Origin of the sequence: Sphingomonas sp. BK069, assembly GCF_014193405.1 — a bacterium.
In the GTDB taxonomy this organism is placed as follows: Bacteria; Pseudomonadota; Alphaproteobacteria; order Sphingomonadales; family Sphingomonadaceae; genus Sphingomonas.
Window position 1 is genome coordinate 114,774 of record NZ_JACHZH010000003.1, and the last position, 111,405, is coordinate 226,178.

General features: G+C 71.3%; 105 protein-coding genes and 3 pseudogenes (2 of these 108 running past the window's edge). 44 read left to right on the forward strand and 64 right to left on the reverse strand.

The annotated features are described in order from the left end of the window. Both FHY02_RS11805 and FHY02_RS11810 read left to right on the forward strand, forming a co-directional pair. Positions 1-35: the final stretch of a head GIN domain-containing protein gene (locus tag FHY02_RS11805; protein WP_183922242.1), read on the forward strand. 736 nt of this gene lie to the left of the window's left edge; 35 of the gene's 771 nt are visible here — the last part of the coding sequence; its start codon lies off the left edge, out of view; its stop codon occupies positions 33-35. After that, entirely contained in the window at positions 23-697 is a 675-nt protein-coding gene (locus FHY02_RS11810) for a GIN domain-containing protein (protein WP_183922244.1), read from the forward strand. Before FHY02_RS11805 ends, FHY02_RS11810 begins: the two co-directional genes overlap by 13 nt. A 181-nt stretch (positions 698-878) precedes the next feature. Here the strand turns inward: FHY02_RS11810 and FHY02_RS11815 are convergent, their stop codons facing one another. Continuing rightward, positions 879-2,951, reverse strand: a complete 2,073-nt coding sequence (locus tag FHY02_RS11815) for a M13-type metalloendopeptidase (RefSeq protein ID WP_183922246.1) — start codon at positions 2,949-2,951, stop codon at positions 879-881. A 344-nt stretch (positions 2,952-3,295) separates the two neighbouring features. Between FHY02_RS11815 and FHY02_RS11820 the strand changes: the two genes are divergently transcribed. The 3 genes from FHY02_RS11820 to FHY02_RS11830 all read left to right on the forward strand — a co-directional run bounded on the left by FHY02_RS11820 (position 3,296) and on the right by FHY02_RS11830 (position 5,255). Further along, positions 3,296-4,318 carry a serine hydrolase gene (locus tag FHY02_RS11820; RefSeq protein ID WP_183922248.1) on the forward strand — a complete coding sequence of 341 codons (1,023 nt, stop codon included), beginning with the start codon at positions 3,296-3,298 and terminating at the stop codon, positions 4,316-4,318. 80 nt (positions 4,319-4,398) lie between these two features. Continuing rightward, positions 4,399-4,833 carry an NIPSNAP family protein gene (locus FHY02_RS11825; RefSeq protein WP_183922250.1) on the forward strand — a complete coding sequence of 145 codons (435 nt, stop codon included), beginning with the start codon at positions 4,399-4,401 and terminating at the stop codon, positions 4,831-4,833. 233 nt (positions 4,834-5,066) lie between these two features. Next, positions 5,067-5,255: a hypothetical protein gene (locus FHY02_RS11830; protein ID WP_183922252.1), complete on the forward strand. Its 189-nt coding sequence runs from the start codon at positions 5,067-5,069 to the stop codon at positions 5,253-5,255. Between the two features lie 22 nt (positions 5,256-5,277). Here FHY02_RS11830 and FHY02_RS11835 read toward each other — a convergent pair whose 3' ends face one another. Next, on the reverse strand, positions 5,278-7,209 hold the full coding sequence (locus FHY02_RS11835; RefSeq protein ID WP_183922254.1) for a CocE/NonD family hydrolase: 1,932 nt from the start codon (positions 7,207-7,209) through the stop codon (positions 5,278-5,280). Between the two features lie 105 nt (positions 7,210-7,314). Between FHY02_RS11835 and FHY02_RS11840 the strand changes: the two genes are divergently transcribed. From FHY02_RS11840 to FHY02_RS11850, 3 genes are read left to right on the forward strand one after another with little or no spacing between them, the layout of a single operon-like run. After that, positions 7,315-8,886, forward strand: coding sequence for a sensor histidine kinase (locus FHY02_RS11840; protein WP_183922264.1), 1,572 nt, complete (start codon positions 7,315-7,317; stop codon positions 8,884-8,886). Then, positions 8,883-9,257 (forward strand): response regulator, encoded by a 375-nt coding sequence (locus FHY02_RS11845; protein WP_221190127.1) that lies wholly within the window; start codon positions 8,883-8,885, stop codon positions 9,255-9,257. The genes FHY02_RS11840 and FHY02_RS11845 overlap by 4 nt, the downstream gene beginning before the upstream one ends. A gap of 19 nt (positions 9,258-9,276) precedes the next feature. Then, positions 9,277-10,392 (forward strand): lactonase family protein, encoded by a 1,116-nt coding sequence (locus FHY02_RS11850; protein WP_183922266.1) that lies wholly within the window; start codon positions 9,277-9,279, stop codon positions 10,390-10,392. A 221-nt stretch (positions 10,393-10,613) separates the two neighbouring features. Here FHY02_RS11850 and FHY02_RS11855 read toward each other — a convergent pair whose 3' ends face one another. Next, a complete protein-coding gene (locus tag FHY02_RS11855) occupies positions 10,614-11,210 on the reverse strand; it encodes a TlpA disulfide reductase family protein (protein ID WP_183922268.1) in 597 nt (198 codons plus the stop codon). A gap of 16 nt (positions 11,211-11,226) precedes the next feature. Here FHY02_RS11855 and argH point away from each other — a divergent pair, with 16 nt between their 5' ends. The 5 genes from argH (at position 11,227) to FHY02_RS11880 (ending at position 16,059) form a co-directional block, all read left to right on the forward strand. After that, a complete protein-coding gene (argH, locus tag FHY02_RS11860; RefSeq protein WP_183922932.1) occupies positions 11,227-12,606 on the forward strand; it encodes an argininosuccinate lyase in 1,380 nt (459 codons plus the stop codon). Further along, positions 12,603-12,848 carry a hypothetical protein gene (locus FHY02_RS11865; RefSeq protein ID WP_183922270.1) on the forward strand — a complete coding sequence of 82 codons (246 nt, stop codon included), beginning with the start codon at positions 12,603-12,605 and terminating at the stop codon, positions 12,846-12,848. The genes argH and FHY02_RS11865 overlap by 4 nt, the downstream gene beginning before the upstream one ends. Positions 12,849-13,059: 211 nt before the next feature. Continuing rightward, a complete protein-coding gene (gene lysA / locus FHY02_RS11870) occupies positions 13,060-14,316 on the forward strand; it encodes a diaminopimelate decarboxylase (protein WP_183922272.1) in 1,257 nt (418 codons plus the stop codon). A 34-nt stretch (positions 14,317-14,350) separates the two neighbouring features. Next, positions 14,351-15,109 (forward strand): bifunctional precorrin-2 dehydrogenase/sirohydrochlorin ferrochelatase, encoded by a 759-nt coding sequence (locus FHY02_RS11875; protein WP_183922934.1) that lies wholly within the window; start codon positions 14,351-14,353, stop codon positions 15,107-15,109. After that, complete coding sequence (locus tag FHY02_RS11880) at positions 15,106-16,059, forward strand: zinc transporter ZntB (RefSeq protein WP_183922274.1); 954 nt, start codon at positions 15,106-15,108, stop codon at positions 16,057-16,059. Before FHY02_RS11875 ends, FHY02_RS11880 begins: the two co-directional genes overlap by 4 nt. Positions 16,060-16,205: 146 nt before the next feature. Here the strand turns inward: FHY02_RS11880 and gloA are convergent, their stop codons facing one another. Further along, complete coding sequence (gene gloA / locus FHY02_RS11885) at positions 16,206-16,718, reverse strand: lactoylglutathione lyase (protein WP_183922276.1); 513 nt, start codon at positions 16,716-16,718, stop codon at positions 16,206-16,208. Between the two features lie 13 nt (positions 16,719-16,731). Next, positions 16,732-17,157, reverse strand: coding sequence for an organic hydroperoxide resistance protein (locus FHY02_RS11890; protein ID WP_183922278.1), 426 nt, complete (start codon positions 17,155-17,157; stop codon positions 16,732-16,734). 125 nt (positions 17,158-17,282) lie between these two features. On the opposite strand from FHY02_RS11890, the gene FHY02_RS11895 reads away from it, so the two are divergent. Further along, the gene (locus FHY02_RS11895) at positions 17,283-17,723 is read left to right on the forward strand and encodes a MarR family winged helix-turn-helix transcriptional regulator (protein WP_183922280.1); all 441 of its coding nucleotides are present in this window, start codon (positions 17,283-17,285) and stop codon (positions 17,721-17,723) included. On the opposite strand, the gene FHY02_RS11900 is transcribed toward FHY02_RS11895, so the two are convergent. From FHY02_RS11900 to FHY02_RS11925, 6 genes are all read right to left on the reverse strand, one after another. After that, entirely contained in the window at positions 17,720-18,151 is a 432-nt protein-coding gene (locus FHY02_RS11900; RefSeq protein ID WP_183922936.1) for a MerR family transcriptional regulator, read from the reverse strand. The two genes, FHY02_RS11895 and FHY02_RS11900, sit on opposite strands and share 4 nt — an antisense overlap. Positions 18,152-18,153: 2 nt before the next feature. Further along, complete coding sequence (locus tag FHY02_RS11905) at positions 18,154-18,501, reverse strand: integration host factor subunit alpha (protein WP_311721630.1); 348 nt, start codon at positions 18,499-18,501, stop codon at positions 18,154-18,156. A gap of 42 nt (positions 18,502-18,543) precedes the next feature. Beyond that, a complete protein-coding gene (locus tag FHY02_RS11910; RefSeq protein ID WP_183922284.1) occupies positions 18,544-19,524 on the reverse strand; it encodes a beta-ketoacyl-ACP synthase III in 981 nt (326 codons plus the stop codon). Further along, a complete protein-coding gene (gene plsX, locus FHY02_RS11915; RefSeq protein WP_183922286.1) occupies positions 19,521-20,555 on the reverse strand; it encodes a phosphate acyltransferase PlsX in 1,035 nt (344 codons plus the stop codon). The genes FHY02_RS11910 and plsX overlap by 4 nt, the downstream gene beginning before the upstream one ends. 43 nt (positions 20,556-20,598) lie before the next feature. Then, positions 20,599-20,778 carry a 50S ribosomal protein L32 gene (rpmF, locus tag FHY02_RS11920; RefSeq protein WP_028967316.1) on the reverse strand — a complete coding sequence of 60 codons (180 nt, stop codon included), beginning with the start codon at positions 20,776-20,778 and terminating at the stop codon, positions 20,599-20,601. 266 nt (positions 20,779-21,044) lie between these two features. Continuing rightward, entirely contained in the window at positions 21,045-21,704 is a 660-nt protein-coding gene (locus FHY02_RS11925; RefSeq protein ID WP_311721371.1) for an MBL fold metallo-hydrolase, read from the reverse strand. Between the two features lie 192 nt (positions 21,705-21,896). Here FHY02_RS11925 and pabB point away from each other — a divergent pair, with 192 nt between their 5' ends. The 4 genes from pabB (at position 21,897) to msrA (ending at position 25,987) form a co-directional block, all read left to right on the forward strand. Continuing rightward, the gene (pabB, locus tag FHY02_RS11930) at positions 21,897-23,642 is read left to right on the forward strand and encodes an aminodeoxychorismate synthase component I (protein ID WP_183922288.1); all 1,746 of its coding nucleotides are present in this window, start codon (positions 21,897-21,899) and stop codon (positions 23,640-23,642) included. A 49-nt stretch (positions 23,643-23,691) separates the two neighbouring features. Then, positions 23,692-24,891: a pyridoxal phosphate-dependent aminotransferase gene (locus FHY02_RS11935; RefSeq protein ID WP_183922290.1), complete on the forward strand. Its 1,200-nt coding sequence runs from the start codon at positions 23,692-23,694 to the stop codon at positions 24,889-24,891. A 205-nt stretch (positions 24,892-25,096) separates the two neighbouring features. Continuing rightward, positions 25,097-25,237: a hypothetical protein gene (locus tag FHY02_RS11940; RefSeq protein ID WP_183922292.1), complete on the forward strand. Its 141-nt coding sequence runs from the start codon at positions 25,097-25,099 to the stop codon at positions 25,235-25,237. 87 nt (positions 25,238-25,324) lie between these two features. Then, positions 25,325-25,987: a peptide-methionine (S)-S-oxide reductase MsrA gene (gene msrA, locus FHY02_RS11945; protein ID WP_183922294.1), complete on the forward strand. Its 663-nt coding sequence runs from the start codon at positions 25,325-25,327 to the stop codon at positions 25,985-25,987. A 7-nt stretch (positions 25,988-25,994) separates the two neighbouring features. Here msrA and ubiA read toward each other — a convergent pair whose 3' ends face one another. Continuing rightward, positions 25,995-26,900: a 4-hydroxybenzoate octaprenyltransferase gene (gene ubiA, locus FHY02_RS11950; protein WP_311731823.1), complete on the reverse strand. Its 906-nt coding sequence runs from the start codon at positions 26,898-26,900 to the stop codon at positions 25,995-25,997. Between the two features lie 123 nt (positions 26,901-27,023). On the opposite strand from ubiA, the gene FHY02_RS11955 reads away from it, so the two are divergent. The 5 genes from FHY02_RS11955 to FHY02_RS11975 all read left to right on the forward strand — a co-directional run bounded on the left by FHY02_RS11955 (position 27,024) and on the right by FHY02_RS11975 (position 31,806). Further along, the gene (locus FHY02_RS11955; protein ID WP_183922296.1) at positions 27,024-28,334 is read left to right on the forward strand and encodes a gluconate:H+ symporter; all 1,311 of its coding nucleotides are present in this window, start codon (positions 27,024-27,026) and stop codon (positions 28,332-28,334) included. Between the two features lie 146 nt (positions 28,335-28,480). Continuing rightward, positions 28,481-29,701 (forward strand): histidine-type phosphatase, encoded by a 1,221-nt coding sequence (locus FHY02_RS11960; RefSeq protein ID WP_183922298.1) that lies wholly within the window; start codon positions 28,481-28,483, stop codon positions 29,699-29,701. 41 nt (positions 29,702-29,742) lie between these two features. Beyond that, the gene (locus tag FHY02_RS11965) at positions 29,743-30,867 is read left to right on the forward strand and encodes an alpha/beta fold hydrolase (RefSeq protein ID WP_183922300.1); all 1,125 of its coding nucleotides are present in this window, start codon (positions 29,743-29,745) and stop codon (positions 30,865-30,867) included. A gap of 49 nt (positions 30,868-30,916) precedes the next feature. Beyond that, positions 30,917-31,567 (forward strand): peptidylprolyl isomerase, encoded by a 651-nt coding sequence (locus tag FHY02_RS11970; RefSeq protein ID WP_183922302.1) that lies wholly within the window; start codon positions 30,917-30,919, stop codon positions 31,565-31,567. A gap of 47 nt (positions 31,568-31,614) precedes the next feature. Continuing rightward, on the forward strand, positions 31,615-31,806 hold the full coding sequence (locus FHY02_RS11975; protein WP_183922304.1) for a hypothetical protein: 192 nt from the start codon (positions 31,615-31,617) through the stop codon (positions 31,804-31,806). A gap of 4 nt (positions 31,807-31,810) precedes the next feature. Here FHY02_RS11975 and FHY02_RS11980 read toward each other — a convergent pair whose 3' ends face one another. The 5 genes from FHY02_RS11980 to FHY02_RS12000 all read right to left on the reverse strand — a co-directional run bounded on the left by FHY02_RS11980 (position 31,811) and on the right by FHY02_RS12000 (position 34,850). Continuing rightward, positions 31,811-32,239 carry a thioesterase family protein gene (locus FHY02_RS11980; RefSeq protein ID WP_183922306.1) on the reverse strand — a complete coding sequence of 143 codons (429 nt, stop codon included), beginning with the start codon at positions 32,237-32,239 and terminating at the stop codon, positions 31,811-31,813. A 57-nt stretch (positions 32,240-32,296) separates the two neighbouring features. After that, complete coding sequence (locus FHY02_RS11985) at positions 32,297-32,956, reverse strand: TPM domain-containing protein (protein ID WP_183922308.1); 660 nt, start codon at positions 32,954-32,956, stop codon at positions 32,297-32,299. Next, positions 32,956-33,765 carry a YgcG family protein gene (locus tag FHY02_RS11990; protein ID WP_260158880.1) on the reverse strand — a complete coding sequence of 270 codons (810 nt, stop codon included), beginning with the start codon at positions 33,763-33,765 and terminating at the stop codon, positions 32,956-32,958. The genes FHY02_RS11985 and FHY02_RS11990 overlap by 1 nt, the downstream gene beginning before the upstream one ends. Before the next feature lie 9 nt (positions 33,766-33,774). Further along, on the reverse strand, positions 33,775-34,353 hold the full coding sequence (locus tag FHY02_RS11995) for a LemA family protein (RefSeq protein WP_183922309.1): 579 nt from the start codon (positions 34,351-34,353) through the stop codon (positions 33,775-33,777). A 95-nt stretch (positions 34,354-34,448) separates the two neighbouring features. Further along, positions 34,449-34,850, reverse strand: coding sequence for a helix-turn-helix domain-containing protein (locus tag FHY02_RS12000; protein WP_183922311.1), 402 nt, complete (start codon positions 34,848-34,850; stop codon positions 34,449-34,451). A gap of 90 nt (positions 34,851-34,940) precedes the next feature. Between FHY02_RS12000 and FHY02_RS12005 the strand changes: the two genes are divergently transcribed. Together FHY02_RS12005 and FHY02_RS12010 are read left to right on the forward strand one after the other, a co-directional pair. Then, the gene (locus tag FHY02_RS12005; protein ID WP_183922313.1) at positions 34,941-35,675 is read left to right on the forward strand and encodes an SDR family NAD(P)-dependent oxidoreductase; all 735 of its coding nucleotides are present in this window, start codon (positions 34,941-34,943) and stop codon (positions 35,673-35,675) included. A 54-nt stretch (positions 35,676-35,729) separates the two neighbouring features. Next, on the forward strand, positions 35,730-36,494 hold the full coding sequence (locus FHY02_RS12010) for a hypothetical protein (protein ID WP_183922315.1): 765 nt from the start codon (positions 35,730-35,732) through the stop codon (positions 36,492-36,494). Positions 36,495-36,500: 6 nt separating this feature from the next. Here the strand turns inward: FHY02_RS12010 and FHY02_RS12015 are convergent, their stop codons facing one another. The 6 genes from FHY02_RS12015 to FHY02_RS12040 form a co-directional block, all read right to left on the reverse strand. Continuing rightward, on the reverse strand, positions 36,501-37,838 hold the full coding sequence (locus tag FHY02_RS12015) for a transporter (RefSeq protein WP_183922318.1): 1,338 nt from the start codon (positions 37,836-37,838) through the stop codon (positions 36,501-36,503). Further along, entirely contained in the window at positions 37,838-38,518 is a 681-nt protein-coding gene (locus FHY02_RS12020) for a hypothetical protein (protein WP_183922320.1), read from the reverse strand. The genes FHY02_RS12015 and FHY02_RS12020 overlap by 1 nt, the downstream gene beginning before the upstream one ends. Beyond that, entirely contained in the window at positions 38,515-39,243 is a 729-nt protein-coding gene (locus FHY02_RS12025) for a C39 family peptidase (RefSeq protein ID WP_183922322.1), read from the reverse strand. The genes FHY02_RS12020 and FHY02_RS12025 overlap by 4 nt, the downstream gene beginning before the upstream one ends. Beyond that, positions 39,240-39,599 (reverse strand): hypothetical protein, encoded by a 360-nt coding sequence (locus FHY02_RS12030; RefSeq protein ID WP_183922324.1) that lies wholly within the window; start codon positions 39,597-39,599, stop codon positions 39,240-39,242. The genes FHY02_RS12025 and FHY02_RS12030 overlap by 4 nt, the downstream gene beginning before the upstream one ends. A gap of 66 nt (positions 39,600-39,665) precedes the next feature. Further along, positions 39,666-40,940: a hypothetical protein gene (locus FHY02_RS12035; RefSeq protein WP_183922326.1), complete on the reverse strand. Its 1,275-nt coding sequence runs from the start codon at positions 40,938-40,940 to the stop codon at positions 39,666-39,668. Between the two features lie 196 nt (positions 40,941-41,136). Beyond that, entirely contained in the window at positions 41,137-42,270 is a 1,134-nt protein-coding gene (locus FHY02_RS12040) for a hypothetical protein (RefSeq protein WP_183922328.1), read from the reverse strand. 376 nt (positions 42,271-42,646) lie between these two features. Between FHY02_RS12040 and FHY02_RS12045 the strand changes: the two genes are divergently transcribed. The 4 genes and pseudogenes from FHY02_RS12045 to FHY02_RS12055 all read left to right on the forward strand — a co-directional run bounded on the left by FHY02_RS12045 (position 42,647) and on the right by FHY02_RS12055 (position 44,847). After that, the gene (locus tag FHY02_RS12045) at positions 42,647-42,874 is read left to right on the forward strand and encodes a hypothetical protein (RefSeq protein ID WP_183922330.1); all 228 of its coding nucleotides are present in this window, start codon (positions 42,647-42,649) and stop codon (positions 42,872-42,874) included. Positions 42,875-42,933: 59 nt separating this feature from the next. Beyond that, positions 42,934-43,611, forward strand: a pseudogene (locus tag FHY02_RS23435) (MFS transporter); the annotation flags it as partial. Beyond that, on the forward strand, positions 43,606-44,112 hold the full coding sequence (locus FHY02_RS23440) for an MFS transporter (protein ID WP_409322525.1): 507 nt from the start codon (positions 43,606-43,608) through the stop codon (positions 44,110-44,112). The pseudogene FHY02_RS23435 and the gene FHY02_RS23440, both read left to right, overlap by 6 nt. An 81-nt stretch (positions 44,113-44,193) precedes the next feature. After that, on the forward strand, positions 44,194-44,847 hold the full coding sequence (locus tag FHY02_RS12055) for an NADPH-dependent F420 reductase (RefSeq protein ID WP_183922332.1): 654 nt from the start codon (positions 44,194-44,196) through the stop codon (positions 44,845-44,847). 7 nt (positions 44,848-44,854) lie between these two features. Here the strand turns inward: FHY02_RS12055 and FHY02_RS12060 are convergent, their stop codons facing one another. Then, positions 44,855-47,011 carry an AsmA family protein gene (locus FHY02_RS12060; protein ID WP_183922334.1) on the reverse strand — a complete coding sequence of 719 codons (2,157 nt, stop codon included), beginning with the start codon at positions 47,009-47,011 and terminating at the stop codon, positions 44,855-44,857. 195 nt (positions 47,012-47,206) lie between these two features. On the opposite strand from FHY02_RS12060, the gene rpmI reads away from it, so the two are divergent. The 6 genes from rpmI (at position 47,207) to FHY02_RS12090 (ending at position 52,860) form a co-directional block, all read left to right on the forward strand. Beyond that, on the forward strand, positions 47,207-47,410 hold the full coding sequence (gene rpmI, locus FHY02_RS12065; protein WP_058755056.1) for a 50S ribosomal protein L35: 204 nt from the start codon (positions 47,207-47,209) through the stop codon (positions 47,408-47,410). Between the two features lie 20 nt (positions 47,411-47,430). Then, positions 47,431-47,796 (forward strand): 50S ribosomal protein L20, encoded by a 366-nt coding sequence (gene rplT / locus FHY02_RS12070; protein ID WP_183922336.1) that lies wholly within the window; start codon positions 47,431-47,433, stop codon positions 47,794-47,796. A gap of 332 nt (positions 47,797-48,128) precedes the next feature. Further along, positions 48,129-48,470, forward strand: a complete 342-nt coding sequence (locus tag FHY02_RS12075; RefSeq protein ID WP_183922337.1) for a GIY-YIG nuclease family protein — start codon at positions 48,129-48,131, stop codon at positions 48,468-48,470. After that, on the forward strand, positions 48,467-49,576 hold the full coding sequence (pheS, locus tag FHY02_RS12080; RefSeq protein ID WP_183922339.1) for a phenylalanine--tRNA ligase subunit alpha: 1,110 nt from the start codon (positions 48,467-48,469) through the stop codon (positions 49,574-49,576). The genes FHY02_RS12075 and pheS overlap by 4 nt, the downstream gene beginning before the upstream one ends. Positions 49,577-49,601: 25 nt before the next feature. Next, positions 49,602-51,992: a phenylalanine--tRNA ligase subunit beta gene (gene pheT, locus FHY02_RS12085; RefSeq protein WP_183922341.1), complete on the forward strand. Its 2,391-nt coding sequence runs from the start codon at positions 49,602-49,604 to the stop codon at positions 51,990-51,992. Continuing rightward, entirely contained in the window at positions 51,985-52,860 is an 876-nt protein-coding gene (locus FHY02_RS12090; RefSeq protein WP_183922343.1) for an aldose 1-epimerase family protein, read from the forward strand. Before pheT ends, FHY02_RS12090 begins: the two co-directional genes overlap by 8 nt. Before the next feature lie 286 nt (positions 52,861-53,146). Here the strand turns inward: FHY02_RS12090 and rpoZ are convergent, their stop codons facing one another. Beyond that, positions 53,147-53,491 carry a DNA-directed RNA polymerase subunit omega gene (gene rpoZ, locus FHY02_RS12095; RefSeq protein WP_183922344.1) on the reverse strand — a complete coding sequence of 115 codons (345 nt, stop codon included), beginning with the start codon at positions 53,489-53,491 and terminating at the stop codon, positions 53,147-53,149. A 149-nt stretch (positions 53,492-53,640) separates the two neighbouring features. Here rpoZ and FHY02_RS12100 point away from each other — a divergent pair, with 149 nt between their 5' ends. Beyond that, on the forward strand, positions 53,641-54,813 hold the full coding sequence (locus FHY02_RS12100) for a phosphatidylserine/phosphatidylglycerophosphate/cardiolipin synthase family protein (protein ID WP_183922346.1): 1,173 nt from the start codon (positions 53,641-53,643) through the stop codon (positions 54,811-54,813). Position 54,814: 1 nt separating this feature from the next. Here FHY02_RS12100 and FHY02_RS12105 read toward each other — a convergent pair whose 3' ends face one another. The 12 genes from FHY02_RS12105 to FHY02_RS12160 all read right to left on the reverse strand — a co-directional run bounded on the left by FHY02_RS12105 (position 54,815) and on the right by FHY02_RS12160 (position 67,145). Next, positions 54,815-56,407, reverse strand: coding sequence for a methyl-accepting chemotaxis protein (locus tag FHY02_RS12105; RefSeq protein ID WP_221198613.1), 1,593 nt, complete (start codon positions 56,405-56,407; stop codon positions 54,815-54,817). Further along, positions 56,404-56,709, reverse strand: a complete 306-nt coding sequence (locus FHY02_RS12110) for a hypothetical protein (RefSeq protein WP_183922349.1) — start codon at positions 56,707-56,709, stop codon at positions 56,404-56,406. Before FHY02_RS12110 ends, FHY02_RS12105 begins: the two co-directional genes overlap by 4 nt. A gap of 126 nt (positions 56,710-56,835) precedes the next feature. Further along, positions 56,836-57,834, reverse strand: coding sequence for a 4-hydroxyproline epimerase (locus FHY02_RS12115; protein WP_183922351.1), 999 nt, complete (start codon positions 57,832-57,834; stop codon positions 56,836-56,838). Positions 57,835-57,847: 13 nt separating this feature from the next. Then, the gene (locus tag FHY02_RS12120) at positions 57,848-58,762 is read right to left on the reverse strand and encodes a dihydrodipicolinate synthase family protein (protein ID WP_183922353.1); all 915 of its coding nucleotides are present in this window, start codon (positions 58,760-58,762) and stop codon (positions 57,848-57,850) included. A 74-nt stretch (positions 58,763-58,836) separates the two neighbouring features. Next, a complete protein-coding gene (locus FHY02_RS12125; protein WP_311731824.1) occupies positions 58,837-60,603 on the reverse strand; it encodes a DUF885 family protein in 1,767 nt (588 codons plus the stop codon). Between the two features lie 287 nt (positions 60,604-60,890). Beyond that, positions 60,891-61,646: a gamma-glutamyl-gamma-aminobutyrate hydrolase family protein gene (locus FHY02_RS12130; protein WP_183922355.1), complete on the reverse strand. Its 756-nt coding sequence runs from the start codon at positions 61,644-61,646 to the stop codon at positions 60,891-60,893. Between the two features lie 2 nt (positions 61,647-61,648). Then, positions 61,649-62,605, reverse strand: coding sequence for a serine O-acetyltransferase EpsC (gene epsC / locus FHY02_RS12135; RefSeq protein ID WP_183922357.1), 957 nt, complete (start codon positions 62,603-62,605; stop codon positions 61,649-61,651). 107 nt (positions 62,606-62,712) lie between these two features. Continuing rightward, the gene (rpoN, locus tag FHY02_RS12140; RefSeq protein WP_183922359.1) at positions 62,713-64,194 is read right to left on the reverse strand and encodes an RNA polymerase factor sigma-54; all 1,482 of its coding nucleotides are present in this window, start codon (positions 64,192-64,194) and stop codon (positions 62,713-62,715) included. Between the two features lie 28 nt (positions 64,195-64,222). Further along, a complete protein-coding gene (gene lptB / locus FHY02_RS12145; protein ID WP_183922949.1) occupies positions 64,223-65,017 on the reverse strand; it encodes an LPS export ABC transporter ATP-binding protein in 795 nt (264 codons plus the stop codon). 321 nt (positions 65,018-65,338) lie between these two features. Next, entirely contained in the window at positions 65,339-65,887 is a 549-nt protein-coding gene (locus FHY02_RS12150) for an LptA/OstA family protein (protein ID WP_183922361.1), read from the reverse strand. Positions 65,888-65,899: 12 nt separating this feature from the next. Further along, a complete protein-coding gene (gene lptC, locus FHY02_RS12155; RefSeq protein WP_183922363.1) occupies positions 65,900-66,532 on the reverse strand; it encodes an LPS export ABC transporter periplasmic protein LptC in 633 nt (210 codons plus the stop codon). Continuing rightward, positions 66,525-67,145, reverse strand: a complete 621-nt coding sequence (locus FHY02_RS12160; protein ID WP_183922366.1) for a ribonuclease D — start codon at positions 67,143-67,145, stop codon at positions 66,525-66,527. The genes lptC and FHY02_RS12160 overlap by 8 nt, the downstream gene beginning before the upstream one ends. 265 nt (positions 67,146-67,410) lie before the next feature. On the opposite strand from FHY02_RS12160, the gene FHY02_RS23325 reads away from it, so the two are divergent. Then, the gene (locus tag FHY02_RS23325) at positions 67,411-68,232 is read left to right on the forward strand and encodes a cold-shock protein (protein ID WP_183922368.1); all 822 of its coding nucleotides are present in this window, start codon (positions 67,411-67,413) and stop codon (positions 68,230-68,232) included. Between the two features lie 141 nt (positions 68,233-68,373). Continuing rightward, entirely contained in the window at positions 68,374-69,201 is an 828-nt protein-coding gene (locus FHY02_RS12170; RefSeq protein WP_183922370.1) for an endonuclease/exonuclease/phosphatase family protein, read from the forward strand. Between the two features lie 156 nt (positions 69,202-69,357). On the opposite strand, the gene FHY02_RS12175 is transcribed toward FHY02_RS12170, so the two are convergent. The 5 genes and pseudogenes from FHY02_RS12175 to FHY02_RS12195 form a co-directional block, all read right to left on the reverse strand. Continuing rightward, positions 69,358-70,440 carry an arabinan endo-1,5-alpha-L-arabinosidase gene (locus FHY02_RS12175; protein ID WP_183922372.1) on the reverse strand — a complete coding sequence of 361 codons (1,083 nt, stop codon included), beginning with the start codon at positions 70,438-70,440 and terminating at the stop codon, positions 69,358-69,360. Between the two features lie 64 nt (positions 70,441-70,504). After that, the gene (locus tag FHY02_RS12180) at positions 70,505-73,411 is read right to left on the reverse strand and encodes a TonB-dependent receptor (RefSeq protein ID WP_183922374.1); all 2,907 of its coding nucleotides are present in this window, start codon (positions 73,409-73,411) and stop codon (positions 70,505-70,507) included. A 494-nt stretch (positions 73,412-73,905) separates the two neighbouring features. Next, positions 73,906-74,961: pseudogene (locus tag FHY02_RS12185) on the reverse strand (family 43 glycosylhydrolase); the annotation flags it as partial. Positions 74,962-74,972: 11 nt separating this feature from the next. Continuing rightward, the gene (locus FHY02_RS12190) at positions 74,973-76,535 is read right to left on the reverse strand and encodes an alpha-N-arabinofuranosidase (protein WP_183922378.1); all 1,563 of its coding nucleotides are present in this window, start codon (positions 76,533-76,535) and stop codon (positions 74,973-74,975) included. A 103-nt stretch (positions 76,536-76,638) separates the two neighbouring features. After that, on the reverse strand, positions 76,639-77,832 hold the full coding sequence (locus FHY02_RS12195) for a carbohydrate porin (RefSeq protein ID WP_183922381.1): 1,194 nt from the start codon (positions 77,830-77,832) through the stop codon (positions 76,639-76,641). A gap of 601 nt (positions 77,833-78,433) precedes the next feature. On the opposite strand from FHY02_RS12195, the gene FHY02_RS12200 reads away from it, so the two are divergent. The 3 genes from FHY02_RS12200 to FHY02_RS12210 are packed head-to-tail and all read left to right on the forward strand — an operon-like array spanning position 78,434 to position 80,387. Further along, entirely contained in the window at positions 78,434-79,048 is a 615-nt protein-coding gene (locus tag FHY02_RS12200) for an EF-hand domain-containing protein (protein ID WP_260172872.1), read from the forward strand. Beyond that, positions 79,045-80,193, forward strand: a complete 1,149-nt coding sequence (gene tgt, locus FHY02_RS12205; RefSeq protein WP_183922383.1) for a tRNA guanosine(34) transglycosylase Tgt — start codon at positions 79,045-79,047, stop codon at positions 80,191-80,193. Before FHY02_RS12200 ends, tgt begins: the two co-directional genes overlap by 4 nt. Further along, the gene (locus tag FHY02_RS12210; protein WP_183922385.1) at positions 80,190-80,387 is read left to right on the forward strand and encodes a hypothetical protein; all 198 of its coding nucleotides are present in this window, start codon (positions 80,190-80,192) and stop codon (positions 80,385-80,387) included. Before tgt ends, FHY02_RS12210 begins: the two co-directional genes overlap by 4 nt. Before the next feature lie 270 nt (positions 80,388-80,657). On the opposite strand, the gene FHY02_RS12215 is transcribed toward FHY02_RS12210, so the two are convergent. From FHY02_RS12215 to FHY02_RS12235, 5 genes are all read right to left on the reverse strand, one after another. After that, positions 80,658-81,377, reverse strand: coding sequence for a GDSL-type esterase/lipase family protein (locus tag FHY02_RS12215; RefSeq protein WP_311731825.1), 720 nt, complete (start codon positions 81,375-81,377; stop codon positions 80,658-80,660). After that, positions 81,374-82,903, reverse strand: a complete 1,530-nt coding sequence (locus tag FHY02_RS12220; RefSeq protein ID WP_183922387.1) for a carboxylesterase family protein — start codon at positions 82,901-82,903, stop codon at positions 81,374-81,376. The genes FHY02_RS12215 and FHY02_RS12220 overlap by 4 nt, the downstream gene beginning before the upstream one ends. Positions 82,904-83,106: 203 nt before the next feature. Beyond that, entirely contained in the window at positions 83,107-86,511 is a 3,405-nt protein-coding gene (locus FHY02_RS12225; protein ID WP_183922389.1) for a glycosyl hydrolase 2 galactose-binding domain-containing protein, read from the reverse strand. A gap of 46 nt (positions 86,512-86,557) precedes the next feature. Next, positions 86,558-88,066 carry a tryptophan halogenase family protein gene (locus tag FHY02_RS12230; protein WP_183922391.1) on the reverse strand — a complete coding sequence of 503 codons (1,509 nt, stop codon included), beginning with the start codon at positions 88,064-88,066 and terminating at the stop codon, positions 86,558-86,560. Positions 88,067-88,123: 57 nt separating this feature from the next. Beyond that, entirely contained in the window at positions 88,124-91,252 is a 3,129-nt protein-coding gene (locus FHY02_RS12235) for a TonB-dependent receptor (RefSeq protein WP_183922393.1), read from the reverse strand. A 376-nt stretch (positions 91,253-91,628) separates the two neighbouring features. Between FHY02_RS12235 and FHY02_RS12240 the strand changes: the two are divergent. The 3 genes and pseudogenes from FHY02_RS12240 to FHY02_RS12250 form a co-directional block, all read left to right on the forward strand. After that, a pseudogene (locus FHY02_RS12240) lies at positions 91,629-92,585 on the forward strand (methyl-accepting chemotaxis protein); the annotation flags it as partial. A gap of 48 nt (positions 92,586-92,633) precedes the next feature. Next, complete coding sequence (locus FHY02_RS12245; protein ID WP_183922397.1) at positions 92,634-93,512, forward strand: type 1 glutamine amidotransferase; 879 nt, start codon at positions 92,634-92,636, stop codon at positions 93,510-93,512. Between the two features lie 65 nt (positions 93,513-93,577). Next, positions 93,578-93,994, forward strand: a complete 417-nt coding sequence (locus FHY02_RS12250) for a cupin domain-containing protein (RefSeq protein WP_183922399.1) — start codon at positions 93,578-93,580, stop codon at positions 93,992-93,994. Positions 93,995-94,045: 51 nt separating this feature from the next. Here the strand turns inward: FHY02_RS12250 and FHY02_RS12255 are convergent, their stop codons facing one another. The 17 genes from FHY02_RS12255 to FHY02_RS12335 form a co-directional block, all read right to left on the reverse strand. Beyond that, complete coding sequence (locus FHY02_RS12255; RefSeq protein ID WP_260158878.1) at positions 94,046-94,288, reverse strand: glutaredoxin; 243 nt, start codon at positions 94,286-94,288, stop codon at positions 94,046-94,048. 68 nt (positions 94,289-94,356) lie between these two features. Then, positions 94,357-96,084, reverse strand: coding sequence for a hypothetical protein (locus FHY02_RS12260; protein WP_183922401.1), 1,728 nt, complete (start codon positions 96,082-96,084; stop codon positions 94,357-94,359). Between the two features lie 15 nt (positions 96,085-96,099). Next, positions 96,100-97,176, reverse strand: coding sequence for a chemotaxis response regulator protein-glutamate methylesterase (locus FHY02_RS12265; RefSeq protein ID WP_183922955.1), 1,077 nt, complete (start codon positions 97,174-97,176; stop codon positions 96,100-96,102). A gap of 5 nt (positions 97,177-97,181) precedes the next feature. Further along, on the reverse strand, positions 97,182-97,991 hold the full coding sequence (locus FHY02_RS12270) for a protein-glutamate O-methyltransferase CheR (protein ID WP_260172888.1): 810 nt from the start codon (positions 97,989-97,991) through the stop codon (positions 97,182-97,184). A 92-nt stretch (positions 97,992-98,083) separates the two neighbouring features. Continuing rightward, a complete protein-coding gene (locus FHY02_RS12275) occupies positions 98,084-99,769 on the reverse strand; it encodes a methyl-accepting chemotaxis protein (RefSeq protein ID WP_183922405.1) in 1,686 nt (561 codons plus the stop codon). Positions 99,770-99,860: 91 nt separating this feature from the next. Further along, a complete protein-coding gene (locus FHY02_RS12280) occupies positions 99,861-101,915 on the reverse strand; it encodes a methyl-accepting chemotaxis protein (RefSeq protein WP_183922407.1) in 2,055 nt (684 codons plus the stop codon). A 117-nt stretch (positions 101,916-102,032) separates the two neighbouring features. Then, positions 102,033-102,524: a chemotaxis protein CheW gene (locus tag FHY02_RS12285; RefSeq protein ID WP_183922409.1), complete on the reverse strand. Its 492-nt coding sequence runs from the start codon at positions 102,522-102,524 to the stop codon at positions 102,033-102,035. Then, positions 102,521-104,305 (reverse strand): methyl-accepting chemotaxis protein, encoded by a 1,785-nt coding sequence (locus FHY02_RS12290; RefSeq protein WP_183922411.1) that lies wholly within the window; start codon positions 104,303-104,305, stop codon positions 102,521-102,523. Before FHY02_RS12290 ends, FHY02_RS12285 begins: the two co-directional genes overlap by 4 nt. 100 nt (positions 104,306-104,405) lie before the next feature. Further along, entirely contained in the window at positions 104,406-104,936 is a 531-nt protein-coding gene (locus FHY02_RS12295; RefSeq protein WP_183922413.1) for a chemotaxis protein CheW, read from the reverse strand. Further along, complete coding sequence (locus FHY02_RS12300) at positions 104,933-106,921, reverse strand: chemotaxis protein CheA (RefSeq protein ID WP_183922415.1); 1,989 nt, start codon at positions 106,919-106,921, stop codon at positions 104,933-104,935. The genes FHY02_RS12295 and FHY02_RS12300 overlap by 4 nt, the downstream gene beginning before the upstream one ends. After that, positions 106,918-107,286, reverse strand: a complete 369-nt coding sequence (locus FHY02_RS12305; RefSeq protein WP_183922417.1) for a response regulator — start codon at positions 107,284-107,286, stop codon at positions 106,918-106,920. The genes FHY02_RS12300 and FHY02_RS12305 overlap by 4 nt, the downstream gene beginning before the upstream one ends. After that, positions 107,283-107,594: an STAS domain-containing protein gene (locus FHY02_RS12310; RefSeq protein ID WP_183922419.1), complete on the reverse strand. Its 312-nt coding sequence runs from the start codon at positions 107,592-107,594 to the stop codon at positions 107,283-107,285. Before FHY02_RS12310 ends, FHY02_RS12305 begins: the two co-directional genes overlap by 4 nt. Positions 107,595-108,007: 413 nt before the next feature. After that, positions 108,008-108,205, reverse strand: coding sequence for a Trm112 family protein (locus FHY02_RS12315; protein ID WP_183922421.1), 198 nt, complete (start codon positions 108,203-108,205; stop codon positions 108,008-108,010). Further along, positions 108,202-108,825 carry an LON peptidase substrate-binding domain-containing protein gene (locus FHY02_RS12320; protein ID WP_183922428.1) on the reverse strand — a complete coding sequence of 208 codons (624 nt, stop codon included), beginning with the start codon at positions 108,823-108,825 and terminating at the stop codon, positions 108,202-108,204. The genes FHY02_RS12315 and FHY02_RS12320 overlap by 4 nt, the downstream gene beginning before the upstream one ends. Continuing rightward, on the reverse strand, positions 108,822-109,718 hold the full coding sequence (locus FHY02_RS12325; RefSeq protein WP_183922957.1) for a tetratricopeptide repeat protein: 897 nt from the start codon (positions 109,716-109,718) through the stop codon (positions 108,822-108,824). The genes FHY02_RS12320 and FHY02_RS12325 overlap by 4 nt, the downstream gene beginning before the upstream one ends. 288 nt (positions 109,719-110,006) lie before the next feature. Further along, entirely contained in the window at positions 110,007-110,858 is an 852-nt protein-coding gene (locus FHY02_RS12330; RefSeq protein WP_183922430.1) for a TorF family putative porin, read from the reverse strand. 166 nt (positions 110,859-111,024) lie between these two features. After that, positions 111,025-111,405, reverse strand: the final stretch of a protein-coding gene (locus FHY02_RS12335) for a SulP family inorganic anion transporter (protein ID WP_183922432.1). Its footprint extends 1,173 nt past the window's final position; the window shows 381 of its 1,554 coding nt (coding positions 1,174-1,554); its start codon lies off the right edge, out of view — the gene reads right to left on this strand; the stop codon is at positions 111,025-111,027.

Below are 111,405 nucleotides of genomic sequence, written 5' to 3' on the forward strand. Positions count from 1 at the left end.
AGATGGGCTCGGGCAGCGTGCGGTGCGGCGGCTGATCCTCGTCGCGGCCTTGCTCGCTACCGCGCCGGCGAGCGCGGCGGAGCGGCGCTGGCCGGTCGCCACGGTCGAGCGGCTGCGGGTGGAGACCCCCGCGACGGTGCGGGTCGTTACCGAAGGACCGGGCGGAGCGGGCACGGGCGTCAGCGCGAGCGCGGCCGATCCAGCGGCCCTCGACGCGCTGAAGGTGGAGCCGAGCGGGGGCACGCTGGTGCTGCGCGGCGGGCCAGCGAGCGCGGACGCGGTGGTGACGGTGGTCGCGCCGCGGCTCGCCGGAGTCGCGGTCTACACGCCGGCGCGCGTTACGGTCGCGGCGATGCGCGGCGAGCGGGTCGGACTGTCGGCCGCGGCGGGCTCGATCGACGTGGCCGCGGTCGAGGCGGCAGCGCTCAGCGCGACGTTGGCGGGCGACGCGACGATCACGCTGGCGGGCCGAGCGCCCGACGCGACGCTGGTCGCCAATGGTACCGGCACGATCGACGCGCGCGCGCTGGCGACGCAGCGGCTGACGGTGCGCGGCGCGGGCGACTCGATCGTACGCGCCGCCGCGTCACAGGCGGCGACCGTGGTGGCCATCCAGAACGCGCAGATCAGTGTCGCCGGGCACCCGCGGTGCAACGTACGTGCCGTCGCGCCGGCGACGGTGGCGTGCGCGCGCTGAGGTGCTGCTGCTGAGTGAGGAGTCCCTCCTCCACCGTCATCACGGACTTGATCCGGGATCCATCCATCCGCGAGAGCAACGGCTGCGGCGCTCGCGGCACCATGGATCCCGGATCAAGTCCGGGATGACGGGAAGGGAGACACGGGCCTTCTGCCGACCCACGCCACGACGTGACGTCCCCTCACCAGATCCGCACGCGGTCCTTCGGCGCGACATATTGCTTCTGCGACGGGTCGATCTTCCACGCGGCATACCAGGCGTCGACGTTGCGCAGCGGGTTGACCGCGCGGATCTGCCCCGGCGAATGCGGGTCGCTGACCAGCTGCTGGCGCAGCGCCTCGTCGCGGAAGAGCGTCCGCCACACCTGCCCCCAGCCCAGAAAGAAGCGCTGGTCGCCGGTGAAGCCATCGATCACCGGCGCGCGCTTGCCGCCGAGCGAGGCGTGATAGGCGTCGAGCGAGATCAGCACGCCGCCGAGGTCGCCGATATTCTCACCCATCGAGGCGCGCCCGTTGATGTGGACGCCGGGCAGGCCGGGGAAGCTATAGGCCTCGTACTGCGCGCCGAGCCGCGCCGCCTGCGCCTCGAACTTGGTCGCGTCCTCGGCGGTCCACCAGTCGCGCAGCACGCCGCGGCCGTCCGACTTGCGGCCCTGGTCGTCGAAGCCGTGGCTGATCTCGTGGCCGATCACGCCGCCGATGCCGCCATAGTTGATCGCGTCGTCGGCCTGGGGGTCGAAGAAGGGCGGCTGGAGGATCGCCGCGGGGAAGACGATCTCGTTCTTCACCGAGCTGTAGTAGGCGTTGACCGTCTGCGGCGTCATGCCCCACTCGGCCTTGTCGACCGGGCGCGCGATGCGGGCGCGGTCATAGTCCCACTCGAAGCGGGTCGCGCGCTCGGCGTTGCCGACGAGGTCGCCCGCGCGCACTTCCAGCCCGGTATAGTCGCGCCACTTCGAGGGGTAGCCGACCTTGACGGTGAAGCCCTGGAGCTTGTCGAGCGCCTGAGTCTTCGTCGCGGGGCTCATCCACGCCAGGTTCTTGATCCGCCCGGCGAGCGCGACGCGCAGGTTGCCGACCAGTGTGTCCATCTTCGCCTTCGACTCGGGCGGGAAGTAGAGCGCGACATAGTCGCGGCCGATGCCCTCGCCGATGGCGTTCTCGGTGAAGCCCACTGCGCGCTTCCAGCGCTCGCGCTGCTGCGGCTGGCCGTTGAGGAACTTGGAGCGGAAGTCGAACTCGGCGTCGACGAAGCGGCGCGACAGCAGCGGCGCGACGTCGTCGGCGGTGCGGAACGCCGCCCAGGCCTTGAGCGTGGCGAGATCGGTCGCGGCGAACAGAGCGGCGATCTTGGGGAATGCGGTGTTCTGCGCGACGATCGCGCGGTCCGCCGCGGCTAGCCCGGCGGCCTGCCAGTAAGCGTCCCACGGAAAGCCCGGCGCCTGCGCCTTCAGCTCGGCGAGCGTCATCGGATTGTAGGTCTTGTCGCGGTCGCGGCTCTCGGCGCGGGTCCAGTGCGCCTGGGCGAGCTTGGTCTCCATGTCGACCACGCGCTCCGCCGCCGCGGCGGCGGCGGGCCAGTTCGCCATCGTCAGCATCTGCGCGACATATTGGCGGTAGCGCGCCACCTGCGGCGCGAACTTCGGGTCGAGGTACAGCTCGCGGTCGCCCAGGCCGAGCCCCGACTGGCGCAGGTAGAGCGCGTAGACCTCGGGCCGCTTGGCGTCGTCGCTCACCCCGGCGCTGACGAAGCTGGCGCCGAAGCCGCCGACCGAGCGCCCCATCAGCCGCGCGATATCGTCCTTGCTCGCCGCCGCCGCGATCGGGCGCAACCGCTCGGCTAGCGGCGCGGCGTCGGCGCGCTCGGCTGCGGCGGTGTCCATGAAGCCGGTGTAGAGCAGCGCCGCCTTGGCGCGGTCGGGATGCGCGGAGTCGCTCGCGCTATAGCCGGTGATCAGCGCGCGCAGCCGCTGCTCGGACAATTCGCGCAGCACCGCGAAGGCGCCGTAGGAGGAGCGGTCCGCCGGGATCTGCGTGCGCGCCACCCAGGCGCCGTTGACGAAGCGGAACCAGTCGTCGCCGGGGCGGACGCTGCGGTCCATGCCGGTGAGATCGAAACCCCAGCTGCCGTAGCGCGTCGCGCCCGAGTCGGGCGCCGCGGCGGCGGTGGGCGCGGGCTGCTGGTCGCGGCTCAGCGCGGGGGCGGCGAGGACGAGGCCGGCGGTCGCCGCCAGCAGCACGCTCTTCAGGGTCACGGGATCGTCTCCGGGCAGAATAGTAACTTTTGGTATGAGGAGGCGGTGGCACGTGCTGTCGGGGGAGGCAATAGGCCAGTGCTGCTGACGGGCTCGCATCGGCCGTGCTGGGCCGGCGAACGCTTCCCTTCTCGCGCGACGCGGTTAAGGCGGTGGCGCTCGGGCGACCGGAGTGCGTTGCCAGCACCGCTTCGTGCGCGGCGCTGGGTTCCTGCGTGCGCAGGAACACGGTCGGTTCACGGGTGCTCCTGCGCACGCAGGAGCCCAGGGCCGCTGGCGCTTCACGGGCGGCGTAGAACTCCGTGCGCCTGATAAATGGTCATGACAGTGAGATTGCCCGACCCATGTCCCCCCGCCGCCTGATCGCCCCGCTGCTCGCCGCGCTCGCGCTGGCCGCACCGGCCGCGCCCACCGCCGCGCGCGACCGCGGCGCGGTGCGCCCGCAGCCGCCCGCGCGGCTGCTCAACGCGGTGGAGGCGCTCGGCCAGCGCTTTCCCGGCGCGGTCGGCATCTCGGTGCGCGACGTCGACCGCGGCTGGACCGTCTCGTGGCAGGGCGGCGCGCGACGGCCGCAGCAGAGCGTGAGCAAATTGTGGGTCGCGCTCGCCACCTTCGACGCGATCGACCGCGGCGCGCTCAGCCTGCGCAGGACCGTGACGGTGCGCCGCGCCGACCTCACCTTGTTCCACCAGCCGATCCGCGCGCGCGTCGGCGCGGGCGGGCTGCGCCTCACGATCGCCGGCCTGCTCGACTGCGCGCTGACGCGCAGCGACAACACCTGCAACGACGTGCTGCTGCGCCAGGTCGGCGGCCCGGCCGCGGTACGGCGTACGCTGGCGCGCAAGGGGATCAGCGGCGTCACCTTCGGCCCCGGCGAGCGGCTGCTCCAGGCGCGCACCGCCGGGCTGACGTGGCGCGATTCGTGGGCGGGCGGCGACGGCTTCCTGCGCGCGCGCGCGAGGCTGAGCCTCGCGGCGCGGCGCCGCGCGCTCGACCGCTATGTCGCCAGCCCGCCCGACGGCGCCTCGGCCGACGGCGTCACGCTCGGGCTGGCGCGGCTCGCGCAGGGGCGGCTGCTGAGCCGGGCGTCGACCGCGCGGATGCTCGCGCTGATGCGCGCGAGCCGCACCGGCCCGCTGCGGCTGCGCTCGGGACTGGGGCGCGGCTGGACGCTCGCGCACAAGACCGGCACCGGGCAGGAGCTGGCGGGCACCGCGACGGGCACCAACGACGTCGGGCTGCTCACCGCGCCCGACGGGCATCGCTACGCGGTGGCGGTGCTGATCGCGCGGACGCACGCCCCGCTGCGCGCGCGGCTGCGACTGATGGGCGACGTCACGCGCGCGGTGGTGCGCGCGCACGGCTGAGCCGGCGGATTGATCCGAGTCACTGGCGTTGAGCCGAAATCCGGCGCAGCCTGCGACATCATCGTCCGGAGACCTGCCGCATGCGTCCTGCCCTGATCGCGCTCTCTCTCGCCCTGCTCGCGCCGCTGGCGCTGACCGCCGCCGCGCCCAAGGCGTCGCTCGACCCGCGCACCGCGCTCTACGAGCTGCGCACCTATTATCCCGCGCCCGGCAAACTGGCGGCGCTCAACACGCGCTTCCGTGAGCACACGCTCGGCATTTTCAAGCGCCACGGCATGACCAACGTGGCTTATTGGAACGAGCTGCCCAGCGCCGACTATCCCGAGGGGCGCGTCGTCTACGTGCTCGCCTATCCCGATCGTGCCGCGCGCGACGCCGACTGGAAGGCGTTCGGCGCCGACCCCGAGTGGCAGAAGGTCGCCGCGGCGAGCGAGGTCAACGGCAAGATCGTGACCAAGGTCGACAGCGTGTTCATGACGATGACCGATTATTCGCCGCCGCTGCGGCTGAAGTAGGATACTAATCCTCCCCGGCACGGGGAGGGGGACCGCCGGCCGCAGGCCGGTGGTGGAGGGGGATTTCCGCCGACGCTGCGCTTCGTGGAGAGCCCCCACCACCACTCGCCTTCGGCGAGCGGTCCCCCTCCCCGCCATGCGGGGAGGATTGACAACCAAGCCGCATCGTGAGCGTCACGGCACCGCAGCGCGCCTCGTTCGTTGTGCCCCCGCATCCAGCAGGAGACACACCCATGGCCGATACCGCCACCACGTCGAACAAGAAGACCGCACTCACCGACTCGCTCAAGACGCATTTCACCGGCGACGCGCCGCTGACCGAGAAGGCGCGCGGCTTCGCCAAGGAGCGGCCGTGGACCAGCGCGGCCTTCGTCGGCGTCGCCGCGCTCGCGGTGCTCAACACGCTGCGCGGCAGGGGCTGAACGCGCAAGGCGGCCGCGGCGCTCAGTTCGCCGCGGTCGCCGTGCCCGCGGGTGAGTCGGCCGCGACCGGCAGCCACACCGCGCTCGCCGCGTCCCCGCCCCAGCGCACCGTCTGCGTCGCCTTCACATAGTCGCGTGGGCGCGCGTCCATGATCGACGGGACCCAGCTCTGCGGGTTGCGATCGTAGAGCGGGAACAGCGACGACTGCACCTGCACCATGATGCGATGGCCCGGCAGGAAGACGTGGTCCACGTTGGGTAGCGACCAGTCGAATTTGTAGGTCTTGCCCGGCGTCAGCGCGGCGGGTGTGGCGAAGCCGTCCACGTAGCGGCCGCGGAAGATCTCGATGCCGAGCGCGAGCTGATAGCCCGCCATCGCCGGATCGGCGCTGTTCTCTTCCGGGTAGACGTCGATCAGCTTGACCACGAAGTCGCCGTCGCGCCCGGTCGTCGCGGCGCGGAGGTCGACCTTGGGCGCGCCCTTGATGTGGACCGGGCGGTCGAGCACCGCGCCGGTATAGCTCAGCACGTCGGGGCGGCCGTCGACGAAGCGCTGGTCATGGACCAGCCAGGTGCGCCACTCTTCGCCCTGCATGTGGATCGGCCGCGGCAGCATCGGCACCGGCTTGGCCGGGTCCGAGACATAGCTGTCGCTTCCGGCCGCGGGCTTCTGCCACGACAGCGACGCGCCGCCGGCGAGATACAGTGGCCTGTACTGGCCGGCGGGCCAGCGCGGCGACACCTCCCAGCGGTCCTCGCCGGTGGCGTAGGTGAGCACCGGCGGCGTGTCGCACGGCGCCGGCTCGGTCTTGAGGTGGCAGTCGAGAAACGGCTTCATCCAGCGCGTGCGGAACTGGTGGCCGGTGTCGCCCTCCCACTTCAGCGGGCCGAGCTCACGCGCCTCATAGTTGACCTGCGAGTGGCGCCACGGCCCGATCACCAGGCTGACGAGCCGGTTGTCGGGATCCTGCCCCTCCAGTGCCTGGTAGACCGCGGGGGCGCCGTAGCTGTCTTCCTGATCCCACTGACCGACGACGAGCATGGTCGGCACGGTCAGCTTGCGGGCGCCGAGCAGCTTGTCGACCGCCTGTCCCTGCCACCACGAATCATAGCTCGGGTGCTCAAGCACCTTGCGCACCACCGGCAGGTCGAGCAGCCCGTAATGGCGCGCGTAATCGCCCGCCGAGCCGGCGGCGAGATAGGCGGCATATTCGTCGCCGCCGCCCTTCGGCACCGCGCCGCCCCCGGTCTTGACCGTCTGCGACAGGTCATAGTCGAAGCCGAAGGTGCGGAAGGCGCCGTTGTGGAACCAGTCGTCGCCCATCCAGCCGTCGACCATCGGGCTCTGCGGCACCGCCGCCTTGAGCGCGGGGTGCGGATCGATCAGCGCCATCAGCGAGGTGAAGCCCAGGTACGACGAGCCGGTAATGCCGACCTTGCCGTTGCTCTCGCGCACGTTCTTCACCAGCCAGTCGATCGTGTCATAGGCGTCGGTGGCGTGATCGACGTTGGTGGGGTTGAGCGGCCCGCGCAGCGGGCGGTTCATCACGTAATCGCCCTCGGACTTCCCCAGCCCGCGGACGTCCTGGTAGACGCGGATGTAACCGTCGTCGACGAACTCGGCGTCGGCGACGGGCAAAATTTCCTCGATCCGCTGGCTGCGGTTGCGGCTGGTCGCCTTGTCGGCGTCATAGGGCGTGCGGCTGAGCAGGATCGGCGCGTCATGCGCGCCCTTGCGATAGACGATCACGGTGTACAGCCGCGTGCCGTCGCGCATCGGCACCATCTCGGTGCGGCGGACGTAATCGGCCTCGGGACGGACCCAGTCGTAGCCCGCGACCTGCTCGTTCGCCATCGTATCGGTGGGCGCGCGCTGCGCGCTCAGTGCCGCCGGCAGCGCGGCGGCGAGCAGGAACGGGGCGGCGCGGCGGGCGAGCGGGAGGCGGCGGGTCATGGCGCCTGAGGTGCCGGGACGCACGCGCGCGGTCAAGCGCGACGCGCTCCCCTTGGCAGCCCCGCGCGACCTGCTATTCGTCGCGAAGAGACAATAGGTTGCGGCATGCACGTCCCCGATCCTCCTGTGCCCGCCGTCACCGCGCTGGGTGACTATGACTGGGCATCGACCCCGCTCGGCGCACCCGAGGGCTGGAGCCCGGCGCTCCGCGCCGCGGTGGCCGAGTCGCTCGCCGGCCCCCCGCCGGGGCATCCCCCCGCTCCCAGCGCCGCCGCGGCGCTCGACGCGCTGTTCGACGCCGCGCCGCTCGGGCTCGGCATCTGGGACCGCGAGATGCGCTTCGTCCGCGTCAACGCCAGTCTCGCGCAGATGAACGGCCTGCCGCCCGAGGCGCATATCGGCTTTACCCCGCGCGAGCTGCTGCCCGACATCGCCGGGATCGATGCGCTGATGGAGCGCTGGCGCGCGATCATCGCCACGGGCGAGCCGTGGCTCGACGTCGAGGTCCACGGCGGCACCCCGGCCAATAGCGACAAGCAGCGCAGCTGGCGCGAGCATTTCTTCCCGATCCGCAGCGGCGACGAGGTCGTCGGCATCGGCGCGGTGGTGGAGGAGACGACCGAGCGCGACCGGGTCGAGGCCGCGCTGCGCGCGAGCGAGGCGCGCTTCCGCGAATTCGCCGAGGCCTCGTCCGACGTGCTGTGGCTGTTCGACATCGACAGCGCGCGCTTCGCCTATCTCAGCCCGGCGCTGCGCAAGCTGTACGGGGTCGGCGTGGCGAGCGGGCGCGGCGCACCGCTGAGCTTCGACTGGCAGACCGCGATCATCGCGGAAGATCGCGAGCTCGCCGCCACCACGCTGCGTCGCGTCCGCCAGGGCGAACGCGTCACGCACGATTTCCGCGCGCGCATCCCCGGCAGCGGCAAGGTGCGCTGGCTCAAGAACACCGCTTTCCCGCTGCGCGAGCCCGACGGCCGCGTCAGCCATATCGGCGGCATCGCGCAGGACGTCACCGAGGAGCGCGACACCGCGGCGCGGCTGCAGATGCTGATCGGCGAGCTGCAGCACCGCACGCGCAACCTGATGGGCGTGATCCAGGCAGTGGCGGAGAGCACGCTGGAGGCGAGCGCTGACCTCGCCGACTTCGAACGCGCCTTCTCGGCGCGGCTCGACGCGCTGTCACGCGTGCAGCAACTGCTGTCGCGGATCGAGGGGCTGGAACGGGTCGGCTTCGATCAGCTGCTGCGCAGCGAGCTCGCCGCCTTCGGTGCGCTACCGGACGAGGACGCACGCGTGTCGCTCGCCGGGCCGCGCGGCATCCCGCTGCGCTCGGGCGGGATCCAGACGCTCGCGCTGGCGCTGCACGAGCTGATCACCAACTCGCTCAAATATGGCGCGCTGAGCCAGCCCGGCGCGACGCTGTCGGTGCGCTGGGCGCTGCTGCCGGTCGCGGCGGGCGAGCGGCCGCGGCTCCGCTTCGACTGGGAGGAGCGCGGCGTCATCATGCCGGTGCGCGGCGACTCGCCCGAGCGCGTCGGCCAGGGGCGCGACCTGATCGAGCGCGCGGTACCCTATCAGCTCGAGGCGACGGTCGACTACGCCCTCACCGCCGACGGCGTGCGCTGCGCGATGGTGCTGCCGGTATCGCAGACGCTGGCGCGCGGCGCCGCGGCGTGACCGCGCTCGCCGGCCTGCGCGTGCTGGTGGTGGAGGACGAATATCTGCTCGCGCGCCAGCTGGAGCGCGCGCTCCAGCGCGACGGCGCCGAGGTGGTCGCGGTGGCGCCCTCGGTCGCGGCGGCCTTGGCGGCACTCGCTGCGGGCGCGCTGCCCGATGTCGCGGTGCTCGACCTCAATCTCGCCGGCGAAAAGGCCTATCCGGTCGCCGCCGCGCTGCGCGCCGCCGCGGTGCCCTTCGCCTTCGCCAGCGGCTATGACGCGGACGATCGCGACCCGGCCTTCGCCGACGCCCCCCACCTCAACAAGCCGCTGACGATGGCGACGCTGCGACGCTGCCTCGAGCGGCTGACGGGACGCGCGCCAGGATGAGCCGAGCCCGGAGACGATGATGATCGACGACCGACTGACGCGCCGCACCCTGCTCGGCGCCGCCACTTCAGCCGCGCTGCCCCGCGCCGCGCTGGCCGCCCCCGCCGCGACCCGCGCGCTCTACGCGGGGGGCTACAACAAGGAGGGCGGCGCGGGGCTGCTGCCGCTCGACTATGCCCCTGCCGCGGGCGCCTGGCGCGCGCACGCGGCGGTGGCCGCCGCCCCCGACGCCTCCTGGGGCGTGCGCCACCCGCGACTGGGGCTGCACTATCTGGTGCAGGAGGGCAGCGCCGGGAAGGTCGCGGTCCTCCGCCAGCGCGGGGGCGCGTGGCAGCGGCTCGCGCTGGTCGACTCGGGCGGCGCGGACCCGTGCCATCTCGCGCTGAGCGTCGACGGCGGCGCGCTGGCGGTGGCCAATTACAGCAGCGGCAGCGTCGCGCTGATCGCGCTCGACCCGCGCACGGGACTGCCGCGCGCGGCGGCGCAGGTAGTGGCGCATCGCGGGCGCGGGCCGGACGCAGAGCGCCAAGCCGCGCCGCACGCGCATTGGGTCGGCTTCAGCCCGGACCGGCAGTGGCTGTGGTCGGTCGATCTCGGCGCCGACACGATCTTCGCGCACCGGCTCGACGCCGCCGGCACGCGGCTGGGCGAGACCCGTCCCGCCTATCGCGCCGTTGCGGGCAGCGGCCCGCGCCACCTCGCCTTCCACCCGCGGCTGCCGCTCGCCTATCTCGTCGCCGAGCTCGACAATAGCGTGACGGTGCTGCGCCGCGGCGCCGACTCCCGCTTCACCGCGCTGGCGCGCCACTCGACGCTGCCGGCGGGCTTCGCGGGCAAGAGCCAGGCCGGCGCGATCGCGATCGACCCGCGCGGGCGCTGGCTCTACGCCTCCAACCGCGGCGCCGACAGCGTCGCGGTCTACGCCATCGCCGCGGACGGCGCGCTCACCCCGATCCAGCATATCGCGGGCGGCGGGCGCTGGCCGCGCCACCTGCGCGTGCTCGACTCACGCCTGCTCGTCGCCAATGAGCGCAGCGGCACGATCGACGGCTTCTCGGTAGGCCGTGACGGGCGGCTGGCACCCTTCGGCGCGGCGGCGCGCGCGCCCGGCGTTGCGTTCATCGGCGAGGTGTGAGGGGCCGACGTGGTCGGTGTGCCGCGTGATGCGGGGCTGACGCGCGAGGCACCTATCCTGCGACCTGGTTCGTCACGCCGTGCTCCATTCGGGAAACATCGTGCAGCGCATGCTGCGCGTCGTTTCCTCGCGGAAGCATGGATCCCGGGTCAAGCCCGGGATGACGGCAAAGCCTCAGGCGGGGTGAGGCGCTCTCCTCCCCAACGGGGCCGAACGCGTCCTCACCCCGCCTCGGCGAGCAGTCCCTTGGCCTGTGCCCCGGTCCAGTCGAGGTCGCCGGTCACGCGCCAGACCTCCTTGCCCGCGGCGTCGTAGAGGATCGTCGTCGGCAGGTTGGCGCCGTAGGCGGTGCTCAGCGCCAGCTTCTCGTCGAGGAACGGCTCCAGCCTGGTGAATCCGCGCGCCTTGAGGAAGTCCTTCGCCTTGGCGGGCTCCATGTCCTGGCTCACCGCGACGACGCGCACCTTGCCGGCGAGCGCCCCCGCCGCGGCGTCCAGCGTCGGCATTTCCTTGACGCAGGGCGCGCACCAGGTCGCCCACAGGTTCACCAGCAGCGGCTTGCCGCCGCCCAGCGCGGCCAGCGTCGTGGGCGCCCCCGCCAGCGTGGTGAAGCCGGCGTTCGGGGCGGCCTCGCCCTTGTGGCTGCGATCGACCTTGTCCGGCCGCGTCGCGCCGGTGGCGGGCACCTCGTCCGCGCTCGCGCCGGCGGTGGCGTTGCCCGCCGCCGCGGCTTGCCCGTCGCCCCCCGAGCCCTTATCGCACGCGCTGACCGCCAGCGCGGCGCCGAGGAGACAGACGATCGCGACACGCGAGACCATGAGCGGTTCCAACCAGATGTGGGGCGGGCGGTTCGCCGAGGGTCCGGCCGCCGTCATGCGCGAGATAAACGCCTCCATCCCCTTCGACAAGCGGATGTGGCGCCAGGACGTAGCGGGCAGCCGCGCGCATGCCGCGATGCTGGGCGCGCAGGGGATCGTCTCTGCCGAGGATGCCGTCGCGATCGACGCGGGGCTGGCGCAGGTGGCCGAGCGCTACGAGGCCGAGGGCGTGCCCGACGATCTCGCGATGGAGGACATCCATATGCTGAGCGAGGCGCGACTCGGCGAGGTGATCGGCGGCGCGGCGGGGCGGCTCCACACCGCGCGCAGCCGCAACGACCAGGTCGCGACCGACTTCCGCCTGTGGGTGCGCGACGCGACCGACCAGGTCGTCGCCGCGCTCGACCGGCTCGACGACGCGCTGCTCGCGCGGGCGGAGGACCATGCCGCCAGCGTGATGCCGGGCTTCACCCACCTCCAGTCGGCGCAGCCGGTGACGCTCGGCCACCACCTGATGGCCTATCACGAGATGGTGCGGCGCGACCGCTCGCGCTTCACCGACAATCGCGCGCGCGCCAACCTCTGCCCGCTCGGCGCCGCGGCGCTGGCGGGCACCGGATTCGCGATCGACCGCGACGCCACCGCGCGCGCGCTCGGCTTCGACGCCCCGACGCGCAACAGCCTCGACTCGGTCAGCGACCGCGACTTCGCGCTCGATTACCTGATGGCGGCGAGCCAGTGCGCGCTCCATCTGTCGCGGCTCGCGGAGGAGTTCGTGCTGTGGGCGTCACAGCCCTTCGCCTTCGTGGCGCTGTCGGACCAATGGTCGACCGGCAGCTCGATCATGCCGCAGAAGCGCAACCCCGACGCCGCCGAGCTGGTGCGCGGGCACAGCGGGCGCATCACCGGCTGCCTGGTGAGCCTGATGGTCACGATGAAGGGGCTGCCGCTCGCTTATTCCAAGGACATGCAGGACGATAAGCCGCCGGTGTTCGAGGCGCACGACCTGCTCGCGCTGTCGCTGGCGGCGATGACCGGGATGGTGGAAAGCGCCACCTTTCGCACCGAGCGGATGCGCCAGGTGGCCGAGAGCGGCTTCGCCACCGCGACCGACCTCGCCGACTGGCTGGTGCGCGAGGCCGACGCGCCGTTCCGCGAGGCGCACCATATCACCGGCCGCGCGGTGGCGCGCGCCGAGGCGCTGGGCTGCACGCTCGACCGCGTGCCGCTCATGGAGCTGCAGGCGATCGACCCGCGCATCACCGACGCGGTGTATGACGTGCTGTCGGTCGACGCCTCGGTGGCGAGCCGGCGCAGCTTCGGCGGGACCGCGCCCGACAATGTCCGCGCCGCGATCGCCGCCGCGCGCGCGGAGCGGGCGGGAGAGGTGGCATGACGAGGCACCGATCACTCGTCGCGCTCGCGTGGGCGACCGTGCTGGCGGGGTGCGGCTCGACCCAGGCGCTCAAACCGGCGCCGGGCACGCCGCTGCCGGTGGCGCCTTATGGCGCCGCCGCGACCCCCGGGATCAACGACCTGCTCACCCCCAGCGTCCAGGCGCGCCCGCGCCGCACCGGCGAGGTGCTCACCCGCTCGCAGGAGCGCCAGAGCGACGAGTACGATCTGCCGCCGCGGTGAGGGCGCGGCGGCATGGGTCTGGAGCTCTCCACCTACACGCCGGAACTTGTTTCGGGATCCACTGGCCCGCATACGCCGCCGCCGAAGGTTGTGCGGCACCGTGGATGCCGAAACGAGTTCGGGATGACGCCAGGAGATGGGCGGGTGGCGGGAGCGATAACCTGCACCGTATGTGTCACGCCGACGCGCGAACCACGCTAGAAGAGATCCGATGGACCATTTTCACTATCGCGACGGAGAATTGTGGTGCGAGGGCGTGCCGCTCGCGCGCATCGCCGCGGACGTCGGCACCCCGGTCTACGTCTATTCCGCCAACGCCTTCCGCGACCATGCGCGCGCGTTCCGCGCCGGCTTGGCCGGCGTGCGTGACGCGCATCTCGCCTATGCGATCAAGGCCAACCCCAACGTCGCGGTGCTGCGCCTGCTCGCCGCCGAGGGCTATGGCGCCGACGTCGTCTCCGGCGGCGAGCTGGCGCGCGCGCTCGCGGCGGGGATGCCGGCCGACTCGGTAGTCTTCTCCGGCGTGGGCAAGACCGAGGCGGAGCTGGTGCGCGGGCTCGACGCCGGGATCGGCCAGTTCAACCTCGAGCTGGAGGAGGAGGGCGAGGCGCTCGCCCGGCTCGCCGCGGCACGGGGGATAACCGCGCGCGCGGTGCTGCGCGTCAACCCCGACGTCGACGCCGGCACCCACGCCAAGATCTCGACCGGGCGCAAGGAGAACAAGTTCGGCGTGCCGATCGACCAGGCGCCGGCGATGTTCGCGCGGCTGGCGGAGCTACCCGGCCTGTCGCTCGAGGGCGTCGCGATCCATATCGGCAGCCAGCTGTTCGACCTCGCCCCCCTCGAGGCGGCCTACCACCGCGTTGGCGAGCTGGTGGCCACCCTGCGCGCCGGCGGCCACCGCGTCACGCGAGTCGATCTCGGCGGCGGGCTCGGCGTCCGCTACAAGGAGGGCGACACGCCGCGCTCCCCGGCTGACTATGGCGCGATGGTCGAGCGCGTCACGCGCGACTGGGACGTTACGCTGATGTTCGAGCCCGGGCGTGTGATCGCCGCTAACGCAGGGGTGCTGCTCACCCGCGTGATCTGGGTGAAGCCTGGCGTGGTGAACCCCTATGTCATCGTCGACGCCGCGATGAACGACCTGGCGCGGCCCGCGCTCTACGACGCGTGGCACGACTTCGATCCGGTGGTGCCGAGCGGCGAGCGGGTCACCGCCAATATCGCCGGCCCGGTGTGCGAGACCGGCGACACCTTCGCCATGGCGCGCGAGATCGACCGCGTCGCCAAGGGCGACCTTGCGGTGTTCCGCAGCGCCGGCGCCTATGGCGCGACGATGGCCTCGACCTACAACAGCCGCGCGCTGGTGCCCGAGGTGCTGGTCGACGGCGACCGCTTCGCGGTGGTGGCGGACCGGATCGCGGCGGAGACGATCCTCGCCGCCGAGCGGGTGCCCGAGTGGCTGTGAGCCGGTGAGCGACTCGCGCGAGGTCGAAGCGGCGCTGCCGAGCCTGCCGGTGTTTCTGCGGCTGGCGGGACGGCCCGTGATCCTGGTCGGCGCGGGCGAGCCCGCCGCGGCAAAGCGTCGGCTGCTCGAGCGTGCCGGCGCGGTGATCGTCGGCGAGGACAATGGCGCGGCACGGCTCGCCGTGGTGGCGGACGACGAGGCGGCGGTGGCGCGGCTCAAGGCCCGCGGCGTGCTGGTCAACGCGGTCGACCGGCCGGAGCTGTGCGACTTCACCCTGCCCGCGATCGTCGACCGCGCGCCGGTGCTGGTCGCGATCGGCAGCGCGGGCGTATCGGCGGGGCTGGCCGCGGCGCTGCGCCAGCGGCTCGAGGCGCTGCTGCCCGCGACGCTCGGCCGGCTCGCCGAGGCGCTCCACGCCGCGCGGCCCACGCTTCGCATCGCGCTGCCCGACATGGGCGAGCGGCGCCGCGCGATCGGCGCCGCACTCGCGCCCGGCGGCGCGCTCGACCCGCTCGGCGCGCCCGCGCTCGACGATGTCGCCGGCGCGGTGATCGCGGCGCAGCCCGCCACCGGCCTCGCCCGCCTCCGCCTACGTTCGCACGACCCGGACGAACTGACGCTGCGCCAGGCCCGGCTGCTCGCCGCGGCCGACGTGGTGACGCATCGCGCCGACGTTCCGCCCGCGATCCTCGACCGCGCGCGCGCGGACGCCGAGCGGGTCGAGTGCGCCGCGCCGCCGCTCGCCCCCGCGACCGGGTTGGTGGTCGATCTCGCGATGGAGGAGGACCGATGAGCGGCACCGCCTGGCGGCTCACCGGCGAGGGCAAGGTCGAGGAGATATCGGTGAAGGGCGCGCTCGGCTGCGGCGCGCCGTTCGTGTGGGTTCACCTCACCACCAACGCCGAGCACGCGCAGACGTGGCTGCGCGACGAGGCCGGCCTGCCGCCCTATATCGTCGATTCGCTCACCGCCGCCGAGACGCGCCCGCGCGCCGACAAGCTGGCCGACGCCGCCTTCGTCAACCTGCGCGGACGCACCGACGAGGAGCTCGACGGCTCCGACATGCTCGCCTCGATCCGCATCTGGGCGGCGAAGGGACGGGTCGTCAGCGTCTCGCGCAAGCATCTGGTCGCGCTCGACGAGGTGGTGACGCAGATGCGCGGCGGCGCGATCCGCGACCCGGGCGACCTGATCGCCGCCTTCGCCACCGAGATCACCGAGGACCTCGATCCCGTGGTCGGCGATCTCGGCGACTGGCTGGACGATTGCGAGCAGAGGCTCGCCGCCGAGCATATCTTCGAGCTGCGCCGAGGGGTCACCAAGGTGCGGTCGGAGGCGATCAACTACCGCCGCTTCCTCGCGCCCCAGCGCGCCGCGCTGGAGAAACTGGCGACCCTGCCGGGCGACTGGCTCGCCGAGGACGATCGCGCGCACCTCTCCGCCGCGGCCGACCGTGCGGCGCGCATGGCGGAGGAGGTGGAGGCGATCCGCGAGCGCGCCGCGCTGGTGCACGAGGCGCTGACCGACCTGCGCGCCGAGCAGCTCGACCAGCGCGGGCTGGTGATCGCGATCGCGGCGATGGTGTTCCTGCCGTTGACGTTCATCACCGGTCTGTACGGGATGAATGTCGAGGGGCTGCCCTATGCCAAGGAGCCTTGGGCGTTCGACGCGATCATGGGCGTCTGCGCGCTGATCGCGGCGGGGACGGTGATCTATTTCCTGCGGCGGCACTGGTTCCGCTGAGCGTAGGCGGGGGCATTGCCCTTCATCGCTCCCCCGATCGTTGCCGTGCTCCTGCGCACGCAGGAGCCCAGAGCCGCGAGCGCTATCAATGCAGCCCTGGACTCCGGCGTTCGCCGGAGCACAGCGTCACTCGCCCAAGGCGCCTCCTACCCCGCCGCGACGACGCGCGCGGTCATGCTCGCGGGCGACAGGATCTCGATCCAATAGCCGTCCGGGTCGGTGACGAAGGCGATGTCGCGCATCTTGCCCTCGTTCGGGCGCTTGCGGAACGGCACGCCCAGTTCCTCGAACCGAGCACAGGCGGCCGCCACGTCGGGCACGGAGACGCCCAGATGGCCGAAGCCGCGCGGTTCGTCGTTGCCGCCGTGATAGCCGGCGAAGTCGGGGTCGCTCTCGGTCCCCCAATTGTGCGTCAGCTCCAGCGTGGTCTCACGCGTGAAGACGAAACGCGCGCGCTCCGCCGGGTCCGCCGGCACGCTCTCGTCTTCGCCAAGGAAGGCGAGGAAGTAGAGCGAGAAGCGCATGTCCTCGAAATCGAGCCGCTGCAGCAGCGTCATGCCCAGCACCTGCTGGTAGAAGGCCAGAGACGCCGCCGGGTCGCGCACCCGCAGCATCGTCTGGTTGAGCGAGAACCCCTCGGTTCCGGCAGGGCGGGGCATGAGCGAGTCTCCGTCAGGCGAGCGTGAGGCCGACGTCGACGTTGCCGCGGGTCGCGTTCGAATAGGGGCAGATCTGGTGTGCGGTCTCGACCAGCCGCTCCGCCACGGCGTGCTCGACCCCGGGCAGGTCGACGAGCAGGTCGGCGGTGATGCCGAACCCGCCCTCCGAACGCGGACCGATGCCGACGGTTGCGGTCACCTTGGTGTCGGCGGGCACTTTCACCTTGAGCTGCTGGCCGGCGACCTTGAGCGCGCCGATGAAGCACGCCGAGTAACCGGCCGCAAACAACTGCTCCGGGTTGGCGCCCTCGCCGCCGGCGCCGCCGAGCTCCTTCGGCGTCGAGAGCGCGACGGTGAGCTTTCCGTCCTCGGTACGTGCCTCGCCGTCACGCCCGCCGGTAGCGGTGGCGCGGGTGCTGTATTTGACGTCAACGGTCATGATGCATCTCCTATCGCGGCAATCGTTAGCTCGATATCAATGTGATATCCGTGCCAAGGAGGCTTGTCCAGCGATATTTGTATCGCGATAAGGAATGCGTTATGTGGCGGGAAAGGATGACGTGAATGTCCGTTCCGCTGCCGCTCGACCAACAGCTCTGCTTCTCGCTCTACGCCGCCAGCATGGCGGTCGGGCGCGCCTACAAGCCACTGCTCGACGAGCTCGGCATCACCTACCCGCAATATCTCGTGCTCCATGCGCTGTGGGAGCAGGACGGGCGCAGCGTCGGCGCGATCGCCGAGCGGCTCGCGCTTGAGTCGAGCACGATCACGCCGCTGGTGAAGCGGATGGAGGCGGCGGGTCTGGTCGAGCGTCGGCGCAACCCGGACGATGAGCGCCAGGTGCAGGTGTTCCTCACCGAGGCGGGGCACGCACTGCGCGCGCGCTGCGGCTGCCTGGCGGAGCGGCTGCTGGAGCGCTCGCGCCTGTCGATCGACCAGCTCGCCGCGCTCAACGGGCAGGTGCAGGCGCTACGCGATGCGCTGGTCGAGAGCAGCGGGGCTTAAGCGCGGTCGTCGTGCAACGCGGCGGCGATCCAGTCGCGCACCACCCGCACGCGCGCGAGCGTGGCGGCCTCGCCCTGCAACTCGCCGTGCGACGGCTTCGTCTCGCTAAGCGTCGGGGCGGCGGGGTCGCCCGGCGCGGGCGAGGCCGGGGACGTGGTGCCGCGGCGACCGCTGGGGCGCTCGCGCGCGAGCAGCTGCTGGACACCGCGGATGGTGTAGCCCTCACCGTTCAGCAGCGCGGCGATCCGCTCGATCAGGGCGACGTCGGCGGGGCGGTAGTAACGGCGGTTGCCGGCGCGGGTCACCGGGCGGAGCTGCGGGAAGCGTTCCTCCCAGTAGCGCAGCACGTGCGGGGCGATTCCGGTCGCCGCGGCGACCTCGCCGATCGTCCGGAAGGCGGCGGCGGATTTCTCGTCCGACGCCACGATCGTCAGCTGGCGCCCGCGATGCGGTCGCGCATCATCTGGCTGGCGCGGAAGGTCAGCACGCGGCGGGGCGCGATCGGCACTTCCACGCCGGTCTTGGGATTGCGCCCGATCCGCTCGCCCTTGTCGCGCAGCACGAAGGTGCCGAACCCCGAGATCTTGACGTTCTCGCCCTCCGCCAGGGCGCCGCACATCTTCTCGAGGATCTGCTCGACCATGCGCGCCGAATCCGCGCGCGAGAGACCGACGCGCCGGTGCAGCGCCTCCGCCAGATCAGCGCGCGTGAGCGTGCCCGCCTCCACCATGACCGCAACCCCCTTCGAAGTTAAATGACTGTCATTCCCGTTCGTTATAACGCAATCGTTATCTTGTCGATCGGTGACCGCCAGTCAGGGTCAGTAGCGCAGCACCGCGGCGCCCCAGGTGAAGCCGCCGCCCATCGCCTCGAGCACGACGATATGGCCCGGCCGGATGCGTCCGTCGCGCACCGCCTGATCGAGGGCGAGCGGCACCGAGGCGGCGGAGGTATTGGCGTGCTGGTCGACCGTCATCACGACCTTCTCGGCAGGCAGCGACAGCTTGCGCGCAGTGGCGTCGAGGATGCGGGCATTGGCCTGATGTGGGACGACCCAGTCGACCGACTCGGTCGGCAGCCCCGCCGCGACGAGTGCCTCCTCCATCACCGCGGCGAGGTTGACCACCGCGTGGCGGAACACCTCGCGGCCTTTCATGCGCAACTTGCCGACCGTGCCGGTGGTCGAGGGACCACCGTCGACGTAGAGCAACTCGTTGTGGCGACCATCGGCGTGGAGCCGCGTCGCCAAAATGCCCCGCGCCGCGGGATCGGCATTGTCGTCGGCCGAGTCGCGCGCCTCGAGCACGATCGCGCCCGCGCCGTCGCCGAACAGCACGCAGGTGGTGCGATCCTCCCAGTCGAGCAGCCGGCTGAAGGTCTCGGCGCCGATCACCAGCGCGCGGCGGTGCGCGCCGGCGCGGATCATGCTGTCCGCCACCTGCACGGCGTAGAGGAAGCCCGAGCAGACCGCGGCGACGTCGAACGCGACACAGTCGTTGATCCCCAGCATCGCCTGCACCTTGGTGGCGGTGGCGGGGAAGGTGTTGTCGGGCGTGGCGGTGGCCAGCACGATCAGGTCGATGTCCTGCGGCGTCACCCCCGCGGCGGCGATCGCGGCCACCGCGGCGTCGCGCGCCAGCGTCGCGGTGGTCTCGCCCTCGCCCGCGATATGGCGAAAGCGGATCCCGGTGCGCTCGACGATCCACTCGTCCGTCGTGTCGACCCGCTCGGCCAGCTCGGCGTTGGAGACGCGGCGCGCGGGGAGAGCGGAACCCGTCCCCGTCAGCACGGCCCGGATCATGCGGCGGCTTTCGCTTCGAAGTGGCGCAGGTCCTCGGCGATGCGGCGCGCCAGATCGGCCTTCACCATCTTGGCGGCATTGCCGATCGCGGTGGCGACGCCGCGCTCGTTGGCGCTGCCGTGGCTCTTGAGCACCAGCCCGTTGAGGCCGAGGAAGACCGCGCCATTGTGGTTGTTGGGATCGAGATGGTCGCGCAGCAGCTCGGTGGCCGGGCGCGAGATCAGGAAGCCCAGCTTCGAGCGGACCGAGCTGGTGAAGGCACGCTTCAGCAGGTCGCCGACGAAGCGCGCGGTGCCCTCGGCGGTCTTGAGCGCGATGTTGCCCGAGAAGCCGTCGCACACGATCACGTCATGCTCGCCGCGCGACAGCCGGTCGCCCTCGACGAAGCCGGTGAAGTTCATCGGCAGATGCCCCGCGACCCGCAGCATCTGCGCGGCGTCGCGGATCTCCTCGGTGCCCTTCTGGTCCTCGCTGCCGATGTTGAGCAGCGCCACCCGCGGCGACTCGAGATCGAGCGTGGTGCGCGCATAGGCGGCGCCCATCACCGCGAACTGGACGAGGTTGCGCGCGTCGCACTCGGTGTTGGCGCCGAGGTCGAGCACCACCACGTCATTGTCGCCCAGTGTCGGCAGCAGCGCGGCGAGCGCTGGTCGGTCGATCCCGGGCATGGTGCGGAGCGACAGCTTGGCCATCGCCATCAGCGCGCCGGTATTGCCCGACGACACCGCCGCGCCGGCGCGTCCCTGCTTCACCAGATCGATCGCCACACCCATCGAGGTGGTGCGCGCGCGGCGGATCGCCTGGCTCGGCTTCTCGTCGCCCGCGATCACGTCGGGGGCGTGGACGATCTCGGAATGCTGCGAGAGGTTCGGGTGACCCTTGAGCCCCTCCGCGATCGCCGCCTCGTCGCCCACCAGCAGGAAGCTGACGTCGTCGAAGCGGCGGCGCGCGCGCGCCACCCCGGCCAGCATGACCGCCAACCCCTCGTCACCGCCCATCGCATCGACGGCGATCCGGGACCTGTCGGACATCACTGGACCCAACTCCTGATGCTCAACCGCGGGAGACCCGCGATCAGGCGTCGACCGCGATGACCTCGCGACCGTTGTAGTGACCGCACGCGGTGCACAGGTTGTGCGGGCGCTTCAGCTCGCCGCAGTTCGGGCATTCCTGGAACGCCTCGACCGACAGCGCGTCGTGCGCGCGGCGCATGCCGCGGCGGGAGGGGGAAGTCTTTCGCTTGGGGACGGCCATCGCGGCACCTTGATCTATCTAAGAGTTCGTAACAGCGACGAGCCGATGTCCGAGGCCGCGCGGCCGACGCATGAGCCGGCCGCGGCGGACAGCCGGGCATCGGCTCGTATCGCGAAGCCCCGCGCCTATAGCGATTTCCGCCACTGTTGCAAGTCGCCGTCACCTGTCTCTCCGCTGCGTCACCAACGAGCGAGCGGCGCAATTGATGCCGCCGGCAACGAAGCGCAAGTCCCCGCGCCTTCACGCGAATCACTCACGACCGAGGATCATTGCGCCAGCACCCGGTCGCTCACGAACATGTTGTGGCGGCGTTCGTGCGCGAAGGTGCTCGGCTGGCCGTGGCCGGGGATGAAGGCGGTGGCGTCGCCCAGCGGCCACAGTTTCGTGACGATCGACTCGATCAGCTGCGGGAAATTGCCCTGCGGCAGGTCGGTGCGCCCGATCGAGTTCTGGAACAGCACGTCGCCGACCTGCGCGAAGTGCGACGGCGCGTGGTGGAAGATGACGTGGCCGGCAGTGTGCCCCGGCGTGTGATAGACGTCGAGCACCAGCTCGCCGACGCGCACCGTGTCACCCTCGACGAGCCAGCGGCTCGGCTCGAACACGGTGCCCTCGACGCCCCATTGCCGGCCGTCCTCGTCGAGCCGCGCCAGCCAGAAGCGATCGTCCTCGTGCGGCCCCTCGATCGCGACGCCGAGCGAGTCGGCGAGCGGCTTGGCCGCGCCGGCATGGTCGATATGGCCGTGGGTGAGCAGGATCTTCTCTACCGTCACGCCGGCACGCGCGATCGCGGCGGTGATCTTGGGCAGGTCGCCGCCGGGATCTACCACCGCGGCGCGCATCGTCGCGGTGCACCAGATCAAGGTGCAATTCTGCTGAAGCGGGGTGACCGGGATGATCGCCGCGCGCAGCGGGGTGTCGCTCATTGCTCGCTCCTGAGATCGCTTTTGGCGCGGTCCGGAGCGCCGCGCGCGCCCCGCATAGCCGCGGCGCCCGCGCTTGTCACAGCCATCGGCGCGCGCATCCGGAGCCGAATTGTCGCTCTTCCCGCGACTTCGCAGCGACGAGTCGCGGCGAGCCGACTTGCCGGCGCGGCGGCGCGCGGGCATCACCGTGCGATGGTGCTCGAACCGCCCTTCGTGCTGCTCGACGACGCGCGACCGGGTGCGGGTCCGGCGCGGCTTTACACGAACCCGCGCCGCGTGCTGCGCACCGACACGCTCTCGGCTGTGCCGGCGGTGCTGCGCGAGGCGGCGGGGGCGGACGCGGCGGGCTTCCTCTCCTACGCCGCCGGCGCGGCGTTCGAGCCGAGCGCGGGGGTGGCGCCGCGCGCGGCCGACGCGCCGCCGCTCGCGTGGTTCGGGCTGTTCGACGGCTGGCAGACGGTAAACGACGTCGCCGCGCTGCTGCCCGAGGCGGCGGCGAGCTGGGTGGGCGCGCCCGAGCCCGAGCCGACGCGCGACGACTACGACGCCATGTTCGCCCAGGCGCAGGCGCTGATCGCGGCGGGCGACCTCTACCAGCTCAACCTCACCTTCCGCGCGCGCGTGCCCGTGCTGGGCGACCCGCTCGCACTCTATGCGCGGCTGCGCCCGCACGCGCGCGCCGGCTGGGGCGCGATCGTCGCCACAGGGGAGCACTGGCTGCTGTCCTTCTCGCCCGAGCTGTTCGTCGCGCTCGACGGCGACCGGCTCACCTGCCGCCCGATGAAGGGGACGGCACGGCGCGAGAGCGAGCCAGCGGCGGACCGCGCCGCGGCCGAGCGGCTCGCCGCGGACCCCAAGCAGCGCGCCGAGAATCTCATGATCGTCGACCTGATGCGCAACGATCTCGCGCGAGTCGCGGTCGCGGGCAGCGTCGCCGTGCCCGAGCTGTTCGCAGTGGAGAACTATCCCAGCGTCCACCAGCTCACCTCGACGGTCACCGCCGCGCTGGCACCGGGGTGCGACGCCGCCGACGTGCTCGCCGCGCTGTTCCCGTGCGGCTCGATCACCGGGGCGCCGAAGGTGCGCGCGATGCAGGCGATCGCGGCGATCGAGCGCGGCAGCGCGCGCGACGTCTACACCGGCGCGATCGGGCGGATCGACGCGGGCGGCGACGCGCAGTTCAGCGTCGCGATCCGCACGCTGACGCTCGCCGCGGGCGCTGGCGCGGCGCTGCTCGGCGTCGGCGGCGGGATCGTCGCCGACTCGCGCGCCGACGAGGAGTGGGACGAGGCGCTCGCCAAGGCCGCCTTCGTCGCGCGCGCGGTGACCACGCCCGACCTGATCGAGACGATCGCCTTCGACCCGCTCGAGGGACTGCTGCTGGTCGACCGCCATCTCGCGCGGATGAAGGCGAGCGCGGCGGCGCTCGGTTTCGGCTTCGACCGCCACGCCGCGCGCAACGAGCTCCAGGCGGCGACCTTCCGGTTGCGCGAGCGCGCGCGCGTGCGGCTGCTGCTGGCGCCCTCGGGTGCGATCGCGATCGAGGTGACCCCGCCGCCCATGCCGCGGCTCGCCCCGCTGCGCGTCGCGCTGGCGCCCCTGCCGGTGACGCCGCAGGACTGGCGGCTGCGCCACAAGACCAGCGACCGCGGCTTCTACGATCGCGCGCGCCGCGCCGCGGGCGCGGACGAGGTGGTGTTCATCGCGCCCGACGGATGCCTCACCGAGGGCAGCTTCACGACCGTCTTCGTCGAACGCGGCGAGACGCTGGTGACCCCGCGCACGGGCCCGCTGCTTCCCGGCGTGCTGCGCGCCGAGCTGATCGCGCAGGGCCGCGCGATCGAGCGTGATCTCACCCCGGACGACCTCGCCGGCGGGTTCCTGCTTGGCAATGCGCTGCGCGGGCTGATGCCGGCCACGCTCGCGGTTGCACAATGAGGACGCTCGTCGCATAGGCACGCGCGCTTCCTCAACGAAGGCGCCCGCCATGCACACCTCCGCCGCGCTCGACCGCATCAATCCCTCGCCGACGCTGGCGATCACCAGCCGCGTGCTGGAGCTGAAGCGTGCCGGGGTCGACGTGATCGGACTGGGCGCGGGCGAGCCCGACTTCGACACGCCCGATTTCGTCAAGGAGGCCGCGATCGCGGCCATCCGCGCGGGCAAGACCAAATACACCAACGTCGACGGCACGCCCGAGCTCAAGGAAGCGATCGTTGCCAAGTTCAAGCGCGACAACGGGCTCGACTACACGCCGGCGCAGATCAGTGTGAACGTCGGCGGCAAGCACACGCTGTTCAACGCGCTGGTGGCGACGCTCGACGCCGGCGACGAGGTGATCGTACCCGCGCCTTACTGGGTGAGCTATCCCGACGTGGTGCAGTTCGCCGGCGCCACCCCGGTGATCGTCGCCGCGGGCGCCGATGTCGGCTACAAGCTGACGCCCGCGATGCTGGAGGCGGCGATCACGCCGCGCACCAAATGGGTGATCCTCAACTCGCCGTCGAACCCGACTGGGGCCGCATACACCGTCGACGAGCTGCGGGAGCTGGGCGCGGTGTTCGAGCGCCACCCGCACGTCTGGATCTTCGCGGACGACATGTACGAGCATATCGTCTATGACGACTTCCGCTTCGCCACGATCGCCGAGGTCTGCCCGTCGCTGTACGAGCGCACGCTGACGGTGAACGGCTGCTCCAAGGCCTATGCGATGACCGGCTGGCGGATCGGCTTCGCGGGCGGCGCGCCGTGGCTGATCAAGGCGATGAGCAAGCTCCAGTCGCAGTCGACCAGCAACCCCTGCTCGATCGCCCAGGCCGCCGCGGTGGCGGCGCTGACCGGCGATCAGTTGTTCCTCAAGGAGCGCGCCGCCGCCTTCCAGAAGCGCCGCGATCTCGTCGTCGGCATGCTCAACCATGCGGACGGCATCACCTGCCCCACGCCCGAGGGCGCCTTCTACGTCTACCCCGACGTGAGCGGCGTGATCGGCAAGGCGACGCCGGCGGGGCGGAAGATCGAGACCGACAGCGACTTCGTCGGCTATCTGCTCGACGACGCCAAGGTCGCGGCGGTGCAGGGTGTCGCCTTCGGCGTCTCGCCGGCGATGCGGATCAGCTACGCCACCTCCGAGGCGCTGCTGACCGAGGCGTGCCACCGTATCCAGCAAGCCTGCGCCGCGCTGCGCTGAGCGGCGTAACGGTTACGAACGGAAACGATTCTGTTCGAACGTTGACATATCGGCGCGGAAAAGCCGCGCCTATATGGGCGCCAGATGAACGCCTCGATCGGAGTCCGTTCATCGCCCGATCCGTATTCCTCCAGCCCTAAGGCGCGTGTCGCGCCAGCCGAACCGGAGCGGCCGTGCGAGCGGCCGGAGAGAAGAGAGTAACGCCATGAACCGCTTCATCAAGTCCAGCTTCGCGCGCCAGTTCGCCGGTGGCTTCCTGATCGGCGCGGCGGCGATGCTCGGGATTCACGCCAGCCAGGCCGAGACGCCCGCCAACGCCTACGCCGCGACCCACGTCGCGCGCTGATCGCCGGCGTGTCGCTTGCGACGCGCGGGCGAGGAAAGGCGCTGATCCATGTTGCCGGCGCGCCGCGCGCTCCCCATCTTCCGCGGCATGACCAAGCCCCTTTCCTACCGCCTCGCCGCGCTCGCGCTCGGCGCCCTCTCGCTGACCGGCTGCGGCGCGGCGGCGGCGGAACGAGCGGTGCCGATCCCCGCCGCCGCGCGCGACGTCGCGCCGACGCCGGGTTTGCAGACCGCCGTGCTCGCGGGCGGCTGCTTCTGGGGCATGGAAGCGGTGTTCCAGCAGGTCCGCGGTGTGCGCGACGTCACTGCCGGCTATGCGGGCGGCACCGCCGCGACCGCCAACTACCGGGACGTCAGCAGTGAGACGACGCGTCACGCCGAGGCGATCCGCGTCCGCTACGATCCGCGCGTGGTGAGCTACGCGACGCTGCTGCGCGTCTATTTCTCGGTGGCGCACGATCCGACTCAGGTGAACCGCCAGACCCCCGACGTCGGCACCAGCTACCGCTCGGCGATCTTCGCGCAGACGCCCGAGCAGCGCGGGGTGGCCAACGCCTATATCGCGCAGCTCGGCGCCGCGCACGCGTTCCAGCGCCCGATCGCGACCAAGGTGGAGAGCGGCGCCTTCTACCCGGCCGAGGCGGAGCACCAGGACTTCTTCCAGCGCAACCCGTACCACCCCTATATCGTGCGCTGGGACAAGCCCAAGGTGGCCGCCTTCCGCGCCGGCTTCCCGCGCCTGGCGAGCTGAGTGCGCGCTACAGGCGCGTCCCCACCGCGGCGCAGGCGAGGAACATCAGCAGCCCCGCGAAGCGATTGCTGCGGAAGCGCGCGAGCGCGCCGGCGCCGTCGTCGGGCACCAGCGTCGCCGCCTGCCAGCCGAGATGGAGCGCCATCGGCGCCAGCGCGGCGAGCACCAGAAGGTCGGCGCGGACCTGCCAGAAGGCCGCTGCCCACAGCACCAGCGCGAGCGCGTAGCAGAGCGCGACGCCGGCGCGGACGTGCCGCCCCATCGCCAGCGCGGATGAGCCGATCCCGATCAGCGCGTCGTCCTCGCGGTCCTGCAGCGCGTAGATTGTGTCATAGCCCACCACCCAGCAGATCGCGCCGGCGTAGAGCAGCAGGCCGGGCACGCTGAGCGCGCCCCACACCTCGCTCCAGCCGACCAGCGCCGCCCAGGAGAAGACCAGCCCGAGCCACACCTGCGGCCACCAGGTGATCCGCTTCATGAAGGGATAGGCCGCGACCGGCGCGAGCGCGGCGAGCGACACGATCGCGGCGTAGAGATGGAGCTGGAGCAGCACCACCAGCCCGATCAGGCACAGCGCCATCAGCCACGCCCAGGCGGCGCCGAGCGACACCTGCCCGCTGGCGAGCGGGCGGTGGCGCGTGCGCGCGACGCTGGCGTCCAGCTCGCGGTCGACGATATCGTTGTAGACGCAGCCGGCGCCGCGCATCGCCACGCTGCCGAGCAGCAGCCACAGCAGCAGCGGCCAGCGCTCCACCGCACCACCGGCGAGCGCGACCGCCCAGGCGCCCGGCCAGAACAGCAGCCACCAGCCGATCGGTCGATCGAGCCGCGCGAGCAGCGCGAGCGCGCGCGGGAGCGGCGGGAGCGCGGCGACGAGGCCGCGGTGCTGGCTGTCGGGGACGATCTCGGTCACGCGCGTCGCTCTAGCGCGTCCCGCCCCGCGACCAAAGCCGCGGTTGCGGTGCGACGGCGCCGCCGTCATGGTCACGGGTGAACCGTCCCCGCGGGAGAGGATATCCATGGTAGCCCGCCCGGCATGACGTTGCTCGCCATCGCGCTCGTCATCGTGCTGCTGATCCTGCTGGTGGCGCTCGCCAAGGCGCCGCCGCTGGTCGCGTTCGTTGTCGCCGCGCTGCTGGGGGGCGTGCTGCTCGGCGTGCCGCTCGAGACCATCCCCAAGGCGATCGAGAAGGGCATCGGCGACACGATCGGCCCGCTGGTCGTGATCGTGGTGCTCGGCGCGATGGCGGGCAAGCTGATCGCTGACAGCGGCGCGGCGCGGCGCATCGCCGACGCGCTGATCGCCTTGTTCGGCCCGCGGCGGCTGCCGCTGGCGATGGCGGCGACCGGCTTCCTGGTCGGCATCCCGCTCTTCTACAATGTCGGCTTCGTGCTGATGGTGCCGCTGATCTTCTCGATCACGGCGCGGGCCAAGCTGCCGCCGGTGCATGTCGGCATGCCGCTGCTCGCGGGCCTGTCGATCGCGCACGGCTTCCTGCCGCCGCACCCCTCCCCCACCGCGCTGGTGACGCAGCTCCATGCCGACCTGGGCCAGACGCTGATCTACGGCCTGATCGTCGGCGTGCCGACGCTGCTGATCGCGGGGCCGCTGTTCGCGATGACGCTGAAGAACATCCAGTCGCCGCCCTCGGCACTGTTCGGCAGCGACGACTCGGTCGAGCGCCGGCTGCCCGGCACCGCGGTGAGCTTCCTGTGCGCGCTGCTGCCGGTCGGTCTGATCGCGGGCACCACCGCGCTCGGCTATCTCGCGCTGTCGCCCGACCTCGCCGCGGCGGTGCGCTTCGTCGGCAACCCGACCGTGGTGCTGCTGGTGGCGATCGCGATCGCGATGGTCGCGCTGGGCGCGGGCAGCGGCCTGCCGCTGCCGCGCATGATGGAGAGCTTCGCCGGCGCGACGCGCGACATCGCGCCGATCCTGCTGATCATCGCGGGCGCGGGCGCGCTCAAGCAGGTGCTGGTGGAGAGCGGCGCCGACCGCGTGCTCGCCGCCGAGCTGGCGACGCTGCCGATCCCGCCGCTGGTGCTGGGCTGGCTGCTCGCCTGCGTGATCCGGATCGCGCTCGGCTCGGCGACGGTCGCGGGCCTGACCGCGGGCGGGCTGGTCGCGCCTCTGCTCGCCACCAGCGGCGCCAACCCGAACCTGATGGTGCTCGCGATCGGCGCGGGCAGCCTGATGTGCAGCCACGTGAATGACTCGGGCTTCTGGATGTTCAAGGAATATTTCGGGCTGAGCCTGCGCGACACGTTCCGCTCCTGGTCGCTGATGGAGACGCTGGTCGGCAGCTTCGGGCTGGTGTTCGTGCTGCTGCTCGACGCGTTGGTATAGCCGGGCGGCGACCTGCTCCGCGCGGCGTTCCGGCGCGTGCTTCCGCCAAGTCTGTCATGCACTGTCACGGTATCGTCGCCACACGATGCAACGGTGGCCAGCGCCAAGCGGCTATAATGCTAGCCGCGGTCGGTACGGAGGCGGGCATGACGACACGGATCAGGCGCTGGACACTGGCGCCGCTCGCGCTCCTGCTCGCCGCGCCGCTCGACGCCGCCCCGCGCGGCGCGGTGCGGCCGCACGAGCTCCGCGTCGAGCGGGTGGTCGCGCTGGTGCGCCACGGCGTGCGCGCGCCGATCCCGGGCGAGGTGCCCGAGGGCACGCGCACCGACGCGCCGTGGCCGCGCTGGCCGGTGGCCCCCGAGCGGCTCACCCCACACGGCGCGCGCGCACTGCGGAACGAGGGCGCGCTGGCGCGCCGCTGGCTCGACTCGCTCGGGCTCACCGCGCGCGGGCGCTGCCCCGACCCCGGCCAGCTGAGCGTCTGGACGAACACCGCCGAGCGGACCATCGCGAGCGGCGCCGCGCTGGTGGAGGGGCTCGCGCCCGGCTGCGTCGTGCCGGTCGGCCATCGCGGCGCGGGTGAGGTCGACCCCTTGTTCGAACCGCTGCGCGCGGGGACGGCGCCGTTCGACCCGCGCGCCGCGATCGAGTCGATCCAGGCCTATACCGGCGGGGTCGAGCAGATGGCAGATCGCTTCCGGCCGCAGCGCGCCGAGCTCGACCGCGCGCTCGGCTGCGGCGATCCGGCCGGCTGTAGCCCCGATCCGCCGGCGACGCTGCGCCCGAGCGCCGACGGGCGCGCGATCGAGTTGAGCGGCCCGATCCGCGACGTCTCGGGCACGGCGCAGGTGCTGCTGCTGCAATATGCCGAGGGGCTGACCGCGCGCACGCCCTGGGCGCGGGTCGACGCCGCGGCGCTGCGCCGGCTCGGCGCGCTCCACGCCGCGCTGTTCGACGTCTTCTCGCGACCGCCCTACATGGCGGCGCGCCAGGCGGGGCCGCTCGCGCGCCGCATCGAGGAGCGGCTCACCGCGCGCGACGGCCCCGCGATCGAGCTGCTGGTCGGGCATGACACCAACGTCACCGCGCTCGCTGCGGTGCTGGGGGTGACGCTGACCGCGCCGGGCTATGCCGCCGGCGACGTCGCCCCCGGTGGCGCGCTGGTGCTGGAGCTCCTGCGCGGCCGCGCCGGGGCGCGCTTCGTCCGCGCGACCTATCGCACCCAGTCGCCGACGCAGCTGCGTCGCCTCGCGCGCGGCGGCACCGTGACCCGGCTCGCGATCCCCAGTTGCGCGGGCGGCCCGGAGCGAAGCTGCCCGCTCGGCGACGTCGTTCGGCTGCTGCGCGCGCGCACCGCGGGCTGAGCGCCGCTTGCGCCCCCGCGGCGGCTCGCCGACAAGGTGGCATGATCCGCTCACTCCTCGCCCTGATCGGGCTCGCCGCCTCGCCCGCGCTCGCCCAGCAGCAGGGCCAGCGCCCGCCGATCACTGCCGCGGCGCCGCAGCCCGCAGCCGCACGCATCTGGCCGACCCGCGAGGCGGACGCCGAGCTGCGCGACGTGACCTTCGCCGCGGGCGGGACGATGGCGCGGGTCCGGCTCCATTATACGACGTTGGGCACGCCACATCGCGACTCGCGCGGCGAGATCGACAATGCCGTGATGGTGCTCCACGGCACCGGCGGCACCGGCAAGCAGTTCCTCCAGCCGCAGTTCGCCGACGCGCTCTACGGCCCCGGCCAGCCGCTCGACATCACGCGCTACTACGTCATCCTGCCCGACAATATCGGGCACGGCGGCTCGTCCAAGCCGTCCAACGGTATGGGCCCCGCGTTCCCGCGCTACGATTACGACGACATGGTCGCGCTCCAGCACCGTCTGGTGACCGAGACGCTCGGGATCAAGCGGCTGCGGCTGCTGATGGGCACGTCGATGGGGTGCATGCACGCGCTGCAGTGGGGCGAGCGCTGGCCCGATGCCGCGCGCGCGCTGATGCCGCTCGGTTGTGAGGCAGTACAGATCGCCGGGCTCAACCGGATGTGGCGCCAGCTCGCGATCGAGTCGATCACCGCCGACCCGGCTTATGCCGGCGGTCGCTATCGGGCGCAGCCGCTCGCCGGGCTGCGCGGCGCGGCCGCGCTGCTGTTCGTCGCGGGCGGCGCGCCGATCTACCTTCAGGACGCCTATCCGACGCGCGACGCCGCGGCCGATTACGCGCGCCAGCGCGTCGCCGCCTCGCTCAAGGGGCTCGACGCCAACGACCTGATTTGGGCGCTCGACTCGTCGCGCAGCTACGATCCGTGGCCGCGGCTGGAGGCGATCACCGCGCCGCTGACCTGGATCAACTCGGCGGACGATTTCATCAACCCGCGCGCGCTCGACTATCCCGACCGGGCGGTGAAGCGGATGCGCGATGCCCGCTTTCGGCTGATCCCCGAGAGCGTGGCGACGCGCGGCCACGGCAGCCACACCTGGGCGCGGCTGTGGAAGGACGACCTCGTCGCGCTGCTCGCGCGCTCGGCCCCGCGCTGATCGCGCGGCCGGCTTGCGCGCGTGCGCCGCGCGACCTAGCGCCGAGCGCATGCGTCCCCTGCTCCCGCTCGTCGCGCTCGCCGCGCTGCTCTCCCCCCCCGCCGCGGCGCAGCGCGCTGATCGCGCCACGCCCGGCTGGGTGCGGGTCCGGCTCGACACCGCGGACGGCCCGATCGTGCTCGCGCTCGACGCGCGCCACGCGCCGGTGACCACCGCCAATTTCATGCGCTACGTCGACGACGGGCGGTTCGACGGCGTCAGCTTCTACCGCACCGCACGCAACAAGCGCGACCCACGCTACGGCTTCGTCCAGTCGGGTATCCGCACCGACGCGCGCCGCTTCCTCGACACGATCCCGCACGAATCGACCAAGCAGACCGGGATCAAGCATCTCGACATGACGATCTCGATGGCGCGACTCGGCCCACCCGGCGCGGCGAACGGCAATTGGTTCATCACCGTCGGCGCGATCCCCTCGATGGACTGGACACCGACCAACCCGGGCTATGCCGCTTTCGGTCGAGTGGTGGCGGGGCAGGCGACGGTGAAGCGCATCCTGGCCGAGCCCACCGGGGGCGGGATGAAGGGCACGCTGATGCTCCAGCCGGTCCGCGTCAACAAGGCGACGCGGCTCGACGGCACCGCCAAGCCGACCGGCCGCCCGCGCCCCTGGCTGATCGAGCGCCGCCGCGACGGCTGAACTCCTGGCGCTCTCGGCTCGTTAGGGGGGCAGCGAAGGAGAGTGACATGAGCGAACAGCCGAACAAGCCGGGCGGCGATTTCCGCCAGGACGGCAAGGTCCGCGACGCGGGCGACGAGCAGGCGGTCAAGAACCAGGGCGGCACCACGCCCGAGGCCTATCCGAAGAAGGACGGCGGCCGCGCCACCGGCGAGGACAGCGCAGTCGGCGCCGGCCGTGGACCGAGCGACGGCCAATAGCCTCTCACCCGCGTGGCAGCGCCTCGACATAGGCGCGCACCGCGTCGGCGATCGGCACCGGCCGGCCGGTCGGCAGGTGGACGTTGACGCTCACCATCGTGATCACGCTGCACAGCGCGCCGGTGGCCGGGTTGGTCAGCTCGAAGCGCAGTGTCATGCTGGTGGTGCCGAGCTTCTCGACTCGCACATGCGCCTCGACCTCGTCGCCCCAGGTGAAGGGCGCGAGATAGTCGAGCTCGGCGCGGCGGATGTGAAACTCGCTGTCCTCCCACACCGGCCCGAGCGCCTCGGCGATGCCGCTGGCGCGCCAGAATTCGGTCGCGGCGACGTCGGCATATTCGAGGTAGCGCGAGTTGAAGACGACGCGCTGACCGTCGATTTCGGCGTAGCGCACGCGGAAGCGGGTGGAGAAGGCGAAGCCGGGACGGGTCATAGGCCGCGCGCTGTGAGGGCGCGGAGGCGTCGGGTCAACCGCGGCGGGCCGCGTGCCTTATAGCTCGATCACGCGGTCGGGCAGCTCGTTGACGTCGGTCGCGCTCTTGGGCAGCTGCTCGGCCAGGATCGCGCCGATCGCCCCCACCGCCGCGACCATGCCCTCGCCCGCCTGCCCCGCCCGCACCGAATCGACCAGCGCCGCCATCGCCGCGCCCCAGCGTTCGGGCGGCACCGCGGCGTGGACCGCGCGGTCGGCGACGATCTCGGCGGCGCGCTCGTCGGCCGAGAGGTAGAGCAGCACCGCCTCGCGCCCGGCGGTGCGGCGCTCGGCGGCGAGGCGGAAATAGAGCAGCGCGCGCCGCCGCACGCGGCGCCGCCTGGTCGCGCGCGGGGTGAGCGCCAGCCGTAGCGGCATCCAGGCGAGCAGCAGTCGCGCGACGAGGAAGGTGGCGGCCTGCGCCACGAGCAGCAGCGCCAGTGCGGTCGCGCGCGACTCGCCCCAGCCATTCCCGGGCGTAAGCGACGCCGGCCACAGCGCTGCCACCGCGGGCGCCGCCAGCATGGCGAGCAGCGCATAATGGAGCGCGACGTCGTGATAGGCATCGGACCGCTCGCTCACCACGGTGACGATCTCGCCGTCGGTGGCGCGCTCGGCCGCGGTGACGGCCTCGGTCACCGCGGCGCGCTCCGCAGGTCTGAGCACCAGCCGCGCCATCACCAGCTACCGCTCGCGCCGCCGCCGCCGAACGAGCCGCCGCCGCCGGAGAAACCCCCGCCGGAGAAGCCGCCCCCCGACGCGCCGCCGCCCCAGCCCGATCCGCCGCCGCCCCAGATCACCACCGGCGCGAACCCGCCGCGATAGCGCTTCCCCCCGGCGGAGCGGCGCAGCAGCGGCAGCAGCACGAAGACGAGCACCACCGCGATCCAGAAGGCAGCGACCATCCAGTCGCCGCCGTTCTCGGCGCGCGCCGGCTTGGCGCTGGCCTGCGCCGCGCGGCGCTCCGCGGCCTCGAGCGGTAGCTTGAGTTGCTCGGCGAGTTGCTGCGCGCCGGCGACGATCCCGCCCGCCATGTCGCCGTCGCGGAAGCGCGGCAGGATGGTCTGGTTGACGACGATGCTGGCATAAGCGTCGGTGACGATCGGCTCGAGCCCATAGCCGACCTCGATCCGCACCTTGCGCTCATTCGGCGCCACCAGCAGGATCACACCGTTGTTGGCGCCTTTCTGGCCGATGCCCCAGGCGCGGCCGAGCCGATAGCCATAGTCCTCGATCGTATAGCCCTGGAGGTTCGGCACGGTGGCGACGACGAGCTGGCGCGACGAGGCCTGCTCGACCGCGGCGGAGAGCTGGTCGAGCTGGCGCATCTGGTCGGCGTCGAGCAGCTTGGCAGCGTCGACGACGCGGCCGGTCAGCGGCGGGAACTGCTGCGCGGCCGCACTCGCCGCCACCGCCAGCCACAGCAGCGCCACCAGCAACGCGCACCAGCGCCGCATCGAGTCGCGCCCGAGCACGCCCGCGATCATCGTCGCGGCTCAGCTGCCGAAGTTGACGGTTGGGGCCTGCTCGGCGCCGGGGCTCGTCGCCTGGAACGGGACCAGCGGCTTGGCGCCGTAGAAGATCTTGGCGCCGACCGCGTCGGGGAAGGTGCGGATCCGCGTGTTATAGTCCTGCACCGCCTGGTTGTAATCGCGCCGCGCGACGGTGATGCGGTTCTCGGTCCCCTCCAGCTGCGACTGGAGCGAGAGAAAGTTCTGGTTCGACTTGAGGTCGGGATAGGCCTCCTGCAGTCGTTGCAGCGACAGCGTCACCGCGTTCTGCGCGGCGGCGTAGCGCTGTACCGCGGCCGGGTCGCTGAGCTGGTCGCCGCTCACCTGCACGCGATTGGCCGAGGCGCGCGCCTCGGTGACCCGGGTCAGCACGTCCGACTCCTGCTTGGCATAGCCCTTCACCGTCGCGACGAGGTTGGGGATCAGGTCGGCGCGGCGCTGATATTCGTTCTGCACGTCGGCCCAGCGCGCCTTGGCGTTCTCCTCGGCGGTGGGGACGCTGTTCACCCCGCAGGCGGCGAGCGGCAGGGCCATCACGAGCGCGGCGGCGCGGCGGTGCATCATCTCGTAATCCCCTCGTTTCCCGCGAACTATACGCCGGCGCCAACGCGGGCGTAGCGGTAAAAGTTACCAGGGGAGTAACGATCTTCTCGCGGCCGTCAGCCGCCGACGGGCGCGAGCGCGGGGGGTGGCGCCTGCCAGCGCGCGCGCTCCTCGAGCAGGCGCGTCACCGCCGCCATGTTCGCGCTGCCCCACTCGCACAGCGGCGCCAGCGCGGCGGCGAGGCCGTGGCCGAGCGGGGTCAGCGTGTAATCCACGCGCGGCGGCACTTCGTGATAGTCGCGCCGGATGACGATGCCGTCCGCCTCCAGTTCCTTAAGCTGCTGGATCAGCACCTTGTCGCTGACGCCGCGGACCGCGCGCTTGAGCGCGCCGTAGCGATTCGGCCCCTGCATGAGAAAGTAGATGATCAGTGGCTTCCACTTGCCCGCGATGACGCGGAGCGTGGCGTCGAGCCCGCAACTGAAGCCGGGCGCGGGAAGATCGGTAGTGTTCGTCATATTTCGGGTACTTACCAAAAGGTGCATACTTGTCGCCAGGTAGGCACGTGATCAGCTCTGCGCCAGTTCAAAAGAACGGAGCAGACGACCATGAAGAAACTGGATGGCAAGACCGCGGTGGTGACCGGCGGCGGGACCGGCATCGGCTTCGCCACTGCCAAGCGCTTCGTCGACGAGGGTGCGTTCGTCTATGTCACCGGGCGCCGACGAGAGCCGCTCGACCGCGCGGTGGAGGCGCTTGGCGCCAGTGCGCGCGCAGTGCAGGGATCGGTGTCGGACCTCGCCGACCTCGCGCGGCTGTTCGATCAAGTGAGGGCCGAGCGCGGCACGCTCGACATATTGTTCGCCAACGCCGGCCACGGCGACCTCGTCCCGCTCGGCGAGATCACCGAGGAGCAATATCAGCGCACCTTCGACATCAACGTGAAGGGCGTGCTGTTCACGGTGCAGGCGGCGCTGCCGCTGATGCGCGCGGGCGGCTCGATCATCCTCACCGGCTCGACGACCGGTTCGATGGGCACGCCCGCGTTCAGCGTCTACAGCGCGACCAAGGCGGCGGTGCGCAACTTCGCGCGCAGCTGGGCGCAGGACCTGCGCGGCACCGGCATCCGCGTCAACGTGCTCTCGCCCGGGCCGACGCTGACCGAACTGGCGCAGGAGGTGGTCGGCCGCGACGCGATGGTGGAGCTGGGCGCGGGCACGCCGATCGGTCGCGTCGGCCAGCCCGACGAGATCGCCGCGGTAGCGACCTTCCTCGCCTCGTCCGACAGCAGCTTCATGACCGGCAGCGAGGTCTTCGCCGACGGCGGCCTGGCGCAGATCTGAGCACACCGCGGCGACTCACTGGACCGCGCCGCCGGACAGCGGCAACCTCCGGGGATGGAACCCGATCCCCGCCAAGGCACGCCGATGGTCGAGCGCGCGCGCAGCGTCGCCGCGGGCTTCGCCGACGTCGGCCTCACCCAGGCCGAGGAGCTGCTGCGCCGCGTCTCGCCCGAGGGGCGCGCGCAGGCGCGGCGCGAACGCGAGGCGCGCGCGCGGCGTCACCGCCGGCTGCTCGTGCGGGTCGTGCTCGCCGCCGCGGCGTCGCTGCTGGTGTGGGCGCTGCTCGCGATCGCGGTGGCGCCCGCGGTGGCGCTCGCGGTCGCCGCGGCGCTGATGCTGCTGCTGACGACGCTGGTGCTGATCCGCGCGGCACCGCGCGCGCCGGGGCGCGAGGCGCTCGCCGGCGCGGCGTTGCCCGACCTCGCCGCCGAGGCGGCGCTGTGGCTCGCCGCGCAGCGCCGCGGGCTGCCGCCGCCCGCGCTGCGGCTGAGCGAGACGATGGCGCAGCGGCTCGAGACGCTCGCGCCGCGGCTCGCCCAGCTCGACCCGCGCAGCCCGGCGGCGGCGCAGGTCCGCGCGCTGATCGCGGTCGAGCTGCCCGATCTGGTGGACGGCTGGCGCGCGGTGCCGATCTCGCTGCGCGGCAGCGCGCGCGACGGAGCGCCCGCGCCGGACCTGCTGCTCGAGAACGGGCTGCGTCTGCTCGACGGCGAGCTCGCGCGCGTCGACTCGCAGCTCGGCCGCGGCGCGCTCGACGGGATCGCGGTGCAGGGCCGCTACCTCGAACTCAAATACGACGCCGACGGCGAGCTGCGCTGACCCCCTTCATCGCCCCGTCAGCAGCACCACAGGCACGCGCAGCACGGTGCGCAGGTCGGTCGCGTCCTCGGTGGCGCCGACCTCGACGGACCAGTTGAGGCTGGCGCGGTCGGTGACGCGATAGGTCACGCCGAACAGGAAGCGCCCGATCTGAAGGTCGCGCGAGATCGTCTCGCGCTCGCCCGGCCAGGCGGCGGTGGGCTCGATCAGCATGGTGCGCGTCCGCGTGCCGAACGCCCAGGTATGCGCGTAGCCGAAGTTCACCGTGGTGCGCTGGTTGAGCGAGATGCCGATCCCCGCCGAGCCCGAGATCGCGTCGCCCGGGTCGACATAGGTGATCACCACCGGGGGGATGCGCGTGTTGACGTCGCGCGGCAGGTTGAACGTATAGCCGAGCGTGCCGAACAGCACGACCGGATCGCTCGGCAGGATCGCGGTGACGCTCGGCGCGACGCCCCAGAAGCCAGCGCCGGTGGCGGCACGCGTCGGCCGGCCGAGGTCGTCGCGGCGGATCGCGAAGGGATCGGTGCCGGTCGGGAGCACGCCCTGGAGGTTGCCGATCAGATAGGGCCGGCCGTTGCCGCCGCTGAGCAGCTGGTAGCGCGCGGTCAGCTCGATGTCGCCGATGCCTGTGCCCTTGACCGAGCTGTCGATCGTCGCGGCCTGGTCGTTGTTGGTGCTGCCCGCGATCGGCGCGATGATCGAGGCGTCGGCGCGGTGGATGAAGGGCGCGCGCACGCCCAGTTCGAACCGGTCGGTGAGGCCATAGCGCAGCGCCGCCGAGGCGGTGAGCACGTCCTGGCGGCTCTCGTTGATGTCGAATACGCCGACCAGCACCGCCTCGACCAGCTCGACGCCGCGGAACACCGCGCGGCTGCGATCGGCGCGCGCGTAATCGACCTGGAACTCGCCGGTGAGCTGGCCCTTGCGCGTGACCACGCTCGACTGGCTGTCGAGCACCGCGAGCTGGATCGGCTGCTCGGCGTCCTCGGGCGCCTGGCCGACTCGCTCGAGCGGGGGCTGGAGCACGCCCGCGGGGTCGCCCGGTGCGCCCGGCGCCGCGCCCTGCGCCGCGGCGACCGCCGGCGCGCGCGGCGGCGCGGCGGCGAGCTGCGGCAGCGGCGCCGACTCGGCGCGCGCGACCGCCTCTGACTGGGCGTCGACGCGGCGGCGCAGCTCGGCGAGCTCCGCCGCCTGCGCGTCGAGCCGCGCGCGCTGCGCCTCGATCAGCTGGAGCGCCTGATCGAGCTGGCGCTGCAGCGGCGCGCGCCGGCGTGCCGGCTGCGCCTCGGCGGGAGCGGTGATGATCGTCGTGGCGAGCAGCGCGAGCGCGACTCGCCGCATCACTGCGCCCGCATCGCGGTGGCGGCGCCCGCGATCTCGCCGACTCGCAGCAGCGCCGAGCCGGCGAGCAGTTCGGCGCCCGCCGCGCCGAGATCGATCGCGACGCTGGTCTGCGTGTCGATGACGCGGTCGCTTCCCGAGTTGGCGATCGCGGTGCCGAAGACGTTGCCGGCGAGATGAGTCACCGTGAGATCGCTGCCGCTCAGTTCCACCGTCCGTGTGCCCCCCTGCTGCGCCTGTGTGATCACGCCATGGTCGGTCATGCCCCCGGCGACCGCCTCGAGTCCCGCGGGCAACGCCGCCGCTCCCGCCGCGGCGACGCCGACGCCCGGCGCGCTCGTGCCGGGCGTCACCTGGAAACCGGTGCGCGTGTCGTATGTCACGCTCGGCGCCCGTGCGCCGGCGCCGCTGGTCGCCACCGCGGGCGCGGCGGCGACGGTCTCGCCCGCGCGCGGCGCATAGACGGTCAGCGTCGGCGTGCCCTGGCTCGCCTGGAACACGGTGCGCAGCACGACCGCGCCGTCGACCGCGGTCTGCGTCTGCACCGTCAGCGCGACGTCGATCCCGCCCGGCAGCATGAAGCCGCCGCGCTCCTCCGCCAGCGCCGAGTCGGGGACGGGCGCGAGCGCGCCGAACAGCGCCTGACCCAGGCCGAGCAGCATCAGCGCCGCGCCGCTCATGATATGTCCCCGTACGACGGCGCGGTGATCGACAGCGCCTGCTGGCTGACCGGATCGGAGAAGCGGCCGCCGATCGGCGCGCGCGCATAGGCGAGCCACTGCGCCTCGCGGTTGAACCGCGTCTTGGCGAGCGGCTGGTCGTCGGCGAGCACGAAATAGATGCCGTTCCACGCCTGTTCGAAGGCGGCGCGGGGCATCACGGTGACGCCGCTCGAGGGATCGCCGAGCAGCACCTCGCGCGCGCTCACGCCCTTCACCACGACGAAGTGGCGGTAGTCGCGGATCGCGATCAGGGCGATCCCCGGCACACCCGTTTGGCGCACCTTGTCGAGCGACACCTTGTAGCCATCGGCGCGCAGCCCGCGGCTGGCGAGCCAGCGCTTCATGTCGAGCAGCGAGAAGCCGAGCCGGCGGATCTGCTGCTGGTCGCCGCGCAGCCACATGCCGCGGAAGGCGAGATCCTCGCGCACGTCGAGGTCGTAATGATAGCGCAGCAACGTCGCGAGCGCGGCCGAGCCGCAGCTGAAATCGTAGCGCTGGCGCACGATGCCGTCGAAGCGCCGCTCCGCCATCGAGCGGACCGGCACGCGATAGTCGCCGACCGGCCCGGCGCCGGCGCCGCCGACGAAGCGCGAGCCGGGCGCGACGTCGCCCGCGCATGCCGTGGCGCCGAGCGCCAGCAGCACGGCCGCGATCTGGCGGTGGACGGGCGCGGCTAAGGTCATGGGGTGGGCGAGAGCGCGATCGTGACGTTCATCGCGGCGTTGATCGCGACATTGTTGCCCGTGTTGACGCTCAGCACCGACAGGCCCGACATGTTCTGAAACGCCTGACCGTCGATCGTGGCGTCGCCGGTGCGGACGTTGTCGCCGACGCTGTTGTGCGCGACGCCGGCGTTCTGCTCGGCCAGCGCCGACTGGCGCGTGTCCTCGCGTCCGGCGATGTGCGCCAGCGCGTCCTCGTCGAGCGCCGCGGTGGCGAACGGCGTCGCCTCGGTCTGTGCTGCGGCGGGCGCGGCGGCGAGCGCGCCGACGAGGAGCAGCGGCGATGCCCAGAGGCAGAGGGGAATGAGGCGGGGCATCGGCACGCTCCTGGTTGGTCGAAGGTGGGCCGGCGGCGAGGGGCATCGCCGCCGGCCCGGGGGGCATCAGAAGGTGACGTCGCCGGTCGACACCGCGACCGACACGCTCGCGTTCTGCGAGGCACCGACGCCGGTGTTCTGGTTGAGCGCCTGCATGCCGGCGTAGTTCTGGAACGCGCCGCCGCTGTTGCTCAGCTGGTTGGCCGCGCCGGGCGTGCCACCCTCACCGCCGCCACCGAAGCTCACCGAGACACCGGTGACGTAGCTCGACAGCGTCGAGCTGGCGACGATGGCACTGTCGCCGAACACGTTGGCGTTGGACGCGGAGGCGGTCGCCGAGGTGCCGACCAGCGAGATCGAGTGATCCGAGCTGTCGTTGTTGCTGTTCGCGACCGAATTGTCGGTCGAGTTGTCCGAGCTGTCGTTGTTGCTGTTGTTGACCGAGTTGTTGGAATTGTCGGTCGTCGAGCTGTTCGAATTGTCGTTGGTCGAATTATTCGAGTTGTCGGTGGTCGAATTGTCGGAATTGTCCGTTGTCGAATTGTCCGACGCGTCTGTCGTCGTCGTCGTCGAGCTGTCGTTGTTGCTGTTGTTGGTCGAGCTGTTGGAATTGTCGGTCGTCGAGCTGTTCGAGTTGTCGGTGGTGGAGCTGTTCGAGTTGTCCGTCATCGAGCTGTCGGAGTTATCCGTCGACGAGTTGTCCGAGGCGTCGGTGGTCGTCGTCGTGGTCGTCGAGCTGTCATTGTAGCTGTCAGTCGTGTTGGTCGAGCTGTTGGAGGAGTCGCTCGACGAGTTGTTGGTGTTGTCGGTCGCGGATGCGCTGTTGTTGGCGGCGACACGACCGGCCGAGGCGGTGGCATTGCCGCTGTCGCTGGTGGTCACCGAATTGTCGGTGGTCGAGTTGTCCGAGGCGTCGGTGGTCGTGGTCGAGTTGTCCGAGGCGTCGGTGGTCGTGGTCGAGTTGTTCGAGCTGTCCGACGTGGACGAGTTATAGCTGTCCGCCGTGTTGGTCGAATTGTTCGAGCTGTCCGACGTGGTCACCGCGTTGTTCGAGTAATCGTTGGTCGAGCTATTCGAATTATCAGTGGTCGAGCTGTTCGAGTTATCCGTCGTCGAGCTGTTCGAATTGTCCGCGGTCGAGTTGTTCGACCAGTCGTTCGTCGAGCTGTTCGAGTAGTCGTTGGTCGAGTTGTTCGAGCTGTCGGTCGAGGCGGTGGAGCCGCCCGCGGCGGCGTTCTGCCCCGCGCTCGCGCCGTTGCTGGGGTCGGCGGTCTGCGCCACCGCGGGGGCTGCGATCAGCAGCGCGGCGACGGAGCAGGAGCGGTAGAATGGTGCTTTCATGTCGGCGTTCCTCGCTATCACGTGATCGCCACGCCCCCTGTTGACCGCGCGACGTCGCCGTCGTCGGAGGAGCGGTGCGGCACCGTATCCTCGGTACGCTATCGGTATGCGGACTTCGCTGGCGCTTCTCTGCCCCGACATAAGTGATTCCCTTGCCCTCGTTCGGGGAAAGCCGCCCCCCTCGTTCAGGGGGTGTTCACACGAAAGTCGTGCGGCAGATCGGCGCCAGGCGCACCGCGCTCTTCAGCATCAGCCACACCAGCTCGGCCTGCCGGTTGGTGTCGGTCTTGAGGAAGATCTGCTTGAGGTAGGAGCGCGCGGTCTGCTCGCGCACGTGCATCGCCGCGGCGGCATCGGCCAGGCTCAGCGCGTCCGCGAGCAGGCAGGTGAGCCGGGTCTCTACCGGCGATAGGCCATAGAGCTTGCACACGGGCTCGATCAGCCGGCGCAGCTCCTGCGCCGGATCGAAGACATAGAGGATCGCGGCGCAGTCCTCGGCGGTGACGGGCGGCTGGTCGGTGGCGACGATCGCGACCAGCAGCGGCCGCCGCTCGGCGCGGCCCAGCGCGATCACCGGCGCGGCGGCCCGTGTGCGCGACGTGCCGCCGCCGACGACATGGTCGATCGCGGTCTGCAGCCGCAGCGTGTCGGGCAGGCGGCTGCCGCTCAGCAGCGTGCCGCTGCGCCGCAACCCGTCCTGGCGCGCCATCAGCGCCTCGGCGATCCCGTTGGCAAGCATCAGCTGGCCGCGCGCGTTGACCAGCAGCACGCCGACGTCGCTGTGGTTCACCGCCTCGGCGAGGCCCCGCGCCTGCGCCTGCGCGCGCGCGCGCTGCGCCCATAACGCGAAGAAGGCGTCGAGCAGCGCTTGACGGCGCGCGGCCTCGGCCTCGGCGCGTCGCCGCGCTGTCTCGCTCGGGCGGGCGAACAGCGTCGTGACCGTCACCATGGCATCGCCGGCGGGAAAGACGGCGAGCAGTCGTGCGCCGCCCTCGTCGCCTTCGCTCTCCGGGCGCCACTCGCGCGCCGCGCGCGCCGGATGCACGGCCTGCTCGGCGACGAGCCGATCGATCCGCTCGCGCGTGAGCCCCGCGCCGCCGGCGTAGAGCACCACCGGCGCGCCGGCGGGGGGCTGCCAGGTGATCAGCAGCACGTCGGCGTCGAGCGCCTGGGCATGGTCGCGCGCAACCGCGACGAGCGGGTCGTCGACCTCCGCCGACGCGACCGCGCTCAGGACGCGATCGGGCGGCAGCGCGCTGGCGGGCCGGGCCTCGCTCTGGCCCTGCTCCACCATGGCAACGACAGCCGAGCCGTGCAGCACGCTGACCATAGCTCTCTCCTGTTATCCGACCGGTCGTGCCGGTCGCCCCGCGTTCGATGCGGTGGTTGTGGGCGTTCTCTCGTTCTTCGCGTCGTCACCGTAGGTTAGCTGACAAGCCCGGTGAGCATGCGGGATTGCCACGGACCGGCAAGCGACCAAGCGCGCGCTTCCTTCCCGAAAAGGGACGCACCTTCGCCGCCCGCTCGGGCGGGCGAATGGTGCCGCGAGATCTCGGTAAAATGAAGCGTAAACAGCATCTTGTTCCTCCCGCGAACGGCTCGGCAGCGGAAATGTCGCGATTTCGGCGAGCGTACGCCAAAGGTGCTGCCTCGTTGGGGAGCCGCGCCCGGCGCCAAGGGTTAGAGAAGCTCGAAAGGAGCACTCCATGAGAGACGACCTCAGCCGGACGCGGCAGCGCGAGATCGCCACCGAGCATCTGCTGTTCAAGCTCATCGAATATCTCGAGTCGCGCGATCCCGGGCTGCTCGACTTCCTCGAAGGGAGCCTGTCGCACCTTGGCGACCCGGCGCGGGACGACAGCAAGGACGACGAGGGCGTGCGCGAGATCGCGCGTCGCATGATCGCCGGGGCGCGCGCGCAGGGCACCGGCTGAGCGCCGTGCCGCCCGCACTGGCGGCAGGTTCGCCGGCCTATCGCCGCCTCACGCTGGCGATGCTGTTCGCCGGCTTCGCCACTTTCTCCACCTTGTACGCGGTGCAGCCGCTGCTGCCGTTGCTCGCCACGCACTTCCGCCTGAGCGCGGAGGCGGCGTCGCTGGCGGTGTCACTCGCGACGGGGCCGCTCGCGCTCGGCATCCTCGTCGCCGGCGCGGTGTCGGACCGGGTCGGGCGCCGCCCGCTGATGGTGGCGGCGATGATCACCGCGGCGCTGCTGACGATGGCCGCGGCGGTGGTGCCCGGCTGGTAAGGGCTGCTCGCGCTGCGGCTGCTCGCGGGGCTGGCGCTCGCGGGCGTGCCGGCGGTGGCGATGGCCTATGTCGCCGAGGAGGTCGACTCAGCCTCGATCGGCGCGGCGATGGGTCTCTATATCGCGGGCAGCGCGCTCGGCGGCATGGGCGGGCGGCTGGTGGCCTGCCTCGTCGCCGCGGTGGCGGACTGGCGCTGGGCGCTGGCGAGCGTCGGCCTGATCGGGCTCGCGCTGGCCGAGGCCTTCCGCCGGCTGGCCCCGCCGTCGCGCCGGTTCGCGCCGAGCGACGCCGGTTGGCTCGCGCTGCCGCGCGGCGCCGCGGCGCTGTTCCGCGATCCCGGGCTGCGCCTGCTCTACGTCGAGAGCTTCCTGCTGATGGGCGCGTTCGTGACGATCTACAATTATGCCGGCTTCCACCTGCTCGCGCCGCCGTACGGCCTCGGGCAGGCGACGATCGGGGCGGTGTTCCTGCTCTACGTGCTCGGCTCCGTCAGCTCGCGGCTGTTCGGCGGGCTGGCGGGACGACTCGGCCGACGCCGCGTCTTCTGGGTCCCGGTCGTGCTGCTGATCGCGGGGGTGGCGCTCACCGCGGCGACGCCCTTGTGGCTGGTGATCCTCGGCATCGCGGTGCTGACGATCGGCTTCTTCGGCGCCCACTCGATCGCGAGCGCCTGGGTCGGCCGTCGCGGTGGCGCCGCGCGCGGGCAGGCGGCGGCGTGGTATCTGTTCTTCTACTATGTCGGCTCGAGCGTGCTCGGATCGGCGGGCGGCATTGCCTGGACTCGTCACGGCTGGCCGGGGGTCGTGCTGTTCTGCGCCGCGCTCGGGGGGCTCGCGCTGCTCGGCGGCGTGCTGCTGGTGCGGGTGCGACCGCTCGCCGTGCCGGAGGAACCTGGCACCGCGCCGCCGCCCGCCTCGGCGTGACGGCGCGACACTTCCGCTCGCCCCGACCGCTGTCCCCCTTTCACGCCGCTATAAAGCACCGAGGTCAGTGCGGAGTGAGCGATGCGGGTCGGGATCATCGGGGCGGGCCAGGTCGGCCAGGCGCTGGCGCGGCGCGCGGTGGTGGTGGGGCACGAGGTGACGCTCGCCAACTCGCGCGCGCCCGAGACCATCTACGACCTCGCCGCGACGATCGGCTGCGCCGCCGCGCGCGCCGACGACGTGCCCGCGCTGAGCGAGTTGGTGGTGCTCGCGATCCCCTTCACCGCGGTATTCACGCTCGCGCCGGGGCTGCTGGCGGGTCGGGTCGTCGCCGACGCCAACAACCACTATCCCGACCGCGACGGCCCGATCGCCGCGCTCGACTCGCGCTCGACCACGACCAGCGAGATGGTGGCGCGTCACTTTCCAGCGGCGACGGTGGTGAAGGCATTCAACGCCATCCTCGCGCGCGACCTGCGCGCGCCGCCGGTGCTGCCGGGCGGGTCACGCCGCGCGCTGCCGATCGCGGGCGACGACGAGGGCGCCTGCGCGCAGGTAGCGGCGTTGCACGGCTCGCTCGGCTACGGCGCGGTCGACGTGGGACCGCTGGCCGAGGGATGGCGGTTCGAGCGCGCCAAGCCGGCCTATTGCGTGCCGCTGGATCGCGCCGGGCTGGTCGCCGCGCTCGACGCGGCCGTTCGCGACGTCGACCTTCCCGAGGGATCGTGGCGGTGAGGGCGGCCTAGAAGATCCCCAGGAACTTCTTCCGCTTCGGCGCCGGCGCCTTGCTGGTCGTGCCATTGCCGACGTCGGTGCGCGGCTCGCCCTTCTCGTCGCGCTGCGCCGCCGCGGTCTTGCCCGCGAGGATCGGGCCGCACTGCGCCGCCTTGGCGTCGCCCGGATCGACGAACGCCAGCAGCGCCGCGACCGGCGTCGCCACCACCGCCAGGCCCAGCCCGGCCCCGGCGCGCGCCACCAGCTGCGGCGAGATCACGTTCAGCTGCGGCTGCGCGAAATAGCCGCCGAGCCCGACCGGCGACTGGCCCGAGAAGAGGCTGAACTTCTTCGAATCGGCGCGGAAGGCGAGGTCCAGCGCCTCGGTCTTGAAGCTGAATCCGCCGCGCGCCAGGATCACGTTGTTCTTGGTGTCGATCAGGACCGGGTCGGTCGCGGCGATACCGTCCCGGACAGTGAAGGCGACCAGGCCGCAATTGATCCGCACCGGCTCCTTGAGCTCCTGCTGGAACATCTTCTGGACGAAGGTGCCGAGGTCGATCTCGGCGAGCTCGACGTTGCGCGTCCATAACGTGCCCGCGGGCATCACGAAGGCGATCCGCCCGCGCGCGCTGGCGAGCGAGTCGTGGATCGTGTCGCCGCGCCCGGCCAGCTGGATGCGGCCGCGGATCGTCCCCGACGTGCCCGACTCGGCGACGCCATAGCCGGCGAGCAGCCGCCCCATCGGGGTGGGCGCGAGGCGGATGTCATAGCTGACCGCGCTGGGCCGCTCGCGCGTGTCGAAGATCGCGTCGGCGGCGACGTTGCCGCGCGCCATCGCGAAGGTGAGCGGCGACAGCGCGAGCCGACCGCGCTCGAGATCGAGCACCATGTCGATGTCGGCGATCGGCACCCGTCGCGAGCGCACCACGCCGATATGCCACTTCAGGTCGGCGTCGAAGCGTTGCATCGTCGCCACCGGCAGCGCGGCATCGGGCAGGATCCGGGCCGGTGCGGCGCCGGTCGCGGCGGCGGCGGCGACCGCGCCCTTCTCCGCGACGATGTCCGGGTTGTAGCCGATGAACGGCGCGGCATCGACGATGTCGAGCCGGCGGGTCGTCAGCTCCGAATCGAGGTGGAGCCGCGCGCCGTTGGTGATGGTCAGCCGCCCGGCGACGTCGCTGGCACCGAAGGCGCCGCGCAGCCGCGTGAAACGATATTCGTTCCCGCTCTGCACCAGCTGCGCGCCGAGCCGGTAGGTGCGGGTGTTGGGGATCACCACGCCGATGACGTCGAGCAGGGTCGACAGGTTGCGCCCCGTCGCGCGCACCGCCAGCGGCACGTTCTCGAACTCGGCGAGGCTAGGCAGCGTGCCGGCCACGTCGACAATGTTGCCTGCGACCCGCGCGCGCGCGACCAGCTCGTTGCGCCCGCGTGCCACGGTCGCGTCGGGCGAGAGCAGCCGTGCCGCCAGGGTGAAGGGCGTGTCGCGCAGCTGCCCGGTGCCGCTCAGCCCCACCTCCTGACCGATGCGCGCGTCGGCCGAGCGGATCGTGTCGAGCGTCAGGTCGGCGAGCAGCCTCATCCGCGGGTCGCGGTAGCGCACCTGCGTGCCCGTCACGGTGGCGCGATCGATCCGCGGCAGGTCGAGCGGCTTGCCCGAGCCCTTGTCCTCGCTGAAGGTCCAGGTGTTGCGCGTGTGCGCGGGATCCCACTCGAGGTCGACCGCTCCGTTGGTGAGATCAAGCCAGTAGAGCCGGCGCTTGCCGACCAGCAGCGACAGCGGCGCGATCCGCGAATCGATCCGCTCCGCGGCGAACAGGTTCGGGCGCGTGGCCCAGCCGGGGTTGGCGATGGCGAGTCGCTCGGCGTAGAACTTGATCTTGAGCGGCGCGAAATAGAGCTGGAAGTCGCCTCCGACGGTCACCTCGCGATGGGTCAGCTTGCCGACGACGCTCTCGAACGGGCGCTTGAGGAAGCGGCCCTTGGTGACGAACAGCACCAGCCAGATCGCGGCGATGAGCGCGACGAGGCCCAGCGCGACGTTGCGCGCGATCCGCCAGCCGCGGCCGCGCGATCGGCCGGCGCCTTCCGGCGGCGCGGGCGGCGGTGATGTACCCGCCGCGCCGGCCGACGCCGCGGACGGAGCGGGCGCGGCGACCGTGTCGGGCGGGATCGTTGCCATGGCGGTCCAATCGCGCGACTCGGCGGCGCGGTTCCCGCTGCCGCGCGCGCGACCGTGCCAGATGCGGGCGGTTGCTTTTCGCCGGGAGCGCGGCTAAGGCGCGCGCTTCTCCGAGCGATCGGCGGTGACGAACGGCCCGGCCATCCAGGGCTGCCGCGGCCGTTTCAGCCGAACGCTCCAGCAGAAAGGACGAAAATGCCCAAGCTCAAGACCAAGAGCGGCGTCAAGAAGCGCTTCAAGCTCACCGCCACCGGCAAGATCAAGCACGGCGTCGCCGGCAAGCGCCACCGCCTCATCAGCCACAACGCCAAGTACATCCGTCAGAACCGCGGCACCACGGTGCTGTCGAAGGCCGACACCGCCACGGTGAAGGCCTGGGCGCCGTACGGCCTGAACTGAGCGACGAGGAGGAATAGCATATGGCACGCGTCAAGCGGGGCGTCACCACTCGCGCCAAGCACAAGAACATCCTGGAGCAGGCGAAGGGCTATCGCGGCCGTCGCAAGAACACCATCCGCGTCGCGCGGCAGGCGGTCGAGAAGGCCGGCCAGTACGCCTACCGTGACCGCAAGGTGAAGAAGCGCACCTTCCGCGGCCTGTGGATCCAGCGCATCAACGCCGGCGTCCGCGCCGAGGGCCTGACCTACAGCCAGTTCATGCACGGGCTGAAGCTCGCGGGCGTGGAGCTGGACCGGAAGGTGCTGGCCGATATCGCGATGAACGAGGGCGCCGCCTTCACCGCGATCATCGCCCAGGCGAAGGCCGCGCTGCCGCAGGCGGCGTGAGGCTTCCTCCGCGTTGAGACGAGGGGCGCTGGTGGGGACACCGGCGCCCTTTCTCGTTTGGGGGGGGGGCGGGGAGGCCGTCATACAGCTGACGCGTATTCCGCTCACGTCGTCACCCACACCCCTACACGTCATCCCCGCGAAGGCGGGAATCCATACACGCTGACGTTCCACCTCTCACGCGGACCCGCGCGAAAGGATCCCCGCCTCCGCGGGGATGACGGAGGGGGCAAGAGCGGCACGTCGAAGAAACGTGGCACGACGCTGACGCCGTTCGCCAGCGAGGTCGTCTACATTGCCTAGATACCTCGATCTGCCGAACCGCCGCCGCCATGCCGAAGCAGCCGTGCGTTTACATTCTCGCGAGCCGACGCCACGGCACGCTGTACGTCGGCGTCACCTCGAACCTGCTCGCGCGACTGGCGCAGCATCGCGGAGGATTGATCCCAGGGTTCGCCACCCGCTACGGAGCGGTGCGGCTGGTCTGGTACGAGACCGCCGACACGATGGACGCTGCGATCGCACGCGAGAAGCAGCTGAAGAAGTGGAGGCGCGACTGGAAGTTGCGGCTGATCGAGGAGGCGAACCCGGCGTGGTCCGATCTCGCGCTCGGCCTCGGCTTCGATCCCGTGGCAGGGCACAACGACCGCGTGACTGACAAAGGTGACGAATGACCGATACCGACGAGCTCCAGACCCACCTGCTCGCCGCGATCGCCGCGGCCGCGGGGCTCGATGCGCTCGAGGCGGTGCGGGTCGAGGCGCTCGGCAAGCAGGGGCGCGTCACCGCGCTGCTCAAGACGCTGGGCGCGCTGTCGCCCGAGGAGCGCCAGGCGCGCGGCCCGGCGATCCACCAGCTCCGCGAGGCGGTCACCGCCGCGATCGCCGCGCGCAAGGCGGTGCTGGAGCAGGTCGCGCTCGACGCGCAGCTCGCCAGCGAGGCGCTCGATATGACGCTGCCGGTCGACCTGCCCGCGGGCGGCACGGTCCATCCGGTCAGCCAGGTCATGGACGAGCTGGCCGAGATCTTCGCCGACCTCGGCTTCGCGGTCGCCACCGGGCCCGAGATCGAGGACGACTGGCACAATTTCGGTGCGCTCAACATCCCGGACACGCATCCGGCGCGCGCGATGCAGGACACCTTCTACGTCGCGCAAGCCGAGGGCGCCGAGGCCGCGCCCCTGGTGCTGCGCACGCATACCTCGCCGGTGCAGATCCGCACCATGGTCGAGGTCGCGCGCCGCCAGAACGGCGCGGGCGCGCCGATCCGCATCATCGCGCCCGGCCGCGTGTATCGCTCGGACTGGGACGCGACGCACACGCCGATGTTCCACCAGGTCGAGGGGCTGGTGATCGACAAGGGCATCACGCTCGGCCACCTGAAGTGGACGCTCGAGACCTTCCTCAAGGCCTTCTTCGAGCGCGACGACGTCGTGCTGCGGCTGCGCCCGAGCTATTTCCCGTTCACCGAACCCTCCGCCGAGGTCGACGTCGGCTTCTCGGTCGAGAAGGGCAAGCGCGTCATCGGCGGCGATGCGGGCTGGATGGAGGTGCTGGGCAGCGGCATGGTCCACCCGCGCGTGATCGCCAACTGCGGGCTCGATCCCGCGGAGTGGCAGGGCTTCGCTTTCGGCTGCGGAATCGACCGGCTGGCGATGCTCAAATACGGCATCGACGACCTGCGCCCGATGTTCGAGGCCGACACGCGCTGGCTGCACCACTACGGCTTCGCCGCGCTCGACGTCCCGACGCTGTCGGGCGGCGTCGGCACCCCCGCCTGACCTTCCTTCAGCTCCGGACGAACCGATGAAATTCACGCTCTCCTGGCTCAAGGACCATCTCGACACGAGCGAGTCGCTCGACTCGATCGTCGCCGCGCTCACCCGCGTCGGGCTCGAGGTGGAAGGGGTCGAGAACCCCGCCGCGCGGCTCGGCGGCTTCCGCGTCGCGCGCGTGCTCACCGCCGCGCCGCACCCGCAGGCGGACAAGCTCCAGGTGCTCACGGTCGAGGCCGGCCCCGAGGTCAACGGCGGCGCGCCGCTCCAGGTGGTGTGCGGCGCGCCCAACGCGCGCGCCGGGCTGGTCGGCGTGTTCGGCACCGCGGGCGCGACCGTCCCCGCCAACGGCATGGTACTGCGCGTCGCGGCGATCCGCGGGGTCGAGTCGAACGGCATGATGTGCTCGTCGCGCGAGCTCGAGCTGGGCGACGACCATGACGGCATCATCGAGTTGCCCGCCGACGCTCCGGTCGGCGCGACCTTCGCCGACTACGCCGGGCTCGACGACGCGGTGATCGACGTGTCGGTGACGCCCAACCGCCCCGACTGCATGGGCGTGCGCGGCATCGCGCGCGACCTCGCCGCGGCGGGGCTCGGCACGCTCGTGCCGCTGACCGTGCCGGCGGTACCGGGCGACGGCCCCGGCCCCGACGTGCGGATCGAGGATACCGCGGGCTGCCCCACTTTCTACGCACAGACGGTCGCGGGCCTCATCAACGGCGAGTCGCCGGAGTGGATGCGGCGCCGCCTCCGCGCGATCGGGCAGAAGCCGATCTCTACCCTGGTCGACATCACCAATTACCTCACCGTCGACCTCGGCCGCCCGCTGCACGTCTACGACCGCGCCCGTCTGTCCGGCGCATTGGTCGCGCGCCAGGCGCGCCACGGGGAGACCGTCGAGGCGCTCAACGGCCGGACCTATACACTCGCCGCGGGCATGACCGTGATCGCCGACGATGCGGCGGTGCACGATATCGGCGGCATCATGGGCGGCGCGCACTCGGGCGTGTCGGGGACGACCACCGACGTGATCATCGAATGCGCCTATTTCGCGCCCGACGCGATCGCGCGCACGGGCCAGAAGCTCGCGCTGACCAGCGATGCGCGCCAGCGCTTCGAGCGCGGCGTCGACCCGGCGTTCCTCGATGACGGGCTCGCGATCGCCACCTTCCTCGTGCGGGAATATTGCGGCGGCACCGCCAGCAATGTCACGCGCGTGGGCGCGCCGCCGGTGGCGATGCCGAGCTATGCCTACGACCCGGCACGCGCCGCGACGCTCGGCGGCCTCGACGTACCCGCCGAGCGGCAGCGCGCGATCCTCGAAGCGCTCGGCTTCGCCGTCTCGTCCGACTGGCAGGTCACCCCGCCGACCTGGCGCCCCGACGTCGACGGCACCGCCGACCTGGTCGAGGAGGTGATCCGGATCGAGGGGCTCGACCGTGTGGAATCGGTGGCGCTGCCCCGCTTGTCCGGCGTCGCGCGCCCGACCGCCACGCCCGAGCAGAAGGTCGAGCGCCGCGTCCGCCGCGCCGCCGCGGCGCGCGGGCTCGACGAGGCGGTGACGTGGAGCTTCGTCGCGGAGCGCCACGCCGCGGTGTTCGGCGGCGGCGCCTGGACGCTCGCCAACCCGATCAGCGAGGAGCTCAAGGTGATGCGGCCCTCGCTGCTCCCCGGCCTGCTCGCCGCGGCCGAGCGCAACCTGCGTCAGGGCAGCGACGGCGTGCGGCTGTTCGAGCTGGGCCGGCGCTACCTGGCGAAGGACGGCGCGCCGCACGAGCGCGCCACGCTCGGCATCGTGCTCGCGGGCGACCGCCGCGCGCGCGGCTGGCGCGACGGCAAGGCCGCCGGCTTCGACGCCTATGACGCCAAGGCGGAGGCGCTGGCGCTGCTCGCCGCGGCGGGGGCGCCGGTCGACAATCTCCAGGTGATGGGCGAGGCGGGCGACGCTTTCCACCCCGGTCGCTCGGGGACGCTGCGGCTCGGTCCCAAGACGGTGCTGGCGGCGTTCGGCGCGGTCCATCCCGCGGTGCTGCGCGCCTTCGACCTGTCCGGCCCGGTCGCCGCGGTCGAGCTGTACCTCGACTCGCTGCCGGCGAAGCGCGGCACGGGTTTCATGCGTCCGGCCTATGCGCCACCCGCGCTCCAGCCGGTGCGCCGCGACTTCGCCTTCCTCGCCCCCGTCGCGCTTGCCGCCGAGGCGCTGGCGCGCGCCGCCAAGGGCGCCGACAAGGCCGCGATCGTGCGTGCGCGCGTGTTCGACGTCTTCACCGGCACGGGCGTGCCCGAGGGGCAGAAGTCGGTCGCGCTGGAAGTGGTGCTCCAGCCCGGCGAGAAGAGTTTCACCGACGCCGAGCTCAAGGCGATCGCCGACAAGGTGGTCGCCGCGGCGGGCAAATTGGGAGCAACCCTGCGTGGCTGAGTGGATCCGACTGTCGAACGGGATGCTGGGCGCGGCGATCGACCCGCACGGCGCGCAGCTCTCGTCGCTGACCGACGCCGACGGGCGCGAGCTGATGACCGACGCCGACCCACGCTTCTGGAACGGGCGCGCGCCGATCCTCTTCCCGGTGGTGGGCGCGCCCTCGGGCGAGACCATCCGCGTCGACGGCGTCGACTATCCGATGCGCAAGCACGGCTTCGCGCGGCGCAGCGACTTCGCGGTGATCGAGGCGACGCCGACGCGTGCGGTGTTCGCGCTGACCGACGATGCCGCGACGCGCGCGCGCTACCCTTTCGCCTTCCGGCTCGAGCTCGCCTTCGCGCTCGAGGGCGCGACGCTGGCGATCGAGGCGACCATCGCCAACCCCGCGGACGTGCCGCTGCCGGCGAGCTTCGGCTTCCACCCCGCCTTCGCCTGGCCGCTGCCTTATGGCCAGGCGCGCGGCGATCACCGCATCGTCTTCGCGGCGGACGAGCCCGCGCGGCTGCGCAGCATCGCCGCCGACGGCACGATCGCGGCGGCAACGGTGCCCTCCCCGCTCGACGGGCGCGTGCTACGGCTCGACGACGCGCTGTTCGCGCATGATGCGCTGGTGTGGGACGAGATACACTCGCAGTCGGTCCACTACGGCGCCGAGGCGGGCCCGCAGCTCGAGATCGCTTTCCCCGACACGCCCAAGCTGGGGATCTGGACCAAGCCGGGGGCGGCGTTCGTCTGCGTCGAGCCGTGGCACGGCATCGCCGACCCCGAGGGCTACACCGGCGAGTATCGCGACAAGCCCGGCGTGTTCGAGGTGGCGCCCGGCGGCGAGAAGCGCATCACGATGAGCGTGACGTTGGTGGGGTAAGAGGGGGCGCCGTACCCGCTCCCCTCTACTAGCGTCATCCTGAACTCGTTTCAGGATCAACGGAGCCGCGTTCTCAGCGGTGGCGGTTCGTGCCGGGCGGTGGATCCTGAAACGAATTCAGGATGACGCCAGAACGAAGACAGAGTGACCTTCCTGCCGTCGACGCCACTTAGCGGCTTATCTGACAAGGTCGTCCCGTCATCCGGCGCACGCCGGCACGGGAGCCAGCGCCCGTCACCCCCGCACCCCTGCCCGCGCAGGAGCACAGGCAAGGCGACGGAACGCCTCAGCCGTCGTAGTCGGCGCCGAGGTTCTGGTTGCGCGGCGGGGCGACCGCGGTGAGGCGCAGCGCTTCGGCCGAGGCGGCGAGGCTGCCGATCGCGTCGGCCTCTTCCTCGTCGTCGATCTGGACGCGCTGCAGGCTCTGCACCACCGACTCGTGGAGCTCGTCGGGCTTGACCGTCTCCTCGGCGATCTCGCGCAGCGCGACCACCGGGTTCTTGTCGCGATCGCGGTCGATCGTCAGCTCGGCACCGCCCGACACCTGCCGCGCGCGCTGGGCGGCGAGCAGGACGAGATCGAAGCGGTTCGGGATCTTGTCGACGCAATCCTCGACGGTGACGCGCGCCATCGCGTATCCTCTTGTCGTAAACTTCAGGGAAGGATGGGCATCTAGTCGAGCACCGGCCAGCCGTCAAGGAAGCGGCGCCCTCCGCCTTCACCCCGCGCCGGGGCAGCGGTGCGCTTGCCCGCCGCGGCGCGACCCGCCATCTGAGGGCGATGGATGACGCTCCCGCCCAGCCGACGTTCACCGTCGAGGGCAACCGCCTGACGTTGCTCGACACCGGCCCGCGCCGGCTGGAAGGGCTGATCGCGCTGATCGACGGCGCGCGCCGCTCGCTGCGCGTGCTCTACTACATCTACGCCGACGATGAATCGGGGCGCCGCGTCAACGCCGCGCTCACCGCCGCGGCGGGGCGCGGCGTGCGTGTCGCGCTGATCGTCGACGGCTTCGGCAGCGACGACGCCGATCCCGACTTCTTCGCGCCGCTGGAGCGCGCCGGCGTGTCGGTGTGCCGTTTCTCGCCGCGGCTGGGGCGACGCTATCTGCTGCGCAACCACCAGAAGCTCGCGCTCGCCGACGCCGAGACCGATGACGCACGGATCATCATCGGCGGCTTCAACATCGAGGACGATTATTTCGGCACGCCGCGCGAGCAGGCGTGGCGCGACCTCGGCCTGCTGCTCGAGGGCCCCGCCGCGGCGCGGATGGCGGGCTATTTCGACGCGCTGGAGCAGGGCATCCACGGGCGCAGCCGGGTGCGCCGGCTCAACCGCGCGCTGGCGCGCTGGAGCGAGAGCGACGGCAGGCTGCGCTGGCTGATCGGCGGCCCCACGCGCGAGCTGTCGCCCTGGGCGCGCGCGATCCGCGACGACATGCGGCGCGCGACCCGCATTGACGTGATCGCGGGCTATTTCACGCCGAGCCCGACGCTGCTGCGCGCGCTCGACCGCGCCGGCCGCCGTGCCGCCGCGGTGCGCGTCGTCACCGCGTCCAAGTCGGACAACAATGTGACGATCGCGGCGGCGCGCTTCACCTATGCGGGGCTGCTGCGCCGCGGCGTGCGCGTGTTCGAATATGCCGCGACGAAGCTGCACACCAAATTGTACGTGGTCGACGACGCCACCTGGATCGGCAGCGCCAACCTCGACATGCGCAGCCTGTTCATCAACCTCGAGCTGATGCTGCGGATCGACGATCCGGCCTTCGCGGCGCACGCGCGCGCCTATGTCGAGGGCGAGATCGCGCAATCCAACGAGGTGACGCCCGAGGCCTATCGCGCCGCGACCGGCTGGTGGCAGCGCGGCAAGCAGCTGGTCGCCTATGCGCTCACCGCGGTGGCCGATCCGGCGATCTCGCGCGGGCTCAACTGGGGGATCGACGAGGGCTGAGTCACGCGGCGCGGCGCGGCGTCTCGCCCTTGAGGAAACCGACGAAGCGCTCGGTCGCACCGTCGAGCGCGCGCGCGCTGGCGGCGAGCTCGCCCGCGCTGCCGCGCACCGTCTGCGACAGCGACGCGGTGGAGCGTACCGCGGCGGCGACCTCGTCGATGCGACGCTCGATCAGCTCGGCGCCGCTCGCCGTGCGGGTCGCGCCCGCCTCGATCCCGGCGGCGAGCTGACGCTGGTCCGACACCGAGGCCGCGATCCCGCCCGCCGCGCTCGACACTTGCGCCACCGCCATATCGGCGCGGGTCAGCGCCGCGGCGGCGTCGCCCACGCCCGCGAAGATCGCGCCGAGCAGGGCGCTGATGCGGTCGCTCGCGCGCGTCGAGTCGGCGGCGAGGGAACGCACCTCGCCTGCGACCACGGCGAAGCCGCGCCCCGCCTCGCCCGCGCGCGCCGCCTCGATCGTCGCGTTGAGCGCAAGCAGGTTGGTCTTCTCGGCGATGTCGCGGATGTCGCCGACGAGCTGCCCGATGCGCTGGCCGTGCTCCTCGAGCTCGCCGATGCGGCCGACGCCGCTGCCCGCCGCCGCCTGCGCCACCGCGGTGAGCGCGCTCTGCTGGTCGGCCGAGTCGGCGATGGCACGGATCGAGCCACCGAGATCGCGGATCGAATCGGCGACGTGGCGGATCTGCGCGGTCGCCTCGACCGCCTCGCTCGCCACCGCCGCGGCCTGCATTCCGGCCCCCGCGGCGAGATCGTCGAGCGCGATCGAGGAGCGCTCGAGCTGCCCCGCCGCGCTGCCGATCGCGCGCACCACCTGCGCCACCGAACCCTCGAACGCCTCGGCGACGGCGAGCAGCTCGTCGCGCCGCCGCGACGCCGCGTCCTGCTCGACGCCGCGCAGCCGCGCGCGCTCGGCCGCGGCGGCGTCCCCGGCGGCGCGCGCCTGACGCAGCGCCTCGGTCGCGGTGGCGCGCGCCTGCTCGGCGGTGGCGCGCGCCTCGTCGGCCTCCGCGACCAGCACGCGGCTGTGCTCGAGCGAGAGCCGCTGGCGTTCGAGCAGCCGCTCGAGCGCGCCCGTCACCAGCCACAGCACGCCTGCCTGCATCACCACCGCCAGCGCGTGGACCAGCACGCGGCCGAGCCGCCCCTCGCCCGCGAACACCCAGGCCGGCGCGAACCATTCGAGCAGCAGGTGGTGGAGCGCGATCAGCCCCGCGGCGAAGACGATCGGCCGCCAGTCGCACAGCACCACCAGCGCGGCGAGCGCGACGAAGAAGAACATGTGCCCGTCCATCTGCCAGGGATGGCCCTCGAGCACATAGACCAGCAGCGCGGGGGCGGTGGCGGCGAGCGTCCCCGCGATAGTGCGCGCCTGGGCGTCGGTGCGACCCTTGATGGCGAGCCAGGTCGGCGCAGCGGTGAGGGCGATCCCCGCGCCGAGCACGACCGGATCGATCGCGCCGGTGAGCGCCAGCTGGATCACCGCCACCGCCGCGAGCGCGACCCAGCCGAGCGCGGCGATCAGCCGCATGCCGAGAAGGCGCATCTGCTCGAGCGTCAGCGTGTCGAGCACGCGCCAGCCGATCACGGTCATGCCCTCACTCCGATGGCGTCGCCGCACAGCGGCGAGGGTGCGGCGAGCAGCAGCGCGTCGCCGAGGCGCAGCCGCGCCTTGATCCGGTCGCGCGCGCCGCGCACCACCAGGCTTCGTCCCGGCCCGCGCCCGACCAGCCGCGCGTCGGCGGCGAGCGCGGCCGAGGCGAGCATGCCCGGAGCGGCGGCGATCGGCACCAGCAGCAGCGTCCCCTCGGCCGGCGGTCGCAGCGCCAGCACCAGCAGCACCGCCGCGAAGAGCACGCCGTGAAGCAGCAGCGGGATCGGGAGACGGCGCGTCATGCCAACTGTCTAGGCGACGATCGTTAACGCCTCGTTTCCCTCACATAGGTTACCGCCGCCCCGCGTCGCTGAGCGCGCGGGTGTCGCGGCCTCGCGGTCGCGCCAGAGCGACGCCGGCGCTCCCCCTCATGTTACCTGGAACCCGGCCCAGAATGGGTCGGCGCGGTCGATCCAGATCGTGTTGAAGCCAGTAGCGACCGCCGATCCCTCGATCGAGGGGACGATCGCGGGCACGTCGCCCAGCGTCGTCGCCGCTTCGACCCGGCCGATGAAGCGGCTGCCGATATAGCTCTCGTGGACGAAGCGGTCACCGACCTTGAGGTCGCCGCGGTCGGCGAGATGCGCCAGTCGCGCCGAGGTGCCGGTGCCGCAGGGCGAGCGGTCGATCGCCTTGTCGCCGTAGAACACCGCGTTGCGCCCGTTGGCGTCGTTGCCGCGCGGGCGGTCGGCCCAGAGCACGTGGCTGACCCCGCGGATCGTCGGGTCGAGCGGGTGGACCGGCTCGACCTTCTCACGCACCGCGGCGCGTACCAGCCGCGAGGCCGCGATCAGCCGATCCGCGCCCATCGCGTCGAGCCCCGCATAGCCCCCCTGCGGCTCGACGATCGCGTAATAATTGCCGCCGTAGGAGACGTCGACGCGAAGCCGCCCGAGCCCGGCCACCTCCACCTCGACCCCGTGCGCCGCGACATAGCTCGGCACGTTGGTGATGCGGACCGAGGTCACCTTCTCGCCCGCGACCGCATAAGCGATGTCGATCACGCCGGCGGGCACCTCGACCCGAAGCCGCCCCGGCGTGGTCGGCTGGATCAGCCCGTGCTCCAGCCCGAAGGTGATGATCCCGATCGTACCGTGGCCGCACATCGGCAGGCAGCCGCTCGTCTCGATGAACAGGATACCCACGTCGGCGTCGGCGGTGGTGGGCGGGTAGAGGAAGCCACCCGACATCATGTCGTGCCCGCGCGGCTCGAAGCAGAGCCCGGTGCGGATCCAGTCGTAGCGGGCGAGAAAATCCTGCCGGCGCTCGGACATGGAGGCGCCGCGCAGCAGCGGCGCGCCCCCGGCGACGAGTCGCACCGGGTTGCCCGCGGTATGGCCGTCGACGCAGAAGAAGGTGTGGCGCATGACGCGAAGGCTATCAGGCCGCGGCGGGCGGCGACAAGCTCGGGCGCGTCGCGGCGGCGCGCTCGACCAGCGCGATCACCTCGGCGCGGCGCGCGCCGGTGAGCACGTAGCGCGGCGGCAGCACGCGCTCCGAGCCGCGCCCCATCACCTGCTCGGCCAGCTTGATCGACTGGACCAGGTCGTGCTCGGCGTCGAGGTGGAGCAAGGGCATGAACCAGCGGTAGATCTCGAGCGCCTTGGCGTGATCCCCGCGCTCGACCGCCGCGACCAGCTCCACCGACTCCCTGGGAAAGGCGTTGGTCAGCCCCGAGACCCACCCCCGCGCGCCGAGATACAGCCCCTCTAGCGCGACGTCGTCGAGGCCAGCGAACAGCACGTAGCGGTCGCCGAGATCGTTGCGGAAATCGGTGAAGCGGCGCGTGTCGGGCGCCGATTCCTTCACCGCGACGATGTTCTCCACCGGCACCAGTTGCTCGAGGACGTAGCGGTCGATCACGGTGCGATACGCCGGGGGGTTGTTGTACAGCATGATCGGCAGCGCGGTGCGCTCCGCCACGCCGCGGAAATGCGCCACCAGCTCGTCGGGCTTGGGGACGTAGACCATTGGCGGCAGCAGCATCAGCCCGTCCGCCCCGGCCTTCTCCGCGGCCTGGGCGTAGCGCACCGCGCGGCGCGTATCATATTCGGAGACGCCGGTGAGCACGGGCACGCGCCCCTTCACGACCTCGACGATGGCGGAGAGCACCGACACCTTCTCGTCGTGATCGAGCGAGTTGTTCTCGCCCACCGTGCCCAGCGCGATGATCCCGGTGACGCCGTCGCGGATCAGCTCGTCGACGACGCGCTGGGTGTCGGCGAGGTCGAGCGTGAGATCCTCGCGCACCTGGGTCGTCACCGCCGGGAACACACCCTTCCAACCGATCGCCATCGTCGACATCGCCTTCACGTCCGTTTTCAGGTAGATCGTATACTAAGTATAATATGTAAGTGCAACCTGTCCCACTACTCTTCGTCGGGATAGGGGCCGCGACCATCGTCGCGGATCAGCTGGTCGACGCGGCGATCGATCTCACTTACCGGCACGGAGCCGAGCGCCAGCACCGCATCGTGGAAGGCCTTCACGTTGAACTTCGGGCCGAGCCTCTGCTCGGCGCGCGCGCGGGCGCGCTGGATCGCGAGCTGGCCGGTGTAATAGCTCAGCGCCTGCCCGGGCCAGGAGATGTAGCGATCGACCTCGGTGGTGACCTCGTGGTCGGACAGCGCGGTGTTATCGCGCAGATAGGCCTGGGCGCGCTCGCGGCTCCAGCCCATCGCGTGGATGCCGGTATCGACCACCAGCCGCGACGCGCGCCACGCCTGGTAGCTGAGCATGCCGAAGAGATCATAGGGCGTCTCATACATCCCCATCTCCTCGCCCAGCGTCTCGCAGTAGAGCGCCCAGCCCTCGCCGTAGACCGACAGGTAGGTGTCGCGGCGGAACGGCGGCAGGTCCTTGTTCTCGGCGGCGAGCGGCATCTGGAAGGCGTGCCCCGGCGCGCTCTCGTGCAGCGTCAGCGCGGGCAGCGCGTAGAGCGAGCGCGCGGGCAGGTCGTAGGTGTTGACGAGGTACACGCCCGGCCCGCCGCGCCCCGCGGTGTAGAAGGGCGCGACGTCGGCGGGAACCGGCCGGATCGCGAAGCGGCTGCGCGGCAGCCGGCCGAAATAGCGCGAGGCCTTGCCGTCGAAGGTCTTGGCGATCCACGCCGCGCGATCGAGCAGCTGCTGCGGCGCGGTCGCGTAGAAGCGCGGATCGGTGCGCAGGAAGGTGAGAAAGGCGGGCAGGTCGCCCTGGAACTTCACCTGTGCCATCACCTGGAGCATGCGCGCGCGGATCTTGGCGATCTCGGCGAGCCCGATCGCGTGCACCTGCTCGGGGGTCTGCGGCAGCGTCGTATATTCCGCGACCTTGGACTGATAATAGGCCCGGCCGTCGGGGAGGTCAGCGGCGGCGAGCGTGGTGCGCGCGCCGGGAACATATTCCGTGCGCAGGAAGGCGAGCAGTCTGCGATGCGCGGGGACGACCGAGTCGCGGATCGCCGCCTCGCCGTCGCGGCGTAGCTCGGCCTGGGTTGTGGCCGGAATCTGCCTCGGCATGGTGACGAAGGGTGCGTAGAAGGGATTGTCCGCGATCGTCCTGGCCTCGACCACCTGCGCCACGCCGATGTCGCGCCCTGCCAGCGTCACCCGGGGCGGGGTGAAGCCGCGCCGGAGGCCGGCGCGCATCGCGGCGATCTGCTGGTCGAAATAGCGCGGCAGCTCGCCCAGCATCGACAGATAGGCGCGATACTCCTTCTCGTTCGCCAGCGGGTCGCGGGCCGACGCGGCGACGTCGCCCCAGAAGCTGGTGTCGGCGGTGAGCGGCATCTCATAGTCGCGGAAGCGCTGTTCGTTGAGGAGCGCGTCGATCTGCTGGCGATAGACCGCATAATTGACCTGCTCGGCAAGCGAGAGATCGGCGGGGCGGATCGCGCGCAGCCGCGCCGCGGTGTCCTCCCAGCGCTTCCGCCGCGCCGCCTGGGCCGCGGGGCCGACGTCGGGCAGATGCGCGCGCGCCTCGTGGCGGCTGTCCTCGTCCGCGGCGAGCTGCTGCTGTCGCCAGGTGTATTCCTCGGTGTAGAGCTGGCGCAGCGTCGCGTCGGCACTGCCGCGCGCCGGGGCGGCGAGCGCGGGCGTACAGGATGCCGCCGCCAGCACGGTCGCGCCCAGCAGCGCGGTCCAATAAGTTCTCACATGTCCTCCCCGACCGGCATGATGTCGGCGTAGAGCGCGGCGAGCTTTCCCACACCCTCTTTCTTGCGCTAAGCGCCTGCCGCGTCGCGCGCAGGGCACAGGCGTAGCCCGGCGCTGCCCACCCTCCCGATCATCCCGATCTTGGCTCAGGACCCGCCGCTTGTTCAACAGCCACTTCGTCCGCGGACCGTGGATCCTGAGACGAGCTCAGCCCGACATCAGTGGGCCGAGCGGGAGGCGGCGCCCACGGCCTGTCGCGCGGGAGTGATGATCGCGCCGCTGGCGCCTCAGTTCGCCCGCTCGCCCTCGCCGCGCAGCGCGGCGCCGATCAGCGCGAAGAACGCCTGACTGCCCGCGCTCGAGTCGACGTCCCACTCCGGATGCCATTGCACCGCCAGCACCTCCGCGCCGCAGCCATGCGCCGCGACCGCCTCGATCACGCCGTCGTCGCTCGACCGCGCTTCCACCCGCAACCCGCCGCCGAGCCGCTCGATCGCCTGTTCGTGGACCGAGTGGACGGTCAACTGTCGCTCGCCGGTCGCGCGCGCCAGCTGCCCCCCGGGCGCGAGCTGGACGTCGTGGCGCAGCGTGAACAGCTCGGCATAGTCGCGCTGTGCCCAGCTGCCGCCGCGCAGGTGCCGGCCGCAGCACGGGTCGGCCGAGAGCGAGCCGCCGAACAGCACGTTGATCTCCTGCAGCCCGCGGCAGATGCCGAACACCGGCTTGCCCGCGGCGATCATCGCGTCCGCCAGCGACAGCGCCACCTCGTCGCGCTCCGGGTCGAGCGCCTCGGGCGCGAGGTCGAGCGTGCCGCCGTAACGCGCGGGCGCGACGTGCGAGCGCGAGCCCGTCAGCAGCAGCCCGTCGAGCGGCGCGGCCAGCGCGGCGGCCTCGTTGGCGCCGGTCAGCGCGGGCACCAGCAGCACGGTGGCGCCCGACACCGCGGCGAGCGGGCGGACGAAGCGGCTCGCCACCGCCTGCACGGGGCGATGCGCCACCTCGTTGCAGCACAACACTCCGATCAGCGGCCGCCGCGACGCCATGTTCAGTCTCCCGCCAGTCCGTCGCGCCAGCGCTCGCCGTCGGCAGGCGCGAGCACCTGCGCCACCGGCTGCGCCACAATTCGGCCCGGCGGCACGTCCTCGAGCAGCCAGACGTTGCCGCCGATCATCGCGCCGCGCCCGATCGTCACGCGCCCCAGGATCGTCGCGCCGGCGTAGATCACCACGTCGTCCTCGACGATCGGGTGGCGCGCGTAACGCTCGCGCGGGCGATCGGGCGCGTCGCACAAGGGCGTGCGCGCGCCGAGGGTGACGTGCTGATAGAGCCGCACGCGCTCGCCGATGATCGCGGTCTCGCCGATCACCACGCCGGTGCCGTGGTCGATGAAGAAATGCGCGCCGATCGTCGCGCCCGGATGGATGTCGACCCCGGTGCGCTCATTGGCGATCTCGGAGACCAGCCGCGCGGTGATCGGTGCGCCGAGCTGGTAGAGCGGGTGCGCGATGCGGTGGTGCAGGCTGGCGATCGCGCCGGGGTAGCAGACCAGGATCTCGTCCGCGCTGCGCGCCGCGGGGTCGCCGAGGAAGGCGGCGGCGACGTCGCTGTCGATCAGCCGCCGCACCTCGCCGAGCGTGGCGAGGAACAGCCGCACGATCGTCGCGGGCTGCTCGGGATCGAACGCGCCGCTGCGCGCCTCGGCCTGCCAATAGGCCAGCTCGGCGCCGATCTCGCGCTCGAGCTCGGTCGCGGCGGCGAGCAGTTTGGCGGCGACGAAACCGTCCTCCTCGCCCGCACCGCCGCGATACTGGCCGAGCCGGCGGGGGAAGAGCGCGGCGGCGAGCGTCTCCACCACGCGCTCCAGCGCCGCGCGCGACGGGAAAGTGCGCGCCTCCTCCGACGGGTGGCCGGCACGCCAGTCGTCGCGCGCGCCGCGCAGCGCCAGCACCGCCGCGGCGATCGCCGAGCCCTCACCCGCCCCGCTCGCCGCCCCGTCGCTCATGCCTCGCCTCTCGCCCATTGGTCCGAGCCGCGAGTCATACTCCACCATCCAAGTAGGTGATCCAAGCTTTTCTTGCGCGGCGAGGAGGTTCGCGTGCGCGGCATCGGTCAGGCGCGCTGCAACGTACGCGCGCGGCGGCGCTGCACCGAGCTGCCGATCCCCATCGCCTCGCGATATTTCGCCACCGTCCGCCGTGCGATCCCGAAGCCCTTGGCGTTGAGCAGTTCGACCAGCGTGTCGTCGGACAGGATCGTATCGCCCTCGCCCGCGATCAGCGCGCGGATGGCGCTCTTCACCGCCTCGGCCGAGACCGCGTCGCCGCCGTCCGCCGCGGCGATCGCCGAGGTGAAGAAATACTTCAGCTCGAACAGACCACGCGCGCAGCTGAGATATTTGTTGCTGGTGACTCGGCTGACGGTCGATTCGTGCAGCTCGATCGCGTCCGCCACTTGGCGCAGCGTCAGCGGGCGCAGGTGCGCGACGCCGTGGAGGAAGAAGGCCTCCTGCTGGCGCACGATCTCGGTGGCGACGCGAATGATGGTGCGCTGGCGCTGGTCGAGCGCCTTGACCAGCCAGTTGGCACTGGCGAGCTTCTCGGCGAGCCAGGTCTTGCCCGCACGATCCTGCGCGCCGCCCGCCAGCTCGCTGTAATAGCTCTTGTTGACCAGCACGCGCGGCAGCGTCGCGGCGTTGAGCTCGATCGCCCAGCCGCCGCGCGCGCGCGTCACGGTGAGGTCGGGGATCACCGGGGCGGGCGGGTCGCCGCCGTAGCGGAAGCCCGGCTTGGGATCATAGCCGCGCAGCTCGCGGATCATGTCCGCCATGTCCTCGTCGTCGGCGCGGCAGATCTTCTTGAGCCTGGCCAGATCGCCGCGCGCGAGCAGGTCGAGATGGTCGAGCAGCCGCGCCATCATCGGGTCGTAGCGATCGGCCTCGCGCGCCTGGATCGCGAGGCACTCGGCGAGGTCGCGCGCGCCGACGCCGGTCGGCTCGAAGCGCTGGATCCCGGCGAGCACCGCCTCGACCTGCGCCACAGCGACGCCGAGCCGCTGGGCGACGTCGTGCAGGTCGGCGCGGAGATAGCCGGCCTCGTCGATCTGGTCGATCAGCGCGCGCGCGACGAACAAGTCGGTCGCGTCGAAGGTCGCACCGGCTTGCGCCAGCAGCACGTCGGCGAGGCTCTCGCTGGTGTCGGCGAAGGAGTCGAAGTCGATCGCCTCGGCGCTGCCGCTGCCGCTGCCCGAACCGAGGTCGCCGATCCGCTCGGCCGCCGACTCGCTGGGGCCGTCGTCGAAGCGTTCGGCGGCGATGTCCACGTCGAGCGACTCGCCAGCGCCCTCGCCTGCCATCACCAGCTCGTCGGCGCCGGCGGGCTCGTCGCGCGGCGCCTCGGCGGCTTCCGGTGCGGCGACGGGCGCGTCCTCGGCTGGCGCGCTCGACTCGAGCAGCGGGTTGCGCTCGAGTTCCTCGGCGATCACGCCCTCGATCTCGAGGTTGCTCAGCGCCAGCAGCTTGATCGCCTGCTGGAGCTGCGGCGTCATCACCAGCGACTGCGACTGGCGCAGGTCGAGGCGGGGGGCGAGGCTCACGGGATCACGGGTCCGCGGCGCGCCGGCCTCACAGCGTGAAGCTCTCGCCCAGATAGAGGCGGCGGACGTTCTCGTCGCGCACCAGCTCCTCGGGGCTGCCGGTGAACAGCACCTTGCCGTCGTAGATGATGTAGCCGCGATCGACGATGTCGAGCGTCTCGCGCACGTTGTGGTCGGTGATCAGCACGCCGATGCCGCGCTCCTTGAGCTGGCACACCAGGTCGCGGATGTCGGCGATCGAGATCGGGTCGATGCCCGCGAACGGTTCGTCGAGCAGCATGATCGACGGGTCGGCCGCGAGTGCACGCGCGATCTCGGCGCGTCGGCGCTCGCCGCCCGACAGCGCCATCGCGGGCGCGTCGCGCAGCCGGGTGAGGCCGAAATCGGCGAGCAGCGTCTCCAGCTTTTCCGCGCGCGCAGCGGCGTCTGGCTCGGACAGTTCGAGCACCGTCAGGATGTTCTTCTCGATCGTCAGCCCGCGGAAGATCGAGGTCTCCTGCGGCAGATAGCCGAGGCCGAGGATGGCGCGGCGGTACATCGGCAGGCCGGTGATATCGTCGCCGTCGAGCATGATGCGGCCCGAATCGGGCTTCACCAGCCCCATCACCGAGTAGAAGCAGGTCGTCTTGCCAGCGCCGTTGGGGCCGAGCAGCCCGATCACCTCGCCGTGGCCGACCGAGACCGACACGTCGGTGAGCACCACGCGCTTGTCATAGCTCTTGGCGATCGAGACGACCTGGAGCCCGCTCTGCACCGGCGCCTCGTGGATCGGCGCGACCTGGTCGAGCGGTTCGCGGTCGAGCTGGGTGGTGACGCTGTCCATCGCCGTCAGGCCTCGCATAACAGGGTTACCGGTTCGCTAACGAAGCGCCGGTTGGCAGGGAACGTGCATGCCCGATCGACGCCGGCGTTTGAAGAGGGGACGTGACGAGCGGTGTGCGGTCAGGGGTGAAGGGGCGTGGGACCCAGTGCTTCGAGACGGGCTCTCGACTTCGCTCGATCCCTCCTCAGCACGAACGGTAGAGGAGGAGGCAAGAGCTGCATCATCGCTGACCAGCGGTTCTCACTACCACTCGCCCTGCGGAGAGGCGGAGCCCGTCGAAGCCTCGTCCCGAAGGGCCGCCCAAGGCGGTCGTCCCCGGCCTCAGTTCCGCTTGGGTACTGAGAAGGTCCCCGTCACGCGCCCGCTCGGCGCCTGCGTCACGTTGCCGCCGCCCGCGCCGCCGCCCGCCACCGCCGAGCCGTCGATCACCGCGCGCCCGGTGTCGAGATTGATCGTCAGCCGCCCGCCGCTGACGGTGTTGCCCGCTTGGGTGAGCCGCACCCCGCCCAGCATCGTGATGACGCGGCGGTTGAGGTCGTACACCGCGTAGGTGCTGCGCGCGGTCTGGTCGGGCCGGGTCACCGTCACCCCGCCCGCGGCGTCGAGCCGCGACACCTGCGGGTTCCCGTCCTCGACCTGGCCGGTATAAGCGACCGTCATGCGCGCGGCGTCGAGCGTCATCTCGGCCTGGCGTACCTTGACGTTGCCCGCCAGCACGGCGCGGTTGGCGCGGTCCTGCAGCTCGATATGGTCCGCGCCGAAGTCGATCGGCGCGGCGCTGTTGTGGCGCGTCTGCGCGGCCGCGCCGCCGGCGAGCAGCACGGCCAGCAGCGGGACTCGGCAGGCGACCGGGGCGAAGGAGCGCAACATCCAGCGCTCTTTCTATTTTCTCGGGTCGATCCGCAAGCGCGCATTGCCGTCGAGCGTGACGGTGCGCGCTTCCAGGTCGGCACGCATGCTGTCGCCGCTGAACGTGCCCTGGCGGACGGTGCCGGTGACCGCGGCGGTGGAGCGCAGCCGCCGCGTCTTGAGGTCGACCACCGCGTCGGTGGTGTCGAGCGCGTAGTTGTTGGGCCCGCGCACCTTGATCGGGCCGGCGACGTTCACCTGCTCGCTGTCCATGTCGTAGCGGCCGGTCGGCGCGGTCATCTCGGCCGGGCCGTCCGACAGCCGGATCGCGGCGGCGAGGTCGCGGATGTTGACGACCGGTTCGGCCGAGCTCTTCTGCAGCGCCGAACCCGCGGTGAGCGCGAAGGGCTGGCCCTTGGCGTCGGTGCCGCGATAGCGCGCGCGCTGGATCTTGAGCCGCTCGCGCGCGACCTCGACCTTGTTCTTGTCGAGCACGAAGGAGGCGTCGCCTCCCATCGTCAGCGGCGCCATTACCAGGAAGGCGAAGAGCACGCCGATCGAGAGCGGCAGCAGGCGGTTGGCGGTGGCGATCAGGCGATCGTGGCGCCCGCCGGGCTGCGCCCAGCGCTGGCGCTCCGAGCGCGTGCGGATCGCCACCTCAGACATGCGCGAAGATGTCCACCTCGGGCCAGCCGGCGAGGTCGAGCTCGGCGCGCGCGGGCAGGAAGTCGAAGCACGCCTGCGCCAGCGCGGTGCGCCCCTCGCGCGCCAGCCGCCGGTCGAGCTCGTCGCGCAGCCGGTGGAGGAAGCGCACGTCGGAGGCAGCATAGTCGCGCTGCGCCTCGCTCAGCTCGGGGCCACCCCAGTCGGACGACTGCTGCTGCTTCGAGATGTCCTGCCCGAGCAGCTCGCGCACCAGCTCCTTCAGCCCGTGACGATCGGTGTAGGTCCGCACCAGCCGCGACGCGGTCTTGGTGCAATAGACCGGCGCCGCCACGACGCCGAGATAGTGGCGGAGCGCGGCGATGTCGAAGCGCGCGAAATGATACAGCTTCACCCGCGCCGGGTCGGCGAGCACGGCGCGCAGCACCGGCGCGGCATAGTCGCTGCCCGGGTTGAAGCGGACGAGATGCTCGTCGCCGCTGCCGTCGGACAATTGCACCAGGCAGAGCCGGTCGCGCGGGGTGATCAGCCCCATCGTCTCGGTGTCGACCGCGATCGCGGCGCCCGGGGCGAACACGTCGCCGGGCAGATCTTCCTCGTGAAAATGAACAGCCATAAGCGCGGCTGTAGCGGGGCGGCGGCGCCGGCTCAACGCGTTCGTTCGGTTGCGTCTGCGACGGACGGTGTTCTCCGTGGGATAAGAAGCAAGTGATTGGCGCATCTGGGAAGAAAAGACTCGCACAACGATTCGACGGCGCTGCATTGTTCGGCTATGACGAGCGATGCGGCGCAATAGGATCTGCGCCCGGGGAACCGCGTTCGCCGTCCTGCGCGTGGTCTCGTTGAGAATGTTCGGGCGGACCGGGAAGACGAACAGGGTTATGGGTTACGACAAGGGCGGCCGCGGCAATCGCGGCGGACGTGGGCGCGACAAGCGCGACGGTTTCGGCGGCGGCGGTGACGACTTCGGCGGCGGCGGGTTCGGCGGCGGCGGGTTCGGATACGAGGATCGCGGCGGCTTCGGCGGCGGCGGCGGCAACCGCGGCTTCGGCGGCGGCGGCTTCGGCGGTGGCGGCGGCGGTGGTCGCGGCTTCGGCGGCGGCGGCGGCGGATTCGGCGGCGGCGGCGGTGGTGGCGGCTTCGGCGGCGGCCGCGGCATGCCCCCCCAGGTCGTCGGCGAGGGCACGGGCGTCGTCAAGTTCTTCAACGCGCAGAAGGGTTTCGGCTTCGTCGTGCGCGATGACGGCGGCGAGGACGTGTTCGTCCACATCTCCGCGGTCGAGCAGGCGGGACTCGCTGGCCTGGCCGAGGGTCAGCCGCTCGGCTTCACCCTCGTCGATCGCGGCGGCCGCATCTCGGCGACCGACCTTAAGATCGAGGGCGAGCCGATGCCGGTGACCGATCGCGCGCCCCCGCGCGAGGGCGGCTTCGGCGGCGCGCCAGGTGGTGCACGCGGCGGCGCCGGCGCACCCCAGCGCCAACTGACCGGCGAGAAGGCCACGGGTACGGTTAAGTTCTTCAACGCCATGAAGGGCTTCGGCTTCATCCAGCGCGACGACGGCCAGCCCGACGCCTTCGTCCACATCTCGGCCGTCGAGCGCGCCGGCATGCCGACGCTCAACGAGGGTGACCGGCTGCAGTTCGAGATCGAGGTCGATCGTCGCGGCAAGTACGCTGCGGTGAACCTGTCCTCGTCGAGCTGATCGGCTCCTCGAACGGCTGACAGAAGCGGCCCGCCCGGCCTCGTCGGGCGGGCCGTTCTCGTATCTACGTGAGGTCGAGCGGCCCTAAGCGCTTGCCCTCGCGGGCTCGCTCGCGCATCGCGGCGGCGAGGGAGCCCTGCCATGATCACACGCCTTCGCCCCGCCCGCGCCGCCGCGCTCGCGCTCGTCGCGCTGACCGGCGCCTGCGCGCCGTCGCTCCAGGTGATGACCTACAATGTCCGCTACGCCTCGGACGAGGGGCCGCAGCCGTGGCCGTCGCGCCGCGCTGCCGCGGTAGCGATGCTGCGCCGGGTCCATCCCGACGTGATCGGCACGCAGGAGCTGCTGCAGCGCCAGGGCGACGACATGGTCGCCGCGCTCCCCGAGTATCGCTGGTTCGGGCGCGACCGCATGGGCGGCCACACGAACGAGCATATGGGCATCCTCTACCGCACCGACCGGCTGACGCTGCTCCGCCAGGGCGACTTCTGGCTCTCCGACACGCCCGATGTGGTGGGCAGCCAGAGCTGGGGCACCGACCTGCCGCGCATGGCCAATTGGGGCGAGTTCGCGCTGAAGAGCGATCCCAAACGCCGCTTCCTGCTGGTCGACACCCATCTCGCGCACCGTGACCAGGACGACGGCGCGCGCGACCGCGCCGCCGCGCTGCTGCTCGAGCGCATCCCGACGATCGCACCCGGGCTGCCGGTGGTGCTGACCGGCGACTTCAACGCCACGCCCGACAGCGCCGCCTATCGCCGGCTCGCCGCGGCGATGACCGACGCCTGGGGCAAGCGCCCCGGCGGCCTGAGCTTCCACGATTTCACCGGCGTGGCGGACCGGCGGATCGACTATATCTTCCTCGACGGCGCGCGCGCGAGCGGGACCAAGGTGGTGACCGACCGACCTGGCGGGATCTATCCGTCCGACCATTTCCCGGTCACCGCCAAGGTCACGCTGCTGCGCTGATCGGCGGCGCGACGACCGGCGCGTGATCGATCTGGTGGGCGCCAGCAGGGTGCTCCTGCGCACGCAGGAGCCCAGAGCCACGAGCGTCACTTCTGCAGCCCTGAGCTCCGGCGTTCGCCGGAGCACGCGGACGGCTGGGATGACGCGGATCAGACGCTAGCGCGCCACCGGCCAGCCTTCCGCATCCCAGGCGAGCGGCTGGATCTGCAGCGTCGGCGTGCCGTTCCGCTGCGTGTCATAGGCGTGATACACGATGACGTCGCCTTCGCGACGCTGCAGGATCGCGGCGTGGCCGCGGCCGACGTAGCGGTCGCCCGTCCCCTGCCCCGAGGCCAGCACCGGCGTGCCCCCGCCCTGGAGCATCGCGGTGCCGGCGCGGTCGACATAGGGGCCGGTCGGCGTGGCGGACCGACCCACCATCGTGTTATAGCTGCTCGCCGCGCCGCGGCAGCAGAAGTCGAACGAGACGAACAGATAATAGAAGCCGCCGTGCCTGATGACGAAGGGCGCCTCGATCGCCCCGGGTGACGGCCGCGCAGCGAGGCTGCGCAGCGGATCGTCGCCTCGTCGCTTGCCGGTGGCGGGATCGAGCTCGATCAGCTTGATCCCGCTCCAGAAGCTGCCGAACACCAGCCATGATCGCCCGTCCGCGTCGGTGAAGGCGTTCGGATCGATCGCGTTGTAATCGTCCGTCACGTCCGATCGGACCACCGGCCCTCGGTCGACCCAGTGCGCGGCCGGTGCGGTCGGGTCGATCACCGAAGCGGTGGCCAGACCGATCGCCGAGCGATTGCTGCCGAAAGTGCTGATCGAATAATACAGCCGGTACTCGCTGCCGACCTTGGAGATGTCGGGCGCCCACATGCCGGTCGCGCCGGGTACGGCGCTCGCGGCCCATGCGGGCAGCGCGGCATAGGAGCCACCGCGCAAGGTCCAATGCTTAAGGTCGTCCGAGGTGCGCAGGCCGAGCAGCCCGGCCGCGTCCCCGCCATTGCCGGTGGTGAAAAGATAGAAGCGGCCCTCCTCGGCGAGGATCGCGGGATCGTGGACCGGACTGGTCGCGCCGGTCAGCGCGATCGAGCCGGTTGCGGGAGTCGGCGTCGGGCCCGGCAAAGGCGCCGGCGCCGCGGCCACTGGCGGAAGTGCCGCCGCGCCGCTGCCGCTCGTGCCGCCACACCCGGCCAGCAGCGCGGTCGCGCCGGCGAGCGCCGCCGCGGCGCGGTTCGTTCTGCTCGCCATCGTCTCTCTCCCGGCGTGAAGGGACGCGGGCGGGGCACGCCGCCCCCGCCCGCCAGCAGCACGCTCAGTCGAAGGTGTAGCGGACGCCGATCGCGAAGGTGCGCGGGATCAGCAGCGTGCCCAGATTGAACTGCTCCTGGTTGCCGGCCGAGTCGAAGCGGTAATATTCCTGCTGCTTCGCCTTGGTCAGGTTGGTGGCGTCGAAGGTCAGGCCGAGGTCGTCGGTGAGCTTGGCGGTGAGCTGGAAATCGAGGCTCTTGTCGGGCCGGCGCCACACGCCGATCGGGTTGGCGAACAGTGCCGCCTCGTTGCGCTGCAGGAACTCCTTGCGCCACACGTAGGAGAGACGAGCGCCGATCGGGCCGTGGTCATAGGCCAGGGTCGCGTTGTATGAGAGGTCAGAGACGCCGAAGAAGGACGAGCGCAGCTGCCCCACCACTGCGCCGGCCTCGTCGAACTCGGGCACGTTCTGCGACGAGTCGAGGATCGTCACGCTGCCCTGTGCGCCCAGGCCGTCGAGGAAGCTCGGCAGATAGTGCGGGAAGTAGACGAAGCCGAGCTCGGCGCCCTTGAGCACGCCGTCCGACGCATTCTCGGGCCGGTTGACGACGAAGCTGCTGGTGTTGAGCCCGGTGTTGAGCACCGTGACGCGCGAGCGCGCGCCGACCACCAGCCCGTCGATCTCGCGCCGGAACAGCGTGCCGTACAGCGCGCTGTCGCGGTCGAAATACCATTCCAGGCCGAGGTCGTAGTTGGTCGACTGCGTCGGGCGCAGGCTAATGTTGCCGCTGGTGCCCGTGCCATAGCCGACGCTGGTGAGGTCGCCGGTCAGATTGTAGTTGGGGTTGAGGTCGCCGAACGCCGGGCGGCGCAGCGTCTTGCCGTAGTTGAAGCGGGCGCGGAGCTTGTCAGTGATGTCGTAGCGGAGCGTCGCCGACGGCAGCAGCTTGCTGGTGGTCTGCGAGCCGCGCAGCTGCGCCCCGGCGCTGTAACGGTCGACGAAGGTGAAGTCGGTATCGACGTCGACGTAGCGGACGCCCGCCTCGAGGCTCAGCGGGCGGCCGAAGATCGAGAGCTCGGCGTCGGCCTGGATATAGGCCGACATCGTCTTCTCGCTGATGTCGAACACGCGCGTGAGCGAGAGCTGGTCCGCGGTGAGGATGTTGGGGAACTTGGTCTGGTACAGCCGCCGGATCTCGTCGGTGTTGTTGGCGAGATAATAGCCGTCGGCGTTGACCCAGGAGGTCGGCACGTCGGCCTCGCCGTCGAAGAACCCCTTGTTGACGTAGCGCAGGCTGTCCGAGAGCGTACCGAAGTTGACGCCGAGCCCGCCGTTCGCGTCGGCTGCCTGGGTGCGCACCTCGCTCGCCGCCTTGCGCGCGTCATAGCGCAGCCCGGCCTTGATCTTGCGGAAGAAGCCGGAATCCCATGACTGGTCGGCGTCGACCGTGGCGGTGAAGGCCGAGCCGGTGTCGCGGTTGGCGTTGTCGTAGAACTCGCCCGCGGTCCACTGGCCCGGGTCGAGCAGCAGCGCGTTGTCGCTGAAATTGTACGAGGGGATGCCGTCGCGCGCGTTGAAGTCGACGTCGATCCGGCTGGCGACGCGGTTGATCCGCATCGCGGTGAAGGTCGTGTCGTTGCGGCTGGTCTGATAGGCCGCGTCGGCGACGATCTTGCCGTTGCCGACGTCCCACTTGCCGTTGAGCGCGTAGACGAAGCTGTTGGTCGTGGCGCGCGTCAGGTCGCCGCTGTTGAAGCCGAATACGTCGCCGACGCTGCGCGTCTTGATGATGTTGGTCTCGGGGTAGAGCGAGATCGTCGAGCCGGGATTGGCGCCGAGGCTGCCCCACCAGTCGACGAACGAGAACATCAGGCTGTTGTAGGTGGTCTGGCGGAAGCCGCTCCAGAAGAACTCGGCGGTGTAGGTCGAGCTGGCATTGGGCGACCATTGCAGCGCGGCGTTGACCGCCGGGCGCTCGCGCTTGCCGTAGAGGTCGCCGCTGAACACCGCGTCGCGCGACAGATAGTAGGGCGTGTCGACGCCGTTGACGAGCATGGTCGAGCCCGGCGCATAGGGCAGGCCCTCGCGCGTACCGGGGGACCAGGCGCCGAGGCCGGGTGCGGCGGGGGCGAAGCCGGTGGCGCTGTTCGCATCGGGCGCGAGCGGAAAGATGCGCTGGAGCGGGGTCAGCCCCGATCCGGCGGGCGGGTTCTCGGTGGCGAACGGCACCTGCGCACCCGAGGCCACCGACATGGTGCGGAACTTGGTGCGCGAATAGCTCGCGTTGACGAGCACGCCGACGTCGCCGATGCCGGTCTCCCAGCGGTCGCTGATCAGCGCCGAGACGTTCGGATTGAACGTGTCGGCCTGCTCATTGTAGATTCCGCGTGCCACCGCCGAGATGGCGAAACCGTCGAAGTCGAACGGGCGCCGCGTGAACACGTCGATCTGCCCGGCGAGACCGGTCTCGATCTGGTCGGCGGCGCGCGTCTTGTAGACGTCGACCCGCTTGACGAGGTTGGCGGGGATGTCCTGCAGCGCGAACGACTGGCCCGTCGTGGTGAAGATGATGCGGCCGTTGAGCGTGGTGAGCGGGTCGGTGAGGCCGCGGATCGACAGCGCGCCCGCCTCGGCGTTGCCGCGATCGGTGACCTGCACGCCGGTGACGCGCTGGAGCGCCTCGACGACGTTATTGTCGGGCAATTTGCCGACGTCCTCGGCCACGATCGAGTCGACGATCTGGACCGAGTCGCGCTTGACGTTGAGCGCACCGATGATCGAGGCGCGCACCCCGGTGACGACGATGTCGTCGGCGCCGGCCGCGTCTTCCGACGGCGATCCCCCGGGCGCGGGCTGAGCTTGCTGCGCGGCAGTGCCGGGGGCCAGCGGCGCCTCCTGCGCCGACGCGGCACTCGCGAGCAGCAGCGAACCCGCCGAGACCGAAACCAAGAAAGCGGCCTTTATCGCCATCATCCCCTCCCTCACGCTGACATCGGGCGCATACTGCACCTTCTAATACTCCGACATATGCCTGTTCGTAGAAGGTGACAAGGGTGATTATCGTTGGTGTCAGTAGAAATGACGGACGCGTAAGCGATCTGTTTCGCCCGCTTCGCCGCTTGCGGCGAACGGCGTCCGCTCGAACCGCATGAGGTACATTAGTCGGACAGGTTGTTGATTCTTGCAGCCGGCGCCTGCGGTACATCAACCAGCCATCCAGAAAGCGGTCCTGACGGGCCGCCACCACGCGTATGCCGCCGGGCATGCCCGTCGCGGTCCAGATCTGCTTGGGATGGAAGGTGCGCCGGCGCCGCGAGCGATCGCGGCAACGCGTCCCTCAGGCGCCGGGCCGACAGCTTGGATCGAAGGCTCACGGCGCTCACGCGCGAGGAGCGCCGACGCTGGGGCCGCGGTGAAGCAGCGAGCGGCGGCGCGCACCAGCGCCGCCGCCCCGGTCAGCCGCGCGGCAGCGGCCCGTTCGCGACCGGCGGGTCGAAGACCGGCGTGCCGTCCGCGCTGTAGCGGATCGGCTGGACGCGCGTGTGACGGTTGGGGTCGAACAAGGGATCGCCCTTGATCGCCTCATAGTCGCGCGCGTGGAACACCAGCATGTCGCGGCCGCGCTCGTCCACGGTGAAGCTGTTGTGGCCAGGGCCGAAGATGCGGTGCGCGCGCGAGGTCTTGAGCACCGGCGCGGGCGACTTGGCCCAGCTGCGCGGGTCCATGATATCGGCGTCGTCGCGCGCGGTGAGCATCCCCATGCAGTAGCGGGCATCGGTCGCGCTCGCCGAATAGGTCAGGAACAGGCGGCCGTTGCGCGCCAGCAGCGCGGGCGCCTCGTTGACCTTGAAGCCCCGGACCTCCCAGTCAAGCTCGGGCACCGACAGCCGCGCCGGCCTGGCCGCGAGCGTCAGCGGCGTCTTCAGCGGTGCCAGATACAGGTTCGAGTTGGTCTCGATCCCGGGCTCGCGCTGCGCCCAGGCGAGATAGCGCGTGTCGCGATGGAGGAAGCTGGTCGAATCGAGGTTGAAACTGTCCCACGGCGTCTCGAGCTGGCCCAGCACGGTCCATCCGCCCGTCATCGGGTCGGCGCCGTCGCACACCACCGCATAGGTGCGGATGCGGAACACGTCCTCGCCGCCGCCGCTCGGGCCGGCGGCGAAATACATGATCCACTTGCCGTCGATCAGATGAAGCTCGGGGGCCCACAGGAAGCCCGACATCGGCCCGCTCTTCTCGTGCCGCCACAGCACGCGCTCGGCGGCAGTCGAGAGGCCGGCGAGCGTGCGCGCGCGGCGCAGCACCAGCCGGTCGTATTCGGGCACCGAGCCGGTCATGTAAAACCAGCCGTCGGAGTGGCGGAACACCTGCGCGTCGGCGCGTTGGCGCACCAGCGGGTTGACGATCGTGCCCGCCCGCGCCCCCTCTCCCACCGGGCCGCGCCGGCGCTGCGCCAGCGCGGGCAGCGCCGCCAGGCTGGCGCCGCCCGCGAGAACAAGGCGGCGCGAGAGCAGCGTCATGTCGTCCGCGCTCACTGCAACGTCAGCATGACGACCGACTTGGCCGGCAACGTCACGTTGAGCTGCCCGCCCGCCACCTGCGCGCCGGTGAAGGCGGCGGGGACGACCGCGTTGGGCTGGTCGAAGGTGTTGATCGCGGTCATCGCCGGCGCGGTCAGGATCTGGCCGGTCGCGCCGCTGGCGTTGAGCCCGGCGAGCGCCGCCTGCACGGTGATCGAGCGGTTCGGGTCGGCGTTGGCGAGCGCGACGTGCACCACGCCGGCCTTGTCGCGCACCGCCGAGGCGCTGACCGCGGGCATCACCCACTGGTCCTTGTTGTACCACGGCGACTTCAGCTCGATCGGTAGCACCGTGCCGTCCATGTACGGCTTGTACATGTGGAAGACGTGGTAGGTCGGCGTCAGCACCATCTTGCTGCCGTCGGTGAGGATCATCGCCTGCAGCACGTTCACCATCTGCGCGATCGCACTCATCTTCACGCGATCGGCGTGCTTGGCGAAGATGTTGAGGTGGATCGCCGCGACCAACGCGTCGCGCAGGCTGTTCTGCTGGCGCAGGAAGCCCGGGTGCGTGCCGGGATCCTGCGCGTACCAGGTGCCCCACTCGTCGACCGCGAGGAAGATCTTCTTCTCGGGATCGTATTTGTCCATCGCAGCGGAATGGCCGGTGATCAGCGTGTCCATCTTCCACGCGCCGGCGAGCGTCTCGGCCCAGCCCGCCTCGTCGAACTGGCTCGCCGAGGCGCGCGGCGGCCAGCCGCCCGGCACGGTGTAGTAATGCAGCGAGAGGCCGTCGACCTGGCCGCGCGCCTCGCGCATCATCACCTCGGTCCAGTTGTAGTCGTCGTTGTTGGCGCCCGAGGCGATCTTGAGGATCTTGGTGTTGGCGGGTGCCTTGACGAAGGTGGCGTAGCGGCGCGTCACGTCGGCGGCATATTCCGGGCGCATGTTGCCGCCGCAGCCCCACAGCTCATTGCCGATGCCGAAATAGGGCAGCTTCCACGGCGCCTTGTGGCCGTTCTCGGCGCGCTCGTCGGCGAGCGTGCCGGCAGGCGAGGTGATATATTCGACCCACTCCGCCATCTCCTGCGGCGTGCCGTTGCCGACGTTGCCCGAGATATAGGGCTCGGCGCCGACCTGCTCGACCAGCTCCATGAACTCGTGCGTGCCGACGCTGTTGGGCTCGGTCACGCCGCCCCAGTGGGTGTTGATCTTGACCGGGCGCTTGTTCTTCGGCCCGACCCCCTCGCGCCAGTGATATTCGTCGGCGAAACAGCCGCCCGGCCAGCGGATCACCGGCACGCCCAGCTCCTTCAGCGCCCCGACCACGTCGTTGCGGAAGCCGCGCGTGTTGGGGATCTTGCGGTCGTTGCCGACGAACAGGCCGCCGTAGATGCCGTCGCCGAGATGCTCGGCGAACTGGGTGAAGATGCGCTTGTCGTAGGTCGGCCCCTGCCGGTCGCCGTGGACCGTCGCGGTCGCGGTCGGCGTGGCGGGTTCCTGCGCGATGCCCGGCACCGGCGCGAGCGCCGCCAGCATCAGCGCGCCGGTGAGCGCGAACAGACGTCCCTTCATCCCATCCTCCCGTTGGTCGGCGGCGCGTTCCCCGACGCGGCTCACCCAGATCACGATTACTCAGACATTATGGGCGTGCTCGTCCGAACGCAAACACTTTGCGTCAACGCCCGACCTTGACCCGGAGCGCGAACACCAGCGCGTCGGGGATGTCGCGACGGCCGCTCGGGTCGATTACATATTGCGCGTCGGGCTCGAGGCTGAGCCAGCGCGCCGCGACCCAGCGATAGGCGGCCTCCACGATCAGCTCGCGCGCGCCGGTGTCGACCAGCGCGCGGTGGCGGTCGCCGAACCAGGCGCAGGCGAACGACAGGCCCAGCTGGTCGTCGTCGCGCCCGCGCCACGTGCCCGAGCGCACGAGCCCGCCGCCGAGATAGTGCGTGATGGCATTATAACGCGCATCGGCGACGCCGTAGCGCAGCCAGCCGCTCACCCCCGCGCCGCCGCGCGTGTCGCCGAGGAGCTGGCGCTCGGCCAGCACATAGCCACCGGCATTGCCGCGACCGCGTGCCGCGGGGTCACCGACCGGCGCGAACGGGGCGGTGTAGCGCCAGCTGCCGATCGCCAACTTGGTCGCGCGGTCAAGCCAGCCTAGCTCGGCGACGAGCAGCGCGCCGTCGGCGCGGCGCAGCCGGATCGCGGTCGCCGCCGGGCGATCGGGGTCGCCCGGCACGCCGTCGAGCACCGCGGCGTGGAGCAGCCAGTGGGTACCGAAGCCGACCTCGCCGCGCAGCGCGAGCGAGGTCACCGGAAAGATCGACGGCCCGCGTCGTCCCGACTGCGCCAGCTCGGGGCCGATGCCGTGCGACGACAAACGGAACAGCCCGCCGCTCACGGTCGTGTCGAACTCGGCGTTGAGGTTGTACAGCCCCGCCTTGACCGAGGCGCGGCGCCCGATGTCCTGCTCGACCCATGCCTCGAACAGGCGGGTGGCGGGCACCGCGGTCTCGATGTTCGACACGCCCTGCGCGTCGCCGCTGAGCGCGGAGAGGCTCGTCCCGTTGTCACGAATGACGTAGCCGAAAGCGCGCGCGCCGTGCCAGCCGACCAGGCGCTCCAGGTCGACCGCAGCCTGGAGGTCGAGGTTGTCGAGATAGCGCGCGCCGCGCGCGCGCCCGCCGGCGATATCGGCGGCAAGGTCGGCGGTGTAGACCGCGGAAACCGTCAGCGTGCCGTCGCGCCGCTCGTTGGCCGAGCGCGGATAGCCGGTCGGGCGCTCGTCCTGTGCCCGCGCGGGCGCGGCGATCAGCGTCAGGCACGCGAGCACCAGCCCGATGCGCGTCGATTGGACCCCCATGCCGCACTCCGTCCCTCCGTGCCGCGCGGCGCTTAGCCGAGCGCGCGCGGGGCGAACAGGGGCCGGTCGACGCGCGCCGTGCGCCCCGGGGACCGGGCCTGGATGGTACGTCCGCGGTGAGGCCCGCGGGTGCCTCCGCTAAGTCCCGGCATTGGCCGGGGACGAGCACGCTGTTCTGCCGCGGGCCCGGTGATGGTCGCGGTGGTGTGAGGAGCGTGAGCGGCTGGCCACTGGCGCGCCTCCTCAGATCCTCCCCGTGCCGGGGAGGATCTGCGGTCGGCAACGGTCAGACCTCAACGCCGCTGTCCTACACCGCCCGGAACTGCCACACGCCGTCCCGCTCTGTCTCATCGTCGCCGGCCAGCATCTCGTCAGCGACGCCCGTAAACCGAGACCGCCCACCCGCCGCCGCGCGACTCAACGTTCGCGCGAACCGCGCCAGTGACTCAACATTCGCAACATTCGCGCCCGCCGCGGCTCCGAGCTGAACGACGAAAGCCCGCCGCCGCCGCCACTTGGCCGAGGGTGCGCGCTCGTGGCCGACCCGCACGCGACACCCCGCCCCTTGGCCCGCGCCGCTGCTTCTGCCACGGACGTCGGCATGTTCGCGTTCGCCCTGCTCCTCGCCGCCGCGCCCGCGCCGCTCCCGCAGCAGGAGGGCGAGACCGTCACCGTCCGCGCGCCGCTGCCCGCCGCGCCGCAGACCCCCGCCACGCTCGTCGCCGAGCCCGTGGCGATGATGATCGCCACCTTCGATACGAACGGCGACGCGATGGTGGACCGCGCCGAGCTGGAGGAGGGCGTGCGGCGCTCGTTCGAGGCGATCGACACCGCCAAGACGGGCAAGCTGCGCTACCTCGCCTTCTCCGACTGGGCCAAGCGCTTCATCGGCGACCAGCACGCGCTGCCCAGCCCCTATGAGGTGGATCGCAACGACGACGACGCGGTGACGCTCGACGAGCTGGAGGATCATTTCTCGCGGCTGTTCGCGCGCTACGACCGCGACGGTGACCATCTCGTCAGCCGCGCCGAGCTGCTGACCTATCGCACCATGCCGGTCGACGCGCAGGGCCCGACCGCGGGGCGCCGGCCGCCGAAGAAGGAGGACGCCAAGAAGGCGGAGCGCAGCGACGGTCGCGGGCAGGACAGGAAGCGTGGCGGGCGTGACGCGCCGCCGCCCGATGCCGACGCGCCCGAGCCGGAGCGCGCGCGATGAGCTCCGCGCCACGCTTCGCCTTCCAGGTCCACGCCGCCGATAACGCCGCGCGCACCGGCACGATCCGGATGGAGCGGGGCGACATCCGCACGCCCGCGTTCATGCCGGTCGGCACCGCCGCGACGGTGAAGGCGATGAAGCCCGCCGACGTCGAGCGCGCCGGCGCCGACATCATCCTCGGCAACACCTACCACCTGATGCTCCGCCCCGGCGCGGAACGGGTGGCGCGGCTCGGCGGGCTCCACGCCTTCATGGGCTGGGAGCGACCGATCCTGACCGACTCGGGCGGCTATCAGGTGATGAGCCTCAGCGAGCTGACCAAGCGCTCGGAGGAGGGCGTCGCCTTCGCCTCGCACCTCGATGGCACGCGCCACCTGATCACGCCCGAGCGCTCGATCGAGATCCAGCGGCTGCTCGGCTCGAACATCGTGATGGCGTTCGACGAGCTGGTTCCCACCACCTCGACGCGCGAGGTCCAGGCCGCGGCGATGGAGCGATCGATGCGCTGGGCGAGGCGGAGCCGCGACGCCTTCGACGGCGGCGGCGCGCATGCCGAGCACAATGCGATCTTCGGCATCCAGCAGGGCGCGCTCGACGAGGGGCTGCGCCGCGCCTCGGCCGACGCGCTGGTCGACATCGGCTTCGACGGCTACGCCATCGGCGGCCTCGCGGTCGGCGAGGGGCAGGAAGCGATGTTCGGCTGCCTCGACTATGCGCCGGCGCAACTCCCCGTCGACAAGCCCCGCTACCTGATGGGGGTGGGTAAGCCCGATGACATCGTCGGCGCGGTCGAGCGCGGGGTCGACATGTTCGACTGCGTGATGCCGACGCGCTCGGGGCGCACCGGCCAGGCGTTCACGCGCGACGGCCCGATCAACATCCGCAACGCGCGCTTCAACGAGGACCAGGCGCCGCTCGATCCCGACTGCGGCTGCGCGGTGTGCGCCACCTGGACGCGCGCCTACCTCCACCATCTGGTGCGCAGCGGCGAGATTCTCGGCGCGATGCTGATGACCGAGCACAACATCGCCTTCTACGAGGCGTTGATGGCGGACCTGCGCGCGGCGATCGCGCAGGGCGTGCTGGCGACGTTCGCCAACGCGTTCCGCGCGCGTTATGGCGCGGGCAAAGGAGAGACCCGATGAGCGACCAACCCAACGAGATCCTCGCCGAAGTGGCCGCCGCCAAGGCGCACGAGGAAGCCGGCGCGGGCAAGGCGGCGCAACAGCGCCGCGATCGCCGCTGGCAGGGCGGCAAGACGTGGCTGGCAGCGGGGATCGGCTCGGCCGCGGTGGCGGCGGCGGTGCTGTTCGCCAACTCGCGCCGCGACGAGAAATAGGGACCAGCCCGAGCGGCGAGCGCTGGCCGAGCGCTCCCGCTGGCTCACCCCAGGCGGTGCGTGACCGCGCCCCACCTCTCACCGTCATGCCGGACTTGATCCGGCATCCAGCGCACCGCGCACACCGACCGGGGGTACTCCTGCGGGAACGTGGATCCCGGCTCGAAGCCGGGATGACGGGTAGAACGCCGCTCAGACGCGAACCGCCCGGCTGACAACGGCGAGGGAACGGGGGCGGGCAGCGCGAGCGTCACAAGGATGGCGACACCGCTACAGCTTCATCCCGCGCAGCACCGGCTCGATCACCGTCGCCATCGCGTCATAGCCCTGCTCGGTCGGGTGCACGCCATCATAGGCAAGCCCCGGCCGCATCCCGCCCGCCGCCTCCGCCAGTACGGGGGTGTAGTCGACGAAGCGCGCGCCCAGCCGCGGCGCGGCCTCGCGCGCCCAGGCGTTGAAGGCCCGGATCGGCGCCACCGTCTCCAGCCCGGGACGCCACGGGAAGTTGGCGGCGGGCGGGATCGAGCCGAGCAGCACCGCGATCCGATTGGCGCGCGCGAGCTGGATCATCGCGGTGACGTTGTCGCGCGTCTGCTGCGGCGTCATCGGCCCGGTGTTGCCCGCGATGTCGTTGGTGCCCGCCATCAGGTGGAGCGCGCGCGGGCGCAGCGCGACCACGTCGGCCATGACGCGCAGCACCATCTGCGGCGTGGTCTGCCCGCCGATGCCGCGGTTCACGCGCCCCGGCGTGAAGAAGCCCGGACGCTTGCTGCCCCAGCCCTCGGTGATCGAGTCGCCGAGGAAGACGATGCCGATCTTCGCGCCCGCCGCGATCAGCCGGCGATTGTCCGCGGCGTAGCGGCCGAGCCACGGCCAGTCCTCGTGGAGCCGGCGCTCGGCGGCCTCGTCCGCCGCATTGCCGGGGGTGGCGAGCGCCCCGGCGGCGATCCCGCCGGCCACTCCGAGCAATGCGGCGCGTCGATCGATCACAGCGAGTCTCCCAAGCGACACACGTCCTCGGCGGGTGGGACAGCCGCGCGCGCGCCGGCGGCGTCGAGCGCCAGATAGGTCTGTGCCGCATCTGCCGCCGGCCAGCTCGGCAGGCCGGTGCCATTGGGGTCACCGGTCTTCACGAAATTGGCCCAATAGTCGATCAGGTGGAGCTGGCCCAGCGGCTGGTCGGCGTAGATGAAGGGGATCTCGAGCGCGTGCCGCGTCGGCGCGCCGGTGGCGCTGCCGTCGAACAGGTAGCGCCAGACCTTGCCGCCGCGCCCCCGCATCGTCGCGGCGAAGCGCTGCGCCGGGCAGCGGAAGGTCGCGTCGGTGGCGATACGCTGGTCGCGCGTGCCGTCGCGGTCGGCGGGGTCGGCGCGCGGCTCGGGATGGTCGAGCCGGTAGAAGCGCCGCGCCCCCGCCTCCTGGCCGGGATAGCTCAGCGCGACGAAGGCGTCGCGGCGCGTGTGCCCGCCGGGCAGGTCGAGCTCGATCCGGTTGGTGCCGATCAGCACGTCGACTCCCGGCGCCGCGGCGAGCAGCCGGTCGGGCCCCTCCGGGAAGACGATGCCGTCGACGGTGGTACGCAGCCAGCGGTAGCTGTCGTCGGTGAGCAACTGATCGTGCGTCGTCTCGCCCGCGACGAGCAGCGGCCAGGCCGCCACCGAGCGCATCGCGGCAGCGTCGCCGCGCGCGCCGAGCGCGTCGTCGACCTGGTCGCCGAGCCGCAGCGCCTCCTCGCGCGAGCGCCACGGCAGGCCGAAGCCGGGCGTGCCGCTCTCCATGATGGCGCGACGGAACAGCCCCCGCGCGGCGGGTGCGGCGACGAGCAGCCCGACGTCCTGCGCGCCCGCGCTCTCGCCCGCGATCGTCACGCGATCGGGATCGCCGCCGAAACGCGCGATATTCTCGCGGACCCAGCGCAAAGCGGCGATCTGGTCCTGCGTCGCGAGGCTACCGCCGCCGGCGGTACGGTGGTGGAGGAAGCCGAGCGCGCCGAGCCGGTAGCGCACGCCGACCATGACGATACCGCGCGCGACGATCGGCGACTCGGCCATGTCGCCGGGCGAGCCGGCGTAATTGGCACCGCCGTGGATCCAGACGAGGACGGGTCGGCGCCCGGTGAGCGCCTCGGTGCCGACGTCGAGCGTCAGGCAGTCCTCCGATTGGTGGAGGTAATCGGCGCGGTTCCAGGTGTAGTCCTGCTGGGTGCAGGCCGGCGCGGCGGCGGCGGCGTCGCGGACGCCCGGCCAGCGCGCGGGTGGCGCCGGCGGGGCGAAGCGGCGCGGGCCGAGCGGCGGCGCGGCATAGGGGAGGCCGCGGAAGACGAGGTGCCCGCCCGCGCTGGTGCCGCGGACGCTGCCGAGGCTGGTGCGCGCGACCGGGGCGGCGGCGACGTGCTCCTGCGGAGGCTGGAGCCCAGGATCGCGCCCGCCGGCATTCGCAGCTATGGGTTCCTGCGTGCGCAGGAACACGGCGCCTGTAGCGGACGGCAACGCGCCACCCGCGCCCAACTCCGTCATCCCGGACTTGGTCCGAAAGCCACCGTTCCGCACATCCATCGCGCGGTAGGAGTGCGGCGACGTGGATGCCGGAGCAAGTCCGGGATGACGGTCGGACGAGGAGGCCCGTCCTTCGGCTAGTCCGCGACCGTCGAGGTCAGCCGCTCCCGCGGTGACCGACCCCGCCATCCCCACCAGCGCCAGCGCGGCGAGCAGCGCGCGCCTCACTTCACCGCCACCTTGGTCGCACGGACGTTCCAGCCTGCCAGCGTCACTGCCGCCGCGGTCGCGCCGCCGGCGGGATAGCGGATCGCGATCGCCTTCTTCTCGCCGGGTAACAGCGCGACGTAATTGTCGTCGTAATAGGCGGGCAGCACGCGCTTGCCCGCGGCGTCGACCAGCGTCAGCTTGGCGTTGAGCGCGGGTACGGCGCCGTCGTTGCTCAGCGTCACGCGGACGATGCGGTCCTCGCCGTCGGCGGCGCTCTCCGCGGCCGTCGCCAGCGCCACCGGCGCGAGATCGTTGAGCGCGCGATAGGCACCCTCGTCGCGGCCGCGCCAGTAGAGATTCTCCGACACCGTCTTCCCCGCGGCGTCGCTCAGCACCAGCTTGACCAGCACCATCGGGTGCTCGGCAAAGAGCCGATCGAGCGGCACCGCCGCCAGCGTCGTCGCCGCATTGGCCGCAGCATCGAGGCGATCCTCGCGCGCGAACAGCTCGCGATTGTCGAGCCCGAGCACGCGCACGCGCGCGGTCAGCCCCGGCGCGGCGGCCTGGGTGGTGTTGAGCACCACCAGCTCGTTGCCGGGCAGGTTGAGCTGGACGTGGAGCGGCTCGGTCGCCTTCTTCGCGCCGTAATAGGCCGCGTGCGTGTCATAGTCCCAGGAGTAGATCTGCCACGCGTTCGACGGCCAGGCGGGATGGGTCATCCACAGCAGGCGCCCCGAATTCTTGCTCCAGAGATGGCCGAGGAAGCCCTCGTACATCGCCTTGTGCGTCTCGAGGTTCATCATCTGCGCCTTGCGCTCGAAATCGGCGAAGCTGGTGCCCGCCCCGAACATCCGCTCCAGCGTCGCGGTGAACGTCTTGGTGTCGCCGTTCCCGCTGACATGCCAGTCGTGATAGGCCAGCACGTCGCCGAGTGGCCAGCGGTCGGCGGCGGGCACGTAGCTGGCGATCGACTCGGCGGTGGACAGCGAGGGCGTCCCGGTCTCGACCGAGAAGCCGGTGGCGAGATCGGTGAAATAGCCGACGGGCGGGCGGTAATTGTACGGCCCCGAGCCCTGCAGGTTGACCACGTTCGAGCTGCCGGTGAACCAGCGCGTCCCGTCCAGCTCGAACACCGCCTCGTCGAGGCCCTCGTTCAGCGTCGGATAGGGCACGCCCTCGTTGCGGCCGAACCACAGCACGATCGAGGGGTGGTTACGATAGCGCGCGATCGTGTCGCGCGCGTTGGCGAGGAACAGCGAGGGATCGTCGGGCTCGACCTGGAAGTTCTGCGTCGACTGCCAGAAATCGTTGAGCACCATCATGCCGTTCTCGTCGGCGAGATCGAAGAACTCCTCCTCGTCGTTATTGCCCATCCAGTTGCGAATGACGTTCATGTGCGCCTCGCGCTGGAGCCGGAAGAAGGGCTTGAGCCAGTCGTAGCTCACGCGCTTCATCGCGTCGTCCATCCCCCAGTTGCCGCCGCGCGCGGCGATGCGCACGCCATTGACGCGCAGCGTGAGGTGCGGCTCGGGCAACGTCTCGGTGATCGGCGTCACCGCCCTGGAGGTCGCACCGGCGGGGGTGAGCGACTCGGCCCAGCCGCGCGGCGACTCCTTGATCGCGGCGTGACGCACGTCGATCAGCTTGGTGCCCGCAAGCGCGCCGTCGGTGGTCTGGACGTTGACGCGGCGGAGCGCCCCGGCGGGATCGAACAGCGACAGATCGTAGCTCACCTCGCGGATGCCGAAGCGGCCCTTGCGCAGGTCGGACACGCCCGCGGCGTCACTCACCTGATAGGTGACGTCGTAGAGGTGCGGTTCGCCATAGCCGTTGGGCCACCACAGCTGCGGGTTGGCGACGCGCAGCTGCGGGAAGTCGCGCGGGGTGAAGGCGACCTCGCTGTGCCCCGGCGCGACGGTCACCTGCCGCTCGACAGTGACGCCGCCGAAGGCGACGCGCACGGTCACCGGCGCGGCGGCGCCGGCATTGTCGAGCGGCACGGTGACGTAGACATCCGCGCTGTCGGTGCGCGGCAGCGGCAGGTCAGTGACGACGTGCGGGTCGCCGATCTTGACCGCGCCGGTCGCGACCAGCTCGACCGGGCGCCAGATGCCGGTGTTGCGGTCGCGGATGCCGGGGATCCAGTCCCACCCCTCGGTCGCGACGAAGGTGGGGCCGTCGATCGCGAGCTGGCCGCCGTTCTCGCCGACGCCCGCGGCGACCGATTGCTCGTGCGGGATGCCGGGGTGCGGCGGCGGCGAGACGCGCACCGCCACGACATTCTCGCCCGCCACGGGCGTGTAGGCGAACTGCCCGCGGATGAACGCGCCGCGCGTGGTGCCGAGCCGCTCGCCGTTCGCCCACACCTCGGAGGCGTAGTTGATCCCGCCGAAGACGAGCGTCAGCCTCTTGCCCGCCGCGTCGGGCGGGACGGTGAAGCGCGTGCGGTACCAATAGTCCTGCTTGGCAAGCCGCTCGGGGATCTGGAGGTTGTTGAGGCCGTAATAGGGGTCCGGGTAGACGCCGCGATCGACCAGCGTCTGAAGGACGGTGCCGGGCACGGTCGCGGCGCGCCACGCGCCACCCGCGGCGGCGCCGGGTCGCGACAGCGCCGCGCCGTCGCCCTTGATCTCCGGCGCGGCCGCGAGCTGCCAGCCGTTGAGCTGCCAATGGCCCGGCGCGGTCGGCTGCATCACGGGCCGCTGCGACACGGGCTTGGCGACCGGCTTAGTTGTCGCGTCGGCGCGCGACCTGGGGAGCGTCCAGGCGTCCTGCTGGACGGTGAGCCCGATATTGGCGCTCTTCTGGAACGGCCAGCCGACGCCGATCTCGGTCATCTGCACCGAGTCGAGGTCCGGGCGGGCGCGCGCCGCGGCGGCGAGCGCGCGCGCGTCGGTCGCGCCGCTCTCCGCCGTCGCGCCGACAAGCTGGCCGCCGTAATGGGTCGCGCCGGGCGGCGCGATGCCGATCACGGGCGTCACCGCGGTCGCGCGCGCCGCGCCACCGCCGACGCGGCGCCCGTCGACGTAGAGCGTCGCGCGCGCGCCGTCGGAGACCGCCGCGACATGGACCCATTTACCCGGGCTCAGCGCCGGCCCGCGGACCGTCGCCGCGCCGTCGCGCAGCATCAGACGGCCGCCGTCCAGCAGCAGCGCACGCTGCGTCGGCGCGGCGCCGAGCGCGATCAGCGTGACCGCGCCGTCCTGCACCGAGTCAGGGCGGACCCAGGCGCTCAGCGTGTACGGCGCGCCCGCCGCGATCAGCGCGTCGGCGCGTGCGAGCGGGCGCTCGATCCCGATCCCGCCGGCCAGGCTGCGCACGTTGTACGGCCCTCCGCTGCCCGGCACGTCGGCGCGCGCCGCCATCGTCGCGCCCAGCGCCAGCCCGGTCCCCGCCAGCAGCCACGCAGCCCGCCTCATGTTCGACCCCATCGTCTCTCTTCCCGGTTCGCGCCGCGGCGCGCTGTCACTGCCCCCCGCCCGCGACGCGGCGGAGGAAATCCTGGTGCGGCTCGGCCAGCCGCAGCGTGCCTTCGATCGCCTCGCGCATCCGCGTCAGGCTGTCGGTGAGCGTCGCGACGTCATATTGGTCCGCCATCGGCGACGGACGCGCGGGCAGGTCGTAGAAGCCGGCGTAGAGGCTGAGCCAGCTCGGGTCCTGGAACGTGTCCCATTCGCGCCGCACGAACTCGCCCGCGGCGCGCCACGCGTCGAGCTTGGCCTGAAGCCCCTCGGTCGGCGGCACCGCGCGGATCGCGTCCCAGAAGGGCTCGCCCTCGCGCCGGTTGGGGAGATAGTGGAGCAGCAGGAAGTCGCGGATCCGCTCGAACTCCAGCACTGACTGGCGGTTGTAGGTCGCCGCCAGGCGTGGGTCGAAGCCCTGGTCGGGGAAGAGCGGCGCGAGCCGGTCGAGCCCCGACTGGATCAGCGAGATACTGGTCGACTCGAGCGGTTCGAGGAAGCCCGAGGCGAGCCCCAGCCCAACGACGTTCTTCTCCCAGAAACGCGCGCGATGCCCCGCGGTGAAGCGCAGCCGGTTGGCGGGGGCGAGCGGCTCGCCCTCAAGGCTGTCGCGCAGCAGCGCCTCGGCCTCGTCGTCGCCCGTGAAATCGGAGCAATAGACATAGCCGTTGCCGGTGCGGTGGCGCAGCGGGATATGCCACTGCCACCCCGCCGGGCGCGCCGTCGCCGTGGTGAGCGGGCGATGCGGTCCCGAGGCGCGACACGGGATCGCCACCGCGCGGTCGCACGGCAGCCAGCGGCGCCAGTCGACGTAGGGCACGCCCATCGCCTCGCCGAGCAGCAGGCTGCGGAACCCCGAACAATCGATCCAGAGGTCACCCGCGACTCGCGTGCCGTCCTCCAGCCGCACCGCGTTGACGGTACCGCGCTCGCTGTCGCGCACCACCTCGGTGATGCGCCCGTCGACGTGGCGCACTCGGTTGGCGAGCGCGAGGCGCTTGAGCAGCGCGGCGAACTTGGACGCGTCGAAGTGAAGCGCGAAGTTGAAGACGCCCAGGTCGTTCGCGGGACGATCCGCGGGTGGCAGGAACAGGCCGCGCTCCGCGAGCTGAGTTGCGACGCAATAGGCACCGAGCGGCGTGGGGTCTCCCGCTCGCCGCAGCTTGAGCCAGTAATGGTGGAAGGCGACGCCGCGCGCCGCCACGCCGTAGAGGCCGAAAGGGTGGAAGAAGTCGTGGCCGTCGCGCTGCCAGTCGCGGAAGCGGATGCCGTATTTGATCGTTCCCTCGGTCTCGCGCAGCACGTCGGCCTCGCCGAGCTCGACCGCGGCGAGGAAGTCGCGGATCGCGGGCACGGTCGCCTCGCCGACGCCGACCGTGCCGATCGCGGCGCTCTCGACGACGGTGATGGCGAGCCCGAGATGCGCGAAGCGGCGCGCCAGCCAGGTCGCCGCCATCCAGCCGGCGGTGCCGCCGCCGACGATCGTGATCGAGCGGATCGGTGCGTGCGTCATGATGCGTCCCTCCCCCCCACCGCTCCTGCCCGAGGGCGGGAGCGGTGACCAGGGCGATCAGAAGCGGACGCGCGCGCCGGCGATGAAGCGCCGCTCGTAGATGTTCTCGTACAGCACCTGATCGGGCCAGGTGAGATAGTAGCGCTCGGTCTCCGCGGTCAGGTTGGAGGCCTGGCCGTAGAGGGTAAGGAACGGCGTCACGTCATAGGAGATCGAGGCGTCGAGATAATTGGTCGGCTGCTGATACTGGGCGAGGCCGTCGATGCCGCCATAGTTGGACGACACCAGTCGCTTCGAGCGGTAGTTGTAGGCAACGCGCGCCTGCAACCCGTACTTCTCGAACCACAGCGCGGCGTTGATCTGATGCTTCGAATTGTCCTGGAACGGCTGGTTGTTGCCGGCCAGGTCGACCAGACCTGCGTCGCCCAGCGACAGCGTGTAGTTGGCGTCGACGCCGAAGCCGCCGAACAGCCCGTTGACGCCGTAGTCGGCGAGCGACTGGCGCGCCGAGAGCTCGACACCCTTGAGCGTCCCACCCTCACCCTGGCGGAAGGTGTTGGTGACGACCTGGCGGCGGATCACGCCGTCATTGTCGGGAATGTCGCTGCGCAGCTCGGTGGTGCGATCGATGAAGCTGTCGACCGCAATGTAGAAAGCGCCCGCCGCGATCAGGCTCGACCGGCCCGTGTAATATTCGAGGCTGCCCTCGACGTTGGTGGCGCGCCACGGGTTGAGGTTCGGATTGCCGAGCGAGTCGGCGGTTCGCGCCTCGAACAGGTTGGTGGCGGTGTTGATCGCGTAATTGACGTTGAGGCCACCACCCCATTGCTGGAAGTCGAGGAGCGTCATCGTCTTCGAGAAGGCCGCGCGGGCGCGCAGCTTGTCCGTGACGTCGAAGGCGACGTTGATCGACGGCAGGAAATCGGTGAACTGGCGCTCGGTGCGCACGTCGCCGGCGTCGACCCCCGACACCCCGTACGGCTGCGGCGCGCCGACGATGTTCTGCCGAACGTTGAGACGCGTGCTCACCACTTGCAGGCCGCCGTTGGCGCGGAACGGCATGTCGAGCAGCTCGCCCTCGCCCGACACCTGCGCATAGCCGGAAATCTGGCGCGTGCGCACGTCGAACGACAGCGCCGGGTTGATGAGGTTCTGGCTGCCCGGATAGAATTTGTTCTGCCAGGACTCGCTATCGTCCATCGCCTTGGGATCGAGCGCCCAGAGCGTCGGCGCGCCCGCCGCCGGCAGCTGGTATTGCTTGATCTGCCCGGCGAAGATCGGATCGGTCGCCTGTCGCGTCAGCCCCGCGGTGTAGCCGCGACCCTGCGCGTCATAGACCGGGCACGATTTGTCATCGAGGTTGACGTCGAACGCCTTCCACTTGACCAGGCAGCCCGCCGCCGGGTTCGCCGGATTGTCGGTGTTGCCGGCATAGATCGGCGAGACCCGATCGAAGGTGAACTGGTTGACGCTGCGCTCGCCATAGCGTCCGCCGAACGCGACCTTCAGCTGGTCGTTCGCCTGCCACTCGGCATCGGCGCGCAGCGCCCAGATGTCACCCTTCTGGTAGACGTTGCCTTCTGACGAGACCGTCTTCAGGCCGTAGCGCGAAGCGTCACCCGCCTGGGCGAGGAAGCCGGGCGAGAAGCCGAATACCGGCGCCCCGCTGGAATAATCGACCGTCGCGGTGTCGCTGTAGACCTGATAGCCGGTCGGGTTGAAGGTGCGGTCGCCGCCGACCGAGGCGGGATAATTGCCGAGGCCGCCGTTGGCGACGCCCTCGGTGCGCTTCGATCCGTCGGCCTGATAGCCCCACTGGCGGCCGTTGGTCAGGCTGAACTGCGTGTACGACTGGTCGCGGTCCCGGTTGGCCTTGCCGTAGATGCCGCGCACGGTCGCCTTGAACGTATCGCTCGGCTTCCAATCGAGCTGCACGTTGTAATTCTGCGACTCGCTCTTGGTGCGGAAGGTCTCCGAGTAGCTGTCGAAGCTCGGCAGCGAGTAGGTATATTGCTGGACCGTGTTGACGTTGTAGCCGCCCGAGGTCGCGCCGGTGTCGCGCGACTTGGTCGGCGAGAAGGGCGACGACAACCAGTCGATGTTCTGGAATTGGAAGCCGGCGGTGCGATCGTACTGCGTCTGGCGCGTGTAGAAGCCGTCGGCGGTCAGCCGCAGCGCGTCGTTGATCTCGAACTGGAAGGACGCGTTGGCGCCGAAGCGCTGGCGATCGGTGATGCGGTTCCACGCGGTGTGCGACTGCGGCGTGATGAAGGCGTCGTTGGCGTCGCCGTCACCGTTGACGTCATAGCCGGTGATGTTGCCGCTCGCGTCGCGCACCGGCGTGCCACGGCTGACGCCGTTGTTGCCGACCGCGAAGTCGCCCTGATTGGTGGCACTGCCCGACTCGTTGCGCAGTGATACGCCATAATCCTGCACGCCGCGGAAGCTGTTCGCGAGCGTCAGGTCGCTGTACGACGCCGACACCAGCAGCCCGACGCGGTCACCGTGATAGGCGACCAGCCCGTTGAACGACGGGTTCCACTTCTCGGTCTTGTCGCCATACTGACCCTCGCCTGCGGCTGAGAAGGTCAGGCCCTGCTTGAGGTCGAACGGACGCCGCGTCAGCAGGTCGATCGTGCCGGTGAGGCCGGCCTGCTGGAGCGAGGCGGTCGGCGACTTGAACACGGTCGCGCCCGAGAAGAGCTGCGACGGGATGTCGGTGAAGTTCGGCTGTACCGTGGTCACCGAGTTGGCGCCGAGAAACTGCTCGCCGTTGAGCAGGGTGGTCACCTGCGGCAGGCCGCGGATGTTGACCGCGGCGCCCTCACCCGCGTCGCGGCGGATCTGCACGCCCGGGATGCGCTGGAGCGAGTCGGAGATGGTGACATCGGGCAGCTTGCCGATGTCCTGCGCGCTGATCGCCTCGACCACGCTGTCAGCGTTGCGCTTCACCTCGATCGCGCGCGCCTGCGAGGCGCGGATGCCGGTGACGACGATGTCGGCGGGCTCCTCGCCGGCCTGGTCAGGCGCCGCGACGCGGTCGGGATCGGTCGTCGCCGCGTCCCCGGTAGCGGTGCCGGCGCCGGTCTGCGCCAGTGCGTCCAGCGGTAGACCGAGCAGCCCGACCAGCGACACGGCGGCGAGCAGCTTCGCGCGGCTCGCGTTCAACCCATTGAGCCCCTTCATAAATCCCCTCCTTGGCGGACGCGCTCTTCGGCGATACGTCAATCAAATTGATTTAATCTGTGGAAGTCCTCGCACTGTCAAGCAGCAAAGCGCTGCGAGAACAGCTATAATGTGAACGTTCTCTCACATTATACTAATTAAGTATGATCAATGCTGCGCAAGTAGCACTTGGGCGCTGCGCCTGAGACGATCTGACGAAGCGCCCAAGGCGGCGTTGCCAGCGGCCCTGGCGCTTGACACAGGTGAGTTACCCCGAGTTCACGCTCTTCGCCTATACCGCTCGCTCCACCTGGGAATAACCATGCCGCGTCGCATCCGTTCGCTGTTAGGATCGCTCAGCACCGAGGTGCGCGCGCACGCCGACCGCTCCGAGGCGATCGCGGCGCAGACCAAGCTGCTCGCGCTCAACGCCGCGATCGAGGCGGCGCGCGCGGGCGAGGCGGGCCGCGGCTTCGGCGTCGTCGCGCAGGAGGTGAAGTCGCTCGCGGCGCAGGCGAGCAGCTCGTCGCACGCCTTCCGTGAGGAACTGCTCGGCCGGCTGCGTCAGGGCAGCGAGATCGCGGCGGAGCTGGTCAGCGAGCTCGAGGGCGGCCGGCTCGGCGAACTGGCGCAGTCGATCGCCGACGCGCTGGCGCGGATGCTGCACGACCGCTCGGTCGACGTGCGCTTCCTCGCCTCGGACCATGCTATCCGCGAGAGCCTGCTGCTCGACAAAGATCCCCGCGCCGAGGCGCGGGCGCTTGAGCGGCTGCGCGCACTGCTCGGCTATTCGCCGTATTTCCTGAATGCCTTCCTGGTCGACGCCGAGGGCAAGGTGCGGGTCTGCGCGCACGAGAATATGGCGGTCCGCGACGTCCATTTCGCCGACTTCGCGCAGTTTCGCCGGGTGTTGTCGGGCGGCGCGACCGCGGGCTGGGTCACCGACGAGGTCTGGGTCAATCCCTGGTCGAACGATCGCAAGGTGCTGATCTACGTCGCACCCGTGGAGTGCGAGGGCGTGATCGTGGGGATATGCTATCTCGAGTTCGACTTCGAGGGGCAGGTGGCCGAGCTGATCGGCGTGATGAACCGCGCCGCGCGCGCGACCATCTCGATCGTCGATCCCGAGGGGCGTGTCGTCGCGACCACCGGCGGCTACCGCCATCTCGAACCGCACCCGCATGTCGTCGTAGGCGCCGAGCGGCTCACCCGCGCACTCGACGGACTTACCGTCGCCCAGGCGAGGGTGCCGAGTGACCACGGGATGCCCGGGCTGGGCTTCCGCTGCGTCATCGAGGATCATGTCGCCTCGGAGAGCGAGATCGTCGCCGCGCTGACCGGGCGCTTGCGCTAAGTTATCGACGGGCGGAGCCGATCGCCCGCCGGCTCGTTCCAGCGCACCGTGTCCGATCAATCCTTCGCCGCTTTGTCTTTCCTCGTCGCCGAGAGCGAGCCGCCGGAGGCACGTGCGCATCGGCGGGACAGCGTCGGGCGCAGCTCGGGCGAGACCTATGCCGCGCTGCTCGAGACGATCGCGCCGGGCGCGACGATCATCCGGATCACGCCCGCCGACGACGGCGCGACGCCGCCCGGCACCGCCGAGATCGCCGAATATGACGCGGTCTTCCTCACCGGATCGCCGCTCCACCTCTACGACGACAGTCCCGAGTGCCGCCGAATCACCGCCTTCATGCGCGACGTGTTCGGCGCAGGCGTGCCCTCGTTCGGCTCGTGCGCGGGGTTGCAGGTCGCGGTCGTCGCGGCCGGCGGTCGCGTCCGCGCGATGGGTGAGCGCCGCGAGGCCGGGTTCGCGCGCCGCATCGCGCCGACGACGGCGGGGCGCCACCATCCGCTGCTGCATGGCCGACCGCCCGCCTATGACGCCCCCGCGATCCACACCGACGAGGTCGCCGAGCTACCCGAGGGCGCCACGCTGCTCGCCGGCAATGCCGTGACCGCGGTCCAAGCCGCGGAGATCCACCACGGCGACGGCGTGTTCTGGGGCGTGCAATACCACCCGGAGATCGACCTGGGCGAGGTCGCCGCGGCACTGCGCCGCCAGGCCGACGACCTCGTCGAGCACGGACTGGCCCGCGAGGAGGCGGACGTCGCCGGGCAGGCTGAGCTGGTCGAGGCGCTGCACGCGGCACCCGGGCGACGCGACCTCGCCTGGCGGCTCGGGCTCGACTCGCAAGTCACCGACCCGACGACCCGCGCGACCGAGATCCGCAACTTCATCGAGCACCTGGTGCTGCCGACACGGGCACGCCGGCGCGGCTGAGCCGTGGGAACGCTCTGCCGGGCTCGAACGTCAGGCTTCACGAGACTTCAAGGAAGGATGATCCCGTGACGATCTTCAACAAGGACATGGTCGAGCTCGCGTCGAAGAACGAGCTCTGGCAGAAGGAAGTGTACCGAGACGCCAAGGTACAGATCGTGCTGATGAGCATCCCGGCGGGCGAGGAGATCGGGATGGAGACCCATCCTGCCGACCAGACCACCTTCATCGTCGCCGGTGACGCGCAGGTGGTGATCGACGGTCACTCGACCAAGGCGGGTCCCAACCACCTCGTCGTCGTGCCCAAGGGCGCGCAGCACAACATCGTCAACAAGGGCAGCGGCGAGCTCAAGCTCTTCTCGGTCTATGCACCGCCCGCCGAGCCCGAGGGCGCCGCGTTCCGCACCAAGGAAGAGGCCGAGGAGGCCGAGAAGGGCCTGCTCGCCAAGGCCGCCGACAAGGTCCGGGAGGCTGTCGGCCACTGAGGGCGACGGCGGGGGGCAATGCGCCCCCGCCGGACCCAGCCGGCGTCGCGCTCAGCGGCGCTGCAGCCAGCGCTCCAGTTCGTCGCTGCCGCCGACGCGCTCGCCGTCGATGAAGACCTGCGGGGTGGTCTCGACGCGCTGCTCGCGCTCGAACCGGTCGACCGCGTCGCGCGTCGCCAGGATCTGATCGTCCACGTTGAAGCCCGCCTGCTCCAGCATCGCCTTGGCGCGCACGCCGAAGGGGCAGACATGGTCGGGCAGCACCATGCGATAGAGAGTAGCTTGCTGGGTCATAATAGGTCCTCGTCGTCTCAGGGGATCACACCCCCAAGCCGCGCCGACGCCGCGGGTTCCGCTGCGACTCAGAACAAGCCGTCCTCGTCCTCCTCGGGTGCCACCACTTCGCTCGCCCGCATCGTCATGCCGGGCAGCAGGAAGGACGCGTGGATCTCGCGTTCGCGCGCCATTGTGTAGAGTCCGGCGATCCAGGGCATCAGGTCACGCAGGCTGGCCGTATCGGCATCGCTCAGCGTCTCGTGCCCTTCGGTACAATCGTGGAGAGAGCCCGACGCGGCCTCGAGCGCGCTGATGAACATCTGCTGCTCGTGCAACTCCTCGACGCTGTGCTCCAGCGCCGCGACGATCCGGCGCGCTTCCTCGCCGCTCCCCGTTACCGCCGCATCCGAGCGCTCGCACGCGGCGCGCACCACCGCCAGCGCGTCGCGCAGCGTCGCGCGTGCGTCGCCGCCGACACCCGCGCCGTCGCCGCCCAGCGCGATGCCGCCGAGCGCCGCGATCTGCTCCACCACGGTGCCGCGCAGCCGCTCCAGCTTGCGCGCGCACGGGTCGACCTCGGTGGCGATCACCGCGACCGCGCGTCCGGTGTCGCCGTGGCGACGGCAGAGCAGTCGCGTGTTGGTTGCGATGTCCTGCACGTCAAGCGTCACCGCGCGGATCGCCTGCAGACCGCGACCGAGGTCGACCACGGTCTCTTCGACGAAGGCGGCCAGCATCGCCAGCTGCTCGTCGGTGTCGAAGAGGCGCGCGGTGATGTTCCCCAGCGCAGCGATGCCCTGCTCCAGCCGCAGCAGCGCGCCGCCGTCACCGCCGGCCTCGCTCGTGCTCGCCGCGACCCGCGCCGCCTGCGCCTCCACCAGCGCGAGCAGCTCGGCCGCGAGCGGGCCGAGCCGCGCGAGCGAGTCGAGCAGCGCGATGCTCTCGTGGCGAAAGTCGTCCGCGATCGCGCGCATCTGCGCCGCAATCAGCCGTGCGACATGCGCCACCGCGCCGCGCGGTGGGGGCGCTGGACGTTCGCCGTTGATCCCCGCCGAGGGATCAATCACGCGCAGCACCGCGACGCAATGCTCGACCCGCTGGCGCACGCTGTCGCCGATCTGGATCGCGCCGAGCACGCGCGCCACCTCGCCCTGCACCGTGCGGGTGATCGCGCTCACCTCGTGCGCCATGCGTGCAACCGCGGCGAGCTGCGCCTCGAGCGCGTCGGCGCTGTTGGCGAGCTCGACCGGCGCCTCCGCGCCCACCTTGGCACACTCCCCGGCGAGCCGCGCGTCGGTCGCCTGCACGTCGGCGACGATCCGCCCGAAGCGCTCGAGCTCCTGCGCGAAGCGGCGCAGCTGCTGCTCGCTGCCGTCCAGCTTGGCCTGCATCACCGCGACGAACTGGAAGAAGGCCGGCTCGCCCGCCGAGGCGATCTTGATGCTCATGCCGTAGCAGCCGAGCAGCCGCATCACCTCGCCCATCTCCGCGAGCAAGGCGCGCAGCGCGCGCGTGCGCTGGGTCAGCTCCGCGACATGCTCGGCGCGCCGGCGCTGTGTCTCCGGCAGCGCGGTGAGCCGCGCCGCGGCGGCGCGCAGCTCGGCCACTGCCGCGCCGGCACGATCGGGTGCGAGCGCGCGCTGCACCTCGTCAAGCGCGCCCGCCATCCGGTCGATCGTGTCGATCCCGGCGGCGAGCGTCTCCCCGACCCCGCGGAAGCGTTCCTCCAGCCCGCCCGCGAGCGCGTTGAGCCCGTCGACGAGCTGCTCGATCGGGGTGAGATCGCGGTCGGGCGTGATCGGGGCCACCAGCATCCTTCCTCTCCTCGCTCAGCGCGCCGTGGCCTGGAGCAGCTCGCGCGCGATCCGCCCCAGCGGCACCACGCGATCGGCCGCGCCGCGTGCGATCGCTTCCTTGGGCATGCCGAACACTACCGAGGTCGCCTCGTCCTGCGCGATCGTGCGCGCGCCGGCCTGCTTCATCTCGAGCAGCCCGCGCGCGCCGTCATCCCCCATGCCGGTCATGATCACGCCGACCGCATTGGCACCGGCGTTGCGCGCGGCCGAGCGAAACAGCACGTCGACCGAAGGACGGTGACGTGCGACCAGCGGGCCCTCGCGCACGGCGACGACGTAGCGCGCGCCGTGCCGCTCGAGCAATGTGTGGCGCAGCCCGCCCGGCGCGATCAGCACGCGGCCGCGCATCACCGTGTCGCCGTCGGCGGCCTCGTGCACGTCGACTGCGCACAGCGAATCGAGGCGCTGCGCGAACGCGCGCGTGAAACGCTCGGGCATATGCTGCACCACCACCATCCCCGGCGCGTTGGCGGGTAGCGCCTCCAGCACCTCGCGTAGCGCCTCCGTACCACCGGTCGAGGCGCCGACGCAGACGACCATCTCGGTGGTGCGGCTCATCGCGTTGCCGCTCGGGGGTGGCAGCACCGCATCGGCCGAGAGCTTGCGCTGCGGCGCGTCGTGCGCGTCTCGCGGCCCCGGCCGGGCGCGCAGCCGCGCTCGGGCCGCGCCCTTCACCGTCTCGCGGATCTGCACGTGCGCGTCGGCGAGATGCTCGACCACACCGACGCGCGGCTTCAGAATGACATCGACCGCCCCCGCTTCCAGCGCCCGGAGCAGCGTCTCCGACCCGTCCTCCACCAGCGAGGAGCACATCACCACCGGGATCGGTCGCTGCGCCATCAGCTTGCGCAGGAAGGTCAAGCCATCCATCCGCGGCATCTCGACGTCGAGCATGATCACGTCGGGCACCGCCTGCTGGATGTGCCGCGCCGCCACGAACGGGTCACTTGCGGTCGTCACCTCCAGCTCGGGATCGGCGGTGAGGATCGCCGTCATCGCCTGCCGCACGCTGGCGCTGTCGTCGACCACGAGGACGCGGGTCTTGCGCATCCCGCTCACGCCCGCGCGAACACGGTGCCCGCGACGGGCACCAGGGGGAGATCGAACCCGGCGATGGACTCGCTGTGGCCGAGGAACAGCAGCCCGCCCGGCGCGAGGCAGTCGGCGAGTCGGCGCACTACCGCGACCTGCGTGTCGCGCTCGAAATAGATCAGCACGTTGCGGCAGAAGATCAGGTGCATCGGCGCGCCCACCGGATAATGTTGGTCGATCAGGTTGAGCGGCGCGAAGCCGATCGCCGCGCGCAGCTCCGGCGCGATGCGCAGCTCCTCGCGGCCGTCGAGTGCGTGATGGAGATAGCGCTGGCGCAACAGCGACGGCACCGGATCCAGCTGCGCGGTCGGGAACACGCCGCGGCGCGCCACGGCCAGCACCTCGGTGTCGAGGTCGGTCGCGAGGATGCCGTAATCGGGCCCGCCGTGATCGATCGCGAAGGAGTCGAGCAGCATCGCCAGCGTATAAGGCTCCGCCCCGGTCGAGCAGCCAGCGCTCCAGACGCGGAGCCGCGGCACGCCGGCGTCGCGCAGCCGCGGCAGCACCTCGGCCTGAAGATAGTCGAAGTGGCGCGGCTCGCGGAAGAAGTCGGTCTTGTTGGTGGTCACGGCGTTGAGCAGATGCTCGCGCTCGGCCACCAGGCCGCCGCGCTCGAACAAGGTGGCGCAATAGTCCGTCAGGGTTGCGTGGCCAGTGGCGCGGACACGGCGGCGCAGCCGTCCCTCGAGCATCGTCGTCTTGCCATCGGGCAGCCGGATACCCGACTGCACGAGAATATACGCGCTCAGTCGAGCGAAGTCGCGGCGGGACAGCCGGTCATCCGGTGTGGGAAGCGGTGCGATCTTGCCGACACGACCCTCCGGCCGCGGCGCGGCGAGGCATTTCGACGACCGGTTCGGCGCGGTCATGCGGGGAACACGCGCTCGACACCGCTGCCCGGTCCGTCGGCCAGCGCGATGGCGACGCCGCGGGGCGGCACGGCGGCCCGCAGCGCTCGGCTCACCATGGAAGGCTTCGGTCCGGCCGCGCGCTCGCGGCGTCCCACCTCTGGCCGAGCCGCCCCCGACCCGGCAGTCGTGAAGAAGGCGATCTCGCGGGTGAGGCGTTCGGCCTCCCCGGCGAGCAGTTCGGCGGTGGCGGAGATCTGGTCGGAGGCCGTCGCATTCTGCTGCGTCACCTGATCGAGCTGCTGCATCGCCAGGTTGATCTGCGCTGCGCCGAGATCCTGCTCGCGGCACGCGGCGCTTATTTCCGCGACCAGATCATAGGTACGGCGGATATCGGGTACGAGCCGCGCGAGCATGTCGCCCGCCTTCGTCGCGGCGGCAGCGGTCTCGCCCGACATCGCCCCGATCACCGAGGCCGCGGCCTCGCTGCGCTCGGCCAGCTTGCGCACCTCGGCGGCGACCACGGCGAAGCCGCGGCCGTGCTCGCCGGCGCGCGCCGCCTCGACCGCGGCGTTGAGCGCGAGCAGATCGGTCTGGCGCGCGATCTCCTGCACGATGTCGATCTTCGCCGCGATGGTGCGCATCGCGCCGACCGCGTCGCGGACCGCCGCGCCGCTCTCCTCCGCGTCGCGCGCGGATTGGCGCGCGATCGATTCCATCTGCGCGGCGTTGTCGGCGGTCTGGCGGATGTTCGCCGCTATCTGCTCCATCGAGGCGGACGCCTCCTCTGTCGCTGCTGCCTGCTCGGTCGCGCCCTGCGACATCTGCCCCGACGCGGCGGAGAGCTGTTGGCTGTTCGCCGCGACCTGCTCCGCGGCCCGCCCCGTCGCCGCGATCGTCTGGCCGAGCAGCCGCGCCATGTCGTTGACGTGATCGGCGACCGCGCGGATCTCATCGTCGTGGCGGGTGGTGATGCGCGCGGTCAGGTCACCCCGCGCGATCGCCGCGACTCCCTCCCGGATCAAGCCGAGTCCGTCGCTGATCTGGCGCGAGATCCACACCGCGCCGATGAGCGCGCTCAGCAGCGCCGCACCGGCGGCGATGAGCAGCAGCCAGCGTGCTCGATCGAAGACCAAGTCGGTTTCCTGATCGACCGCCTGCATTCGGTCGCGTTGAAGCCGGACCAAGTCCGCCAACACATGCGTCAGTTGCTTGGTGGCGCGCTGACCTTCCGCCGCGCTCAACGCCCCCGCCTGCCCGTCGCGGCCGCTCATGCCGAGCGCACGGATCTGCTCGTCGAGGGGCTTGTAGCGCTCCCACTCCGCCCGCGCCGCGCGCCAGAGCGGCGCCCCCTCCGGTGAGGCATGCGCGGTGCCGTCGTCGAGCAGAGCATCGATCTTGCCGGCCGCGGCTAACGCCTCCTGATTGTCGCGCTGCTCGACATCCTTGTCGTTCGACTGGATGACGCCCTCCTGAGCATTCAGCAGGCGCCCGAGTTCGCCGTCGAGAGTGAGCGCGCGCTCGAGTTGTCGCGCCGGCCCGGTGATCACCTCACTGATCGCCGTGTTCAACATCGTCAGCCGTGACACGCCGACGGCGACGACGCTCCCGAGCAGCGCGATGATGATCCCGAACGTCAGCGCCAGCTTCGACTTTATCGTCGCACGCATACCCAATTCCACGAGCAGAGGCTCGACCGTCATGGCGGCGCGATCGTCGCCTCGGTCCGAGGTGTTGAAGAGCGAGGCGCGGACGAGCCGGTCCCCGCCCCTTTATATGACGACGCCGCACGACTTATCCGGCTTCCGGCGCGCTGTTATCGCCGGCGAGGTCGAGTGCCGAACCGCGCGCCTGACGGAGCCGGTCGACGAGCGCGCCTGCCTTCAGCGAGCGCTTCGATCGCGCCGTGGGCGCTGCCCCAGTCCGCGCGAGCACCGCCGGCTCGCTACCTGGGGCTGGCCGCACGGCCGTGTCGACGCGCGTGACCGGCGCCGATCCGGCGGCGTCGACTCGGAAATAGCCGAGGTCGCGACGCAGCGCGTCGGCCTCGGCAGAGAGCGCGTCGGCGGTCGCCGCGATCTGCTCGGCGGCGTTGGCGCTCTGTTGCGTCACCTGATCGAGCTGCTGGATGGCGAGGTTGATCTGTCCGGCACCGAGATCCTGCTCGCGGCACGCCGCGCTGATCTCCGCCACCAGCTCGGCGGTTCGGCGAATGTCGGGCACGAGGCGGCCGAGCCTCTCACCGGCAGCGGTCGCGGCCTCGCTCGTCTCGCCCGACATCGCACCGATCTCCGCCGCCGCGTCTTGGCTGCGCTCGGCGAGCTTGCGCACTTCGGCCGCCACCACCGCGAAGCCGCGGCCGTGCTCGCCCGCGCGCGCCGCCTCCACCGCGGCGTTGAGCGCGAGCAGGTCGGTCTGACGCGCGATCTCCTGCACGATGCCGACCTTCTCCGCGACCGCGCGCATCGCCCGGGTCGCCATCTGCACCGCCGCGCCGCTCGCCTCCGCATCGATGGCCGATTGGCGGGCGATCTTCTCGGTCTGCGCGGCATTATGTGCGTTCTGGCGCGTGTTGCTCGCCATCTGCTCCATCGCGGCGGACGCTTCCTCCGCCGCCGCGGCCTGCTCGGTCGCCCCCTGCGAGACCTGCTCGGCGGCGCCGGACAGCTGCTGGCTGTCGCCGGCCACGCGCTCGGCCGCGTTGGCGGCATGGCCGACGATCGTGCGCAGCCGCTCGATCATCGTCGCCAGCGCGCGGCCGAGCTGATCCCGCTCCGAGCGCGGGCGATGATCGACGGTGAGATCGCCCGTCGCCACGGCCTCGGCCAGTGTCGCGGTGGCGCGCAGCCCGGCCAGCATGGTCACCAGCGCCTGGCCGAGCATGTCGGAATCCGACTGTGGCGTCGGCTGGGCGGTGAGTTCGCCGCCGGCGACCTGATCGGCGATCCGCGCGATCACCTGCATGTTGCGGCGGATCAGGTCGATGTCGTCGGCGAGCTGGTCGCTGAGGCCGCCGTAGCGCCGCGCCACGCCGACCTTCGTCTCGCCGACCGATACCGCGCGCAGCGTCGCCGAGACGGCGCCGATCGCTTCCCGCACCGCCCGCACACTGCCCTGCATCTGCCCGATCTCGTCGCGGCGCCCGGTGTCGATCGGGTCGGCGATCGTCGCCAGCTCCTCCTGCACCGCCGTGACCGGACGCGCCAAGGTGCGCGACAGCACCACGACGACCAGCAGCGCCATCAGCGCACTGGCGAGCGCGCTGGCGAGTATCTCGAGCGGAACGACGACGAAGAGAGTGTCTTGCTGGCGACGCCGCTCGGCGCGCAGGGCGCGAAGGGCGTTGGCGACGGCGCCGTAGCGCGTGCGCAGTTCGTCAAACAGGCGCTTGCCGGCGCCGCCGCGCTCGATCGCGCGGGCACGCTCGCGCGTGCGGGGGTCCGCCATCAGCCGGATCCCGGGCTCCGCGACCGTCTCGCGCCACCGAGCTGCCGCGCCGCGCACGCTCTCCACCTGCGCCCGCAAGGCCGCCACGCCACCGGCGTCGGACAGAGCGGCGAGCGAGGCGCGATCCAGGTCGGTGCCGCCGCGCTGATAGGCATCAAGAAAGCCCGGATCGGCTGCGAGCAGATAGCCGCGATAGCCGGTCTCCTGATCGGTCACGGCCTGCATCATCTCCGAGACGTCGCCGATCAAGACGGAATAGCGACGGTTCTCCTCGCCGATCGTGCGAGCTCTCATTGTCTGAACGAACACAGCGGCGTCACCGACCAGCGTCAGCAGCAGGATGGCGCCGATACCGGTAAACAGCTTGCGCGCGATGGGAAGGTCTTCGATCAGTCGCTTCATTCGATCGGCTCCGCGGCGGGGCGACCGGCGATGGGCCGGAATGCTTCCATGATAGAGGGCCGCCTCGCCCACCCGTCCGCGTGCGAGCGAAGTCATCACCGTTCCTCGCGCCGGAGATCAGCTGTCCTCCGCGGTATCGATCAGCAGCTCGGCGTCCGCGTGGCCCGAGAAGATGCTGGCGAGATCGAGCAGGATGGCGAAACCGCCGTCGCGGCGCAGCACGCCGCGCAGATGCTCGGCGCGCCAGCGCACGCCCAGCTCGGGCGGCGGCTCGATCGTCGCGGCGGCATAGCTGCGCACGTCGAGCACGCGATCGACCGTGAGCCCCAGCGTCACGATCGCGGCGCGCTCGGCGAGCGTCACCTCCACGACCAGCACGCGCGTCGTCGGCGTGACGGTGACCGGTGTCAGCCCGAGCCGCAGCCGCAGATCAATGACCGGCACCGAGGCGCCACGCACATCGGTGAGGCCGAGCAGCCACGCCGGGGCATGGGGCACGCGGAAAGGCGCGTGATGGTCGAGGATCTCGCGCACCGCGCCGACCGGCAGCGCGAACTGCTCGTCTCCCAGCGCGAAGACAACGACCTGGAGCTCGCCCGCCGCGCTCATGCCGCGCGACCGAAGTCGGCGTCCTCACGATCGGGACCGCCGCTGCTGAGATCGAGCGCGAAGCCGCGCGACCGTGCCGGCTCACCGGCGCGACGCGACGGCGTGGCTGCCCGCGACGGCGGCGCGGCCGCTGTGCGCGCCGTGCGGCGCGGTGTGCCCGCGCTCGGCCGCTGTTGGTCGGTGCGAAAGAAGCCCATGCTCTGCTGGAGCTCCTCGGCCTGGCCAGCGAGTTCGTCGGCGGTGGTGGAGATCTGCTCGGCCGCGCCGGCATTCTGCTGGGTCACCTGATCGAGCTGCTGGATCGCGAGGTTGATCTGCCCGGCGCCGAGATCCTGCTCGCGGCACGCCGCGCTGATCTCCGCCACCAGTTCAGCGGTGCGGCGGATGTCGGGCACCAGCCGGGTGAGCATCTCGCCCGCCGCGCCCGCCGCCGCGACCGTGTCGCTCGACATCGCGCCGATCTCCGCCGCGGCGGCCTGGCTGCGCTCGGCGAGCTTGCGCACCTCGGCCGCCACCACCGCGAAGCCGCGACCGTGCTCGCCGGCGCGCGCCGCCTCCACCGCGGCGTTGAGCGCGAGCAGGTCGGTCTGGCGCGCGATCTCCTGCACGATGCCGATCTTCTCCGCGATCGTGCGCATCGCCCCGACCGCTCTTTGCACCGCCGCGCCGCTGGCTTCGGCATCCTGCGACGACTGGCGCGCGATCTTCTCGGTCTGCGTAGCGTTGTCAGCGTTCTGTTTGATGTTGGCCGCCATCTGCTCCATCGACGCGGACGCTTCCTCCGCCGCCGCGGCCTGCTCGGTCGCCCCCTGCGACACCTGCTCCGAGGCCGAGGAGAGCTCCTGACTGCCGCCCGCGACCTGCGCCGCCGCGCCGTTCACGTTTCCGACCACGTCGCGCAGCCGCGCCACCATCGCCACCATCGCATGGCCGAGCCGGTCGCGCTCCGACAGCGGCACGTGCTCCATCGTCAGGTCGCCACGCGCGATCGAGTCGGCCAGCGCCGCGGTGCCGCGCAGATTGGCGGTCATGCGGTTGACCGCCTCGACCAGATCGCGGATCTCGTCGTTGCCGGAGACTCGCACGTCCTGGTCGAGGTCGCCCAGCGCCACCGACTCGATCGCGGTCGAGGCGGCGCGCAGCCCGCGCGATACCAGCAGCGCGATCCACACCGCCCCCGCTATCGCCACCAGCAGCGCCACCGCAGCGGTCGCCATCAGCATCCAGCGCGACTGGGCGTAGAGCGCGTCGGTGTCCTGTTCGGCGCGCTGCATCGAGGCGCGGTTCGCGGCAACCATTTGGTCGCTCGTCTGGGTGATCTCGTCGCCGAGCCTGAGCGCCGTGCCGAGCGACAGTCGCGCCGCCTCCGCGTTCTGATTGGCGAGGGCGAGTGCGCGGATGCGGTCGTTGACCGCCTTGTACGCGGCCCATTGGTCCTGCAGCTGACCCCAACGCAGCTTGTTCTCCTCCGAGGCATTGGCCATCCCCTCGGCCATCAGCCGCTCGACTCGTGCGCGATCCTGGCCGAGCCGCTCGTCGAACGTACGCGTCAGCGCGTCGTCGGTCGTCATCGCCATGTTCTTCTCCATGCGCATCACGTCGCCCAGCGCATCGTTGAGCGCGAGCGAGCGCAGCGCGCGCTTGGTCGGCCCGTCGAGCACTTCGGCGATGGCGGTGTCGAGCGTCCCCATCCGCGTGATCGCGACGCCGACGACGGCGAGCAGCAGCAGGGTCAGCAGGGCAAAGGTGACGATGAGTTTCAGCTTGATCGTGGCACGCATCACTGGGGTCCTCGGTAAGAGGGTCGGTACGAAATGACTGAATATGCCGGTCCGAAGGAACCGGTGGTCGCCAGATGAAGACGCCGCGGCGCCGCCCAGCTCATTCTCCGATGCCCGCGCCCGCGCCGTCGAACGCCGGGGCGAGGATGGCAGCGAGGTCGGGCAGCACGATCACGTCGTCGCCCGAGCGCACCAGCCGCCGTACATAAGCGCGCGGCCAGCGCACGCCGACGCTCGGCGCGTCCTCGCTGTTCGCCTCGGCGAATGTCACCACCTCGTGGACGCGATCGGCGCGCAAGCCGAGCAGCAGCGTCTCGTCGTCGAGCGTGAGTTCGACCACGACGAGGCGGCTCTCCGCGGTGGGCGGCGCGGCGACCATGGCGAAGGCCGCGCGGAGGTCAGCCACCGGCACGATGCGGCCACGGTGGTTCACCACCGTGTCGACCAGCGCGGGAGCGCCGGGCACTTTGGTCTCGGGCAGCAGCTCGACGATCTCTCGCACCAGCGTCGCCTCGATCGCGAAGCGCTCGCCGCCGAGATCGAAGGTGAGCACCTCGAGTTCGCCGTGCGCGTCCCAGGCGATCGCTGCGACGCCTTTGACCGCTTCGCCGCCGGTGGAGTGCGCGCTCATGCCGCCTGCTCCATCGCCGCCTCGATCTGCTGTCCGCGCGCGACCAGTTGCGCGACATCCAGGATCAGCGCGACGCCACCGTCGCCCAGGATGGTCGCGCCCGAGAAGGAGCCGATCCCGCGGTGGAACGGCGAGAGCGCCTTCACGACCGTCTGATGACTGCCGACGATCTGATCGACCACCAGCCCGACGCGCTCGCGCCCGGTCGCGACCACCACGATCTTCTGAAAGGCACCGGGCGGAGCGTCGCTGGCGAACAGCTCGCGTAATCGCAGGAACGGCACGAGCCGATCGCGCAGCGTGATCAGACTGCGGCCGAGCGACCGGCGGTCCTCCTCCGCGGAGAGCTCGAGGCACTCCTCCACCGTCGCGAGGGGAATGACATAGCGCACCGTGCCGACGCGGACGAGCAGCCCGTCGATGATCGCCAGCGTCAGCGGGATGCGCAGCGTGATCGTGGTGCCGGCGCCCTCGGTGCTCACCAGCTCGATCGTGCCGCGCAGCCGCTCGATCTCGCGCTTGACCACGTCCATGCCGACGCCGCGCCCGGAGAGGTTCGTCACCGCGGCGGCGGTGGAGAAGCCGGGATGAAAGATCAGCGCGAGCGATGCCGCGTCGCTGAGCACCTCGCCGGGCTGGACCAGCCCACTCGCCTCGGCCTTGGTGCGCACGCGCGCGCGACTGACGCCGCGACCGTCGTCGCTGATCGTGATCACCGCCGCGCCGCCCGCCTGATGCGCCGCGAGCCGGATCGTGCCGGTGTCGCCTTTGCCGACCGCGATCCGCTCGTCCGGCGGCTCCAGCCCGTGATCACAGGCGTTGCGGAGAATATGGACGAGCGGGTCGAACAGCCGCTCACCCACGCTCTTGTCGATCTCGGTCGACTCGCCCGTCGTCTCGAGCGCGATCGCCTTGCCGGTCTCGCGCGCGAGATCGTGCACCAGCCGGCGGAAGCGACCGAACAGGCTCGCCACCGGCACCATCCGCAGCACCATCATCGTGTCGCGCAGCTCGGCGGCGAGCCGCTCGACCTCCTCCGCGACCGAGCGTAACGGCAGGTCGTGGCGGTCCCCGGCGAGCTGGCTCAGCCGGCTCTGCGCGATCACCAGCTCGCCGACCCGGTCCATCAATGTATCGAGCCGCGCCGCGGGCACGCGGACCAGCTCGCCCTGTGCGACACGGGCGCGGCGCTCGCCGAACGTGTCAGGCGCGGGCTGGTCGAACGCGGATCGGTCGGGCTCGCGCGCCGATTCGGGCACCGGCGCCGCCTCGGCCGCGGTGATGGCCGCGTCGGCTGGCGCGAGCGGCGTCACGCTCAGCTCCATACCGTCGAGCACGAAGAGGAACACATCATCGATCGCGGCGCGCGGCACGTCGCCGCGCAGCTCCGCGTCCCAGGCGACCAGGCAGTCGCGCTCGGCGAGCTGGTCGAGCGGCGGTATCGTGTCGCGCCGCGCCGTCACGGTGCAATCGCCGAGCGCGCGCAGCTCGTCGAGCAGCGCGAGCGCGTTGGTGCCGTGCGCCAGCGCCGCCCGCGGCAGCCGGAACGACAATCGCCAGCCGGCGGTAGCCGCCTCCCGCCCCGGGGATCGCGGCGGCGCGGCAGGCTCGGTCGCGGGAGCGTCTACCGCGGCGGCGAGCCGCGCCAGGATGGCCGCTCCGTCGTTCGGCACGGCGTCGCCCTCTACTAGCGCACGCATGTGGTCGCGCGCGGCGAGCACGGTGGCGACCAGCTCGAGCGTGGCGCGGGCGCGCCCCTTGCGCACCCGGTCGAAGGCGCTCTCGATATGGTGGGTGAAGGCGGCGAGCGCGTCGAAGCCGAACATCGCGCCCGAGCCCTTGAGCGTGTGCAGCCCGCGGAACACCGAGTCGATCAGCGCGGCATCGTCCAGCCGGTGACTGAGGTCGAGCAGCGCCTGCTCGACCTGGTCGAGCAGCTCGCGCGCCTCGACTCGGAAGGCGGCGGTGGGGTCCTCGATGCTCATCGCCCGAGCACCTTCTGCACCACTCGGATCAGCTGCTCGGGCTCGAACGGCTTGACCAGCCAGCCGGTCGCGCCGGCGGCCTTGGCCTGCGCCTTCACCTCCGCGTCCGATTCGGTACTGAGGAAGATGATCGGCACGCCCGTCTGCGCGGGCTGCTCGCGCAGTGCGCGGATCATGCTCAGCCCGTCCATGTTGGGCATGTTGAGATCGGTGACGATCAGGTCGAAGCGGGTCGCCGCCGCCTTGGCCAGCCCATCCGCGCCGTCGCACGCCTCGGTCACGGTATAGCCCGCCCCGGTCAGCGCGATGCGGATCGCCATGCGCAGGCTGGCGCTATCGTCGACGGTCAGGATCGAGGCACTCATCGCGGCGGGTCTCCGTGGAACCAGAAATCATGGTCGGTGGCGTCGAAGCCGGAGGTGAAGCCGGCGCGCTCGAGCGCCCTCGCCAGAACGGCCCCGGCCGGCGCGGCCAGCGTGATGTCGACGCCGTCGCGCGACGCCTGTCGCCGCGCCGCTTCGACGACCTGGAGCAGCGCGAGATCGGGGGTGGCGACATGGGTGAGGTCGAGCCGTATCGAGCCGCCGCGCGAGAGCGCCTCGCGCAGGGCGGCGGCGAGCCGGTCGATGGTCGCGAGCGAGAGGTCGCGCTCCGCCACGATCGCGGTGGTCATTTCGATCAGATCCTCGTCCAGACACCATCTCGCGTCGGCCCCGCGAGGGCCGGACACAGCGCACGCGTCGCCTCGCCGCTCCCGAGCAAGGGAGCAGCGCGCCGATACCCCGCGCGATGGCCTGGCGTGCGACCGATCATGGGCGCTTCGCTGCGGGTCGTCATCACGTCCGATCTTCTCCCCTGAACCATCGACAGACGCGCTATCCGGCGGCATCGATGAAACAGAAGCTGACGAACGTGCTGAGCACGTGCCGTTTACGGCATATTAGCTAGCGATGGGGAGGCCGATCTATACTTCGTCACCGATCTGGGTCAGTGCCGATAGTCGTCGGCAGGACGCCGGAGTATCAAGATCAGGCCGATAGGGAGCAGGTAGCATTTCACCAGAACGGGTCAACTCGTTGCGATGATCTACTTCCCATCATCGAGCGGCACCGCCGCCTCGACAAGGAGCACCGGCACGCCGTCGCGCACCGGATAGCCGCGCCGCGCCGCGTCCGACACGAGCAGTCCGCGCGCGGCATCGTAGCGCAGCGGCGTGCGCGTCGCCGGGCACACGAGCCGCGCCAGCAGCCAGTCGTCGAGGATCGGCGGCAGCGGGGCGCTCACTGCAGCGTCACCCGGTCCTCACCGTCGTGGCGGCCGAAGAACTGCATCAGTTGCACCAGAAGCTCCGCGCGATCGGCGATGCCGTCGGCCTCGAGCAACGCCTGTTTGGCCGCCACGTCGAAGGGCACGATCTGCGCGATCCCGTTGACCAGGCTGGTGTCGTCGAGCCGGCCGACCGCCTTCCAGTCGACCGCATAGCCCTGCACCGCGGCGAACCGCCGCGCCTCCAGCTCGAGCGACGAACGCTCGCCGAGCGACAGTGTCTCGTCCGGCGGCGACGGCAGCAGCTCCGCCTCGATCTGACGGAACGGCGTCGTCACCTCGATCTCGCGCACCAGGCGGAACAGCGAGAGGCCCTGCAGGATCAGGTTGTAACGACCGTCATCGAGCGCCTCCACCTCGGCGATGCGGCCGACGCAGCCGATCTCGAAAAGCCCGGGCCTGCCGCGATCCTCACTGTCGGGGCGCGGCTGGATCATGGCGATGCGGCGGTCGCGCGCCATCGCGTCGGACACCATCGCGCGGTAGCGCGGCTCGAAGATATGCAGCGGCAGGTGCAGCTGCGGGAACAGCAGCGCGCCCGGCAACGGGAAGATCGAGAGCCGCGTGGTCTCGCTCATCCGAACAAGGTCGCCGACAATTTGCGCCGCTGCGCGGAGACCCATGGATCCTCGAGCCCGACCACCTCGAACAGCTTGAGCAGCTGCTGACGCGCCGCCCCCTCGTTCCAGTCGCGCTCGCGCGCGACGATCGACAGGAAGCCGCCGGCCGCGGCATCGCGATCGCCCGCGGCCATCCGCGCGTTGGCGAGGTCGTAGCGCGCCTGGAGGTCGTCCGGATCCGCCGCCACCGCGGCCTCGAGCGGGGCCAGATCATCCACCGCCGGCGCGGAGCGCGCCAGTGCCAGCGCCGAGCGCGCGCGCGCGACGTCGGGCAGGGCCGCGACCTCCTCGGGCAGCGCGGCGATCGCCGCCTCGGCCTCGTCCACCTCGCCGGCGGCGACCAGCGCGCGGATCCGGCCCGACAGCACGCCGGGATGGTCGGGTGCCATATCGGCGAGCTGGTCGAAGATCGACAGCGCGCGTGCCGCGTCGCCCTCGGCGAGCACCTGCTCGCCCATCGCGATCAGCGGCTCGAGCTCGGCCTCCTGCTCCTGCGCCTCGCCCGCGATCGGCAACTGGCGCAGCAGCTGGTCGAGCGTGGTGCGCAGCTGCGACTCGGTGCGCGCGCTGGTGAGATCGGCGACGAGCTGCCCCTGGAACATCGCGTAGACGGTCGGGATCGAGCGGATCTGGAACTGCGCGGCGATGAACTGATCCTTGTCGGTGTCGACCTTGACCAGCAACACGCCCTTGTCGGCGTAATCGGCGGCGACCTTCTCGATCACCGGCCCCAGCGCCTTACACGGCCCACACCACTCGGCCCAGAAATCGACGATGACGAGGTGGGTCATCGAGGGTTCGACGACCTCGGACCGGAAGCGCTGGACGGCTTCCTTCTCTGCCGGTGACATTCCTAGCGTGGCCAAGGGGCGCTCCTGCGATTGCTGGGGCCCTTATGTGGGAAGGCCGCAGGCGATACAAACCCCCCGGCAGCATGATGGGCCTCATGAGCGGCGCTGGTCGGATCGCGGCGAGCCTGCGGCCCGGTCGGAAGAGCGTGCGATCTTCCTCCTCCTCGACGGATCATCCTCGATTTGTCTCAGGATCCACGGTGCCGCAGGCGCCTGACAGTGCGCGCGCGCGCGACGGTGGATCCTGAGCGAGGTCAGGATGACTTCATCGAAGCGCCGGGGCCGCCCTCAGAACGCCGCGGTCAGTGACACCACCACGGTGCTGCCCGCGATCGTGCCGGTGCCGTCCTGCCCCTTGCTGAAGCTCGGCTGGAGATAGGCCGCCTCGCGGTCGGAGATGTTGGTGTCGATATAGGCGACGCCCAGGGTCAGCGGCGTGGTCGGGATCGCATAGTCGGCGCCGAGCATCCAGTCGACATACTCGCCGGTCGGCGCGACGCTGGTGGCGAACGGCCCGAGGCCCTTGTTGCCCTTGGAGGCGCCGATATGCGCCTTGGCCGTCAGCCCGGTGTTTGGGATCGCCGCGGCGACATCGCCCCAGACGTAGAGGTTGTCGTTCTTGTCTCCCGGACGATCGTACACGCCATTCGCCGCCGAGGTGCCGTTAAGATACCAGGAGCCGAGCGCCTCCTGCTTCGGCGCGTAGGCGACGCCGGCGGTCAGCGAGGCCGGGCCGAGCGTGCCCGACAGCTTGGCATAGGGCTCGATGAAGTCGGTGTTGTCGAAGCCCCCGGGGTACATGTACCAGGTCGCGCCGACGTCGAGCGTGCCGCCGCCGACCGGGAACTTGTAGCCCGCGATCAGGTCGAGCTCCATGTTGGCCCCGCCGAACGTGCCCCAGCCCGCGAGATTCGACCCCCAGGTGCCGATGTAGACGCCGCTCTCGTGCGCGATGGTGAAGCCCCCCTGCACCGCGAGGTTCTCGTCGGACTGTGACACGCCGCGGAAGCGATAGTCGCTGACGAGGCCGACCGAGCCGGACACGGTGACGGGTTTGGGCGGCGCGGTCTCCTGCGCGGCGGCGGGGACAGCGAGGCCGGCGGCGAGCAGCGCCGCGGTGAGACGAAGACGATAGTTCATGGAACCTCCCTTGTGGCAGAGGCTCCTCCTGCTCGTGACCCGGGCTCGCTCTCCCCCGCGCCTCGAAAGGCGTCGGGAGGGCAGCCGCTAAGCCACCCTCCCGACCTATTCTCGCTGTATTGCCAGATTGTTTCTGCTTGATGTCAAAAGGTGCTGCTGCACCTGCTCAGTGATGATGATCCCCGAGTGTGGCGATCCTGCCACGCGCACCGGTGATCTCCACCGTCGTTCCGGCAGCACGGCGGCGCTGGAACCAGTCGCGCAGCATCTCGGCGCTGGTGTGATCGACCGCATCGAGCCGCGAGGCGTCGATGCGCACGTTGGTGCCGGCGGGCACGCGATCGAGCGTCTCGGAGAGTTTCGGCAGCGTGACGAAGGTCGCGGTACCGTCGAGCGTGATCGCGTGCGACTCGCCGTCGCTCGCCTCGAACACCTTGAGCCGGAGCCGACGCAGATGCGGCACCAGCTCCAGCATCGTCAGGCCGATGCCGACCAGCACACCGGTGAGCAGATCGGTCGTCACCACGGTCACCAGCGTCGCCGCCCA

What these genes read in the sequence shown, in the direction of transcription:
- plsX (WP_183922286.1), bottom strand. Translation starts at nt 20,555, where the DNA reads ATGTCCGACAGGTCCCGGATCGCCGTCGATGCGATGGGCGGTGACGAG.
- FHY02_RS11995 (WP_183922309.1), bottom strand. Translation starts at nt 34,353, where the DNA reads ATGATGCACCGCCGCGCCGCCGCGCTCGTGATGGCCCTGCCGCTCGCC.
- FHY02_RS12015 (WP_183922318.1), bottom strand. Translation starts at nt 37,838, where the DNA reads ATGCGGCGAGTCGCGCTCGCGCTGCTCGCCACGACGATCATCACCGCT.
- FHY02_RS11880 (WP_183922274.1), top strand. Translation starts at nt 15,106, where the DNA reads ATGAGCGGCACCGCCTGGCGGCTCACCGGCGAGGGCAAGGTCGAGGAG.
- FHY02_RS12200 (WP_260172872.1), top strand. Translation starts at nt 78,434, where the DNA reads ATGTTCGCGTTCGCCCTGCTCCTCGCCGCCGCGCCCGCGCCGCTCCCG.
- FHY02_RS11850 (WP_183922266.1), top strand. Translation starts at nt 9,277, where the DNA reads ATGATCGACGACCGACTGACGCGCCGCACCCTGCTCGGCGCCGCCACT.
- FHY02_RS12160 (WP_183922366.1), bottom strand. Translation starts at nt 67,145, where the DNA reads ATGGCTGTTCATTTTCACGAGGAAGATCTGCCCGGCGACGTGTTCGCC.
- FHY02_RS12025 (WP_183922322.1), bottom strand. Translation starts at nt 39,243, where the DNA reads ATGACCTTAGCCGCGCCCGTCCACCGCCAGATCGCGGCCGTGCTGCTG.
- FHY02_RS12040 (WP_183922328.1), bottom strand. Translation starts at nt 42,270, where the DNA reads ATGGTCAGCGTGCTGCACGGCTCGGCTGTCGTTGCCATGGTGGAGCAG.
- FHY02_RS11820 (WP_183922248.1), top strand. Translation starts at nt 3,296, where the DNA reads ATGTCCCCCCGCCGCCTGATCGCCCCGCTGCTCGCCGCGCTCGCGCTG.
- FHY02_RS11970 (WP_183922302.1), top strand. Translation starts at nt 30,917, where the DNA reads ATGCGTCCCCTGCTCCCGCTCGTCGCGCTCGCCGCGCTGCTCTCCCCC.
- lptB (WP_183922949.1), bottom strand. Translation starts at nt 65,017, where the DNA reads ATGGACAGCGTCACCACCCAGCTCGACCGCGAACCGCTCGACCAGGTC.
- argH (WP_183922932.1), top strand. Translation starts at nt 11,227, where the DNA reads ATGTGGGGCGGGCGGTTCGCCGAGGGTCCGGCCGCCGTCATGCGCGAG.
- pheT (WP_183922341.1), top strand. Translation starts at nt 49,602, where the DNA reads ATGAAATTCACGCTCTCCTGGCTCAAGGACCATCTCGACACGAGCGAG.
- FHY02_RS12060 (WP_183922334.1), bottom strand. Translation starts at nt 47,011, where the DNA reads ATGGCAACGATCCCGCCCGACACGGTCGCCGCGCCCGCTCCGTCCGCG.
- FHY02_RS12330 (WP_183922430.1), bottom strand. Translation starts at nt 110,858, where the DNA reads ATGAACTATCGTCTTCGTCTCACCGCGGCGCTGCTCGCCGCCGGCCTC.
- FHY02_RS11830 (WP_183922252.1), top strand. Translation starts at nt 5,067, where the DNA reads ATGGCCGATACCGCCACCACGTCGAACAAGAAGACCGCACTCACCGAC.
- lptC (WP_183922363.1), bottom strand. Translation starts at nt 66,532, where the DNA reads ATGTCTGAGGTGGCGATCCGCACGCGCTCGGAGCGCCAGCGCTGGGCG.
- FHY02_RS12230 (WP_183922391.1), bottom strand. Translation starts at nt 88,066, where the DNA reads ATGACGCACGCACCGATCCGCTCGATCACGATCGTCGGCGGCGGCACC.
- FHY02_RS12280 (WP_183922407.1), bottom strand. Translation starts at nt 101,915, where the DNA reads ATGAAGCGACTGATCGAAGACCTTCCCATCGCGCGCAAGCTGTTTACC.
- FHY02_RS11975 (WP_183922304.1), top strand. Translation starts at nt 31,615, where the DNA reads ATGAGCGAACAGCCGAACAAGCCGGGCGGCGATTTCCGCCAGGACGGC.
- FHY02_RS12000 (WP_183922311.1), bottom strand. Translation starts at nt 34,850, where the DNA reads ATGACGAACACTACCGATCTTCCCGCGCCCGGCTTCAGTTGCGGGCTC.
- FHY02_RS12120 (WP_183922353.1), bottom strand. Translation starts at nt 58,762, where the DNA reads ATGGCGATCGGTTGGAAGGGTGTGTTCCCGGCGGTGACGACCCAGGTG.
- FHY02_RS12045 (WP_183922330.1), top strand. Translation starts at nt 42,647, where the DNA reads ATGAGAGACGACCTCAGCCGGACGCGGCAGCGCGAGATCGCCACCGAG.
- FHY02_RS11890 (WP_183922278.1), bottom strand. Translation starts at nt 17,157, where the DNA reads ATGACCGTTGACGTCAAATACAGCACCCGCGCCACCGCTACCGGCGGG.
- FHY02_RS12320 (WP_183922428.1), bottom strand. Translation starts at nt 108,825, where the DNA reads ATGAGCGAGACCACGCGGCTCTCGATCTTCCCGTTGCCGGGCGCGCTG.
- FHY02_RS12100 (WP_183922346.1), top strand. Translation starts at nt 53,641, where the DNA reads ATGGATGACGCTCCCGCCCAGCCGACGTTCACCGTCGAGGGCAACCGC.
- FHY02_RS12305 (WP_183922417.1), bottom strand. Translation starts at nt 107,286, where the DNA reads ATGAGTGCCTCGATCCTGACCGTCGACGATAGCGCCAGCCTGCGCATG.
- FHY02_RS12055 (WP_183922332.1), top strand. Translation starts at nt 44,194, where the DNA reads ATGCGGGTCGGGATCATCGGGGCGGGCCAGGTCGGCCAGGCGCTGGCG.
- rpmI (WP_058755056.1), top strand. Translation starts at nt 47,207, where the DNA reads ATGCCCAAGCTCAAGACCAAGAGCGGCGTCAAGAAGCGCTTCAAGCTC.
- rpoZ (WP_183922344.1), bottom strand. Translation starts at nt 53,491, where the DNA reads ATGGCGCGCGTCACCGTCGAGGATTGCGTCGACAAGATCCCGAACCGC.
- FHY02_RS11935 (WP_183922290.1), top strand. Translation starts at nt 23,692, where the DNA reads ATGCACACCTCCGCCGCGCTCGACCGCATCAATCCCTCGCCGACGCTG.
- pheS (WP_183922339.1), top strand. Translation starts at nt 48,467, where the DNA reads ATGACCGATACCGACGAGCTCCAGACCCACCTGCTCGCCGCGATCGCC.
- FHY02_RS11895 (WP_183922280.1), top strand. Translation starts at nt 17,283, where the DNA reads ATGTCCGTTCCGCTGCCGCTCGACCAACAGCTCTGCTTCTCGCTCTAC.
- FHY02_RS12300 (WP_183922415.1), bottom strand. Translation starts at nt 106,921, where the DNA reads ATGAGCATCGAGGACCCCACCGCCGCCTTCCGAGTCGAGGCGCGCGAG.
- rplT (WP_183922336.1), top strand. Translation starts at nt 47,431, where the DNA reads ATGGCACGCGTCAAGCGGGGCGTCACCACTCGCGCCAAGCACAAGAAC.
- FHY02_RS11865 (WP_183922270.1), top strand. Translation starts at nt 12,603, where the DNA reads ATGACGAGGCACCGATCACTCGTCGCGCTCGCGTGGGCGACCGTGCTG.
- FHY02_RS12225 (WP_183922389.1), bottom strand. Translation starts at nt 86,511, where the DNA reads ATGAGGCGGGCTGCGTGGCTGCTGGCGGGGACCGGGCTGGCGCTGGGC.
- FHY02_RS12150 (WP_183922361.1), bottom strand. Translation starts at nt 65,887, where the DNA reads ATGTTGCGCTCCTTCGCCCCGGTCGCCTGCCGAGTCCCGCTGCTGGCC.
- FHY02_RS11965 (WP_183922300.1), top strand. Translation starts at nt 29,743, where the DNA reads ATGATCCGCTCACTCCTCGCCCTGATCGGGCTCGCCGCCTCGCCCGCG.
- FHY02_RS12275 (WP_183922405.1), bottom strand. Translation starts at nt 99,769, where the DNA reads ATGACGGTCGAGCCTCTGCTCGTGGAATTGGGTATGCGTGCGACGATA.
- FHY02_RS12130 (WP_183922355.1), bottom strand. Translation starts at nt 61,646, where the DNA reads ATGGCGTCGCGGCGGCCGCTGATCGGAGTGTTGTGCTGCAACGAGGTG.
- tgt (WP_183922383.1), top strand. Translation starts at nt 79,045, where the DNA reads ATGAGCTCCGCGCCACGCTTCGCCTTCCAGGTCCACGCCGCCGATAAC.
- FHY02_RS12180 (WP_183922374.1), bottom strand. Translation starts at nt 73,411, where the DNA reads ATGGCGATAAAGGCCGCTTTCTTGGTTTCGGTCTCGGCGGGTTCGCTG.
- FHY02_RS12035 (WP_183922326.1), bottom strand. Translation starts at nt 40,940, where the DNA reads ATGAAAGCACCATTCTACCGCTCCTGCTCCGTCGCCGCGCTGCTGATC.
- FHY02_RS23325 (WP_183922368.1), top strand. Translation starts at nt 67,411, where the DNA reads ATGGGTTACGACAAGGGCGGCCGCGGCAATCGCGGCGGACGTGGGCGC.
- msrA (WP_183922294.1), top strand. Translation starts at nt 25,325, where the DNA reads ATGACCAAGCCCCTTTCCTACCGCCTCGCCGCGCTCGCGCTCGGCGCC.
- FHY02_RS12235 (WP_183922393.1), bottom strand. Translation starts at nt 91,252, where the DNA reads ATGAAGGGGCTCAATGGGTTGAACGCGAGCCGCGCGAAGCTGCTCGCC.
- gloA (WP_183922276.1), bottom strand. Translation starts at nt 16,718, where the DNA reads ATGCCCCGCCCTGCCGGAACCGAGGGGTTCTCGCTCAACCAGACGATG.
- FHY02_RS12285 (WP_183922409.1), bottom strand. Translation starts at nt 102,524, where the DNA reads ATGAGCGCGGCGGGCGAGCTCCAGGTCGTTGTCTTCGCGCTGGGAGAC.
- FHY02_RS11940 (WP_183922292.1), top strand. Translation starts at nt 25,097, where the DNA reads ATGAACCGCTTCATCAAGTCCAGCTTCGCGCGCCAGTTCGCCGGTGGC.
- rpmF (WP_028967316.1), bottom strand. Translation starts at nt 20,778, where the DNA reads ATGGCCGTCCCCAAGCGAAAGACTTCCCCCTCCCGCCGCGGCATGCGC.
- FHY02_RS12005 (WP_183922313.1), top strand. Translation starts at nt 34,941, where the DNA reads ATGAAGAAACTGGATGGCAAGACCGCGGTGGTGACCGGCGGCGGGACC.
- FHY02_RS11825 (WP_183922250.1), top strand. Translation starts at nt 4,399, where the DNA reads ATGCGTCCTGCCCTGATCGCGCTCTCTCTCGCCCTGCTCGCGCCGCTG.
- FHY02_RS12325 (WP_183922957.1), bottom strand. Translation starts at nt 109,718, where the DNA reads ATGTCACCGGCAGAGAAGGAAGCCGTCCAGCGCTTCCGGTCCGAGGTC.
- FHY02_RS12265 (WP_183922955.1), bottom strand. Translation starts at nt 97,176, where the DNA reads ATGCGCAAGACCCGCGTCCTCGTGGTCGACGACAGCGCCAGCGTGCGG.
- epsC (WP_183922357.1), bottom strand. Translation starts at nt 62,605, where the DNA reads ATGAGCGACGGGGCGGCGAGCGGGGCGGGTGAGGGCTCGGCGATCGCC.
- FHY02_RS11955 (WP_183922296.1), top strand. Translation starts at nt 27,024, where the DNA reads ATGACGTTGCTCGCCATCGCGCTCGTCATCGTGCTGCTGATCCTGCTG.
- FHY02_RS12190 (WP_183922378.1), bottom strand. Translation starts at nt 76,535, where the DNA reads ATGAAGGGACGTCTGTTCGCGCTCACCGGCGCGCTGATGCTGGCGGCG.
- pabB (WP_183922288.1), top strand. Translation starts at nt 21,897, where the DNA reads ATGGTGCTCGAACCGCCCTTCGTGCTGCTCGACGACGCGCGACCGGGT.
- FHY02_RS12175 (WP_183922372.1), bottom strand. Translation starts at nt 70,440, where the DNA reads ATGGCGAGCAGAACGAACCGCGCCGCGGCGGCGCTCGCCGGCGCGACC.
- FHY02_RS11960 (WP_183922298.1), top strand. Translation starts at nt 28,481, where the DNA reads ATGACGACACGGATCAGGCGCTGGACACTGGCGCCGCTCGCGCTCCTG.
- FHY02_RS11985 (WP_183922308.1), bottom strand. Translation starts at nt 32,956, where the DNA reads ATGGCGCGGCTGGTGCTCAGACCTGCGGAGCGCGCCGCGGTGACCGAG.
- FHY02_RS12030 (WP_183922324.1), bottom strand. Translation starts at nt 39,599, where the DNA reads ATGCCCCGCCTCATTCCCCTCTGCCTCTGGGCATCGCCGCTGCTCCTC.
- FHY02_RS11855 (WP_183922268.1), bottom strand. Translation starts at nt 11,210, where the DNA reads ATGGTCTCGCGTGTCGCGATCGTCTGTCTCCTCGGCGCCGCGCTGGCG.
- FHY02_RS12105 (WP_221198613.1), bottom strand. Translation starts at nt 56,407, where the DNA reads ATGACCGTGATCGGCTGGCGCGTGCTCGACACGCTGACGCTCGAGCAG.
- FHY02_RS11990 (WP_260158880.1), bottom strand. Translation starts at nt 33,765, where the DNA reads ATGATCGCGGGCGTGCTCGGGCGCGACTCGATGCGGCGCTGGTGCGCG.
- FHY02_RS12220 (WP_183922387.1), bottom strand. Translation starts at nt 82,903, where the DNA reads ATGACGGAGTTGGGCGCGGGTGGCGCGTTGCCGTCCGCTACAGGCGCC.
- FHY02_RS12290 (WP_183922411.1), bottom strand. Translation starts at nt 104,305, where the DNA reads ATGCGTGCCACGATCAAGCTGAAACTCATCGTCACCTTTGCCCTGCTG.
- FHY02_RS12295 (WP_183922413.1), bottom strand. Translation starts at nt 104,936, where the DNA reads ATGAGCGCGCACTCCACCGGCGGCGAAGCGGTCAAAGGCGTCGCAGCG.
- FHY02_RS12310 (WP_183922419.1), bottom strand. Translation starts at nt 107,594, where the DNA reads ATGACCACCGCGATCGTGGCGGAGCGCGACCTCTCGCTCGCGACCATC.
- FHY02_RS12255 (WP_260158878.1), bottom strand. Translation starts at nt 94,288, where the DNA reads ATGACCCAGCAAGCTACTCTCTATCGCATGGTGCTGCCCGACCATGTC.
- FHY02_RS12210 (WP_183922385.1), top strand. Translation starts at nt 80,190, where the DNA reads ATGAGCGACCAACCCAACGAGATCCTCGCCGAAGTGGCCGCCGCCAAG.
- FHY02_RS12170 (WP_183922370.1), top strand. Translation starts at nt 68,374, where the DNA reads ATGATCACACGCCTTCGCCCCGCCCGCGCCGCCGCGCTCGCGCTCGTC.
- FHY02_RS11840 (WP_183922264.1), top strand. Translation starts at nt 7,315, where the DNA reads ATGCACGTCCCCGATCCTCCTGTGCCCGCCGTCACCGCGCTGGGTGAC.
- FHY02_RS11925 (WP_311721371.1), bottom strand. Translation starts at nt 21,704, where the DNA reads ATGAGCGACACCCCGCTGCGCGCGGCGATCATCCCGGTCACCCCGCTT.
- FHY02_RS11910 (WP_183922284.1), bottom strand. Translation starts at nt 19,524, where the DNA reads ATGATCCGGGCCGTGCTGACGGGGACGGGTTCCGCTCTCCCCGCGCGC.
- FHY02_RS11980 (WP_183922306.1), bottom strand. Translation starts at nt 32,239, where the DNA reads ATGACCCGTCCCGGCTTCGCCTTCTCCACCCGCTTCCGCGTGCGCTAC.
- FHY02_RS12115 (WP_183922351.1), bottom strand. Translation starts at nt 57,834, where the DNA reads ATGCGCCACACCTTCTTCTGCGTCGACGGCCATACCGCGGGCAACCCG.
- FHY02_RS12110 (WP_183922349.1), bottom strand. Translation starts at nt 56,709, where the DNA reads ATGACGCGCCGTCTCCCGATCCCGCTGCTGCTTCACGGCGTGCTCTTC.
- FHY02_RS12020 (WP_183922320.1), bottom strand. Translation starts at nt 38,518, where the DNA reads ATGAGCGGCGCGGCGCTGATGCTGCTCGGCCTGGGTCAGGCGCTGTTC.
- FHY02_RS12260 (WP_183922401.1), bottom strand. Translation starts at nt 96,084, where the DNA reads ATGCTGGTGGCCCCGATCACGCCCGACCGCGATCTCACCCCGATCGAG.
- FHY02_RS12075 (WP_183922337.1), top strand. Translation starts at nt 48,129, where the DNA reads ATGCCGAAGCAGCCGTGCGTTTACATTCTCGCGAGCCGACGCCACGGC.
- lysA (WP_183922272.1), top strand. Translation starts at nt 13,060, where the DNA reads ATGGACCATTTTCACTATCGCGACGGAGAATTGTGGTGCGAGGGCGTG.
- FHY02_RS11835 (WP_183922254.1), bottom strand. Translation starts at nt 7,209, where the DNA reads ATGACCCGCCGCCTCCCGCTCGCCCGCCGCGCCGCCCCGTTCCTGCTC.
- FHY02_RS12010 (WP_183922315.1), top strand. Translation starts at nt 35,730, where the DNA reads ATGGAACCCGATCCCCGCCAAGGCACGCCGATGGTCGAGCGCGCGCGC.
- FHY02_RS12195 (WP_183922381.1), bottom strand. Translation starts at nt 77,832, where the DNA reads ATGGGGGTCCAATCGACGCGCATCGGGCTGGTGCTCGCGTGCCTGACG.